The sequence below is a fragment of the Saccharothrix carnea genome (genome assembly GCF_003014735.1).
In the GTDB taxonomy this organism is placed as follows: domain Bacteria; phylum Actinomycetota; class Actinomycetes; order Mycobacteriales; family Pseudonocardiaceae; genus Actinosynnema; species Actinosynnema carneum.
In genome coordinates this window covers 1-115343 of the sequence record NZ_PYAX01000009.1, presented here as the reverse complement: position 1 = coordinate 115343, position 115343 = coordinate 1, and the positions used below count along the sequence as shown (strand labels likewise).

The 115343-nt window shown below is 67.8% G+C and carries 101 protein-coding genes and 2 pseudogenes; 61 read left to right on the top strand and 42 right to left on the bottom strand.

Annotated elements, in window-relative coordinates:
- Window positions 1–60: 60 nt before the first annotated feature.
- From B0I31_RS26085 to B0I31_RS41985, 3 genes are all read left to right on the top strand, one after another.
- Window positions 61–735 carry a TetR/AcrR family transcriptional regulator gene (locus B0I31_RS26085; RefSeq protein WP_181320387.1) on the top strand — a complete coding sequence of 225 codons (675 nt, stop codon included), beginning with the start codon at window positions 61–63 and terminating at the stop codon, window positions 733–735.
- Between the two features lie 116 nt (window positions 736–851).
- Window positions 852–2180: an MFS transporter gene (locus B0I31_RS26080; RefSeq protein ID WP_106618031.1), complete on the top strand. Its 1329-nt coding sequence runs from the start codon at window positions 852–854 to the stop codon at window positions 2178–2180.
- A gap of 146 nt (window positions 2181–2326) precedes the next feature.
- Window positions 2327–2551, top strand: a complete 225-nt coding sequence (locus B0I31_RS41985; protein ID WP_245950417.1) for a hypothetical protein — start codon at window positions 2327–2329, stop codon at window positions 2549–2551.
- A gap of 1516 nt (window positions 2552–4067) precedes the next feature.
- On the opposite strand, the gene B0I31_RS26060 is transcribed toward B0I31_RS41985, so the two are convergent.
- The 3 genes from B0I31_RS26060 to B0I31_RS26050 form a co-directional block, all read right to left on the bottom strand.
- The gene (locus tag B0I31_RS26060; RefSeq protein WP_106618029.1) at window positions 4068–6215 is read right to left on the bottom strand and encodes an ATP-binding protein; all 2148 of its coding nucleotides are present in this window, start codon (window positions 6213–6215) and stop codon (window positions 4068–4070) included.
- Between the two features lie 33 nt (window positions 6216–6248).
- Window positions 6249–6650 (bottom strand): ATP-dependent DNA ligase, encoded by a 402-nt coding sequence (locus B0I31_RS26055; RefSeq protein ID WP_181320385.1) that lies wholly within the window; start codon window positions 6648–6650, stop codon window positions 6249–6251.
- Window positions 6651–7030: 380 nt separating this feature from the next.
- Window positions 7031–10711 (bottom strand): CHAT domain-containing protein, encoded by a 3681-nt coding sequence (locus B0I31_RS26050; RefSeq protein WP_106618027.1) that lies wholly within the window; start codon window positions 10709–10711, stop codon window positions 7031–7033.
- A gap of 64 nt (window positions 10712–10775) precedes the next feature.
- On the opposite strand from B0I31_RS26050, the gene B0I31_RS26045 reads away from it, so the two are divergent.
- From B0I31_RS26045 to B0I31_RS26035, 3 genes are read left to right on the top strand one after another with little or no spacing between them, the layout of a single operon-like run.
- Entirely contained in the window at window positions 10776–11144 is a 369-nt protein-coding gene (locus B0I31_RS26045) for a CATRA system-associated protein (RefSeq protein ID WP_146173946.1), read from the top strand.
- Window positions 11134–12657 carry a CATRA conflict system CASPASE/TPR repeat-associated protein gene (locus tag B0I31_RS26040; RefSeq protein ID WP_146173945.1) on the top strand — a complete coding sequence of 508 codons (1524 nt, stop codon included), beginning with the start codon at window positions 11134–11136 and terminating at the stop codon, window positions 12655–12657. Before B0I31_RS26045 ends, B0I31_RS26040 begins: the two co-directional genes overlap by 11 nt.
- Complete coding sequence (locus tag B0I31_RS26035) at window positions 12639–13190, top strand: transposase (RefSeq protein ID WP_245950415.1); 552 nt, start codon at window positions 12639–12641, stop codon at window positions 13188–13190. Before B0I31_RS26040 ends, B0I31_RS26035 begins: the two co-directional genes overlap by 19 nt.
- Window positions 13191–14053: 863 nt before the next feature.
- Here the strand turns inward: B0I31_RS26035 and B0I31_RS26030 are convergent.
- Complete coding sequence (locus tag B0I31_RS26030; RefSeq protein WP_181320383.1) at window positions 14054–17266, bottom strand: AfsR/SARP family transcriptional regulator; 3213 nt, start codon at window positions 17264–17266, stop codon at window positions 14054–14056.
- Window positions 17267–17591: 325 nt separating this feature from the next.
- Between B0I31_RS26030 and B0I31_RS42675 the strand changes: the two genes are divergently transcribed.
- Window positions 17592–17723 carry a hypothetical protein gene (locus B0I31_RS42675; RefSeq protein WP_281262317.1) on the top strand — a complete coding sequence of 44 codons (132 nt, stop codon included), beginning with the start codon at window positions 17592–17594 and terminating at the stop codon, window positions 17721–17723.
- 74 nt (window positions 17724–17797) lie between these two features.
- Window positions 17798–18904, top strand: coding sequence for a ThiF family adenylyltransferase (locus tag B0I31_RS26025; protein WP_106618022.1), 1107 nt, complete (start codon window positions 17798–17800; stop codon window positions 18902–18904).
- A gap of 21 nt (window positions 18905–18925) precedes the next feature.
- Here the strand turns inward: B0I31_RS26025 and B0I31_RS26020 are convergent, their stop codons facing one another.
- The 3 genes from B0I31_RS26020 to B0I31_RS26010 all read right to left on the bottom strand — a co-directional run bounded on the left by B0I31_RS26020 (window position 18926) and on the right by B0I31_RS26010 (window position 21778).
- On the bottom strand, window positions 18926–21229 hold the full coding sequence (locus B0I31_RS26020; protein WP_146173944.1) for an ATP-binding protein: 2304 nt from the start codon (window positions 21227–21229) through the stop codon (window positions 18926–18928).
- 85 nt (window positions 21230–21314) lie between these two features.
- The gene (locus tag B0I31_RS26015) at window positions 21315–21584 is read right to left on the bottom strand and encodes a tetratricopeptide repeat protein (RefSeq protein ID WP_106618020.1); all 270 of its coding nucleotides are present in this window, start codon (window positions 21582–21584) and stop codon (window positions 21315–21317) included.
- Between the two features lie 14 nt (window positions 21585–21598).
- Complete coding sequence (locus B0I31_RS26010) at window positions 21599–21778, bottom strand: hypothetical protein (protein ID WP_106618019.1); 180 nt, start codon at window positions 21776–21778, stop codon at window positions 21599–21601.
- Between the two features lie 899 nt (window positions 21779–22677).
- Here B0I31_RS26010 and B0I31_RS40105 point away from each other — a divergent pair.
- The 7 genes from B0I31_RS40105 (at window position 22678) to B0I31_RS40100 (ending at window position 30397) form a co-directional block, all read left to right on the top strand.
- A complete protein-coding gene (locus B0I31_RS40105; RefSeq protein ID WP_146173943.1) occupies window positions 22678–23157 on the top strand; it encodes a hypothetical protein in 480 nt (159 codons plus the stop codon).
- A gap of 401 nt (window positions 23158–23558) precedes the next feature.
- Entirely contained in the window at window positions 23559–24749 is a 1191-nt protein-coding gene (locus B0I31_RS26000; RefSeq protein WP_106618018.1) for a GNAT family N-acetyltransferase, read from the top strand.
- Between the two features lie 48 nt (window positions 24750–24797).
- Complete coding sequence (locus B0I31_RS25995; protein WP_106618017.1) at window positions 24798–26375, top strand: PIN domain-containing protein; 1578 nt, start codon at window positions 24798–24800, stop codon at window positions 26373–26375.
- Window positions 26376–26464: 89 nt separating this feature from the next.
- Window positions 26465–26941: an ASCH domain-containing protein gene (locus B0I31_RS25990; RefSeq protein WP_181320382.1), complete on the top strand. Its 477-nt coding sequence runs from the start codon at window positions 26465–26467 to the stop codon at window positions 26939–26941.
- A 99-nt stretch (window positions 26942–27040) separates the two neighbouring features.
- The gene (locus B0I31_RS25985; RefSeq protein WP_106618016.1) at window positions 27041–27457 is read left to right on the top strand and encodes a helix-turn-helix transcriptional regulator; all 417 of its coding nucleotides are present in this window, start codon (window positions 27041–27043) and stop codon (window positions 27455–27457) included.
- Window positions 27458–27820: 363 nt separating this feature from the next.
- Complete coding sequence (locus B0I31_RS25980) at window positions 27821–30028, top strand: tetratricopeptide repeat protein (protein ID WP_245950413.1); 2208 nt, start codon at window positions 27821–27823, stop codon at window positions 30026–30028.
- Window positions 30029–30178: 150 nt separating this feature from the next.
- Window positions 30179–30397: a hypothetical protein gene (locus tag B0I31_RS40100; protein ID WP_146173941.1), complete on the top strand. Its 219-nt coding sequence runs from the start codon at window positions 30179–30181 to the stop codon at window positions 30395–30397.
- A gap of 53 nt (window positions 30398–30450) precedes the next feature.
- Here the strand turns inward: B0I31_RS40100 and B0I31_RS25975 are convergent, their stop codons facing one another.
- Window positions 30451–31608, bottom strand: coding sequence for a hypothetical protein (locus B0I31_RS25975; RefSeq protein ID WP_181320381.1), 1158 nt, complete (start codon window positions 31606–31608; stop codon window positions 30451–30453).
- Entirely contained in the window at window positions 31605–32180 is a 576-nt protein-coding gene (locus tag B0I31_RS25970) for a DUF4365 domain-containing protein (RefSeq protein ID WP_106618015.1), read from the bottom strand. Before B0I31_RS25970 ends, B0I31_RS25975 begins: the two co-directional genes overlap by 4 nt.
- 518 nt (window positions 32181–32698) lie before the next feature.
- Here B0I31_RS25970 and B0I31_RS25965 point away from each other — a divergent pair.
- Both B0I31_RS25965 and B0I31_RS41980 read left to right on the top strand, forming a co-directional pair.
- Window positions 32699–36367 carry a CHAT domain-containing protein gene (locus B0I31_RS25965; RefSeq protein WP_181320380.1) on the top strand — a complete coding sequence of 1223 codons (3669 nt, stop codon included), beginning with the start codon at window positions 32699–32701 and terminating at the stop codon, window positions 36365–36367.
- A gap of 202 nt (window positions 36368–36569) precedes the next feature.
- Entirely contained in the window at window positions 36570–37667 is a 1098-nt protein-coding gene (locus B0I31_RS41980) for an integrase core domain-containing protein (RefSeq protein ID WP_106618013.1), read from the top strand.
- Between the two features lie 122 nt (window positions 37668–37789).
- Here the strand turns inward: B0I31_RS41980 and B0I31_RS25955 are convergent, their stop codons facing one another.
- The 3 genes from B0I31_RS25955 to B0I31_RS25945 form a co-directional block, all read right to left on the bottom strand.
- Entirely contained in the window at window positions 37790–38002 is a 213-nt protein-coding gene (locus tag B0I31_RS25955) for a hypothetical protein (protein ID WP_219910802.1), read from the bottom strand.
- A 667-nt stretch (window positions 38003–38669) separates the two neighbouring features.
- Window positions 38670–38945 (bottom strand): DUF3027 domain-containing protein, encoded by a 276-nt coding sequence (locus B0I31_RS25950; protein WP_219910801.1) that lies wholly within the window; start codon window positions 38943–38945, stop codon window positions 38670–38672.
- Between the two features lie 17 nt (window positions 38946–38962).
- Window positions 38963–39538: a DUF5615 family PIN-like protein gene (locus B0I31_RS25945; RefSeq protein WP_146173940.1), complete on the bottom strand. Its 576-nt coding sequence runs from the start codon at window positions 39536–39538 to the stop codon at window positions 38963–38965.
- A 375-nt stretch (window positions 39539–39913) separates the two neighbouring features.
- On the opposite strand from B0I31_RS25945, the gene B0I31_RS25935 reads away from it, so the two are divergent.
- From B0I31_RS25935 to B0I31_RS25910, 6 genes are all read left to right on the top strand, one after another.
- The gene (locus B0I31_RS25935; protein ID WP_106618009.1) at window positions 39914–40438 is read left to right on the top strand and encodes an AMIN-like domain-containing (lipo)protein; all 525 of its coding nucleotides are present in this window, start codon (window positions 39914–39916) and stop codon (window positions 40436–40438) included.
- 672 nt (window positions 40439–41110) lie between these two features.
- Window positions 41111–42181 (top strand): integrase core domain-containing protein, encoded by a 1071-nt coding sequence (locus tag B0I31_RS41975; protein WP_106618008.1) that lies wholly within the window; start codon window positions 41111–41113, stop codon window positions 42179–42181.
- Between the two features lie 270 nt (window positions 42182–42451).
- Complete coding sequence (locus tag B0I31_RS40095) at window positions 42452–42664, top strand: hypothetical protein (protein WP_146173939.1); 213 nt, start codon at window positions 42452–42454, stop codon at window positions 42662–42664.
- A 69-nt stretch (window positions 42665–42733) separates the two neighbouring features.
- Window positions 42734–43330 carry a restriction endonuclease subunit S gene (locus tag B0I31_RS25920; RefSeq protein WP_181320379.1) on the top strand — a complete coding sequence of 199 codons (597 nt, stop codon included), beginning with the start codon at window positions 42734–42736 and terminating at the stop codon, window positions 43328–43330.
- Window positions 43331–43332: 2 nt separating this feature from the next.
- The gene (locus tag B0I31_RS25915) at window positions 43333–45279 is read left to right on the top strand and encodes a type I restriction-modification system subunit M (RefSeq protein ID WP_106618006.1); all 1947 of its coding nucleotides are present in this window, start codon (window positions 43333–43335) and stop codon (window positions 45277–45279) included.
- Window positions 45280–45658: 379 nt separating this feature from the next.
- Window positions 45659–45892, top strand: a complete 234-nt coding sequence (locus tag B0I31_RS25910) for an integrase core domain-containing protein (RefSeq protein WP_219910817.1) — start codon at window positions 45659–45661, stop codon at window positions 45890–45892.
- Between the two features lie 794 nt (window positions 45893–46686).
- On the opposite strand, the gene B0I31_RS25900 is transcribed toward B0I31_RS25910, so the two are convergent.
- Window positions 46687–47796 carry an integrase core domain-containing protein gene (locus tag B0I31_RS25900; protein ID WP_245950411.1) on the bottom strand — a complete coding sequence of 370 codons (1110 nt, stop codon included), beginning with the start codon at window positions 47794–47796 and terminating at the stop codon, window positions 46687–46689.
- A gap of 18 nt (window positions 47797–47814) precedes the next feature.
- Between B0I31_RS25900 and B0I31_RS25895 the strand changes: the two genes are divergently transcribed.
- Window positions 47815–48618, top strand: coding sequence for a site-specific integrase (locus tag B0I31_RS25895; protein WP_106618004.1), 804 nt, complete (start codon window positions 47815–47817; stop codon window positions 48616–48618).
- A gap of 329 nt (window positions 48619–48947) precedes the next feature.
- Here B0I31_RS25895 and B0I31_RS25890 read toward each other — a convergent pair whose 3' ends face one another.
- Window positions 48948–49223, bottom strand: a complete 276-nt coding sequence (locus B0I31_RS25890) for a hypothetical protein (RefSeq protein ID WP_106618003.1) — start codon at window positions 49221–49223, stop codon at window positions 48948–48950.
- 34 nt (window positions 49224–49257) lie between these two features.
- Window positions 49258–49653 carry a DUF6247 family protein gene (locus B0I31_RS25885; protein ID WP_106618002.1) on the bottom strand — a complete coding sequence of 132 codons (396 nt, stop codon included), beginning with the start codon at window positions 49651–49653 and terminating at the stop codon, window positions 49258–49260.
- A 1790-nt stretch (window positions 49654–51443) separates the two neighbouring features.
- Here B0I31_RS25885 and B0I31_RS41240 point away from each other — a divergent pair.
- The 3 genes from B0I31_RS41240 to B0I31_RS25870 are packed head-to-tail and all read left to right on the top strand — an operon-like array spanning window position 51444 to window position 55996.
- Window positions 51444–51872, top strand: coding sequence for a protein kinase family protein (locus B0I31_RS41240; RefSeq protein ID WP_219910800.1), 429 nt, complete (start codon window positions 51444–51446; stop codon window positions 51870–51872).
- A gap of 9 nt (window positions 51873–51881) precedes the next feature.
- On the top strand, window positions 51882–54794 hold the full coding sequence (locus B0I31_RS25875) for a DEAD/DEAH box helicase (protein ID WP_146173937.1): 2913 nt from the start codon (window positions 51882–51884) through the stop codon (window positions 54792–54794).
- A complete protein-coding gene (locus B0I31_RS25870) occupies window positions 54791–55996 on the top strand; it encodes a hypothetical protein (RefSeq protein ID WP_106617999.1) in 1206 nt (401 codons plus the stop codon). The genes B0I31_RS25875 and B0I31_RS25870 overlap by 4 nt, the downstream gene beginning before the upstream one ends.
- A 167-nt stretch (window positions 55997–56163) precedes the next feature.
- On the opposite strand, the gene B0I31_RS41970 is transcribed toward B0I31_RS25870, so the two are convergent.
- Entirely contained in the window at window positions 56164–56421 is a 258-nt protein-coding gene (locus tag B0I31_RS41970; RefSeq protein ID WP_245950409.1) for an integrase, read from the bottom strand.
- Window positions 56422–56430: 9 nt separating this feature from the next.
- Window positions 56431–56910 (bottom strand): helix-turn-helix domain-containing protein, encoded by a 480-nt coding sequence (locus tag B0I31_RS41965; protein ID WP_245950407.1) that lies wholly within the window; start codon window positions 56908–56910, stop codon window positions 56431–56433.
- Between the two features lie 21 nt (window positions 56911–56931).
- Here B0I31_RS41965 and B0I31_RS40800 point away from each other — a divergent pair, with 21 nt between their 5' ends.
- From B0I31_RS40800 to B0I31_RS25850, 3 genes are all read left to right on the top strand, one after another.
- Window positions 56932–57108, top strand: coding sequence for a hypothetical protein (locus B0I31_RS40800; RefSeq protein ID WP_181320378.1), 177 nt, complete (start codon window positions 56932–56934; stop codon window positions 57106–57108).
- Window positions 57109–57690: 582 nt separating this feature from the next.
- Entirely contained in the window at window positions 57691–58740 is a 1050-nt protein-coding gene (locus B0I31_RS25855; protein ID WP_245950405.1) for an integrase, read from the top strand.
- A 178-nt stretch (window positions 58741–58918) separates the two neighbouring features.
- Window positions 58919–62152 (top strand): NACHT domain-containing protein, encoded by a 3234-nt coding sequence (locus B0I31_RS25850; RefSeq protein ID WP_106617998.1) that lies wholly within the window; start codon window positions 58919–58921, stop codon window positions 62150–62152.
- 48 nt (window positions 62153–62200) lie between these two features.
- On the opposite strand, the gene B0I31_RS25845 is transcribed toward B0I31_RS25850, so the two are convergent.
- On the bottom strand, window positions 62201–62707 hold the full coding sequence (locus tag B0I31_RS25845) for an integrase core domain-containing protein (RefSeq protein WP_245950402.1): 507 nt from the start codon (window positions 62705–62707) through the stop codon (window positions 62201–62203).
- A gap of 130 nt (window positions 62708–62837) precedes the next feature.
- Between B0I31_RS25845 and B0I31_RS43130 the strand changes: the two are divergent.
- The 5 genes and pseudogenes from B0I31_RS43130 to B0I31_RS25810 form a co-directional block, all read left to right on the top strand.
- A pseudogene (locus B0I31_RS43130) lies at window positions 62838–63000 on the top strand (N-acetyltransferase family protein); the annotation flags it as partial.
- Window positions 63001–63120: 120 nt separating this feature from the next.
- Window positions 63121–64476, top strand: a complete 1356-nt coding sequence (locus tag B0I31_RS25835; RefSeq protein WP_146173936.1) for a hypothetical protein — start codon at window positions 63121–63123, stop codon at window positions 64474–64476.
- Between the two features lie 839 nt (window positions 64477–65315).
- Window positions 65316–65573, top strand: coding sequence for a hypothetical protein (locus B0I31_RS41960; protein WP_245950400.1), 258 nt, complete (start codon window positions 65316–65318; stop codon window positions 65571–65573).
- Window positions 65574–66139: 566 nt separating this feature from the next.
- On the top strand, window positions 66140–67573 hold the full coding sequence (gene ltrA / locus B0I31_RS25815) for a group II intron reverse transcriptase/maturase (RefSeq protein ID WP_106617996.1): 1434 nt from the start codon (window positions 66140–66142) through the stop codon (window positions 67571–67573).
- A gap of 60 nt (window positions 67574–67633) precedes the next feature.
- Complete coding sequence (locus B0I31_RS25810; RefSeq protein WP_106617995.1) at window positions 67634–68230, top strand: integrase core domain-containing protein; 597 nt, start codon at window positions 67634–67636, stop codon at window positions 68228–68230.
- Between the two features lie 179 nt (window positions 68231–68409).
- Here the strand turns inward: B0I31_RS25810 and B0I31_RS25805 are convergent, their stop codons facing one another.
- From B0I31_RS25805 to B0I31_RS25795, 3 genes are all read right to left on the bottom strand, one after another.
- The gene (locus B0I31_RS25805; protein WP_106617994.1) at window positions 68410–70569 is read right to left on the bottom strand and encodes an ATP-binding protein; all 2160 of its coding nucleotides are present in this window, start codon (window positions 70567–70569) and stop codon (window positions 68410–68412) included.
- 127 nt (window positions 70570–70696) lie between these two features.
- Entirely contained in the window at window positions 70697–71383 is a 687-nt protein-coding gene (locus B0I31_RS25800) for a hypothetical protein (protein ID WP_146173935.1), read from the bottom strand.
- A 206-nt stretch (window positions 71384–71589) separates the two neighbouring features.
- Window positions 71590–72243 (bottom strand): Crp/Fnr family transcriptional regulator, encoded by a 654-nt coding sequence (locus tag B0I31_RS25795; RefSeq protein WP_245950469.1) that lies wholly within the window; start codon window positions 72241–72243, stop codon window positions 71590–71592.
- A 452-nt stretch (window positions 72244–72695) separates the two neighbouring features.
- Between B0I31_RS25795 and B0I31_RS41955 the strand changes: the two genes are divergently transcribed.
- The 6 genes from B0I31_RS41955 to B0I31_RS25770 all read left to right on the top strand — a co-directional run bounded on the left by B0I31_RS41955 (window position 72696) and on the right by B0I31_RS25770 (window position 75399).
- Window positions 72696–72887, top strand: a complete 192-nt coding sequence (locus B0I31_RS41955) for a hypothetical protein (protein ID WP_245950398.1) — start codon at window positions 72696–72698, stop codon at window positions 72885–72887.
- A 75-nt stretch (window positions 72888–72962) separates the two neighbouring features.
- Window positions 72963–73247, top strand: a complete 285-nt coding sequence (locus B0I31_RS41950; protein ID WP_245950396.1) for an integrase core domain-containing protein — start codon at window positions 72963–72965, stop codon at window positions 73245–73247.
- Window positions 73248–74043: 796 nt separating this feature from the next.
- On the top strand, window positions 74044–74364 hold the full coding sequence (locus B0I31_RS25785) for a DUF6247 family protein (RefSeq protein WP_106617991.1): 321 nt from the start codon (window positions 74044–74046) through the stop codon (window positions 74362–74364).
- Window positions 74365–74628 carry a hypothetical protein gene (locus tag B0I31_RS25780; RefSeq protein ID WP_106617990.1) on the top strand — a complete coding sequence of 88 codons (264 nt, stop codon included), beginning with the start codon at window positions 74365–74367 and terminating at the stop codon, window positions 74626–74628.
- A 211-nt stretch (window positions 74629–74839) separates the two neighbouring features.
- Entirely contained in the window at window positions 74840–75208 is a 369-nt protein-coding gene (locus B0I31_RS25775; protein ID WP_106617989.1) for a hypothetical protein, read from the top strand.
- Between the two features lie 11 nt (window positions 75209–75219).
- A complete protein-coding gene (locus B0I31_RS25770; protein WP_106617988.1) occupies window positions 75220–75399 on the top strand; it encodes a hypothetical protein in 180 nt (59 codons plus the stop codon).
- Between the two features lie 57 nt (window positions 75400–75456).
- Here B0I31_RS25770 and B0I31_RS25765 read toward each other — a convergent pair whose 3' ends face one another.
- On the bottom strand, window positions 75457–76251 hold the full coding sequence (locus B0I31_RS25765; protein ID WP_106617987.1) for a MerR family transcriptional regulator: 795 nt from the start codon (window positions 76249–76251) through the stop codon (window positions 75457–75459).
- 78 nt (window positions 76252–76329) lie between these two features.
- On the opposite strand from B0I31_RS25765, the gene B0I31_RS25760 reads away from it, so the two are divergent.
- Both B0I31_RS25760 and B0I31_RS25755 read left to right on the top strand, forming a co-directional pair.
- Window positions 76330–76692, top strand: coding sequence for a nuclear transport factor 2 family protein (locus B0I31_RS25760; protein ID WP_106617986.1), 363 nt, complete (start codon window positions 76330–76332; stop codon window positions 76690–76692).
- 40 nt (window positions 76693–76732) lie between these two features.
- Entirely contained in the window at window positions 76733–77563 is an 831-nt protein-coding gene (locus B0I31_RS25755; RefSeq protein WP_106617985.1) for an SDR family NAD(P)-dependent oxidoreductase, read from the top strand.
- Here the strand turns inward: B0I31_RS25755 and B0I31_RS25750 are convergent, their stop codons facing one another.
- Together B0I31_RS25750 and B0I31_RS41235 are read right to left on the bottom strand one after the other, a co-directional pair.
- Window positions 77564–77806 (bottom strand): helix-turn-helix domain-containing protein, encoded by a 243-nt coding sequence (locus B0I31_RS25750; RefSeq protein ID WP_106617984.1) that lies wholly within the window; start codon window positions 77804–77806, stop codon window positions 77564–77566. It lies immediately after the preceding gene.
- Between the two features lie 183 nt (window positions 77807–77989).
- Window positions 77990–78130: a hypothetical protein gene (locus tag B0I31_RS41235; protein WP_219910797.1), complete on the bottom strand. Its 141-nt coding sequence runs from the start codon at window positions 78128–78130 to the stop codon at window positions 77990–77992.
- 203 nt (window positions 78131–78333) lie between these two features.
- Here B0I31_RS41235 and B0I31_RS41230 point away from each other — a divergent pair, with 203 nt between their 5' ends.
- Window positions 78334–78987 (top strand): integrase core domain-containing protein, encoded by a 654-nt coding sequence (locus tag B0I31_RS41230; RefSeq protein ID WP_245950394.1) that lies wholly within the window; start codon window positions 78334–78336, stop codon window positions 78985–78987.
- 70 nt (window positions 78988–79057) lie between these two features.
- Window positions 79058–80173, top strand: coding sequence for a tetratricopeptide repeat protein (locus B0I31_RS25740; protein WP_245950392.1), 1116 nt, complete (start codon window positions 79058–79060; stop codon window positions 80171–80173).
- Between the two features lie 202 nt (window positions 80174–80375).
- Here B0I31_RS25740 and B0I31_RS25735 read toward each other — a convergent pair whose 3' ends face one another.
- From B0I31_RS25735 to B0I31_RS25715, 5 genes are all read right to left on the bottom strand, one after another.
- A complete protein-coding gene (locus B0I31_RS25735; RefSeq protein WP_106617983.1) occupies window positions 80376–82514 on the bottom strand; it encodes a hypothetical protein in 2139 nt (712 codons plus the stop codon).
- 76 nt (window positions 82515–82590) lie between these two features.
- Window positions 82591–84315, bottom strand: coding sequence for an HlyD family secretion protein (locus B0I31_RS25730; RefSeq protein ID WP_146173933.1), 1725 nt, complete (start codon window positions 84313–84315; stop codon window positions 82591–82593).
- Window positions 84316–84353: 38 nt separating this feature from the next.
- On the bottom strand, window positions 84354–84689 hold the full coding sequence (locus B0I31_RS25725; protein WP_106617981.1) for a hypothetical protein: 336 nt from the start codon (window positions 84687–84689) through the stop codon (window positions 84354–84356).
- Window positions 84690–84706: 17 nt separating this feature from the next.
- Window positions 84707–85363, bottom strand: coding sequence for a hypothetical protein (locus tag B0I31_RS25720; protein ID WP_106617980.1), 657 nt, complete (start codon window positions 85361–85363; stop codon window positions 84707–84709).
- Between the two features lie 252 nt (window positions 85364–85615).
- Complete coding sequence (locus B0I31_RS25715) at window positions 85616–85777, bottom strand: sigma factor (RefSeq protein ID WP_106617979.1); 162 nt, start codon at window positions 85775–85777, stop codon at window positions 85616–85618.
- Between the two features lie 453 nt (window positions 85778–86230).
- Here B0I31_RS25715 and B0I31_RS25710 point away from each other — a divergent pair, with 453 nt between their 5' ends.
- Window positions 86231–87301, top strand: coding sequence for an integrase core domain-containing protein (locus B0I31_RS25710; protein WP_106617978.1), 1071 nt, complete (start codon window positions 86231–86233; stop codon window positions 87299–87301).
- Between the two features lie 54 nt (window positions 87302–87355).
- On the opposite strand, the gene B0I31_RS25705 is transcribed toward B0I31_RS25710, so the two are convergent.
- Both B0I31_RS25705 and B0I31_RS25700 read right to left on the bottom strand, forming a co-directional pair.
- On the bottom strand, window positions 87356–87610 hold the full coding sequence (locus tag B0I31_RS25705) for a hypothetical protein (RefSeq protein WP_106617977.1): 255 nt from the start codon (window positions 87608–87610) through the stop codon (window positions 87356–87358).
- A 3-nt stretch (window positions 87611–87613) separates the two neighbouring features.
- A complete protein-coding gene (locus B0I31_RS25700) occupies window positions 87614–87958 on the bottom strand; it encodes a DUF6247 family protein (protein WP_106617976.1) in 345 nt (114 codons plus the stop codon).
- A 230-nt stretch (window positions 87959–88188) separates the two neighbouring features.
- Between B0I31_RS25700 and B0I31_RS25695 the strand changes: the two genes are divergently transcribed.
- A complete protein-coding gene (locus tag B0I31_RS25695; protein ID WP_106617975.1) occupies window positions 88189–89145 on the top strand; it encodes a diguanylate cyclase in 957 nt (318 codons plus the stop codon).
- Window positions 89146–89272: 127 nt separating this feature from the next.
- Here the strand turns inward: B0I31_RS25695 and B0I31_RS25690 are convergent, their stop codons facing one another.
- Window positions 89273–89473 carry a DUF397 domain-containing protein gene (locus tag B0I31_RS25690; protein ID WP_106618236.1) on the bottom strand — a complete coding sequence of 67 codons (201 nt, stop codon included), beginning with the start codon at window positions 89471–89473 and terminating at the stop codon, window positions 89273–89275.
- 25 nt (window positions 89474–89498) lie between these two features.
- Entirely contained in the window at window positions 89499–90356 is an 858-nt protein-coding gene (locus B0I31_RS25685) for a helix-turn-helix domain-containing protein (RefSeq protein ID WP_106617974.1), read from the bottom strand.
- A 347-nt stretch (window positions 90357–90703) separates the two neighbouring features.
- Between B0I31_RS25685 and B0I31_RS25680 the strand changes: the two genes are divergently transcribed.
- The 6 genes and pseudogenes from B0I31_RS25680 to B0I31_RS25660 all read left to right on the top strand — a co-directional run bounded on the left by B0I31_RS25680 (window position 90704) and on the right by B0I31_RS25660 (window position 94526).
- Window positions 90704–90991 (top strand): HC3 family zinc finger protein, encoded by a 288-nt coding sequence (locus tag B0I31_RS25680; RefSeq protein WP_106617973.1) that lies wholly within the window; start codon window positions 90704–90706, stop codon window positions 90989–90991.
- Window positions 90988–91389: a hypothetical protein gene (locus B0I31_RS40085; protein ID WP_146173932.1), complete on the top strand. Its 402-nt coding sequence runs from the start codon at window positions 90988–90990 to the stop codon at window positions 91387–91389. Before B0I31_RS25680 ends, B0I31_RS40085 begins: the two co-directional genes overlap by 4 nt.
- Before the next feature lie 257 nt (window positions 91390–91646).
- Entirely contained in the window at window positions 91647–92273 is a 627-nt protein-coding gene (locus B0I31_RS25675; protein ID WP_106617972.1) for a Scr1 family TA system antitoxin-like transcriptional regulator, read from the top strand.
- 74 nt (window positions 92274–92347) lie between these two features.
- Entirely contained in the window at window positions 92348–92602 is a 255-nt protein-coding gene (locus B0I31_RS25670) for a transcriptional regulator (RefSeq protein ID WP_106617971.1), read from the top strand.
- A gap of 126 nt (window positions 92603–92728) precedes the next feature.
- The gene (locus B0I31_RS25665; protein ID WP_106617970.1) at window positions 92729–93538 is read left to right on the top strand and encodes a hypothetical protein; all 810 of its coding nucleotides are present in this window, start codon (window positions 92729–92731) and stop codon (window positions 93536–93538) included.
- Window positions 93539–93714: 176 nt separating this feature from the next.
- Window positions 93715–94526: pseudogene (locus B0I31_RS25660) on the top strand (IS5 family transposase).
- Window positions 94527–94891: 365 nt separating this feature from the next.
- Here B0I31_RS25660 and B0I31_RS25655 read toward each other — a convergent pair.
- Window positions 94892–95455 (bottom strand): helix-turn-helix domain-containing protein, encoded by a 564-nt coding sequence (locus tag B0I31_RS25655; RefSeq protein WP_106617969.1) that lies wholly within the window; start codon window positions 95453–95455, stop codon window positions 94892–94894.
- A gap of 94 nt (window positions 95456–95549) precedes the next feature.
- Between B0I31_RS25655 and B0I31_RS25650 the strand changes: the two genes are divergently transcribed.
- Window positions 95550–96845, top strand: coding sequence for an erythromycin esterase family protein (locus B0I31_RS25650; RefSeq protein ID WP_245950389.1), 1296 nt, complete (start codon window positions 95550–95552; stop codon window positions 96843–96845).
- Window positions 96846–96904: 59 nt separating this feature from the next.
- Window positions 96905–97336 carry an acyl-CoA-like ligand-binding transcription factor gene (locus B0I31_RS25645; RefSeq protein WP_106617967.1) on the top strand — a complete coding sequence of 144 codons (432 nt, stop codon included), beginning with the start codon at window positions 96905–96907 and terminating at the stop codon, window positions 97334–97336.
- A 128-nt stretch (window positions 97337–97464) separates the two neighbouring features.
- Here B0I31_RS25645 and B0I31_RS25640 read toward each other — a convergent pair whose 3' ends face one another.
- Window positions 97465–98319, bottom strand: coding sequence for an SAM-dependent methyltransferase (locus tag B0I31_RS25640; RefSeq protein WP_281262316.1), 855 nt, complete (start codon window positions 98317–98319; stop codon window positions 97465–97467).
- Window positions 98320–98696: 377 nt separating this feature from the next.
- Here B0I31_RS25640 and B0I31_RS25635 point away from each other — a divergent pair, with 377 nt between their 5' ends.
- From B0I31_RS25635 to B0I31_RS25620, 4 genes are all read left to right on the top strand, one after another.
- Window positions 98697–99344, top strand: coding sequence for a potassium channel family protein (locus B0I31_RS25635; RefSeq protein ID WP_106617965.1), 648 nt, complete (start codon window positions 98697–98699; stop codon window positions 99342–99344).
- Between the two features lie 11 nt (window positions 99345–99355).
- Window positions 99356–101368, top strand: coding sequence for an APC family permease (locus tag B0I31_RS25630; protein ID WP_106617964.1), 2013 nt, complete (start codon window positions 99356–99358; stop codon window positions 101366–101368).
- Between the two features lie 361 nt (window positions 101369–101729).
- Window positions 101730–102353 carry a TetR/AcrR family transcriptional regulator gene (locus tag B0I31_RS25625; RefSeq protein WP_106617963.1) on the top strand — a complete coding sequence of 208 codons (624 nt, stop codon included), beginning with the start codon at window positions 101730–101732 and terminating at the stop codon, window positions 102351–102353.
- On the top strand, window positions 102350–103507 hold the full coding sequence (locus B0I31_RS25620; RefSeq protein ID WP_106617962.1) for an FAD-dependent oxidoreductase: 1158 nt from the start codon (window positions 102350–102352) through the stop codon (window positions 103505–103507). Before B0I31_RS25625 ends, B0I31_RS25620 begins: the two co-directional genes overlap by 4 nt.
- Before the next feature lie 165 nt (window positions 103508–103672).
- On the opposite strand, the gene B0I31_RS25615 is transcribed toward B0I31_RS25620, so the two are convergent.
- Window positions 103673–104341, bottom strand: a complete 669-nt coding sequence (locus B0I31_RS25615; RefSeq protein ID WP_181320374.1) for an NAD(P)-binding protein — start codon at window positions 104339–104341, stop codon at window positions 103673–103675.
- A 752-nt stretch (window positions 104342–105093) separates the two neighbouring features.
- On the opposite strand from B0I31_RS25615, the gene B0I31_RS25610 reads away from it, so the two are divergent.
- Entirely contained in the window at window positions 105094–106437 is a 1344-nt protein-coding gene (locus tag B0I31_RS25610; protein ID WP_245950387.1) for a TrkH family potassium uptake protein, read from the top strand.
- A gap of 1 nt (window position 106438) precedes the next feature.
- Entirely contained in the window at window positions 106439–107119 is a 681-nt protein-coding gene (locus B0I31_RS43125; protein WP_425444402.1) for a potassium channel family protein, read from the top strand.
- A gap of 110 nt (window positions 107120–107229) precedes the next feature.
- Here B0I31_RS43125 and B0I31_RS25600 read toward each other — a convergent pair whose 3' ends face one another.
- The 6 genes from B0I31_RS25600 to kdpF are packed head-to-tail and all read right to left on the bottom strand — an operon-like array spanning window position 107230 to window position 114869.
- Entirely contained in the window at window positions 107230–107910 is a 681-nt protein-coding gene (locus B0I31_RS25600; RefSeq protein ID WP_106617960.1) for a response regulator, read from the bottom strand.
- Complete coding sequence (locus B0I31_RS25595) at window positions 107907–110489, bottom strand: sensor histidine kinase (protein WP_106617959.1); 2583 nt, start codon at window positions 110487–110489, stop codon at window positions 107907–107909. The genes B0I31_RS25600 and B0I31_RS25595 overlap by 4 nt, the downstream gene beginning before the upstream one ends.
- 55 nt (window positions 110490–110544) lie before the next feature.
- A complete protein-coding gene (locus B0I31_RS25590; RefSeq protein WP_106617958.1) occupies window positions 110545–111087 on the bottom strand; it encodes a potassium-transporting ATPase subunit C in 543 nt (180 codons plus the stop codon).
- 1 nt (window position 111088) lies between these two features.
- Window positions 111089–113149: a potassium-transporting ATPase subunit KdpB gene (gene kdpB / locus B0I31_RS25585; protein ID WP_106617957.1), complete on the bottom strand. Its 2061-nt coding sequence runs from the start codon at window positions 113147–113149 to the stop codon at window positions 111089–111091.
- Complete coding sequence (gene kdpA / locus B0I31_RS25580) at window positions 113146–114768, bottom strand: potassium-transporting ATPase subunit KdpA (RefSeq protein WP_106617956.1); 1623 nt, start codon at window positions 114766–114768, stop codon at window positions 113146–113148. The genes kdpB and kdpA overlap by 4 nt, the downstream gene beginning before the upstream one ends.
- A complete protein-coding gene (gene kdpF, locus B0I31_RS25575; RefSeq protein ID WP_106617955.1) occupies window positions 114768–114869 on the bottom strand; it encodes a K(+)-transporting ATPase subunit F in 102 nt (33 codons plus the stop codon). Before kdpF ends, kdpA begins: the two co-directional genes overlap by 1 nt.
- Window positions 114870–115343: the final 474 nt, after the last annotated feature.

Genomic DNA, 115343 nt, shown 5'->3' with positions numbered 1-115343 from the left:
CCCGGGACCGCGCACCTCGCTACAGTGGCGACGCAGATCCACGGTCGGAGAGGGAAGTCGTTGGCCGCTCAGGTTCCCGGTGCCATTCCGGCACGACGCCCCGCCGACGGACCGGACCGCAGCCGGGACCCCGACCGGACCCGCGCCGACATCCTCGACGTCGCCACCACCGAGTTCGCAGACAAGGGGTACGCGGGCGCCAGGGTGGACGAGATCGCCGCGAAGACGAGCACCACCAAGCGGATGATCTACTACTACTTCGGCAACAAGGAACAGCTCTACATCGCGGTACTGGAGCGGGCCTACACCGGCATCCGGACCATCGAGCGGGAACTGGACGTCGAGCACCTCGACCCCGTCGACGCCATCCGGCGGCTGGCCGAGCTCACGTTCGACCACCACGAGTCCCACCCGGACTTCGTCCGACTGGTCAGCATCGAGAACATCGACCGCGCCGAGCACATCGCCCGCTCCTCCGTGCTGACCGGCCTGGCCTCCCCCGCGCTCGACGTGCTGGCCAGGATCCTCGACCGGGGCCGGGAATCGGGCGTCTTCCGCGGCGACGTCGACCCGCTCGACGTGCACATGGTGATCAGCGCGTTCTGCGTGTTCCGCACGGCCAATCGGCACACCTTCAACGCGATCTTCAAGCGCGACATGCTCGACCCCGCCCTGCGCGCCCACTACCGCGGGATGCTCTGCGACCTCGTCCTGGCGCACCTGACCGTCCGCTGATCTTCACCCCTTGACAAAGTGACCGCTGCCACATCAGCCTAATTAACTATCTAGTCCGTTCGCTCGACCACCCGGCTGCTGACCTCGCAACGACGCCTGACACCAGGAGCACCCCAGTGACCACGCAACGGGCAGGCAAGCCCCGGCAGGCCGCGGTCGCGGCCTGGATCGGAAGCGCTCTGGAGTACTACGACTTCTTCATCTACGGCACTGCCGCGGCGCTGGTGTTCAACAAGGTGTTCTTCCCGGCGTCCGATCCGGCCACCGGCACCCTGCTGTCCGTGGCGACCTTCGGCGTCGGCTACGTGGCGCGGCCCGTCGGCGCGTTCCTGCTCGGCCACGTCGGCGACCGCCTGGGGCGCAAGAAGGTGCTGGTCTTCACGCTCATGCTGATGGGCGTGGCCACGTTCCTGGTGGGCTGCCTGCCCACGTACGACCAGGCCGGTGTGCTGGCTCCCGTCATGCTCGTGCTGCTGCGGCTGCTCCAAGGCCTGTCGGCCTCGGGCGAGCAGGCGGGCGCGAACTCGATGACGCTCGAACACGCACCGGCGCACCGCCGCGCGTACTACACGAGCTTCACGCTCAGCGGCACCCAGGCCGGTCAGATCCTCGCCACCGCGGTATTCCTGCCCGTGGCCGCGCTCCCCGAGGAGGCGCTGCTGTCCTGGGGTTGGCGGGTGCCGTTCTGGGCCAGCTTCGTCGTCGTCGTGGCCGGCTACGTCATCCGACGCCGCCTGGAGGAGACACCGGTGTTCGAGCGGCAGAAGGCCACCGGCAGCGTGGCCCGCCTGCCGGTCGCCGTGCTGTTCCGCGAGCACTGGCGCGACGTGCTCCGCGTCGTGCAGGCGTCGCTCATCGCCTCCGTGAGCACCATCTTCACCGTCTACGCGCTGAGCTACGCGGTGAACACCGTCGGACTCGACCGGTCGTCCATGCTGTGGGTCGGTGTGCTGGCCAACGTCGTCGCCCTGCTCGCGCTCCCCCTGTGGGCCACGCTCGCCGACCGGGTGGGCCGCAAACCCGTGTTCATCACCGGCTCGGTTGGCTGCGCCGTGCTGGTGTTCGCCTACTTCGCCGCCATCTCAGCGGGCAACTACCCGATGATCTTCCTGGTCGGCATCGTTATGTTCGGCGTCGTCTACAGCGCCGCCAACGGCATCTGGCCCGCGTTCTACGGCGAGATGTTCAAGACCGGGGTCCGGTTGTCCGGCACGGCGATCGGCACCCAGATCGGCTTCGCCATCGCGGGTTTCGCCCCCACCATCGGCGCCGCCATCGCCGGGACCGGCACCACCGGCTGGATCCCGGTCGCGGTGTTCACCGCCGCGCTCTGCGCGGTCAACATCGCCGCCGTCGCGACCGCCCGGGAAACGTTCCGGGTGCCCACCGAGGACCTGGGTGTCCGGCCCACCCGAACCCCTGACACCGACGCCACCGTTACCTGAACCGCGTGCACTCAGGTCGCCGGTGTCAGGGACCGCCGCGGCACCCTCTGTCAGGGCGCGATTCCCGCGCCGTCGATCCGACTCCACACCCGCTCCTGCGCCGCGGTCATGGCCGACCAGGTGCTGCAGGAGCATGATCGTGAGGCGTGGCGCTACGACTGCTGTACCTGATCTTCGCCCAGGTCGTCGGCTGGTTGGTTCTGCTCGGCCGGTCATCGGCAGCGAAGGACGCGGAGTTGCTGGTGCTGCGACATGAGGTCGCCGTGCTGCGCCGGGCCAACCGTCGCCGCGGTGGAACTGGGCCGACCGCGCTGTGCTCGCCGTGTTGGTGCGACGCCTGCCCGCCTGGCTCCGGCAACGCCGGTTGGTGACGCCGGGCACCGTCCTGCGATGGCACCGACGCCTGGTCGCGAGAAAGTGGACCTACCCCCAGCGCACAGGCCGCCCACCGGTCGACGACATCATCGCGTCGTTGATCGAGCGTATGGCCCACGAGAACACCGGTTGGGGCTACCGCCGGATCCAGGGTGAGCTGCTCAAGCTCGGCCACCGGTGCTCACCCTGCCGATTTGCCCGCAGGGGGGATTTCGGTCTCGTCCTTGCAGGACGGGCACCGCCAGAAGTACGGCATACCCCTCTTCTTGTTTGATGAGCGGTGCAACTCGCGTTGCACTCGGCAACGCGGGCAGACCGGCGGGTCGATGAATTCATCGGCCCGCAACTCCGCGAGCAACCGCTTCGCGAACGCCGCCCCGCGCCACCAGATCATGGTCCTGGAACGCCAACTCGGAGACGCCCGCCCACGGTTCTCCCCCGCCGACCGGGCATTCCTCGCGGCACTGCTGCACCGACTCCCGGCGCAAGCGCTTCATCGACTCCGGCTGAGACGATTCTGCGGTGGCACCGGAACCTTCTCGCCCGCCGCCACGCAGCCAGCTCCCGTCCCGAGCGGCCCGGCCGACCACGGACCATCCGCTCGATCCGACTCCTGGAGCGACGATGTCTACGCCCGTCGCGTACAGCGTGTTACTTCCCTCCTGCGCCGATGCCGAGACCTCGGTAAACTAGAGGGATCGAAGATAATCCAGCAAGGCGCACGAGTATGAAAACCATCATCGGCTTGATCGGTCGACGCCGGCCTGCGTCGCCGCGAGAGTCGAACAGGGCGGGGACTTCCCGTCCCGGTCGCGGATCAGGAACCGCACGCGTCGGCCGTCGCCGCAGAGCCGGGGTTACACCTTGATACGCCGCCGACCAATCCTCGGCGGCCTGATCAACGAGTACGAACCCAGATCAGCCTAACCGCAGGTCAGACCATGCGGCCACTTCTGGCACCCCACAGGGCCGACATGACCATCCAGCGCGACTCGTGTCGTTCAAGCGGATAACCCATGCCGCACGAGGACGATTCCGCCAGCGGAGACAACGGATGGAGGGCAGCCTCTTGTTGATCATCGCCTCGGTCGAGCCGGTGCCACCTATCGATGTGGAGCGGGGCACGTGACCATGTCACCCAGAAGTATGGTGCCGCAGCGGGCTTCACCGGCCTCGACTGGGCGGCGCTATCGGTTCTTCTTTCGTCGTCCTGGTAGTCCTCGTGTGCGCCGTCAAGTTCTTCGACCGACCACAGCACCACCCCGCGTTCACCCGGCTCATCTCCGGGATCGCGGTCGTCCTCGCCTCGGCGTCAGTCCTGGGCGTGACCACGCTCGTCGGTTTCACCGAAAGTTCTGCACCGGTTCCCGACTCCATCTCCCTGGTCGCAACCATCCTGGTTGGAAGCTTCGTCGTGTTGGTGGCCTACTCAGCGAGCAGGCTCCGCACCGCTTAGGACAACTCGGGTATACCCGTGCTACCGAACGGCCACGATTGACGCCGCGAATGCCCTCACTGATCCGCAGTGGCTCGGTCGAGCGCCTCGATCTGTCGTCGAACACGTGTCGCGTCGTCGGCGCGGCCTTGGCGGTCGAGGAGGTCGAGTGCCTCGGCCCACGCCGTTCGCGCTTCCGGGTCGCGTCCGAGGGCGATGAGCGGGTGGCCCAGGTGTTCGAGGATGTCGGCCGTTCCGGTGGGGTAGTCGATGGCGCGGCACAGGTCCAAAGCCTGCTGGTAGAGGTCGATGGCGTGATCGTGGCGGTTGGTCCGGTGGGCGATGTAGCCCAGGCTGTCCAGGGTGCCGGCTTCGCCCTCGACGTTGCCGTTGGCGCGGTGCCGGTCGAGGGCTTCGCGGCAGTGGGCGTCGGCGGTGTCATGGTCGCCGAGGCGTGCGGCGAACCAGCCCACGGCGCTGAGCGCGTCCGCCTCCCATACCGGCTGCCCGATCCCGCGGTACAGCTCCAGCGCGAGACGGGCGTGGACGAGTGCCCGGGCCGGGTCGCCCATCCGCTCCCACGCGCCGGAGAGGTCGTAGTGGGTGTGAGCCTGCTGGGTGCGGTCGTCGTGGCGCTCCGCGATGGTGAGCGAGTGGTCCAGGTTGGCGATGGCCTGCTCGTGGCGGCCCAGTGCGGCGAAGGCGCTGCCCAGGTGGCGGTGGACGCGGGTGCGGATGGCCGGGTCGGACAGGTGGTCGGTGATGTCGGCTGCGGCCTGCCACGCGGCAAGGTCGTCGTAGTGGTGCCCCTGCCGGTAGTGGAAGGTGTTCAGCGTCCAAGCCAGGTGCCACACGATGTCGTAGCGGTGGTGGGCGGTGGCGGTGTGCTGGGAGGCTAGGAGGTGGTGACGTTCGGTGTCGAGCCAGGAGAACGCGGCCTCGGCGTCGGTGAGTGGCTGCGGGTGGGTGCCGGGTGCGGGCGGGTCGAGTGCCAGCGGGTCGTCGTGAGGGCTGATGAGCAAGGTGGCCGTGTGTGCGGTGTGCAAGTAGAAGTCCACCACGCGTGTGAGCGCCGCCGCGCGGTCCTGGTCGGGAATGTGCTGTGCGGTGGTGGTGGCGTACTCGCGGACGAGGTCGTGCATCGAGTAGCGGTGGCGGGCGTCGCACGTCAGCAGCGACGCCTCTTCCAATTGCCGCAGTATGGTCGCGGTGTCGTGTGACGATCGGTTCAGCAGGCTCGCCGCCGCGTGCCGGCTGATGTCGGCGCCCGGTGCGATGCCGAGCAGTCCGAAGGCGACGCGCTGGTCGGGTGTCAGTGCCGCGTACGACCACGACAGCACTGCGGGCAGGCTCGTCATCGGGTCGTCGTCGTCCAGTGCGCCAAGGCCCAGCTCTCGTAGTTCTTCGGCGAATTTCGCCAGCGGCGTGGCGGGCCGTGCGGCGGCCCGGCCCGCCACGATACCCAGGGCCAGCGGGAGTCCACCGCACAAACGGACGATGTCGTGGACCGCGACGGCATCGGTCTGCGAGGGGTTGAGCCGCCCGAGCAGCAGCGCGCGTGCTTCCTCGTCACCCAGCACGTCCAGGGGCAGGTGCCGAGCGCCGTGGCGGGTGACGAGCCGGGTCAGCACCTTTCGGCTGGTCACCACCACCGTGCACGCGCGACCACCGGGCAGTAGAGGCTCCACCTGCTCAGCGTCCGCGGCGTTGTCCAACAGCACCAACATCTTCCGGTCGGCGACCAGGCTGCGGTACAGCGCGGCCTGGGAAGCCAGGCCGACCGGGACGTGCTGTGGCTCGACGCCGAGAGCTTCCAGGAAGCCCCGGATCACCGGCTCCGGCGCGACGTGGTCGCCCTCGGGGCTGAAACCGCGCAGGTCGACGAACAACTGGCCGTCGGGAAAGGAATCGGCCCGCCGGTGCGCCCAGTGCAACGCGAGCCAGGTCTTGCCGATCCCACCCGCTCCGCCGATCGCAGAGATGAACACGGCGGCCCCGCCGAGCACCTCGTCCAAGCGTTCCAGCTGTGGGAGGCGGCCGGCGAACTGGGGTGGTGCGGCGGGAAGCTGACGCGGTACCAAGCGCTCGGGCGGCGTCACGGACGTGATGTTGAGGCCGCCGTACACGGTGCCGACCTGGACGATCGTGCCGACCTCCCTCGCGTCCACATCGTTGATCACCGACAGGGGATCTGGTGATCTGGTGTCCGATTCGGATTCCTCCATGACGACACCTCCGGGACCCGAGCGGGTAGACCGTCACAGCCTGCCCCGATCGGGCGGAATACCCGCCGCACGATTGCGGAGTCGTATCCCGTGCGATTGGCCGCCAGCGTCGCAGCGACAGGGCATTCGTCGTGGGCGGGGTGCGACGCGCAACGCCCGGACACCGACGGTGCTGCGTGTGCGTCGCTGCAGCAGCCCGAAGTCGGGGCGCTGGTCGGACCCGAGGGCAACAATCTCGCCGTCGAGCACCACCGTGCGCCCGTGCAGCAGCTCCCGCAGCACCCGCAGCTCCGGGAACCGGTCGATCAGCTCCAGCTGGTTGCGGCTGAGCATCCGCACCCGGTCACCCTGGCAGTACGCCACGCCGCGGTAGCCGTCCCACTTGAACTCCACCGCCCAAACCGCGCCAGACGGCAGCTCCCCCGCGGTGGCCATCATCGGCGGGATGACCGGCAGGTCATCGGCCTCCCCGCTGTATGTCCCACCCTGACCACCCGGACGACAAATATTCATCGTCACCGGGAATCAGGTGAGTCGCGAACTGAGGAAGAGCGCGGCAACGCCTCTCGGAGATCACTTGGCTGGCGGACACGTCCGTCAACGGCCAGCACTACTACCGTGAAAGACCCTTACACCGACGCCGCCAAGTTTCAATCACGGCCGAGCCAGCTGTGGCGGGCAACTGCCATCAGGCCATGTTGAGCAGGCGACCACTGCCGCCGATGAATCGCCGGAAGAGATCCTCGGCGCAGGGAACAAGGTCCTTGCGACCAGCACCGTGATCAGGACTGAACCGATTGGTTCAAGGGCGGAGCCTACCGGCCGAAGTGCGCGTAGGGCGCCCAGTCCAGCGGGCGGTGCGGTTGCGCGGCGCGGAGTTCCCGGACCGCCTGGTGCAGGGCACGCGCGGTGGACCCGCGGGTCGTCCGGACCTCGCCATCGACGACGACACGGTCGTAGAGCCGCTCGGCGAGGTCCGCCGCGAGCCGGTCCCCCACCGGCCAAAGCGTGCCGACGACCTCACGGAAACCGGCCAGTTGCAGGGCACCCGCCAGGTGCGTGAACTCATCGCGGTGCCGGGCGGACGTCTCCGCCGTCGAGCACGAGGAGAGGTAGGCGATCTCCGCCCCGGTCAGGCGCAGGCGGGCGATCGCCTCGACGGTCAGGGGGTGGGTGCGGTGGTCGGCGAGCAGGAGCCTGCTCTCCGCGGGGCGCGCCGCGTCCGCGACACCGTGGCAGGCAAAGTGTGCGAAGCGGTGATGCGGCAACTGTTCGAGCACCTGGTCGCGGGTGGCGTCGGCGTCCAGAACGGTGGCACCCGGCACCTTGGCGGCGATGCGGGCCACCTCTCGCCGCACGGCAGGCAGGGCGGCACCAGTAGCCTCCGGCGCGGCGACGACCAGAAGCGACCCGGCGGGCGCCTCAGGCGTGGTCCGCGACCGCGCCAGCGCCCGGATGGTCGGCGTGTACGAGGTGACCGCGCGGTCGAGCACCGAACGACCGCTTCCCCGGCCGAGGCCGGCGGCGTGCAGGGGCAGCGCCCCGACGACGCCCACCGGGCACCACCACAGCCGGTCGACCTCCCCCAAGCGGTCCAGCACCGGCTCGGCGATGGCAATCCAAGTCCAGGCCAGAACGTACCCGGCCAGCCCTTGTGCCGCGTGCCACCCGTCTCTCGACGGTCCCGCCGCCAGCTCGTCGGCGTGGCGCAGCACCGCCAGTTGGCCGGTGACGGTCCGGAAGTCGGCGGCGGGCAGCTCCACCACGATCGGCTCATCGCGCGTCACGATCAGGGCAAGCCCGCCCCGCTCATCGGCGGCCACGTAGACGATCGGCCCTTCGGTGGCCTCGGCCCGCAGCTCGTCGTATGTGGGCGGCACTAGGAAGCGGTCGAACCCCGGCAGGGCGCGCACTTCGCGGAGTAACCGTCCCCAGTGGACCGTCCACAGCTCCCTGTTCCGCAGGGCCGCCGGCGGCGCTTCGCCGGGGTCGTTCAGCGCCGTGCGCACCAACCGGAGCCGGGTCACCTCGTCGGCCAAGTCGGGCCGGATCGCGCGCAGCTCGTCCACACCGGACCGACTGGTGATCGCGTCGGTCAGGAGGATGCCGCGGGTCTGTTCCAGCAGTTCCGCGGCGCGCTCAGGTCGTCCCGCTCGCGCCAGGACGGCGAGCGCGGTGGCCGGGAAGCCCGCCGTCGAGGTGACCATGTGCAGCCGGTCGGCCTCGGCGAGCGCCTCGGGGGCGATCTCGGGGAGCAGCACGGCGGCCTGCTCGACCTGGCTGACGGCGTGCTCGTCGGCACCAAGGAGGGCCGAGGTGGACGCCGACCGCCACCGCGCGCCGAAGGTGATGACCGGTGGCGCGGTGGCCACCTCCGCGGCAGCGACAAAGTGCCGGCTAGCCTCGGTGAGCGAGGACGGATCGCCGATCAGCCGGTGCTTGGCGAGCAGCACGACGGCGAGGGTGTGCCTGGCCGCCGCCGAGTGGACCTCCGTCGCGGGCAGCAGGTTGACCGCGCGCCGGGCGAACCCCGCCGCCTCGTCGAGCACGAGCGGATCGGTATCGGCCTCGTCGGTGTCCGACAGCATGATGGCAAGCGCATAGAGGAGGGAGGCCCGGCTGATCGGCGGCAAAAGGTCGCCCTTGGCGACGGCCGTGCGCATGACCTCGATGGCCTCCCGCTCGGCACTGCGGTCACCGGTGGCCCTGTGCACCTTCTCGAGTGTCCCTCCCAAGGAGCCCATGTACGCGGCGTGAACCGGCGACTCCTGGGGCACCGCCGCCAGTGCGGACCGATACAGCGCCACCGCCTGATCGAGGAGGGCCACGTCACCGGTCCGGTCGGCCAGGGTGCTCAGCGCGCCTGCCGCCCCCGACAGGAGCACGGGCGAATCCGCGCCGGTGATAGCCAGCGCCTCCGAGTACGCGTCGACCGCTCTCCGCAGAAGGGTCAGGTCTCCGATCCGGCGGTAGCCCGTGTCGAGCACCTGCCCCAAGCCGCTCAGGTACCTCGACCGCGCCGGGCGGTGGTCGGCAACGGCGTCGGCGGCCCGGTGCGCGAGATCGATCGCCTCGATCAGCGCGTCCCGCTCGCCGGTCGTCTTATGCACCAGGTCGAGGGCGTGGGCCAGCGCTTCGAGGTACACGGCGGCCGCAGCGGATCCGGCGGTGACCTGCACCGCCTCGCGGAGCAGCCTTACCGCCTCGTCGAGCACCTCCGGATCCTGGTTGTGCACGTGGACGGACAGCAGGACGTCGGCGAGAGTGCTCAGCAGCACCGCCCGATCGGGTCCGTTGGCGAGGTCCGCACGGGCGGCCTCCGCGGCGACCTCCCTGGCCTGCACCAGCACGTCGATGTGCCCAGTGTGGGTGAACCACGTCCGGAGGCAGTCGGCGAAGTTGGTCAGCCACCCCACCCGGCCTGGGTGATCCGGTCGGCTCGTGGCGCACACCTCTTGGAGCAGCGACCGCGCCTGGCGCAGCGCAGCGTCGTCGCCGACCGACTTGTACCTGGCCAGCAGAGCCGTGCCCAGGGCGGCAGCCGCGTCGTGCCGGTTCGAGTCGCCGGTTGGCAGCAGGGCCAGGGCGGTCCGGCCCACCCGGATCGACTCGGCCAGCAGGTCGGCGGCACCGAAGTGCTCGAACGCGGTTCGGGCGATCGTGCACAGGTTCGTGTGGACCACGCCGGCGGTCGAGGCGTCCGCAGCCGGTTCCGCCGCCGCTTCCCGCGCCGACGCGACGGCCTCTGTCAGCAGGTCCTCACCACCGCCGGCGGCGAACCGCAAGTGGAGCGCGATACCGAGCTGCATCGGCGCCAGGGCCGATTCCGGCTCGTCCTGCGGCCGCCCCGCCACAGCTAGACGCAGCAGGCCGATCGCCTCGTCCAGCAGCGGCACGTCGCCGCGCTCACGGAAGGCCAACGTAAGGGCGTGGCCCAGATTGGCCTGGAGCGCCCACCGGTCCGCGCCACCATCCGCGGCCAGCCCCAGCCGACCGGCTTCGATCGATTCCAGCAGCGCGGGCACGTCCCCGGTGCGCGAGTACCAGTTCAGCAATGCCGTCATCAGCACCGCCAGCAGGTGCGGTCGCTCTTCCTCGTCCACCGGCTCGCGGGTGGCCAGCCGCGCCACCGCCACCGCCTCCCAGTCCCTAGCGGGGTCGGCGAAGCGTTGGGCGGCGGCGGACAGCAGGCCGACCAGCAGGAGCATCCCCGCCCTCTGTTCGGGTGTACCCGGGGGCAGGGCGTCCACCTCCCGCCACTGCGCCTCGACCAGCCGGTCGAAGGTTTCCTCCGGTACGTCCTCCGTCTCCAGGGCGAACAGGACTTCCAGCAGATGCCAGTCGACCTCTTCGCCGTCCGCGACGGGTTCGTCAGCCAACAACGCCGAATTCCTTCCCTGGGAGTTCCGAGCACGTCGATTACGCATCAGGTGATTGCCGATTTTTGCGGTCGGCATGATCGTCCAGCGATGATCTAATAGCACGAACCGGAACATGCGACCGCAATACTGCGGCGCCGGTCCGGTGCTGGCAGAATCAGATGGGTCGACGAGGTGAGTGGTGACGGTGACGGCTTACCCGGAACTAGGCGCGGCAGTGGTGACCGACGCCGTGGCGGTGTTGGCGGACCTGCAGGGGTGGCGGCTCGACGAGGCGCGGTGGACGACCGTCGCCGAAGCGGTGGCCGAGCTGTCTGAGGCCGTGCGCGACCGGGACCCCGACGCGTTCGGCGCGGCGGCAGTGGATTTGGAGCTGGCCGTTCCCCGCAGGATCACACGCATCGGCGACGAACCGGTGGTCCCACCGCCCGCCCGGGTGCTGGAGCTGGCCAACGAGCTGGTACGAACCCTGGTCGGCGACACCGGGGACCGATACCGCGCGCAGGAGCCGGCCGGGGAGGACCAGCCGGGAGACCGGCGTGCTGGCTGACCAGGAATTAGTGGTCCACCTCTACGCGCCGGCGGTCGGGGACGCCGAGGACGGGCTCCGCGCGATCTGGGCGCGTTGCCGTGCGCTGGGCGCGGTGCACCCCGTGCCGAACACCGAACTGCCCTCCGCGTTGCCCGGTTCGCTCCGGTCATCCCGCCCGGACGGCGCGGTGGCGGCCGCACAGGACGACGCGGCGGACACCCAGGCCGTCCTGCGCCGCTCGCACGACGTGCTCAACCTTTCGCTGGCCTTCACCGCGCCCGACAGCCCGCCGGGGTCCGGGTGGATCGCGTTCGACCGGCGCTGCACCGACCTGGTGGGCGACGCGGCGGACCTGCTCGGCACGACCAGGGTGTTCCAGGCCAAACACCCGAGCGGCGTGGACGAGACCGTGACAGCCGCACTGCCCGCCCACCTGCGCGACCGCTTCCGGTGGGCGGCACCGGAGGTCCGGGAAGGCGTCCTCGCGTTGCTGGAGCCGGTCGACAACGTCGGCGCCGACCGCGTCCTGGTGGTCCTGGCACCCGCCGGGCACGACGCGGTGCTCAGCGCATGGACGTGGAGCCGGGGCACCGCCGAGATGCCCCCGCTGGCCCGTTACCTGATGCACGCCACGAGGCTGCGCCACTCGATCGGCGTCCTGCACGCGGACACCCCCGAGCTCGACCGGCTGCGAGCGCGGGTCCACGACGAGGTGCGCCGCGCCGACCCCGGCCAACCGGTAGCCGTCGCGCTCACCGCGGCGACATCGGCGCTACGCCGGCTACGTCGGGCCGCCGAGATCGACCGGACGAACATGACCGCGGTGTTCTCCCGGCCGCTAGCGGCCGACGACGGCTTGGCGGACTGGGTGGACCGGCAACTGGACCACGCTCTCCGACGGCTCGACGAGGGCAGGCGGCTAATGGACGAGGTCCGGGTGCTGCGCCCGCCCGCGCCGATGGCCGAGGCCCCCGGCGGGCGGGCGATCCGAATGGGCTTCATGCTCGACGTGGTCGGCTACGGCGGCCGGGAGTCCGGGCCGCGGGTTGAGGTGCAGAGGCGGCTGGCAGCACTGGTGAACTCGGTGCTCCACGACCTCGGCACCGCGCCGTCGACCGTCGACCGTCAGGACACCGGCGACGGGTTGCTGGCGTTCCTGCCGCCGGGGAGCGACGTCAACCGCGCACTGCCGCTGCTGCTCCGCCGCACCGCCGACCGGCTCGCCCACGGCAACGCCGAAGCGCAGGACCGGCTGCGGTTGCGGATGGCCGTCGTCCTCGGTCCGGTCGGCCGGTCGGAGCTGGGGTTCAGCGGCACCGCCGCCACCGTCGCCGGCCGGCTGCTGGACTGCGCGCCGCTGCGTGAACAGGTGGTCGCCCAGCCGGAGCGCGACCTGGCGGTCGTCCTGTCCGACCACGTGTACGAGTTCGTGGTCGCCGAGGGTGTGCCCGGCCTGCCCCGGGAGCAGTTCAGCCCGGTGAAGGTGCGGGTCAAGGAGCTGGCCACCGAGGCGTGGCTGTGGACGGGGTGACCCCAGGTCAACGAACACCGTGCCGTACTACCTCCACATCGTTCCTTGAACACGGCACCCGACGCCTGCACATCACCGGCGTCACCGCCCACCCCACACAGGCATGGACCATGCAGCAGGCCAGAAACCTCACCGCCGACCTCGGACACCGGACGGAGTCACTCCGATTCCTGCTCCGCGACCGCGACGGCAAGTACGGCCAGGCGTTCGACGCCGTCTTCCAGGCCGACGACCTGCGCATCATCAAGAGCGCGCCACAGGCGCCACGGATGAACGCCCACTGCGAACGGGTCATCGGCACCCTCCGCCGCGAACTCCTCGACCACATCCTGATCACCGGCGAGAGCCACGCACGACAAGTCCTCAAGACCTACGAAGACCACTACAACCGACACCGCCCCCACCAAGCCCGAGACCAGCTACCACCCGAAGCTCAGCAACACCCCGCCGCGGTACACGACCTCGACACCCACAAAGTGCTCCGCACCCGCATCCTCGGCGGCCTCATCAACGAGTACGGACATGCTGTTTGACCAGCAGCGATGACTTTTCGAGTGGCACAAGGTCAGGGCACGTCCAGGACGCTCGACGCAGGGTAAAAGCGGTTCACCCCAACGGGTGGCGTTTGGCGTCGGTTGGCCGGATTCACCCGTTCGGGACGACCCCATTTGGCGTTGGTCAAAGAACTGGAGCCACCCGCTCCTGATTCCGCTCCTAAACAGCGTTCACCAAGATCGTAAAGTTACCGTTCCGTGACCGAGTGAAGATCGACACCAGCACGCGAAAAAGCCCGCTGACCTGGGCAACATCCAGATCGAGCGGGCTTTTCAGACCGTCGGGACGACAGGATTTGAACCTGCGACCCCTTGACCCCCAGACTCGCCCCGATCATGAGCTGACCTGCGGAAACAGCGTCAGCACCCTTTGCGACAGGTCAGTTGAGCACAGCTCGACGCAAGCAGAACCCGTTGCAGCACAACGAATTCTCCTCCACCTGCTCCTCCAGATCCACTCCCTTGACACGAATCAAGTGGTCGACAGTGGGACGCAGCGACGACGCGGTGTGCGTTCGAGTCCCCGGCGAAAGTACCAGAGGATGGGAACGGCGCTGACCAGCGGCTTCACACCGGCAGCCTGGTGGTGGAGTCATCGTTTGAGCTATCCGCACCCGAGTAACAGCAGGGGCGGGCCGCGTCGGCCCGTCCCCACCTCGGGCGTTCCCATCTCGAGCCGAGTGACGGCAATTCGGCGCGAGGCGGGCTCGGCGAGCTGCCGGGTTTGGCACCAGCCCGCGGACTCCCGGTGTCGCCGCACAGGCTCAATTACTCGACACGGACCTCGTCCTCGCCGGTGATCGACCTCGGCAGTGCCGGGTTTGACCAAGTGTCGGCCGCTCTTACAAGTGGCTGGGACGTCGACCATCGGGCAGGTCGTGGAGTGGCGCGGAACCCTCAGGTGGTTCGGGGGTGGTCGGGTGGTCGCGTTGCAGGGTGTCCAGGAGTGCGGCGGTTCGGGTGGCCTCGGGGACGTCGAGTTCCCGGTGAAGGGTGAGGGCTTGGTGGAGCAGGGTGATGGCGCGTGCCGGGTCGGTGTGCTGGAGGCATCGCCCTTGTCCTGCCAGGGCATTGGCTTCGTGGAGTCGGGAGCCGGTGTCGCGGGCGAGGGTGAGGGCGGTGGTGAAATGGGTATGGGGGTCGCCGGCGTCGGGGTGGGCGAGCGCGAGCTCGCCCAGGGCGTTGTGGGTCTCGGCTTCCCCGTCATGGTCGCCGACCTCGCAGAACAGGGCGAGTGCCTTCGTGAGGTTCGTGGTCGCGGGCTCGTGAGCGCCGCGCAGGTGTTGGGTGATTCCGAGATTTAGACGGCCGTTGGCCGGGCCGTGTCGGTCGCCCAGGTCGGTGTACAGGTCCAGGGCACGGGTCAACGTCGCCTCCGCCACCCCGAACTCACCCCGCAGGTACTGCACTCGGCCGAGACTGTCGAGGGCGTCGGCCTGGCCGAGTCGGTTGCCCAGGTCGGTGTACAGATCCAGCGCACGGGTCACCGTCGCCTCCGCTGGCCCGAACTCACCCCGCAGGTACTGCACTCGGCCGAGACTGTCGAGGGCGTCGGCCTGGCCGAGTCGGTTGCCCAGGTCGGTGTACAGATCCAGCGCACGGGTCACCGTCGCCTCCGCTGGCCCGAACTCACCCCGCATGCGCTGCACTCGGCCGAGACTGTCGAGGGCGTCGGCCTGGCCGAGTCGGTTGCCCAGGTCGGTGTACAGATCCAGCGCACGGGTCACCGTCGCCTCCGCTGGCCCGAACTCACCTCGCAGGTACTGCACGCTGCCGAGACTGTCGAGGGCGTTGGCCTGGCCGAGTCGGTTGCCCAGGTCGGTGTACAGATCCAGCGCACGGGTCAACGTCGCCTCCGCTGGCCCGTACTCACCTCGCACGCGCTGTACGCGGCCGAGACTGTCGAGGGCGTTGGCCTGGCCGTGCCGGTCGCCGGTGTGGGTGGCGGCGTGGAGTGCGGTCTGGTGGAGGGTGTGGGCTTGGTCCCAGTGGCCGTGGGTGTAGAGGAAGGCGTCGAGGGTGGTGGCGAGGTTGATGGCGTGGGTGTGGTGGTTGTGGTGTGCGGCGTGGTGGATGGCGGCGGCGAGGGTGGGCAGTTCGGTGGTGAGCCAGGCTCGTGCGTGTTCGGCGTCGGTGATCGGGTGGGGGTGTCGGGGTGTGGTCGGGGTGATCGGGGTGACGTGTCTGCGGAGGGTGGGGAGGTGTTGGGCGGCGGTGTGGGTGGTGTGCAGGTAGTGGTCCAGGACGCGGGTGGTGGCGTCGTGGCGGTGTTGGGGGTCGAGGTCGGCGGCGTGGTTGTGGGCGTAGACGCGGAGCAGGTCGTGGAGTCGGTAGCGGCCGGGGCTGGTTTCCTGGAGCAGGTGCGCGGTGTGCAGGGCTTCCAGGTGGTGGCGGGCCTGGTCGGGTGTGGTGTCGTGCAGTGCGGCGGCGGCGTGGTTGTCGATGTCGGGTCCGTTGTGGACGCCCAGGAGCCGGAACAGTTCCCGTTGGTCGGCGGGCAGGTCGCGGTAGGAGGTGTCGAACGCGGCGCGCACGGAGCGGTCGCCGGCGTGCAGGTCGGTCAACCGGTCGTGGGTGTGGGCGAGCCGGTCTGCGGTGTGGCGTGCGGTGTGGGTGGGGTGGCTGCGTAGCTGTCCCGCGATCAGCGCGATGGCCAGGGGCAGGTGTCCGCACAGCTCGACCAGTCGGTGCAGGTCGTCGGGGTCCTCGTCGCCGGGGTCGCGGCCGGCCAGGGCGAGCAGCATCCGGACGGCGTCGTCGGGGGGCAGGGTGTCCAGGGTGAGTGGCCGGACGCCGTCGAGGGCGGCCAGTCGGGTGCGGCTGGTGATCAGGACCAGGCTGTCCGGTGTGCCGGGCAGCAGGGGGCGGACCTGGTCGTGGGTGGCGGCGTCGTCGAGGATCAGCAGGATCTTCTTGCCCGCGACGCGGGTGCGCCACAGGCTGGCCCGGTCGTCGAGGTCGCGTGGGATGACTTTCGGGTCGATGCCGGTGGCCGTCAGCAACGAGTCGAGCGCGTCGAGCGGGGTGCGGGGTGCGCGGACGGGGTCGTGGCCGTGCAGGTCGAGGAACAGGCGGCCGTCGGGGAAGCGGTGGGCGACCCGGTGGGCGGCGTGGACGCTGAACGCGGTCTTGCCCACGCCGGGCATCCCGTCCACCGCGTGGATCGCGATCGCCCGCGTAGGACCGTCCGCGGCAGCCTCGACCGCGTCGAGCAGGACCCGCAGATCGTCGTCGCGGCCGGTGAAGTCGGGGATGTCCCGGCGCAGGCTGAACATCGCCGACGGCGGCCCAGGCGGGGCCGGGTCCGGCTCGGCGAGCGTCGGGCCGGTCGGGTCGGCGGTCAGGCGGCGCAGTCGGGCCACGGCCCGGTCGGACAGGCCGGTGTCGTGGATCTCGCGCATCCGCCGTTCCATGCCGGTGGCCCACGCGTGGATTTCGGTGTGGCGGCCTGTGCGGGCGTAGGCTTCCGCGCCCAGCATCACCAGTCGCTCGTCCGGTGTCGTCCGCTGGTCCAGCCACGGCAGGATCCGCAGCATCTCGTCGTGGCGCTCTGCCTGCAGGTAGGCGGTGAGCAGGGTTTCCAGGGCGCCGCGGTATTCGATGTCGAGGTGCTGGCGGCGGATGTCGGCCCAGTGACTCTCCAGACCGGACAGTGCCGGTCCGCGCCACAGGTCCAGCGCGCGCCGCAGCCGGTGGGGGTCGGTGTGGTCGCGGGCGGCCCGGGTCTCGGCGGCGAACCGGTGGTAGTCGACCACGTTCGGGTCCACGTTCAGCACGTAGCCGCGGGCGGCGCGGTCCGCAGGCAGGCAGTTCTTCGGCGCGCCCGCCGCGATCAGGGCAGTCCGGACGTGGCTGACGTAGGTGGGAAGCGTGTCCTGCTTGCGGTCGCGTACCTCGTTGTCGTCCCAGATGCGCTCCGCCAGGGTCGTCTTCGTGACCGGTCGGCCCAGGTCGAGCGCGAGGACGGCCAGCAGGCACCGTTCACCGTGCCTAGGCAGGTGGAACACGCGCTCGCGGTTGCCGATCTCGACGTTGCCCAGTAGTCGGATCTCCACCCCTGGCCCCCTGTAGGCGTTGTCGGGACACAGTGTGCCGACATGTCCGTCTTCGTGAGGCCCACAGCGTCCTCGTCCACACGGCCGAACCACCGGTACACCCGACCGGTGATCACCGTGCTGACGGTGGGTGGGTTCGGCGCGGGGGCCGTTGCGCCAGTCGTGTCACGTCCCACCCGATCGGTCAACCGGACAACGGTTTCACCCGATCGGCGGACACGGTGTCGGGCCGTTGTCCCGGTTTGTGTCCCGGTTCCTGTCCGGTGCCACCGGAGATGCTTGCCCCGTCCTCCCGACCGGGGGGACGGAACGGAGGCGAACCGCGATGAGCGCCAACGGCCACCACCCGCCGGACCCGGACGACCCGACCGGGCCGCACTGCCTGGGCCCGGCGACCACGGCCGCCGCCCACGCCGGCGTCGACTCCCCGGCACGGGAAGGGAGGTGGCAGCGGTGATCGAGTTTCTTGAGGTGGATGAGGAGATGACGTTCAGCAACGAAGGCTTTTCTTAGTCGATGGGGAGGGTTGTGATGTTTCGCCCGAGGATCAAGTGGGAGCACCGGCCTGTTCGTCTCGGCGACGGTCGTATCCGGATCGGCGCGGTCCGTGGGATCGAGGCCGCCGTGGTGGACCCGGACGGGTGGGTGTGGGCGTTGCTGGAGACCCTCGACGGGACACGGACGATGGACCAGGTGGTCGCCGACCTGGTCCACGCGTTCCCCGACCGGTCCGAGGTCGAGGTGCGTGCGACGATCAGCGACCTCATCCGCGAGGGTTATCTGGAGGATGCGGCTGAGCCGGTGCTGGAAGGGTTGTCGGCGGCGGAGCGGGAGCGCTACGGGCGCGGGCGTGGCTTGTGGCGGTGGATGGACCGCACCCCGCGCCGGACGAGCTGGGATGTGCAGTTGCTGTTGCGGCAGGCGCGGGTGGTGGTGGTCGGTATCGGTGGCGTGGGCGGTGTCGCCGCGTGGGCGTTGGTGGCCTCCGGGGTCGGGCATGTGCACTGTGTCGAGCCGGACGTGGTGGAGCTGTCGAACCTGAACCGGCAACTGTTGTTCACCGAGGACGACGTGGGCCGGTCCAAGGTCGAGGCGGCGGTGCAGCGGCTGCGTGCCCACAACCAGGATGTGCAGGTCACCGGTGAACAGCTCGTGGTCGACGGCCCGACTGTCCTACGGAGGTTGGCGGCGCGGTTCGATGTGCTGTTGCTGGCGGCGGACAAGCCCGCCGGGCGGATCCGATCGTGGGCCAACCTGGCGTGCCGGGAGACCGGGACGGCGTGGGTGCACGGCGGCTACGACGGACCACAGGTCAGCATCGGCCTGTACCGGCCCGGCGGGGGCGGACCATGTCACGACTGCCTCTACGCCGAGCAGGACGCACGGCAGGCGACGCTGCCGCCGCGGACCGAGTGGTCTCCGGGGACCGGTTCAGGGGCGGCGCCGCAGGCGGTCAACGCGATCACCGCCACGATCGCGGGAAGCAAGGCCGCGCACGCGGTGATGAGCCTGATCACCGGTGTGCCCACGCTACGGACTGACTGCCAGTACGGGTACAACATCGTCACGCTCCAGTCCAGGGTGGTCGGGCTGAGCGAGCCGAGTCCGCTGTGCCCTACCTGCGGTCCGCATCCCTGACAACCCGCGCAAGCAGGTCGGTCAGGGGTGAGGGTCGGCGGGCGGCTGTCCGTCCTGGGACAGCCGGCCGCGCAGTACGTCGGCGTGCGGATCGCCCAGGTCGGTGAGGACCGTGACCGCCTCGATCAGACACCGCACCGCGCCCTCGTGGTCGCCGACCTGCCGCAGCGACGTCGCCAGGGTCTCCAGTGTGGCGGCCACGTACAGGTCGTTACCGGCTTCGGCCAGATAGAGAGCCAGTGCCTGCCGACACAGATCGATCGCGGCCTGATCCTCGCCGAGGCCCTGTCGTGCCCTGGCGACGTTGTGCAGGGCGAAGGCAACACCATCGGGTACACCGGCCGTCCGGCGCAGCGCCAACTCCCGCTCGGCGTGGTCGAGCGCTTCCCGGTGCCGCCCGAGCCGAGTGGTGATCCGGGCCAGGTTGGCGTGCACAATCGCCTCGTAGTAGCCACTGGGCAGACCGCGCACCAACGGCAGTGCCCGCCGGTAGTACGGTTCGGCGTCGGCGAACCGCTGTTGCCGCACCCTGCCGAGTCCCAGGCCCGACAACGCTTTGCCGTACAGAGCATCGTCCCCGAGTTCCCCGGCCAGCGTGAGGGCGGCGTGCAGATCGGTGTCGGAGGCGTCCCACTCGCCCATCTGCTGGAGAGTGTCCCCCCGCCACAACAGCAGCGTCGCCTCGACCTGCCGGTCACCACAGGCCCGCGCCGCGTCGATACCGCGGGACTCCGCCCGCATCCGCGCCGGCCACAGGACGCGGGACCGGAACACCAGAAACCGCATCGCCAGGGCCACCGCCATCACTTCCCGGTACGCACCGTGCGCACCCGCCTGCTGTTGGACGGCGTCCAACGTGGCGTGCTCCACGGTCAGCCAGGCCAAGCCCTGTCCTCGATCGGCCAGCTCCATCGGCGCCGCATCCCCGGTGAGGCCGAGGTCCGGGGACGGATGGGCGGCGAACACCCGACGGTCCGCCTCGACCGCGGTGCGCGCGTACCAGGACACCACCGCGTCCACCGCCGCCCGCCGCTGCTCCGAGGTGTCGTCGAGCCGGGCGCGGTGGGCGGCGTAGGCGTGCAGCAGATCATGCAGCCGGTACCGGCCGTGCGCGACCGGCTCGACCAGGTGCAGGTCGGCCAGGACCTCCAGGTGCCGCGACGCGGTCTTGCGGTCCAGACCGGTGAGCGCGGCGACGGCGTGCATACCGAACTCGGTACCCGGATGCAGGCCGAGGCGACGGAAGGTCCGCGCGTGCTCGGCGGACAGCCGGGTGTAGGACCAGTCGAACACGGTACGCACCGCGCTCCGGTCGTCTCCAGTCGCGCTCAAGGCATCCAACCCGTCATGCTCGTCGACCAGGTCTGCGACGACGTCGGCGACCGCGGTGTGCGGGCGGGCGGCGACCCGGGACGCGGCCACCCGCACCGCCAACGGCAACCGCGCGCACAACCGCACCAACTCCACCACCGCGGCGGGCTCCGCAGCCACACGATCCGGGCCGATGACCCGCGTGGCCAACCCGACCGCCTCCTCGGGCCTGAACAGGTCCAGCGGCAGACGACGCGCGGAGTCGACGACCACCAGCCCGGTCAACACCGCCCGGCTCGTCACTATCACCGCACACCCCGCCGTAGCGGGCAACAGGGGACGCACCTGCTCGGCAGAAGCGGCATTGTCCAGCACGACCAGCACCCGCCGACCAGCCAACAACGACCGGTACAACGCACCCTGTCCGTCGAGGTCGGCCGGCACCCGGTCCTCGGCAACCCCGAGCGCCTGAAGGAACGACGCGAGCACCAGACCCGCCTCGACCGGCGCACTCGGTCCGTACCCACGCAAGTTCACGAACAACGTGCCGTCGGGAAACCGCTGCTCCACACGGCGCGCCCACCACACCACCAACGACGTCTTCCCCACCCCGGCGGTACCGTCCACCGCCACCACCATCGGCTCCACGGTGACACTGTCGGGTGACAGGATCTTGTCCAGGGCGGCAAGCTCGGCGTCACGACCGGCGAAATCCCGCACCACCGCAGGCAGTTGCCGTGGCACCAGTGCCACGTCCGCCTGCGGTTGCTGGTACAGCACCACCTGGTCGATCGTGCCCGCCTGCACCACCGCACCCACCACAGTGCCACCGATCTGGTTACGCACCGCCGCCTCGTCCACGGACCCCAGTCTCACCCGACCCTGTCCCCGAACCACCCGCCAACAGTGCACACCACCCAGTCGGACCACCCCGTACACGACGCTACAACCTTTGGGGTGCCGAAAGTCTGCACCGCGATGCCGAGCTGCGACGATCGGACCCCTTCGACTCAATGCCTGGTTGTGAGGTGGTGTTGCGACTGCTGTACCTGATCTTCATCCGGCTCGGTGGGTGGCGTGTAGCGGCAATCGTCCCCTGTCATCGGAACATCCCGTCTGTGGGAGTGGCCAGGGAGCCGTCGGTGTCGAGGCCGTAGCGGGCGAGCTGTCGGGCCTCCTCGGGGCGGCCCAGCCAGACCAGCAGCTCAGGAAGCCACCGAGCGGCACGGTGGTCGCCTTTCTGCGTCTGCGTGAGCAGGATGCGATGGGCCTCGGCAAGTTCACCCTGCGCGACCAGCAGCCGTACCAGCCGTTCGGGAGCTTGGAAGTCGTCCGGGTGCTCGCGCACTCTGGCGCGAAGCTCGGTCATCGCGCGACGATCCGCTAGGACGTCGGAGAGCCTCGCCTCGGCAGCGGAATCGCCTGCATTGGCACGGCTCGCAACTGGTCGAGGTCACTGCGGTCGACGAGCAGGTCGGCCAGCCGGTAGGCCGCCTGAGTGTTGTGGTTGTCGGCGCGCGCTCGCAACTCGTCGACCTCGTCGCGGTCGACGAGGATGTCCACCAGCTTGTCGGCGGCTATGTAGTAGTTGTGGGTTCGGGCGCGAAGTCGGTCGGAGTAGGAGTCGACTAGCTCCCGCAGCCACGCAGCCGCCCGACCACAGGTCAGACCCTGTGGTCGGCCTTTTGCACCCCACAGGCGGGTGCCACCCGACCTAGTGGCGCGTCTCGGAGGGTTGACCCGGTAATCGGTCCTGTGGACTGATCGGCGAGGCTGGTCCCGCATGTCGAGTGCGGGAGGTGGTTGTGGCTCGTCGTCCGAGTGTGTTCGTGAGGCCCTTGTCGATGGAGGAGGGCCGGAAGCTTCAACGGATCACCAGGACCGCGAAGGATCCGGTACGGCGATCGCCACCCGCCCCGCAAACGACAACCCACCCCACGACCCGGCCAGCTCCGCCATCCCTCCCCTGCGGCGTCGGCCCGCGCCTCACTCACGACACCACGCACTATCGCCGCCGACTCCTTCACCGGCATCAGCGCCACGGCGATCGGAACGGTCTCGTCGGTGACGCGCAACCCGACCAGGCTCGCTCTGCTGGACACCACGACAGCACACGTCGATGCGGCACCCGTTAGAAACGGGCGCACCTGCTCGGCCGACGCCGCGTTTTCCAGCACCACCAGCACCCGCCGATCCGCCAGCAACGACCGTCACAGACGAGCCAGGGCGTCCTCATCGCCTGGAAATCTGCTCCGCGCCCGCATCCAAGGCCTGGAGGAACCCGGTCAGCACCAGACTCGGGAGAAGTGGTGCGTTCGGCTCGTAACCGCCGGTTCCGTCACACTGCCTTCGCGACGGAGTGCAAGAGTTATCGGACCGATCGAGTATGGACCCCGTCATCAGGACTCCAGTAGCGAGTAGGAGGCGCCGTGGAACACGCTGACAGGAGCAGAATCGAGAGCATGCTGCACGAAGCTGTTCGCGCCGCGTACGAGCGCGAACGCCAACTGTTCGAGGAGCGGGCGCACGAGCGATCGATCGTCTTCCATATCGCACGACATCTGGCTGTGCGGGTCGAGGCCGTGTTGCCAGGGTGGTCGGTCGACGTCGACTACGACAGGTGGCACCCAAACGGCATTGAATTACTGAAGAAGCGACTCGCCGGGCTCCGTAGTGACTATACGGAAAATGACGTATACCCAGACATCATCATTCATCGACGGACGGGCTCTTCAAGAAGAGATAACCTGCTTGTAGTCGAAGTCAAGAAAGAGGAAGCATCCCGTTCCGAACAACAGCACGACCAGGTAAAGCTGCAGGCATTCATGAAGGAACCGTTCTACTACCAGAATGCCGCGTTTCTGATACTTCCGAAAAATGGTGACTTCCCTCGCTTGGAGTGGATCAGACCTCCCATGCCACCGAGCAGTTGCCCTCCCTAGGGTGGCGACTGACCGGTGGCCTGCGAGCGCGACAGGGAACGGCGCTAGCCTGCGCCGCCGAAACCGATCCCGCCTGAAGTAGTCGGCGTACCGCGTCTGGGACTCCGCCGCTGGCAGGTCGCCTAACGCGACGTCACGTTGCCCGCCGGTTCCGCCTCGAACCGCTGCGTCCGCGCCATCCGCCGCGCCGGCTCGGGGTCGACCGCCGACGGACAGGGCACACGGCGTTCGTTGAGCGCGCGGGGCGATTCATTGCGACCCCTCCCGGGCACGGTGACACCACTGGGATCCGGTGAAGTCCCCCGGCCCCGACAATTGCGGTCTGCTGGCGCGGCAGCAACGGGCGCCGCAGTATCCGGTAAGTTGACAGTCTGCCGACGGACCGCCCGCTGGGAGCGCCTATGGACACGAGCAGGCGCAACGACATGTCCGGCACGGTCCATGGCACCAGCATCCAAGCGAACACGATCAACGGCGATGTGCATGTGCACTCCGACGTCGGCGAGAAGCGCCTCGTCGGGCTCTTCGAGGAACTGGTCGAGGTCCGCCGTCAGCTGACCGAGAGCATGCGGGCCGAGCGCGGCATCACCCAGGTGGTGTGGGTGCTCCAGGCGGTGTTGATCAACCTTCAGGACGACATCGTCCGCTTGACCCGGGAACGCGACGAGCAACTCGACCAGGCCGAACGCTGGCGACTGGCGCTCGTTGACGCCCGTGCCTCGAAACGGCGGACCGAACGACAACTCTCGCGCGCCGAGTCGGAGCGCAAGAGGGCACTCCGGCTGGTGCAACTGGCACAGTTCAAGATCCGCGTCCTGGAAGCCGGAGCCGATGTGACCGTGCCGTTGTCGGCGCTGCCTCAGACCGGGCCTGAGCGGCTCCGGATCGGCCTGGACCGCGTCGATGCCTACCTCGATGCCCAGAGCGAACACCTTGAGCAGCTGTCCATCGCACTCGATGAGCCACGTGGCAGAATACGCACATCCGTCGACTCGTCGGCGCCTGCCGGGCGTGATGCCCGTTCTTGGTCGACGTCGCAGACCGTGCAGTCCGGAGAGGTCGACGTCAATCCCGTCCGAAGCCGAGTTCTGCCATCCGGGTGGTTGACAGTGACCTCGTCCACCCAGACGAGTGAGGTCGCACATGCTGTGTCCATGAGCGACACCTCGGTGCGGGTCGAACCAGTGTCGGCGGACGACGCCGACCTCCTGCAGTCGGTCGTGGAACTCGGGGACCTGCACCGTGGTCGACTCGGCCTGCTTCCCTACGCGGCGTTCACCGAAGCCGCGGAACAGTCCCGCCTGCTCGTCGCCCTGGCCGGTGAAGACCGATTACCGTTGGGGTACGCGCTGTATCGACTGCCACGCAACGAGGTCGCGCTCACTCATCTCTGCGTCCGCGAGGAGGCACGCAACCGCGGCGTCGCCAAGGCATTGGTGGACACCATCACCGATGTCCATCGGGACCGCTTGGGTGTTCGCGCGAAGTGCCGCGATGACTACGGCCTTGACCTGGCATGGCGCAAGCTCGGGTTCCGGCCGCGGGCGCGGACCGTGGGCCGCGGTACCGACCGCGCGCCGATGACGGTGTAGTGGAAGGATCATGGTCACGCGGATCTGTTCACCGAGTACGAACAGCCCGTGGAGTTGAGGGCCGCCGCCGCTCCGGACGTGCTGCGCGACCTGGCCGACCCCCAGGCACACGGACACAGGTCGGGTCTGCTGGTCGCGGACCACTTGGCCGGGCGCCTACAGCTGGTGGTGACCTCCAGCATGCGGCAGGAGGTCACCCGGCTGACCTCCCAGTCCGAACGCCTTCTAATCGAGGTGATCGACTCCTACCCGGAGGTGCACGCCGATCGCGCCGAGGTCACCTCGACTCGCGATCGCATTCTGAAGGAGGTCCGATCCCAACATCCCGGCTATCCGGATACGCCGCAGGAGCACGACGCCCTCGACCACGTGGCACACGCCGCGGCGGCGGGCCTCAATGTATTCCTCACCTGGGATACGGACCTGATCGCGATGCTCGGTCCGGCGGTCGCGCGCGTCACGGGGATGGTGCTCATGTCTCCCGACCATGCGGTCGTGCACCTCGACGAACTGGCCAACGCCGAGAGCTTCCTCAAGGAGGAAGTCGAAGGCGGCGAGCTTGATCGCGAGCACGCCGACTCGCCTCTCGATGCAGAGCTGGCGGCGTTCGTGGCCAGGCACGCCGGGGAACGCCGTGACGAACTGGAGGAACGCGTCCACCGGCTCCGGAACGCCGGTCATACCGTCGAGTTGCTTCACCTCGACGACGGGACGGCGGTCGCCTTGTACGCCGTCGTGCCGGATGGCGAGGTGTGGAGGGTTCCCCTGTTGCGTTTGGCCGACCACAGACTGGCCGACACGCTCGCCCGTCACCTGCTGTGGTCGCTGCGCCGTCGAGCCAGAGCTGCCGGCGTGGCTCTGCTGGACGTCTCGGAGCCCTACCTGTCCCGCCGTGTCGTGCAAGCGGCCGACTTCGAATCGATGACCCACGCCGACGGGCACTGGTACGCGCCGGTCGTCGACGTCTGCGGCAGCTCTCGTGACGTCGCCGCCGCTGCCGCCAGGTCGCTGAGCCTCGCCGGACTCGGTGCTCCCCCGCTGCTGGCACCCGGTGTGTCGGCACACGCCGCCGCGCGCCTCGAACAGGCATGGTGGCCGGCGAAGATCATCGACAGCGAACTGCCGTGCTTCGTGGTCCCGATCCGGACGGCCTTCGCCTTCGAACTGTTCGGATATCCCGACGGCATGACACAACGCGACACACAACTCTCGCTCGGGCGGGAGCATGTGTACTACCACAGTGCGCGCAATAGCGTCCTGACCGCACCAGCCCGGATCCTGTGGCTGGCAACCGGCAAAGGACACGGCTCCGGCCACTTCTTCGGCACCTCGAAGCTGGACGGCCTGATGGTCGACACTCCACGACGACTGTACGAAGCCCTGTCCTACTACGGCGTGTTCGGGTTGAAGGCCGTGATCGGGGCGGCCAACGGCCAGCCGACCGCGGAGGCACTCCGGCTGTCCAACACGGAGGTCTTCACCCATCCCGTCTCCGTGCGCCGCTACGAGGCGATGCGCTCACGCCTCGCAGACGGACCCAGCACCTTCTTCAGCGCCCGAAGACTGAACCCCCGACTGTTCGCCGAGATCTACGACACGGGCACGCGATCGTCCGCGAACGCGTGACAAGATCCACGAATCGAACTAGCGTTCGACCCATGGGTACACCACCCGACCAGCGGGCCGCTCCGGACGACCGGGTAACGTCGCGCCCCGTGCCAGAATCCGTGCGGCGCCCGCTGCTGATGTCGCTGCGACCGCGTTTCGCGGAGGCGATCCTCCAGGGCAGCAAGACCGTCGAGCTCCGCCGGACCCGGGTGTCGGCCGCAGCGGACACCACCATCATCATCTACGCGAGCACTCCCGTGATGTCGGTGGTGGGCGTCGCCACACTCGCGAAGGTCGACACAGCCGCGCCCGGCACACTGTGGCGCCGCTACCGGCACCGCCTCGGACTCACCCGCTCCGAATTCGACGACTACCTGGCCGGAGTCGACGCAGCGACCTGCTTGAGCATCACGAACCCTCGGACACTCGACGAGCCCTTGAAGCTGGCCGACCTCCGCGCGCAGGCAGACTTCCAGCCACCCCAGAGCTACAGGTACCTCGCACCACACGACCCTGACATGCTGCACTCACTCACCGAGAACGTCCAGGTGGGCCCAACACCGCTCGAAGTCGGCAGGCGCTGAGCAACCCACGGCCAGCGCGGTAACGCGTGATCCTCGGTGCTCGACGGCGGTGTCTGCCGTCCGGTTGGGCCAACACTGGGGCCATCGTTGCCCCTGTCGGTGGCGGGACTGGCGGTGGTTGGTTCGCTGGCGGGGTTCAACCTCCTCATGCATGTGGCGTCCGCCTACCGGGCCAGTACTGGTTATACTGGTTATATGTCGGGGTCGCTTGGCGAGTTGATCCGCAGGAGACGTCTGGAGTTGGAGCTCACGCAGGCCGAGCTTGGGCAGCGCGTGGGTAGATCGCAGGTGGCGGTGTCAGAGTGGGAACGGGACATCGTCATACCGAGCGACCTGGAGACATTGGCCCCGGTACTCGGGCTACCCGTCGAACAGCTCGTGATGGCTACGGCTGCGCAGATGGGGACCGATGACCCTTTCGAGCGGGCGATCTGGCAGGCAGAACGCCTGACGATGAAACAGCGTGAGGCTTTGATCACCATCTACCGAGGGCTCGTCGACGGCAGAAGCAGTTAGCGGCTGTAACCGAAGACGGCGTGGCTCGCAGACCATCTCGGCTTGACCCCTGGCCCACGGCGTTGAGGGACGTGGGCGAGGAACCGGAAGCGACGGTATCCACCACCGCGCTTGGCCAATTCGCCGAGTTGGCGGCTGGCGTCGGCCAGGTTCCTCAAAGGCCCTGCGTGGGGATTGACGCTGTCGACACCCGTGAGTCAGTGGATCAGGGACCAGTAATGCTGTCACCGCACGGAACCGCAGTCGTGCGGCGTGTGGTTGAAACCATCAGGTGAATCGCGGCAATCACGTACCGACGAGACTGGTGCTCCCGGGATTCTGTACGTGTGGAGCGCACCGCGATCGTGATCACGGAGGCCTCGGTTGACGACCTCAAAGGGGCAACAGCCGGGTCGTGAGCGTGAGATCGAGGTCGGGTTCCAGATCCACAACTCGGCATCGGGCACCGACGGCAGTGTGGTCCAGGCCGGTGTGGTGGACGGCGGATTGCACCTTCACCTGCCGTCACCGTCACTCGCGTGGGTGGTGCCACGTCAACTACCGGCAGTACCGTGGACGTTCACCGGGCGTGCGGTGGAGCTGGCCGAGTTGGACCGCGCTCTGGACTACAACCTCGACGATGAGCATGAGGACCTCGATGCACCGACGTTGATGATCTCGGCGATCGGCGGCGCGGGCGGGATCGGCAAGACGTGGTTTGCGGTCCGCTGGGCTACACGCCGCGCGGAGCGGTTCCCGGACGGGCAGCTGTTCGTCGACCTGCACGGATTCAGCCCGACCGAGCAGCCCTTGCAACCGGCGGTCGCGGTGCGTGGATTCCTCGACGCCCTGGGCGTCGACCATAGCCGTATCCCTGCCGATCCAGAGGCACAAGCCGCGCTCTACCGCAGCATCGTCGTGGACCGCCGGATGCTGATACTGCTGGACAACGCCGCATCCGCAGAGCAGGTCGAACCTCTGCTACCAGGCGGTGGCGCATGCACAGTCGTGATCACCAGCCGCCGAACGCTGACGTCACTGCTCGTCCGACACAACGTCCGCCACGTCACGTTGGACGTACTGACCGATGTCGAAGCACACACTCTTCTGCGACGGCGCCTGGGTAAGGCACGCATCGCCGCCGAACCGCACGCGGTGACCAGACTCATCGCCTTCTGCCGAGGATTCCCTCTCGCACTGAGCATCCTCGCCGCTCGCGCACACGCCCGCCCCGACCTGCAGCTGATCGAACTGGCCGCAGAGCTCGGGGAACAGGGCGTGGAGGCCTTGGACGACGAGAGCGATCCGTCGGCCAGCCTGTCCGCCGTGCTGTCCGCCTCCTTCAGTGCGTTGACCGCTGGCCATAAGCAAGCCTTCGGACTGCTGGGCATCGCACCCGGCCCCGACATCGATCTGTACGCCGCAGCCTCCCTCACCGGACTGTCCCAGGAACGCGTCACACAGGTGCTGCGTGCGCTGATCGAGGCGTCGATGCTGCACCGCGACGCCAACGGCCGGTACTCCATGCACGACCTTGTCCGCAGCTTCGCCACGATGTCCGCCCGCCACCACACAAGCTCGGAGTTGCGACACGCGGCACTGCGTCGGGTCGTGGACTTCTACCTCCACACTGCCGCGAGCGCGAATCGACTGACGAGCCCTCACTTCCTCAACGACGTGCAGCTCGACGCGCCCGCCGATGGCTGCCGCCCCCGTCTTCTTCCCGACCTTCCCACCGCGTTGACCTGGCTCGATCGCGAACATCAATGTCTCCGGGCGGCCCGGCACATCGCGTCGGTCAACGGATGGCACCAGGCGGTGTGGCAGTTCGCGGGCTTCCTCGACGACTTCCACTTCCGCCGCGGGCACCGCCAGGACCGGCTCGTCGCCTGGCAGGCAGCCATGACCGCCGCCGAACACCTCGGCGACCCGGCCGTCCAGTCGCTGGTCCACACGCTCCTCGGCGACGCCTGCGCCGCACTGGATCGCCACGATGAGGCGATGGGACACCTCGAGCGTGGCCTCGCCTTGGCCGAACGGCACGGGAACCTGGCCATTCAATCCAGGGCCCACCTGGGGATCTGCTGGGCACTGTCGTATCGGGGAGAACACCGGCAAGCCCTGGTGCACGCCGCTCGGGCAGTGGAACTGGCCCAGGAGGTCGACGACCCGGTGCGGGTGGCCGACGCACAGGGAGAGTTGGGATGGAACGCCGCCCGGCTAGGTGACTTCGAACGAGGACGGGACGCCTGCCAGGCCGCGCTCGTCCTGCACCGCATCCACGACCACCACGACGGCGAAGCCCACGACCTGGACAGCCTCGGCTACATCGACCACCACACCGGACGCCACCACGAGGCCATCAGCCACTACCGACAAGCACTCGACAGGTACGGCGAGTTGGGGCACCACTGGGCAGCATCCACCACGTTGGAGCGGCTCGGCCACCCCCACATCGCTCTCGGCCAACATCACCATGCCCGTGCGGCGTGGCAGAAGGCACTGGACCTGTACCGGGAACAGGGACGTAGCAGCGACGCCGAACGCGTCCAGCGACAACTCGACGAGCTTGATCACGTGCTCTCGGTGTAAGCCTTGGTCGACGATCTCTGTGTCAGGCCGACGATCCGGGCACCTCGATCCTGGCGAGCCGAGGTACTGTCGACACTGGTCCGGTGGTGTTCCTGCCCCTGTGCGAGGGCCGCTGGCCCCTGGAGTCCGCGGTGCACGGACTGGAGGGCTGTGGCTTCCTCTGCAGGTGGCTCCGAGCACCGAGTACGGCTCGTCAGCGGCTACGTGTGGGACTACTCCGTTGACGTCGAGACGCTGCGGGCGACGCTGGAGCAGGTAGCGCCGGAGGCCGGGAAGCGTGCGGCCGTGTCCGGTTCATCCGTCACCGGTGCCGACCAGTCGAAGCTGGGTGAACCAGCAGGGTCGGGCTCCATGGCCTTGGCGGGGTGACTGGGCGACGAAGCCGGTCGGCTCGAACTGGGGTGTTGCGCCGTGGCGTCGGTTCAGGCCTGGTGGTGCTGGAGAAAGCTGGGGTCGACGACGATCTCGCCGGTCAAGCGCCAGGCTCCCCGCTCGAAGATCAGGTCACCGGTGACGGTGAACGGGAGCTTCCGGAAGTGAGCCCGGATGGCCCACTCGTAATCTACTCCGCTCAGCTGCACATGGATGTTCCGTAACCGGCCACGGACATGTGCTGACAGAACGATGTTGGTTGTTTCCTGATCGTCGTCGCCAAGCTCGTCGCGGTTCAGCGTTCGTACTGTTCCGACGACGGTTTCCCGGCGAGGTGGTTGTTCGCGCCGCACGAGCCTCTCACGCACGCGAGGTAAGCCGGCCATCGTGTCACGGTCGACCAGGATGCGTGACACGTCGACCCTGGGGCGTGGTGCCGCCACGGCCCAATCGAAGGACAGGTCGAGCGCCCGCAGCGTATCCGGCTGGGCGAGCTCCAGCAGCGACTCGACGAGGCTGGCGCTCAGCCCCGACTGTCCCGCTCGGTCGACGGCGCCTTCGTTCCAGGTCAGTGCGAGATCACGGGTTGCTTGCAGGCCGCTGGCCAGGGTTTCCATCACCTGTCGCGGGAACCCCGCCTCGGGCTCGCCGTCGGAGTGCGACGTGGCCGGGTCGCCGAGGCGGGTGACGACGGTGAAGACGAAGCTGCCGCGCTTGGTGTGCCCCAGGCGGACGTCGTCATCCAGGAACTCCGTCACGGTGGCCGAGCGCCGGCCGCGGTGGGAGTGGTGCGGGTCGTCCGCGGTGGTGGCCGCGGCCTTCATCATCTTGAACAGGCCTTCGAGGACCTTCTCCGCCTGCTTGAACGGGATGGTGCCATCCGTCGTGACTTGATCAAGGCGGACGAAGAATAAGTCGGCCCGGGTGGCGGCGATGCGTTCGGCGAGCTCGGGCGGATCCCAGCCATAGATCAGACTCAATGCCCGGAGCGAGTCGAGAAACCGGGGCTGGAAGTCGACGTAGTCGGTCGCCAGGGGCAACATGATCCGGCCGCGCGGGCCGCCCTCGTCCGAGAGGCGCCAGACCTCCCGGACGTCGGCCTCCCGCAGCTCGAGCTCCCAGTCATGGGTTGCGAGGTACTGCGACACGGCAGGCGGGCTCAACGCTACGGCGATGTCACGGTAGCTGTCGACCGAGGTTCCGTTCACCACCCACCTCCTTCGCCGATCCTCTGCATGATGCCCCGCAACGCGTCTACGGTGAACAGGTTACTTCGGGGTAGGTGCACTGTCTTGCTCTCGGCATCGTCGCCGATCGAGCCCAGCTTCGCCGCATGCTCCCAGTACATACGACTCGAACTGGTGAAGTTGTCCTCCGTCAGCTCCAACAGCTTGGCGGGATCGTCGGGGATGACCAGGACGCCGAGGAATGCCTCGTTGTAACGCTTCGGGTTGACGAGCTTGAGGAACGGCTTGCGCTCCATCCGCCACGCCAGGTGATCACTGGCGAGCAGGTCCTGACGGGTGGTGCACTTGAGCTGCAACTCGAAGTCGGGGCTGTAGAACCGCTCGTACTCGGCCGATGACGTGATGGTGATGTCAACGCCGTCGTAGTCGGTGGCGTGACTCTTGATCGAACAGCCGGCTGCTGCGGCGACCATCCGGACAAAGCCCAGGCTGAACTGCTCTTGGCGAGCACCGAACGGCAGGCCTCCATCGAGGGTACCGCGGTGCAGGTCCTCGTCAGCGCCAAGGATGTTGCCATCGTTGACGATCGACATGGACCTCCCTTCTGTTGGGTTCGCCCGGCAGTGGCAGCGTAACGATCAGTCGATCAAGGACACCCCGATCGGGTTCGGTTCACTCGATTGGACGATCATCGAATGGCTTCCTCTAACTTGCCGTCGCCGTAGCCGGAAGTACGCCAATAAAGCGAGCGATCATCGCTTTCCATTGCCCCCGGAATCGCCAGGTTCTGCGAACCGGACGATTCCCGGCGAAGTGAGGTTCGTCGCCGTGTGCCGACCACGACCCGGATCGGCGCCGGAGCAGGCGTCTGTCACTCACTCGTGCGCCGAGTGAAACCCGATCCTTGCGGAGTACCGGACTGTCGGTTCGGCGAGGGCAGCCAACCATGTGGGACGGCATACGACGCTGCGACGACGTACACGATCGAGCACGGCCGAGGTGGGCGGGGGCGTGCCGAAGGCGCACAGAGTGTCGGTACGGCCGGGCTCGTCCGAGCCGACCACAGCAGGAAGCTGGCGGGCGTGGTGGCGGTAGTGATCACGCCGCCGTGGTGCGGATTTTGCCGGAGTATCGGACATCGACGACCTGTTTGTGGTCGTCGGAAGTGGTTTCGCCGTGGCAGCGGTCGGTGTGGAAGATCTGGTCTGGCGTCGAGGATGACGTGGGTAACCCGGTGTCGTTGGCGGTGCGCAGGACGTCCCCGGCCAGGATCGCCACCGCCGTCGTTCTCAAGGCGTTCTTACTGTCGATGCGGACCTCGGTGGTGTGGCAACGCTACGGTTGTCCGGTGTCGAGTGAGCGGCGGACCGAGAACGAGGCCACCGACGTGATTGGGTCGGTAGTACAGGCTGGCGATGTTCATGGGGACATCCGGATCACGGTCTCGCAGGCGCCGAAGCCGGCGGTGTCGGTTCCCCGGGAGTTGCCATCCGACGTTGTGGGCTTTTCCGGGCGTGACGCCGAGGTGGCGCAGCTGGATGACCTGCTGGAAAAAGCGCAAGACACCGGTCCCGTGGTGATCTCGGCTGTGTCGGGGATGCCCGGCATCGGGAAGACCGCTCTGGCGGTGCACTGGGCGCACCGCGTGCGCCACCGGTTCCCGGACGGCGACCTCTACCTCGACCTCCAGGGTTATGACCCGGGGCAGCCGATCGCCGCCGAGGACGCGTTGGCCTCGTTGTTGCGGAGCGTGGTGGGCAGTGATGAACCACTTCCACCCGGCCTGTCCGAGCGGGCGGCACGGTTCCGCACGGTGCTGGCAAACCGCCGGATGCTGATGTTGCTCGACAACGCCCGCAGCCCCGAGCAGGTTCGTTTTCTGCTGCCCGGGACCGGTTCGAGCTTCGTGCTGGTGACCAGCCGTGACAGCCTGGCCGGACTGGTCTCCCGCCACGGTGCGCGTCGGGTGGACTTGGACTTGTTGACGGCAGAAGAAGCCGTTGCGTTGTTCGGCGCGCTGGTCGGTGAGCGGGCGGCGGCCGAGCCAGAAGGGGCCAGGATCCTATGTGAGTGGAGCGGACTGCTGCCCCTGGCGGTGCGGGTGACCGCCGAGATGGTCAACAGCTACAAGACCGCGACCTTGGCAGCCCTCGCGGCCGAGTTGTTCGAGGTGCAGCAAGACCGGCTGGAGCGGCTGGACGCCGGCGGGGACGACAGGACCGCGGTGAGCGCCGTCTTCTCCTGGTCGTATCGACAGCTGCCCGAGGACGCGGCACGGGCTTTCCGCTTCATCGGTGCCGCACCGGGGCACGATCTCGACGTCTTCGCCGTGGCCGCGCTGGTCGGGACGGATAAGGCGCGGGCCCGTAGAGCGGTCGGAGTGCTGCTGCAGGCACGTCTCGTCGAACGCATCGACGACTTCCACATCCACATGCACGACCTCCTCCGCTCTTACGCCACCGGCCTGCACAACGCACAGGACACCGAGAGGGAGCGAGGTAAGGCGCTCGGCCGCCTGTTCAAGTACTACGTGGTCGCAGCGTGTCGTGCGGTCGAGGCTGGGGATCCGCGACGCCGCGGCAAGTGGGCGGTCGAGATCACGGATGCGGTGCAGACCCCTTCGTTCACGGACGCCGAGCAGGCCTGGAAGTGGCTGAACGATCAGCACCGCAACCTCGCCGCCGTCCTGGAAGCGGTGGTCGGCAGCGGCCTCGCGCCGGTCAAGGAGGTATCGGCGGCGGAGCAGGTGCTGGGGCTGCTCGCGCATCAGGACAGCGACCTGTCCAGCGCTTTGGCGCGCTTCGACCGCGCGACGGCGACAGCTCTCCACGTCAGGGCGGACCGGCTCGACACCGTGTGGCTCGATCAGGTGGGAACGATGCTCGCGGCCGGCATGGCGGATGCGGCGTTGGACTACCTCGACGAGGTGCGGTTGCAGTTGCGTAAGGCCGGACGACACCCTGACGTGGTGCACGCGATCGCTTCGGTGGAGCACGCACGCGCCAGGTGCCGGCTTCTCCTGGAGGACTACGCACAGGCGAGACAGTTGGCACGGTCGGCCGCTCGACGCTTCTCCGACCTGGGTGATCACCTGTGGTGCGCCGTGGCGAAGCTGACGGCGCTCCGCGCCACCGTGACCACGTCCGGTTCCTCTGGGTCCAGGACCGGGCTGCTCCTGACCGAAGCGTTGTCGCTGTCGCGAGAACTGCGGGACTTCGGACTGCTCGACGAGGCGGAACTGGCGACAGTGCTGGCGGTGCGCCTGGAGTTGCGCCACGGGCGACTCGTGTCCGCAGCCGCCCGGATGTCCCAGTTGCCCCCACCGCGCGTCAACACCCCCGTCGACCATCGCCTGTTGCGCCGGTTGGCCAGGGCGGAAATCGCCATGGCGGAAGGGAATCCAGAGGCCGCCCTGCGCGAGGCCGACATCGGGCTCACCGAACTCGACGAGGCGCGTGACCGGTTCGGCGGGCTCGACCAAGTCCGCAGCGCCGCGGTTCACGCACGGGGCTTGGGAGCGATGGCCGTGCGGATCGCGATCGACCACGGCCACGACGCCGCCGACGTGATGCTGTGGTCCGAGCGCACACGGGCACAGTTGTACCGGCACACCTTCCTTCCCGTCGACCACCCGGAACTCGACCGCGTCATCAACGAATTGCGACACGTCAGCCGGACCTTGTTGCGGGAGCGACTCGATGGCCTGTCGACCCGCTCGACGCAGGCCCGTCAGCGTGCTCTCGAACGCGAGGCGCTGCGCCTGGGGGCGCGCACCCGGTCATTGGGCGCCGCCGCACCGCCAGCGGGTTTCACCGACGTCATCGGGGCGCTCCGCAGCGACCAGGCCCTCATCGACTTCATCGTGATCGCGGACGAGTTGCACGTCGTGGTTGTCACGAGAGGCACGGCTCTGATGCTCATGCTCGGCTCTATGGCAGCGGTCGCCGAGGGAGTGCGACGAGTGCACGCGGACATGAACGCTCTGGCACCCGACCACCTGCCCCCACCCCTCGCGGAGGTGATCTCCGCTTCGGCGAGGCGGGAAGCCGACAAGCTCGACCGGATCCTGATGGAGCCGCTGCTCGACGTCGTTGACGGCGCAAACCTGGTCCTGGTGCCGACGGGCGCGCTGTTCGCCCTGCCGTGGGGCTGCCTCCCGTCGCTGCGAGGGCGGCCGACGACAGTGGCACCCTCGGTCAACGCGTGGCTGGCGGCCACCCGCCGCGCCCGACGACCGTCGAAGGAGAGGGTGGCGCTCGTGAGCGGGCCAGGTCTGCCGTGGGCCGAGTCGGAGAGCAGACGGCTTGCGTCGTTGTACCCAGGCGCCCACGTGCTGAGCGGGCAGGACGCGCGGATCGACGCGGTGCTGCACGCGCTGGAGAATTCCGAGACGGCCCATTTCGCGACCCATGGGGACCACGAGCCCACCAACGCGCTGCTCTCCCGCCTGGAACTGGCCGACGGTCCGCTGTTCGCCCACCACATCACCCGCCTGCAGAACTCGCCCCGCCACGTCGTTCTGGCCGCTGGCGACCTGGCCCTCCATCACGTAGGACCGGGTGATGAGATCCTGGGCTTCGCTGGCGCCCTGCTCACCGCCGGAACGAGCACCGTCACCGCAGCCGTCACTAGGGTGGGTGACGTCGCCGCCCAGAAGACAATGCTGGCCTACCATCAAGCCCTCGCGGCAGGAGCTACCGCCGCGCACGCCCTTGCCATGGCAACCGCACCGGATCCGCTCCGCCGGCCCTTCGTGCAGTTCGGCACTGACTTCTCGTGAGCGCGAGGCGCGTCAGGACCTGTGCCGTTCGAAATGTCATCGTCGCTGGTAGAGCAAGGCGGTAACGGTGTTGGAAACATTGTGCCTGCCGAGACCCTCATCCATGCAGGTAGAGGACGTACGAAGCCCAAGGAGAGGCGAGCGTTCGCGAGTACGGCTGTCATCTGCCGTGACGTCGACCAGCACGGCATCATGACCGGCTGTGCTGCTCCGACCGGCCTACCTGAGCGTGACCAACGCGTTCGCGCTGCCACGGCTGTTACCCATGAGCGATCGGGACAAGGACGTGGAGATCCTGGCGCTACGGCACCAAATCACGATCCTGGAACGCCAACTGGGTAACGCCCGTCTGCGGCTCTCTCCCGGCGACCGGGCGTTCCTCGCGGCACTGCTACACCGACTTCCGGCCGCCACGCTTCGTCGGCTCCGATTGCTGGTGCGTCCCGAGACGGTGCTGCGATGGCACCGCAGCCTCATCGCACGCCGCCACGCAGCCAGCTCCCGTCCCGAGCGGCCCGGCCGACCACGGACCATCCGCTCGATCCGACTCCTGGTGCTGCGCCTGGCACGGGAGAACCCCACCTGGGGTTACCGCCGCATCCACGGAGAACTGCTCGTACTCGGCATCACAGTCGCAGCCTCCACCGTCTGGCAGATCCTCAAGGACGCCGGGATCGACCCGGCACCCGAACGCACCACGACGACCTGGTCGACCTTCCTCCGCTCACAAGCCGACGCACTCCTGGCCTGCGACTTCTTCGAAACCTCCACCTTGAGCGGCGCCCGCCTGTACGTGCTCGCGGTGATCGAGCACGCCAGCCGCCGGATCCGCGTCCTCCGCGCCACCGCGCACCCGACCGCCTCCCGGGTCACCCAAGCCGCCAGGAACCTCGCCATGGACCTCGAAGACGAGGGCCGACGCGCGCGGTTCCTGATCCGCGACCGGGACGGGAAGTTCCCGGCGCTGTTCGACACCGTCCTCGCCGACGCCGGCATCCAAGTCGTTCTCAGCGGCGTCCGGATCCCGCGGATGAACGCGATCATGGAACGCTGGATCCACAGCTGCCGCCGCGAACTCCTCGACCACACCCTCATCTGGAACCGCCAGCACCTACCGCACGCCCTGCGCGAGTACGAGCAGTTCTACAACACCCACCGCCCTCACCAAGGCATCGGCAATGCCCGACCACTGCGCACGCTGCCACCAACCGTCACCGATCAAGCAACGATCACCCAACTCGACATCCACCGACGACAGCAACTGGGCGGCATCCTCAACGAGTACCACCACGCCGCCTGACCTGCACGGACGACATTATCGGCAAGCACAAGGCTGCCGTCGGAAACGCACCGCTTCACCGGGCGAGAGTGACCTGGGCCTCCGGCGGAGCCCGCCAGCGGGTCACTCTGATCGCCTCACGGTCACCCGGCCGCGGTAATCAGTGAGGAATACATGTCGTTGGGCGACAACGATTTCGTCGGCACGGGCGCTGCGCCGTCCACTACGACCCTTATGAAGAGCTTGCGGCCCACTAGGCCCGCCCGCCGCGCCACCTCCAGCACCACCTCGAAGATCCGGTCCGGCCGGTCCGAGCGCGCCAGCCGGGCACGCATGTTCACCAGCACCGTGTGCACGAATCCCGGATAGTCGAAGTCCAGACCGCCCGCCGCGTACTTCCACCGGGCACCTGCTGACCCACAACAACCCCAAATGAGATCCGGTCTTAACCAGGATCGCGCCGACCGTGCCCGCCGACTCCACGCACCGGTCGATCTCCGCGCGCAGCGAGCGCGGCGGCAGATCGCTGCGCGGACCGTCAGGGGTCGACGGCCTGCCGGGCTTGACCGTGACCCGGAACCGGAGCCCGCGAGCGCGTTGCCACCGACCGAGCCGCAATACCTCCGGCGAAGCACCGGTGAGCGCCAGATTGAGGACGCTGCCGAAGCCAGACATGAAGGTGAGGGCGACGACAACGCCCGTGATCACCGTGACAGTGCGGACAACTGTTGCCGGATCGGTCGGATGCTGAGCCACTCCGCCAATGGGCGGGAGCCCAGCCTCGCCTGAACGTGCGGTTTCTGTATGGTGATGATCAGGTCTCTCGACCAGCGGTCCCACGTAGGGAATCTGGTGTTGACGGCCATCCCACTTGTGGAGCTCGCAGTGGAACTTCGCGAACTCTGTGTGGAGATGCTCGACGACGACACCGATCTCAATTCGGAGAGAGAAGGCGGTGCCCGGCACGCGCTGAGGGGCCGTGCCTCACGGCACAGCCCCTCAGCTGACTTCGGTCGAGCCTGTTCAGGCGATGTCTTCGGGAGTCACCCATCGACCCGCATCGACGAACACGTCACAGCCGTCGTGTTCGAACCGCACACGTCCGTCGAACGGCGACCGGGCGTTCGAGCAAGCGCCGTAGTCGTTGCCCACCCGGCCCGCCAGCGGGATCCAGAACCGGCAACCACCGCACTGTTCATCGACCCAGGACTCCTGGTCCTCCTGGTCGTCCCGCCCTCGGTTGCGGTCGCGGATCCACCGGTCGTGGATGGAGTCGAGTTCCGCTTCACTGCGGGTCACGTGATCGAATTCATCCATCACTTGGCCGATGTGATGATGCGCAGGATCTCTTCGGGTGAGCTCACCCGTCGATCGATCTGGATCGCAAGCGTGCCGAAACCACCGTCCATCTGCCTTCCCCTGTCTCGGGTCACCACCTTGGCGCCCAACTGCTCGGCCAACTGCATCAACTTGTCGTCCTTGGTGCCCCTGAGTCCCATTTCGGACACGCTGCGCGCATCATAGCCGTGGTCTCGGAGGAATCCGGCGATTGAGGGGGACATGTTCTCGTCCACAATCAGCCTCTGCCCCTTCCCTGAGAAGCCGGCCTTTTTGGCGATCAGCTGGCGTAGTGCGTCGGCAGCGCCTGCTCGCATGCCCGAGGTGGCCGACGCGGTGGTACCGCCAACCCCCGCGACCCCGCCTACAGCGGCTCGCGCCGCCAGACCGCCGGTGAGCGCACCGAGGACGCTCGCGATCTCCAGGATGCTGTCGAAGCCCTCGCGTGCCTTGTTCAGGTGCTGGTCGAACAGGATGTCGAGTGCCGCGTCCAGGTCCTCGCGCGTGCGGCAGGTGTGCACCTCCTGGCAGGCTTGTGCCACTTGGATCGCCAACGCGTTGGGGTTGACCTGACCGTTGTCGCCGGTCGGGCAGATCGGTGACGTGTGAGGTGTCAAAAGTCGGCCATATGGTCTGAACTGCGGTTAGGCTGCTGTGAGTTCCTACTCGTTGATCAGGCCGCCGAGGTCTGGTTGGCGGCGTGTCGACACGCGGTCCGGCTCTGCGATCGGGTAGTCCGGTCGCGGTGGTGCGACTTGTAGGGCTTGGTGGGGCCGGCGGTGGTTGTAGGGGGTCGCGTAGCGCTGCAGCACTGCCCCCGCAGGTGGATGGGTGGCGGCATCCCGAAAGGGGGCCGTCGAACAACCTCGGAGTCTCCTGCGCGTCTTGTCTTCAGCGGGCGGGGAGGCTCGCGGTGAAGGGGGAGGATCATGCGCAAGATCGCTTTGGTGGTCGCCGTCGTGCTTGCGGCGATGTCGTTGGCGGTGTCGAACGCCGGTGCCGGTACGTGCACGTCGGTCGATTGGGGGTCGGGGCCGAAAACGGTGTTCAACGGTTCCGGTGGTTCCGTGACCGACATCCGGTCCGGGCGGCACGAGTGCTTCGACCGGTTGGTGATCGACACCGACCTTCCCGGTGGCGGCGGGTACTACGTGACCTACACCGATGAGGTCACCTACGTGGGATCGGGCACGCCTGTTCCGCTGCGCGGTGGGGCGAAGCTGTTCGTGATGACCTATACGCCGTCCTACGACGAGAACTTCGAACCGACCTACCAACCGGCCAACCCGCAGGAGGTCGTGGACGTGACCGGGTACCAGACGTTCCGGCAGGTCGCCTGGGCCGGGTCGTGGGAGGGCACCACCGATCTCGGGCTGGGCGTTCGCGCACGGTTGCCGTTCCGGGTGTTCACGCTGTCCAACCACATCGTCGTGGACGTCGCGCACCAGTGGTGAGCCGCGGTGGAGCCGCCCACCTCGACGGGTGGCTCCACCCCACACGCCTCGTATCGTCGCCGGTATATGAGGCGTGTGGGGTTGCGCCTGACGAAAACTCCATCCATGCAGGTTGTAGCCGTGCGTAACATGAGGAGTCGAGGCGCTCCTGGGGGCGGCCGCAGATCTGCAGCGCCCTCGGCTGACGCGGCATGATGACCGACCCTGCTGCTCCGACTGGGCTACCTGGGCGTGACCAACGCCTTCGCGCTACTGCGCCTGCTACCCCCTGTGGGGCGTCAGAACTTTGCACTGGGATGCTGAGCGGCGACGACCACGCACACTGGGCCTTCAGGGCATGATCGTGCGGTGTGGCGTTATGACTGCTGTACCTGATGTCCGTTCGGGTCGGTAACTGGCTGGTCCTGCTCAGCCGGTCGTCCGCGGCCAAGGACGTCGAACTGCTGGTACTGCGGCACGAGGTCGCCGTGCTGCGCCGGACCAACCCCCGCCCGCGGTTGGAGTGGGCCGACCGCGCTGTGCTCGCCGCGCTTGTTCGCCGACTCCCCCATCGGCTGCGCGAACACCGGTTGGTGACACCGGGAACCAGCCTGTGGGGTGTCAGAACTCTGCACTGGCATGGTGAGCTGCGACGATCGCGCACGCTGGACCTCCAGGGCATGATCGTGAGGTGTGGCGTTACGACTGCTGTACCTGATCTTCGTCCGGCTCGGTGGCTGGTTGGTTCTGCTCGGCCGATCCTCCGCGGCCAAGGACGTGGAGTTGTTGGTGCTGCGGCAGGAGGTCGCCGTGTTGCGCCGGAGCAACCCCCGTCCGCGGTTGGAGTGGGCCGATCGTGCTGTGCTCGCCGCGCTGGTTCGCCGACTCCCCCGACGGCTGCGCGAGCACCGGTTGGTGACACCGGGAACCATCCTGCGCTGGCACCGATACCTGGTCGCGAAGAAGTGGACCTACCCCAACCGGACAGGGCGCCCGCCGATCGACGACACCACCGTGGCGTTGATCGAGCGCATGGCGCGGGAGAACACAGGCTGGGGTTACCGCCGGATCCAGGGCGAACTGCTCAAGCTCGGCCACCGGGTGGCCGACTCGACCGTACGGCGCGTGCTCAAGCGCCTGCGGATCCCACCCGCTCCCCGGCGCGACACCGACACCTCCTGGCGGCGGTTCCTCCGCACCCAGGTCACGAGCATGTTGGCCTGCGATTTCTTCCACGTCGCCTGCGCCGTCACCCTCAAACGCGTATACGTCTTCTTCGTGATGGAAGTCGCCACCCGCTACGTCCACATCCTCGGCACCACCACCAACCCAGACGGGGCATGGACGACCCAACAAGCCCGCAACCTGCTGATGGACCTCGGCGACCGGGCAGACGGCTTCCGGTTCCTCGTCCGAGACCGGGCCGGTCAGTTCACCGCCTCGTTCGACGCGCTCTTCTCCGGCACAGGCATCCAGGTCGTGAAGATCCCACCACGGTGTCCGCGAGCCAACGCCCACGCCGAACGGTTCGTCGGCACCGTCCGACGAGAAGCCACCGACCGACTGCTCATCCTCAACGAACGCCACCTGCGGACAGTGCTGCAGCGCTACGCGAACCACTACAACCACCGCAGACCCCACCAAGCCCTGCGACTCGCACCACCACAACCAGACCACCCGATCGCAGAGCCAGGCTTCACCTCGATACGCCGCCGACCAGTCCTCGGCGGCCTGATCAACGAGTACGAACACGCAGCCGCCTAACCACAGGTCAGGCCCTGTGGCCGACTTTTGACACCCCACAAGGTCACAAGCGTGATCAGCGTGGCCCAACGTGAGTTGGAGCCGCTGGCCCGAGTCAGACCGCCGCCGCCACGAACTGTTGCGAAGGCCCCTTCGCAGAAGTTCGTGCTACGGTGTACTCAGCTCGAGAGTCTCGTGAGACACCGCACCGCCCCGTGGAGATTGGCGTCCGCGCGGGGCGATGCGGCCCGACCCGCTTCGCTCAAGGCGAGCAGGAAGAAGGCAGACAACATGAGGATTGCCCGCTTCAACAGCTCATGGTACTGGCCCTGGCGCGGCAGGTGCGCCGTCTGGTGGGGAGTGATCGTCGTCGTGGTCTTCGTACTCGGCTTCGCAGCCGGGTACGGCGAAGCGGTGTTGGGTGCGCTCGCCACGGCGGTGGCGACCGCGGCGGTGACCGAGATCGTCAAGGCCGGCCGTCGGAACGGACCGGGCAACGCGTGATCGATCGGGGGGGCGTGGCGGTGATCGCCACGCCCCCGCGGTGCGGGTCTAGGGAGGCAGGTGGTGGTCGTGACTGAGGGCGAGCGCGTCACGCTCGGAGAACTGGCGGAGATCACGCCCGGGCCATCCGGCTCGCTGCTGGACAAACTCGGCGACGAGCCCGACGGCGTGCCCGTGGTGACCCCCTCTGACATCACCGACCAGCACCACGTGGACACCCGGAAACTCCGCAGATTGCCGTACAACGAAGTGGCGCGGCTGGACCGGTTCACCCTTCGGCAGGGTGACATAGTGCTCGTCCGCCAGGGGTCGCTCGGCAGGTTGGCGCTGATCGAGCCGCAGTTGGAAGGGTGGCTCTACAACTCTTCGTGCGCGCGGGTGCGCAGTCTCGGTCACCTGGTCCTCCCCGAGTATCTGTGCCTGTACCTTTCCTCGTCCGCGGTGCAGGAGGAAATGCTCAGGCGCGCACTCCCGGGCACCGTCCAATCGCTCAACGCAAAGATCTTGGGCAACCTCCCGGTGGTGCTCCCCCCACTGGATCGGCAGCGCGAGCTTGTCGAGATCATCGCTGACATCGACGAACTCGCGCTCGTCCACCGGGAAACCGCAGACCGTCTCGACATCCTCAAGCTCGCACTGCTCGACGACTTCCTGGACGAGGAGTAGGCATGCGCACGGCGGACCTCGCACAGAGGATCTTCAAGGCGGCCGACGTTCTCCGGGGCAAGATGGACATCGCGGAGTACATGCGTGTCATCTCGACCACGCTCGTCCTCAAGTGGGCGTCCGATCATCTCAACGCGTTGACGGTCCCGCACGAAGCGCGCTGGGATCGGTTGATCGCAGCTGCGGACAGCTCACCACGCGACGCCCTGGACAAAGCTGTTACCGCGTTGGCGATCAGCAACCCTGACGTTTTCGACGACTCGTTCCGGCACGTGGTCCGCAATAAGCGGCTGAGCGACGGTGAGGTCCGGCAGTTAATCGCCATCCTCGACGAGATCCCGCCAGGAGGCGAGGATCCCGGGTCTGACGACGTGACGGGCCGACTCTACGAGCAAGTCCTCGCCACGTTCACGGACGAGAGCAGGCGCGGTGAATTCGGCACGCCGCGCTCGGTGAGCCAGCTGCTGGTCCGACTGGCAGATCCGCAGCCCGGCCATTCGGTCTACGACCCGTGTGCCGGGACCGGCGGTCTGCTCACCGCAGCCGATACCTACGTCGCGGAGCGCACTGGCCGACGCGGCGCGCTTCGCCTCTTCGGGCAGGAGGCGAATGAGCAGGCGTGCACAATTGCGCGGCTCAACCTGATGCTGCATGGGATCACCAACGCGTCCGTGCTGCTCGGCGACGCGATCGCCAATCCGCGCCATCTCAGCAATGCTGGGGGCCTGAAGGATTTCGACCGGGTGCTGACCAATCCTCCTTTCGGAATGCGGTACGGGCAGGAGGAACTGAGCTTCCCGCAGCAAACGCGGTACGGCCTGAGTCGGTTGGCGGACCTGATGTTCGTCCAACACGTCCTGGCCTCGCTGACTCCCGACGGCGTGGGGGTCATGGTCGTCCCGAACGGCGTGTTGTTCCGGAGTGGAACCGAGGGACGAATCCGCCGCGGAATGGTCGAGGACGGCAGGATCGCCGCCGCGATCGCGATCGGGCGCAACGTGTTCCACGGGACGTCAGTCCCGGCCAGCGTGCTTGTGCTCCGCAGTGAAGGCGCGGCCCGTGCCAGCGAGCGCGACGTGTTGTTCATCAACGCCGAACACGAGGTCGACGTGACGCGGTCGCGAACCCACCTGGCGCCCCGCCATGTGGAAAGGATCGCGACCGCTTTCCACGAGCGCAGGGAGATCCCCCATTTTTCACGGTTGGTGTCGATCGAGGAGATCACGGCAAAGGAATTCACCCTCAACGTCGGCGATTACATCTATCCGCGACCTCTGGCTCGCGCGAATCTGAGCATCCGCGCCCTGGTCGAGGGCGGGATACCGTTCGACGCAGTCGACGCGCAGGTAGATCAGTTCGCTGCGTTCGGCATCGAATTGGCCGACCTGTTCGTGCCCGGCCGGTCCGGCCACCTCGCGTTCCCCCGGTACGGGTACGAGACCGTCGCCGAGATGATCCCAGGGCTGGCCGCGCCGAGCGTGGCCGCGTTCCTAACAGCCTTGGAGGGCTGGTTCCAGGAATTCCGGCAGCAGCAGGATGTTCTCACCGACCGGCCACCCGCTGCGGCGCGCGAGTACTTCGCCGAGAAGTTCCACCATGCCCTAGAAGCCTCGATGATCCTGAACGATGAACAGGTAACCGGCCTCTTTGTGGACTGGTGGGTGACCAACCAAGACGATCTCAACCAGCTGCGCAGACCCGTCGACAGCCCTAGCGCGCTCACTCCGGGCATGCGCGCGGCCACCATCGACAGGATCGGAGCGGACCTCTCCGCACAGGCCAAAAAGCTGGTGACTCAGCAGCAAAAACAGCTGATCGACGTGTACCGGGCGTGGGGCGACCAGTACAAGACATCGCTAGCAGACCTAGAGCGCCAACGAGAGGACCTGTCCAAGCGCCTGGCCGTGCGACTGGATGAGCTGGGTTACCAGTGGCCACTCGGTGGATGAGCGCTCTCCAGGCCATCCACCCACTGCAGTATTGAACCCAGGGCTGACCCGCACCCTTGGGCAGCAGTGTCCCATCCGGGCGACCAGGGCCCACGACAGGCGTCAGGGTCGGATTCCCAGCTGGCGGCCGCTGGCTTGCACCATCTGCCAGCCACCGGCCAAGCCGGTCTGCGCACACCGGTTCACATCCATCGACACGAACCGGCACCACCAACTACGCGGGGCAGACCCATGATCACGACGCGTTCAGGTTCGAGTCGTGCCCGAGATTCGACTCTGCGCAGCCACTGCCAAGTCTTCCACGTCCACTGAGCCTTTTTCATCCTGCGGCGGTCTCGTAGTTCTGGAGGACGTGGATGGCTTTGGCCAGGCACCCCGGATGAACGCCCACTGCGAACGGGTCATCGGCACCATCCGACGCGAACTCCTCGACCACATCCTCATCACGGGAGAGACCCACGCACGACAGGTCCTCAAGACCTACGAAGACCACTACAACCGACACCGCCCCCACCAAGCCCGCGACCAACTACCGCCCGAGACTCAACAAAACCCTCCCCCGGTACACGACCCAGACACCCTGTGCCGCTCGAAAAGTCATCGTCGCTGGTAGGGCGAGGGCTTCACCGTCTTGAGAGCATGTCCGGGTGATCGTGTCCCTGCTGTACAAGGTCACCCGGAAGCTGCTGTCCGTGCCGTCGATGCTGCTCCGCAGCGAGATGGTGAAGGACTTCCAGTCACCCTGGGTACTCTGCTCGCCTAGCACCGCAAACTCATAGCCCGTAAGTGGGACTACTCCGCCCGTCGACACACCGGACACCCACCAACCCGAGCGGCGGTCAGGGCGCGGCGAGGCTCCCGGTCGCCCGGCACGCGCCCCCGGCCCGATGAGGCCTGGGTGCCGCCGGACCGGGGTGCGGAGGTGCCCGGATCTCAGGTCAGTCAGGCGCGCCCCGGATCGCCGATGTCGCTTCACCGCTGACCTGGCGGTTCCGCAGGTGAAGTGGCGGTGCACGTGGCGGGTGCTCAGCGAAGGTGGCAGAGCAGGATCACACAAGATGGTGCCGCGGTGTTCGCCGCCGAGGACGGCCTGGGAGCGCGGTCACGGCGGACAGGGGCAAGGAGTGAGTGGAACGACGAGGGTGCGTGTCTCCGTCCGGATTCGCCGGTGACCTAGCGGGACTGGTTGCGCCCACGGGAGGCGCGGGCGTCCCCGACGGGGATCGACGGCCGGGAGCCGGCATCATGAGTTCGTGATCAGCTACCGAAAGGCCAATGCCGCGTAAGCGGCCAGGCGCGTTGCGCGCCGGACGATCCCTGCCCGAGGTTTCCCTCACGCGAGAGGCCGGACCACGGGAGCACCTGCCGGGGCTCTCCCTGTGCCGCTCGAAAAGTCATCGCTGCTGGTCAGGCGGCGTGTCTGTACTCGTTGACGAGTCCGCCGAGGATGCGGGTGCGGAGCGGTCTGTGGGTGTTGAGGTCGTGTACTGCGGCAGGGTGCTGCCGGGCTTCGGGTGGTAGTTGGTCGCGGGCTTGGTGGGGTCGGTGTCGGTTGTAGTGGTCTTCGTAGGTTTTGAGGACTTGTCGTGCGTGGGCTTCGCCCATGATCAGGATGTGGTCGAGGAGTTCGCGTCGGATGGTGCCGATGACCCGTTCGCAGTGGGCGTTCATCCGGGGCGCCTGCGGCGCGCTCTTGATCACGTGCAGGTCGTCGGCCTGGAAGACGGTGTCGAACGTCTGGCTGTACTTGCCGTCGCGGTCGCGGAGCAGGAAGCGTAGGGACTCCGTCCGGTGTCCGAGGTCGGCGGCGAGGTTCCTGGCCTGCTGGGTGGTCCATGCCTGTGTCGGGTGGCCGGTGACCCCGGTGATGTGCAGGCGTCGGGTGCCGTGTTCGAGGAACGCCAGTGCGTACAGGCGCCTGCCGAGCACGGTGTCGAGGTGGAGGAAGTCCGCCGCGATGACGCCTTGGGCCTGGGCGGTGAGGAACTGCCGCCAGGTGGGGCCGCAACGGCGGGGTGCCGGGTCGATGCCCGCGTCGCGCAGGATCCGCCAGACCGTCGAGTGGGCAATGCGATGGCCGAGCCGGGCCAGTTCGCCCTGTATCCGACGGTGCCCCCATCGCGGGTTCTCCCTGGCGAGCCGCAGCACGAGAGTCTTGACCGTCGCTCGGGTCGGTGGGCGCCCGGTACGTCGCCACGCGCTGTAGTCCCACTTGCGGGCTATGAGTTTGCGGTGCCAGGCGAGCAGTGTTCCCGGCGTGACCGGAAAAACCTCCCGCCAACGGCAGCGATTTACCAGTCCGGACAGGGTGGCGAACCAGAACCAATCCGCAGGTTCGTAGCGGACCGGACCCGTCAGTTGCCGGCGCAGGACCGCGTTCTCGTGTCGCAGGACGAGCAGCTCGGCGTCCTTCGCCGCCCCGCCGCGCAGCAGCACCGACGGGACAGATAACAATCTCCGGGTCACCTTGTACAGCAGAGACACGATCACCCAGACATGGTCCCAACGCAGTGACACACCTATCTACCAGCGGCGATGACTTTTCGAGCGGCACAGGTCAAGATCTGGGCCAAGCAACTACGGCGGTCGTTGGGCGAGCGCAGCGTCACCGACGTGGTCAACCTGCTGTCACGGATCCTCGGCGAAGCGGTCGACGAAGGCCTGATCGGCGCCAACCCCTGCCGCAAACTCCGCCTCGCCACCGGCGACCAACCCGAACGGCCCCACGCCACCGCCGCCCAGATCGCCGGCCTGGCAGCCCGCGTGTCCCCCGACAACGCCGCCCTGATCGTCACCGCCGCCTACACCGGCCTGCGCTGGGGTGAACTCACCGGGCTGCAATGGGCACGGGTCGACACGGCCAACCGGGAGATCCGCGTCGACGGCAAAGACGGCGCCCTGCACGAGGTCGGCGGCAAACTCACCCTTGGACCGCCCAAGACCCCCGCCAGCGTCCGCACCGTGCACCTACCCGAGTTCCTGGCCGACCTGCTCGACGAGCACCACGACCGCCACCCCCACGCCCGGTTCGTGTTCACCGGAACCGACGGCGGCTTCCACCGACGCTCCAACTTCCGCCGCCGCGTCTGGCTACCCGACCTGCGTGGCGACACCGGCCGACCGCGGATCAACACCGAGATGCACTTCCACGACCTGCGCCACACCCACAAGACCTGGCTCATCGAGGACGGCGTCCCCGAAGTCCTCCAGCACAAGCGCATCGGCCACAAGTTCCACGGCGTCATGGGCGTCTACTCCCACGTCACCCAGCCGATGATCGACACGATGCTCGCCGGGTTGCAGCGCCGCTGGGAGCAAACGGGGAGCAAGAACCCATGACCACCTTCGAAAATACGGTTGTGGTCAAGATCGTTTGCTCCCCAACTGCTCCCCGAAACGATCAATGACCCGCAGACAGTGATCGTCTGCAGGCCATTGACCAGGTAAAACACACTGTGGGCGATACTGGGATCGAACCAGTGACCTCTTCGGTGTGAATGAAGCCAGAACAACGTCTCCACCAGTGGAAATAGAATTACCGCAGGAAGAATGTTGCTATTGGGTGCCGTTGAATGCGGTTCGACGCTGTTGAGCGCGTCCGACGGCTCCCATTTTGCTCCCACTGCCTGCTCCTACATGCTGCTCAAGACCCCGAACCGCCAATCGGATTAGGAGCCGTGGTCGCTGTCGAACGACACCCACGTCACCAGCAGCACGTCCACCCGATCTTGGGAAGTCAAGAGCATATAGGTGATCAATCCGTGCCCCTGGCCGAACGTGAGGTGGAACAGTCCGCCATCAGGATTGTCCGGATTCAGCGGACTGCCCCGCTCGGGCACCAGGGTCAAGACTTCGAACGCCTCACCCAGCGCGACAAGCGCCTCGGGCGGAAGCGCGCGGATCTGCTCCTGCGCGTCAGGATCGATGTCGAGGGTGTACGCCATGATCGTCGTCGACCGCCGCCCGAACCATCGGCGACTACAGACCCAACTCCGCCCGCAACACGTCCCACGACACACTGTCCGGCCGGGAGGCACCCGCACGACGGACCTCGACCGTGGTATCCACCAACCGACGAGCCGCATCCGGATCATCGCGGGTCAACAGCGCGACCCGCCGCCACACCTGCAACGTCGACCGCAACTGGTCCAGACGCAGAGTCCGCCGGGCCGCGCTCAACGCGGCATCGAAAGCCGCATCGAACTCGCCGGCATGCTCCGGCAGCAACCCGGCACGGATCAACTCCGGCGAACCGAACAACTCAGCCGCCCTGCCATCGCCCACCCACTCGGGTGCCGACTCCAGACCATCCGCGTCCGCCGCCCGACCAACAGGCCGGTCAGGCTCGGACGAACGGGCAGCCGGAGAGCTCACACACCGGATAGTAGCCCCAACCGCCGTCACCGGACGTCGGGACACCACCGCAACCCAAGTTCTGTACACCGAAGGTCCTCGCGGGCGAACACGCCAACCGCGGTGCCGGTGCGCCGGACCGCGTCACAGCAAGTCGTCCTCCAGGCCGCACACTCGACTGAGGCGCGACGGCGATCCCCATCAGGCGCGACTGCGGGATGCCGACTGCACACCGAGAGGCCGAACTGCATGACAAGCATCTGACCCGCATGGATGGCATTTCGGCAAGCGCAGCGCCATCCGCCTCTTCGACAAGTACCACGTACGCGTCGATCCGGGCGGTGGACAAGTCGTTCGGGTTCCTCCGCAGACCGCCACGGCCGCCGTGCACACGTTCGAGCGCGAGTTCCGGAACGCCGAGCGCGGCGGCCGTGGCGGCCATGTCGGTGGGTCTGACCGTGGCCGTTCCGCTCCCCGCGTCGGGTGCCACGGCAGACGATATCCGGCAATTGGACCCCGGCCTTGTGCCGCTCGAAAGTCACCGTCGCCGATGGACGGTTGTCGGCGCGTCGGGAGCATGTCCGGGTGATCGTGTCCCACGTCAACCTACAAGCAACCAATCACTTTTGATTCAATAACAGCGGAACTCCTGATGGAACCGGACATGGACACCGTCCGATCTACCAGGAGTTCCCCTGTCTGCGCACCAAAGACCCTCTGCCTGACCAAGCACGTAAACGGACGCCGAGGAGTGCGGAACCAGGTAGACATTCGATGGCCGACGCCCTGCCCTACGCAGCTAGAGGAGGCGTCGCATGGTCCAGAAGATCCAGTTGCCTTGAGCCACGCAAGTAGCTATATCCCAACCATTGGCGCCCATCGTAGTCAAGACGTTCGCCACCTCGGGAAAACTGCCTGTAACAAAATCTTCTCGGCCTCCAGGTTGAGTGATGCGAATAGAGTGATTGGTCCACATCCATTCGATGGTGCAGAACTCGAACGTCAACATCGGTCGCCCACTTCGTGCGTCATCTTTTGGCATTTGATCAAGGCATCGGAACCGGAGGTATGGTACATGGTTCGTTTCACACCCTCGGCGCAAAAAAAGCGAGAGGTATTCACTAGTCGCCGGTCTGTTTGTGACGGGCCTGACAGTGGCTTGGGCCGCAAATTTGCGGATTACGTCCAGCTGGTTGCAGCTACTCTGTCGTTCTCGATCGACAGTCCGAACGGCCGTGAGCGGTGGAGTGGAAGAACAGATGCCAACCCCTTCGGGGATGAGCGGCACTCACAACGCGGTGCACGGTCCCGTCAGCGGTTCCTTGGTCCAGGCCGGAAACATCTACGGTGGTGTGCATTACCACCAAGTTGTCTCGTCGCCCGATTTCCTGACACCGGACCGGACCGGCCACCAGCAGTCCGGGTTGGGACCCGAAGTCGAGGTCGGCGACGTCACCTACCTCGTGCACGAGCAACCAGCAAGTGCTCGGTCGACAGGTGACGGTGGCGCGGTCGTCCGGCAAGCGCGGTGCTTGCGACTGGTGCCCCGAAACGGGTTCGGCTGGTTGCGCCGGATCGATGTGCGAGTTGCCACACCGCTCACCCGGCAGGTACGGCAGGCATTAGCTGCGGAACACGACCTCCTACGCCGACTGTCGGGTGGGGTTCCTGGACTGCCTACGGTGCTCCAATTTGTCGAGGGCCCGGGCGGTACGACCACTCTCGTGACCGGGTGGCCGGAAACCCGGTCTCACCGGCCCTGTGACCCGCTGGACGTCTTGCTGCCCGGCGGAGCGCTGCGGGACCCGGGTGTGCTGGCGAGAGCGCGCCGAGCGCTAGCAGGACTGTGCACGACGCTCGCCGCGCTGCACGCCCACCGCGTCGTGCACGGTGGGCTTACCCCGGCCGGGCTGCTGATGCTCGACGACGGCACGCTGCAGCTGAGGGACCTCGCCCGAATCGATCCAGCAGCGCCCGAGTACCCGGCGCCTGAACAACTCGCGCGCGCTGCGGCGGGACCTTGGACGGACGTGTACCAGGTCGGAGCTATCGCGCACCACCTGCTCACCGGTCGGCACCCGAGCCCTCATGCCCCGTTGCCTATCCGGCGCTGGGAGTCCGACATTCCCACCGATCTCGCCGAGGCCATCGACGCGGCCCTGGTCGCGGATCCCTCGAAGCGTCCGAACGCCGCAGTGCTCGGGGCGCGGTTGCGCGGCCCCGCACACCCCATCCGCTGAAGGAGCACGGTGCATTCCGTCCAGTTGCCCCTCAACGGGGTGATCCACCTCGTCGCGTCCGCCGAGGACGACCACCGGCTGCGGGAGAAGACGCGCAACCACCCCCGGCTGCCGCAGAGCGTCGCACAGGTGGCGGCCGAACTGTCGGCCTCCCGCGGCGGCGTGCCCGCGACGGTGGACGAGCCCAACCGGTCCAACGGCAGACGCACGCTGCTGGTCTACGGCACGGCCTGGTCGGTCCGGCTGGAACCAACCCACTCCGGACGCGGGTACAAGGTCAAGTGGGTCGACCCGCTCCGGATCAGGGACCACCACCGGATCGCCCGGCACTTCCTGTCATTGCGCACGATCGGGTGGCGGCACGTGGACAGCCTGCGCGAACTGGGCGAGGGCACGCACTCGTTCTGGCCGCAGATCGAGCAGCAGTGGGAATGGCTCGTGCGGTCGCAGGCCGACGCGTCGCCCGCACCCGCCCTTCCGTCCCATCACACCGCGTTCCTCGACACCGTCGAACAGGTCGTTGACGCGGGCGAGCGGGTCGCCGTGGCGGCCTCGAACGGCGAGCGGCCCTATCCCTACCGCGACGTCGCACCGGTCGGTGAACGGCGGCAGGGCACGCACGCCGTGTACGGCTTCACGATCGGCGAGACCGCCGTGCCGGAGGAGGGCGCGTTCGTCCAGGTGAAGGGCTACGACGAGCACCGCGGTCAAGTGGTGCGGCTGGACGGCTGGGTGGCGACCGTCCGGTTCGACGAGGCCGTGGACTGGGAGTTGCTGCCGAAGACCGGCGAGTTGGAGACCACCACGAGCACGGTGGTGTTCAAGAAGCAGCGGGAGGCGATCACTGCCCTGCGCGACCGGCGGACGCGCAACCCACACTTGCTGACCGCCTTGGTCGACGCGCGCACCCGGCCGCTCGGCGAGGCGCCGGACACCCCGACCGAAGACCTCGACCCGGACCAGCTCCGAGCGTTCCGCCGGGCCTTGGCCGTCGAGGACCTGATGCTGGTGCTCGGTCCGCCGGGCACCGGCAAGACGCGGGTGATCAGCCAGGTCGCACATGCGGCGGGACGTGGGGACGGGTGGACGCGGCCGCCGCAGCGGGTGCTGGTCACCTCGCACTCCAACCGGGCCGTGGACAACATCCTGCCCAGGCTGTCACCGGACCTCGTGGTGGTGCGGGTCGGCAACGCCGGCACAGTCACCGAGGAAGGCCGGCCCTACCTGCTGGACGAGCAGTCCCGGCAGTTGCGTGGTCAGGTGCTCGCGGGCGTCGACCGCGGGCTGCGCGAGTTCGCCGACCTGGAGATCGCACAGAAGTGGAGCGACGAGCTGGCCGACCGGGTGGATGCTCTGCTGGCCTTGTACGCCGACGTGGACGAGGCGCACGCCGGTGTCGCGGCGGCCCGGCGCGCCGCCGGAGGTCCCGCCCAGGCCCGGGTGGACGGGGTGGAGGCGGTGCTGGCCGATCTCGACCTGCGGTCGGCACGCGTGCACCGCGCGGGCGAACGCACCACGCGACTCAGCCGGATCCCGCTGCTCGGCTGGTGGGCCCGGTGGCGGGGTGCCGCGCTCTGGTCGCAGGCCCAACAACTCGACGCGGCCCGGCATAGCCATGCCGAGGAACTGCGGCACGCCCGGCAGCACTTGAAGGCTGTCACCGAGCACGCGCCCGCAGTGCGCCACGCAGTCTCGGTGCTGGCGCAGCGGTGGGAACAGGCGGAGAAGGCGCGGGAGTCCGCGTTCCTTGCCGCTCACGCGTCGCGTGCGGCAGTCAGCGGCTCCGAACCACCGCCCGTGGTTCGCGACACCCCGGACCCGGTGGCGGTCCGGTATGACCTGACGGCCCTCGTGTCGTGGCTGCGAGCGCGGCTGCCGCTGCTCCACGCTCGTGCGCGCCTGCTCGAGGATTGGCACCGGGAGGTCTCCGGAGCCACGACACAACTGCACCCCGAGCTGATCCGCTACGCCCACGTCGTGGCGGCCACCACGATCGGCACGGCGTCCCGCCCGGAGCTGTCGGACGTGGACTTCGACCTGGTGATCGTCGACGAGGCCGGGCAGATCGGCACCGCCGACCTGCTGGTGCCTCTGGTGCGGGCACGGCGGGCGGTGCTGGTCGGGGACCAGCAGCAGCTGCCGCCGTTCCTCGACTCCGAGGTCGACGCCTGGGGCCGGGACGTGGGCGACCCGCGCATCAGGACCCTGCTCGCGCAGAGCGCGCTGGAACACCTGGTGGACCGCCTGCCACAGGCGAACGTCGTGCCACTGACGTGGCAGCGGCGGATGCCCGCGGTCATCGCCGAGTTCAGCTCGCAGGTCTTCTACGGCGGCAGGTTGCGCACCGCCGGCACGCGCGTGCACGACGACCCCCTGTTCGGCAGCCCGCTGGTGTTCGTCGATACCGCGCGGCTGTCCGCGCAGCAGCGGCGTGAACGACCGGCCCGTCAGCGGGAGCACCGGCAGAACGGCTATCACAACCCGGCCGAGACGCTGCTGCTGTCGCGGTTGGCGGCGCACTACGACGCGACGGGCCGCGAGTGGGCGGTGATCGTGCCCTACAGCGCGCAGGTCAAGGCAGTCACCGCCGCGATTGTGGAGCTGATCGGCAAGGAGGCCCAGGTGCGGCTGAACGTAGGTTCGGTCGACTCGTTCCAGGGCGGCGAGCGTCAAGTGATCCTCTACGGCTTCACCCGCAGCAACCCGGACGGCAACGTGGGTTTCCTGCGTGAACTGCGGCGCGCCAACGTCGCGTTCACCCGGGCCAAGGAGCAGCTCGTACTGGTCGGAGACCTGGACACGCTGACGATGGCGAGGGACACCGGATTCCGTGACTTGGCCCGGGCACTGCGCGACCACGTGGCGACGGCAGGCGAGATCAGACAGTACGCGGAAGTCCTCGACCGGATCGGTGGGCGATGAGCAGCAGGGCGAAGTTGTTCCCCTACCCCGAACTGCGGGCGTTGGAGGACGCCGCGTTCGAGCACGAGGTCGTCCCGACGCGCCTCCACTCGCTGCTCCTGCCGGTGTGGAAGGTGACCGTGCAGGCGACGGTGATCGTCGCCGAGGACTACGACCTCATCGACCGCCACCTGTCGCGCGGCATCGCCGAGGCGGGACTGACCACCACGGCCGAACTGGCGGCGTTCTTCTCCCTTGACCCGGTGCTGGTGGATCGGGCGTTGCGGGCGCTGGAGGCGATCGGCCACTTAGGGACGGCCAACGGCCGCTGGTGGCTGACGGAGGTGGGCCTGAGATCCGTGCGGGACGGGAGGCGGTACGAGGTCGCCAACGAGGACCGTCGCGTACTGTACTTCGACGGCTTCGCGAGCCGTCCCCTGACGAAGGTCTGCTACGACCCCCGCAAGGTCACCCTGCTGTCACCGGACGAGCTGCCGACCGGGAAACGTTTCCAGCGCCTGTTCACGCGGTGGAGCTTCGACCTGGCGGCGCTGCCGGCCCTGTCGGGCAACCCGGAGCGGGCCAGGTTCAACTTGCCCGAGCGGATCGACAACCCACGTCCACTTGGCCCGCCGGAACTGGCGTACCTGCCGCTGATCGTCGTGCGTGGGCTGTCACGGACCGGCCGAGCGCGCTACTTGGCCTACACCCAGGCTGCCGGTGAGGCCGACTCTGATTTGGGCGCGCTCATCGAGGCGACTCCCGACATCACCGACATCTTGGAGCACGAGCAGCGCGCTGCAGACCCGGAGCACGAGGAGAAGTGGGCGCGGAAGTGGGTCGACCAGTACGAACTCACCGGACACCACCTGGTCCGACTGCCCAACGGCTTGCTGCGCGTCGTGCTGCCCGGCCGCAGCTTCGGCGCGGACGGCGGGCTGCCGCTGTACCAGCTCGGGTCGTTTGTGGTGCGCGGCGACAGCTTCTTCCAGCCGTGGTGCGACGACGTGAGGTTGCGGCAAAAAGCTATGCTCAGCCGAGCGCGTTCACTACTCGGCGCTCGCTCGCGGCTCGAAACTGGGCGGGCTTGGCCCCGGATCGAGCAGATCGCCCGCCAGCTCGACTTGGGCGAGGTCGATGTGGGCACGCTGCGCGCGCTCGCCATTCAGTCAGGTGAAACGGTGCTCGTGACGCAGCTGGACGAGCTGGCGCACGCCTCTTGAGACTCACGCCTTGACTGATGGATGCGGTCCGACGAACTCGTTACTGAACCGCCCCGGCTTTGATGGGGACTCCATTGATTGTGGAGGATGGAGTCATGGCAGGAACGTCACGGCACTCGGCCGAGGTGCGTCAGCGGTGTGCCTGCCGAAAATCCCGTCCGTGCTGGTCAGGCGGCGTGGTGGTACTCGTTGAGGATGCCGCCCAGTCGTTGCCGTTGGCGGATGTCGAGGTGGGTGAGGGCTGCTTGGTCGGTGGTGGGTGGTGGTAGGGCGCGTAGTGGTCGGGTGTTGTCGATGCCTTGGCGGGGTCGGTGGGTGTTGTAGAAGTGCTCGTACTCGCGTAGTGCGTGGAGTAGGTGCTGTTGGTTCCAGATGAGGGTGCGGTCGAGGAGTTCGCGTCGGCAGCTGCGGATCCAGCGTTCCATGATCGCCGTTCATGCGCGGTATCCGGACGCCGCTGAGAACGACCTCGATGCCTGAATCGCGAGGACGGCGTCGAACAGGGCGGGGAACTTCCCGTCACGGTCTCGGATCAGGAATCGTGCGGTGCTGCCTGTGTCTTCGAGGTCCATGACGAGGTTCCTGGCGGCTTGGGTGACCCAGGATGCGGTGGGGTGCGTGGTGGCGCCGAGGACTCTGATTCGGCGGCTGGTGTGCTCGATGACCGCGAGCACGTACTGGCGGGTGCCGCTCAACGTGGAGGTCTCGAAGAAGTCGCAGGCCAGTAGCGCCTCGGCCTGCGAGCGCAGGAAGGCCGACCAGGTCGTCGTGGTGCGTTCGGGTGCAGGGTCTATTCCGGCGTCTTTGAGGATCTGCCAGACGGTGGAGGCGGCGATCTTGATGCCGAGTACGAGGAGTTCGCCGTGGATGCGGCAGTAGTCCCAGGTGGGATTCTCTCGTGCCAGGCGCAGCACCAGGAGTCTGTCGCCGGGCTGATGCCGAAGACCGTCCTCGACGCCGTACTGAGGTACTACGGCGCTGAAGCGTCGAACGATCCGGAGCGGGGTGCGGTCGCGAAAAAGCGTCGGCGGCCACCGCAGCGGATCCCGTTCAAGCCGCGGAACCTGCCGCCGCTCAACGACACGATGCCGCTGGACGAGGACCGGCCGTGACTACCCCGAGCCCTGCCCTTGACGCGTTCGAGAAGGGCGGGGAGCGCATTCGTGAAGCGGCCAAGTGGTTGATTGCGAGCGCTGCCGCGGTCGCGGCCGCGCTTCTGGCCGTGTGCCGCTCGAAAAGTCATCGCGGCTGGTAGAGCGGGGTGTAGCCGCGTTGGGACCATGTCCGGGTGATCGTGTCCCTGCTGTATAAGGTGACCCGGAAGTTGCTGTCCGTCCCGTCGGTGCTCCTTCGGAGTGGGGCGGCGAAGGACGCCGAGCTGCTCGTGCTGCGGCACGAGAACGCGGTCCTGCGCCGGCAGGTGACGGGTCCTGTCCGCTATGAGCCCGCGGACCGGTTCTGGTTCGCCGCCCTGTCCGGACTGGTGGATCGTCAGCGGTGGCAGAAGGTATTCCTCGTGACACCGGGCACCCTGCTCGCCTGGCACCGCAGACTCATGGCCCGCAAGTGGGACCTGCCGTGCACGACAACCCCATCCATGCAGGTAGAAGATGCGCGAAGCTCAAGACCACGAAGTGCTCGCGGCACGGTTGCCGTCCGCCGTGACATCGTCCAGCACGGCATGATGAGCGGCTGTGCTGCTCCGACTGGCCTACCTCGGTGTGACCAACGCCTTCGCGCTGCTGCGCCTGCTGCCCATGAGCGACCGGGACAAGGACACGGAGATCCTGGCACTACGCCATCAGATCACCGTCCTGGAACGCCAACTCGGTGACGCCCGTCCACGGTTCTCCCCCGACGACCGGGCGTTTCTCGCGGCACTGCTGCACCGACTTCCGGTCGATACGCTTCGTCGGCTCCGACTGCTGGTGCGTCCGGAGACAGTGCTTCGGTGGCACCAGGACTTCATGAAACGCCGCCACGCGATCAGATCCCGTCCCGAGCGGCCCGGTCGTCCACGGACCGTCCGCTCGATCCGGCTCCTGGTACTGCGCCTGGCACGGGAGAACCCAACATGGGGCTACCGCCGCATCCACGGCGAACTCCTCGTACTCGGCATCAAGGTCGCAGCCTCCACCGTCTGGCAGATCCTCAAGGACACCGGGATCGACCCGGCGCCCCAGCGCACCACGACGACCTGGTCGACCTTCCTCCGCTCACAGGCCGACGCGCTACTGGCATGCGACTTCTTCGAGACCCATACGTTGACCGGCACCCGCCTGTACATACTCGCGGTCATCGAGCACACCAGCCGCCGAATCAGAGTCCTGGGCGCCACCGCACACCCGACCACGTCCTGGGTCACTCAAACCGCCAGGAACCTCGTCATGGACATCGAAGACACAGGCAGCACCGCACGATTCCTGATCCGAGACCGTGACGGGAAGTTCCCCGCCCTGTTCGACGCCGTCCTCGCCGATTCAGGCATCGAGGTCGTTCTCAGCGGCGTCCGGATACCGCGCATGAACGGCGATCATGGAACGCTGGATCCGCAGCTGCCGACGCGAACTGCTCGACCGCACCCTCATTTGGAACCGACCGCAACTACTCCGCGCCCTGCGCGAGTACGAGAAGTACTACAACACCCACCGGCCCATCAAGGCATCGCCAACGCCCGCCCACTGCGCACGCTGCCACCAGCCGTCACCGCCCAAGCGGCCCTCACCCGACTCGACATCCGCTAACGGCAACGACTGGGCGGCATCCTCAACGAGTACCACCATGCGCCTGACCAGCACGGACGACACTTTCGGCAAGCACAACCTCAGTACTACCCGTCCGAACGACGGCTGACTGACAGCTCTGGCGTGTTAGTGTCGCGCCCCCTCTTGGGAGGGGACGTGACAACCGCAGGGGGCACGAATGGACGCCAGAGACCTCTTACGACCTGCCGCACCCGTCATTGGTCAGTTGATCAAGGCGGTTCAGCGGCTCAAGGGCGCCGAAATGGTATCCGAACCGGTCCGTCTGGACCCACCGCTGCGTCTCCCAGGAGTGCCAACCCTGACACGGCTCGAACACGAGCGTATTGAGGAGTTCACTTCCAAAGTGGTCGATCAGCTCGCTGAGTTCCGGCGCACGGAACTCAGCAGCGTGTCGCCTGCCGACTGGAACGCCGCAGTGGGTGCCGCCCAGGAGACCCTCGCGCACAGCGCCCCACTGGATCTGGACTTCGTTCTGGCAGCGAACCTCGAACCGGAGCAACTGGTGGAGCGGCTCGTCGCGAGGGACCCCGACCGGGTGCGGGCCACGGAGCTTGTCGGCGACGCAATCGTCGCGTACGTGTCGGTCCTGCTTGCCTGCTCCGCCCAGCTCATCGAATTCTTCACGTCGCGTCCTAACTTCTCAGCCCGGGTCGACGTCGAGCTCGTCCGGCGCACCGGTGCGCTTCTGGAAAACAGGCTGGTGATGGCTCCCGAGCAGCGGTACCTCGAATTCGAGCGGCAGTACCGCGCCGCAGTAGAGGGCAAGCTGCGCAGTCTCCGCCTGTTCGGAGTTCGCCTCGGCCGCATCTCGAATTCATACCCACTGACCACGGCGTACATCAGCCTTAGCGGTGCGGCGGAGAACAGCAAACCAGTCGACCTCGGTAGTGAACTTGGAACGTCGCGCACCGGCAAGGCGCGGCTGCCCCAGATCCTTGGCACTAATCGGCGCCTGCTGATCCGCGGTGAGGCGGGCTCGGGCAAGACCACACTGCTCCAATGGGTCGCCACTGTCACTGCCAGCGGTTCGGTCCAGGTGCCCGAACTGGCCGGAAAAGTCCCGTTCTTTGTCCGCCTGCGGAACTTCGCCGGCAAACCGCTGCCCCACACCTCAGCGTTCGCCGCGCAGATCTCTGAGGAATTAGATGTTCCGGAGGGATGGGTGCGATCGGTGCTGCTGGAGAGGCGTGGACTCGTGCTGGTCGACGGTGTCGATGAACTGCCTGAGGGCCAGCGCGAAGCTGCCCGCGAGTGGCTGGATGGCATGACCTCCCAGTTCGAAGGCAATCACTTTGTGGTCACGTCCCGACCCCCCGCAGCGGCGGCTGGCTGGCTCAGCGAAGCGGGATTCAAGAGCTTCCGTATCCTGCCGATGGACATGGCCGACATCCGCGACTTCATCCGCCACTGGCACAACACGATGCGAGTGCTTTCCGGATCGGAGCAGGACGCGACTGAAATCGTGCGCCTCCAGACCGATCTGGAGAAGACCTTCGGCAGACGACGTGACTTGCGCAAACTCGCCACCAACCCGCTGCTATGCGCACTGATCTGCGCCCTGCACGTCGATCGGCTCCGCGAACTGCCCCGCGACCGCGTGGAGTTGTACCGCGCGGCGCTCGAAATGTTACTGTCCGAACGCGACCGCCAACGCCAGGTGCCGACCTACATCGACGACATCTCGCGACGTGATCAGGAGGCACTACTCGCGCACCTGGCTTACTGGATGATCCGCAACGACCGTCTCGACGTGACGCAGGCTGAGGTAGCAAGCCGGATCAATCACGAGCGTCGCGGCATGCCGCATTTGACGGCGTCGTCGGCGGACTTGGCGAAGTACCTGGTCCTCCGGTCGGGAGTACTCCAGACTGTGACGGCCGAGCGGTCGGACTTCCTGCACCGCACGTTCCAGGAGTACCTAGCCGCCCAAGCCGTGCTGGACTACGGCGATCTCGACTTTCTGGTGCAGAACGCCGAGCGCGACCAGTGGCGCGAAGTGGTTCCCCTCGTCGTGGCCCACGCCAACCGGCGCGAGTGCGAGCAGGTGGTGACCGGGCTGATCGAGCGCGGTGACCGCGACACGAGGCTGCGCTACAAGCTGCATCTGCTGGCCGCCGCCTGTCTCAACACTGCGTCCTACCTTTCTCCGGAGACTATCTCACTGGTCACCGAGAAGACCATCCGCATGATCCCACCAGTCAACGACGATCAAACCCAGGAATTAATCCGCGTCGGCAGCCTGGTGCTCGACCTCATACCGGACCTCGAAGCGGCAGCGCCGAATGCTGTACATCAATTGCTCAATGTCGTGCAGGGTATCGGCGGGCCGGAAGCACTCCCTATCCTGTCCCGGTTCGCGGCCCTACCCTCTCGCGACATCCGGATGCGACTCGCCGAAAATTGGCCGGATTGCGATCCCGTCGACTACGTGCGGACCGTTTTGGACTCCATGATCTTGACCGACGTCACTGTCGCAGTCAACTCGGACAAGCAACTCGAAGCACTGGAACATACGAAGCACCTGCAACACCTCGAAGTCTCGACCGATATTGCCGAAACACCAAAAGTCACAAATTCACTCGGTCGACACTCGAACCTCCAATCCCTCACTCTGGTCAATGTCGAGATTGACGGGCCCGACACCTTCGCCCACTTGCACAAATTGCGCAATCTCCAGATGTACGGTGTTTCCTTCAGGCAGAGTCTGCAAGTCATCGAAGGCCTGCCCGTACACCAACTGCTCCTCAACGGAATCACGTTAAACCCGCCCGACGTACTAAGCTCGCTCCCCGACCTCGAAGAATTGACGCTCGGAACAACGACCGTCGCAGCCGGGTCCACGATTGCCCTTCCCGATTCGCTGCATCACCTCAAGCTGGGTGATTCCCCACATCTTTTCGGCATCTACGAGTCGGCACCGGAGAAACTCCTAGTCGCCTACTACTCGGCCAACTCCTGGCATCGCACACGGCTGTCGACGTTCAACGCTTGGACCGGGATGACCGAACTCCATATGGTCGGCTGGCCGACTGCGGAGGAAGTGGAAATCATCCAGAGCATGCCAAGCTTGCGCAGGCTCCGCATACTAGTACCGGACGACCCGCTTCGGGAAGACATACGCGAAGGCGGGACTACGAAGTATCCATACCCTCCACTGCTCACCGGCTTGGCCGAAACAACTCGAAGACTACCTGCCCATGTGGAACTTCAGCTGGGAATCTTCCAACGCTACGGAAACGAGGACATTGATGAGTACGAGGACGAGCACGGAGGGCAATGCGTAATCTTGTGGCGGAATAAGCCGCTCGTCGAGCCCCTCACCCCCGCGCTGCGGAACCGCCGCACCGTGGGGCGCATGGTGGTAAATGGCATCGAGATCGCTCTGGCGTGACGGACCCGGCATCCCACGCTGTGCCTGCCGAAATGTCATCCGTGCTGGTCAGGCGGCGTGGTAGTACTCGTTGAGGATGCCGCCCAGCCGTTGCCGTCTGCGGATGTCGAGGTGGGTGATGACTGTTTGGTCGGTGGCTGGTGGTGGCAGTGGGTGTAGTGGTCGGGCGTTGACGATGCCTTGGTGAGGTCGGTGGTTGTTGTAGAACTGCTCGTACTCGCGTAGTGCGTGGAGTAGGTGCTGTTGGTTCCAGATGAGGGTGCGGTCGAGGAGTTCGTGGCGGCAGCTGTGGATCCAGCGTTCCATGATCGCGTTCATGCGCGGTATCCGGACACCAGTGAGGAGGACCTGGACACCGGCGTCGGCGAGGACGGCGTCGAACAGGGTGGGGAACTTTCCATCCCGGTCGCGGATCAGGAATCGCGCGGAATTACTCGCCTCCTCAAGATCCATGACGAGGTTCTTGGCGGCTTGGGTGACCCAGGAGGCGGTCGGGTGTGCGGTGGCGCCGAGGACCCGGATCTGGCGGCTGGCGTGCTCGATCACCGCGAGCACGTACAGGCGGGTGCCGCTCAGGGTGGTGGTCTCGAAGAAGTCGCAGGCCAGGAGCGCCTCGGCCTACGAGCGGAGGAAGGTCGACCAGGTCGTCGAGGTGCGCTTGGGGGCCGGGTCGATCTCGGCGTCCTTCCCGGAGAACCGCGCCGGCATTGGCCTGCACCACTCCGCTGGCTTTCCGCACCGTCGGCGTCCGCGAGCGCATCGCCCACCACCACGGCGTCTGGCTCGACACCGTACTGCTCGAACGCCGTGCGCAGTCCATGTCGGCTGCCGACGGCTGCGCTTGTTGAGCCGCTTGTCACCGCGTACAGCGGAATCGTCGATCCGGTGCTCCGGCACGCTGGGCCGAGTTGTCGGTGTCGGAGGGTAGATTCGGGTGTTTCTCCGCACTGTGTTCGGGATGGATGGTCATGGACTTCTCGGTGCTGCCGCGCGGGCAGATGGAGTGGACGTCGCTGATCGACGATCTGAGCAGGACCGACGACCGGGTCGAGCGGCACTTCCTGGAGCTAAAGTCCGATGTCGACCTCACCGGGTCGGCGGGTCGGGCGAAGGTGGTCAAGTTCATCCTCGGTGCGGCCAACCGGGACCCGGACACTGCGGCCCGCTACTTTCAGGGGCACGCCCTGATGGTCCTCGGGGTCGCACCCGGGGCGGTCACCGGCATCGCGCCGTTCGAGGCCATGGATCTGGCCCGGTTCGTCGCTCGTTACACCGGCACGCCCGGCCCCCGGTGGGACTTCCAGCGCGTTCCCGCTGGCGAGGGCAGGGACGTCATCGTCATCGTGGTTGACCCGCCCACGGGCAGCGTCTGGACCTGCCTGAGCGACGGGCCCGAGAAGCTGACCGACGGCGCCATCTTCGTCCGCGCCGACGGCGAGACCCGGTTGGCCAAGGGCGCGGAGATCCGGGCGATGGTTGACCGGAGCCGCGCGCACACCGTCACCGCCGAGTTGGACGTCGCCGTTGTCGGCCGCGCGGTACGCCATCCGCACGGGTACGAGCAGGTGCTGGAGGACTACATCGAGGCGCACCGCGAGAGGCTCGGCGAGGCCTCGGCCCGTGTCAGATCCCGTCCCGGTACCCGGTTGGCCGGTTTCGACACCCTGGGTGCCCAGTTCTCGATCGGCGACCGCCGCAAGCCGGAGGAGTTCCTGGCCGAGGTGGAGTCCTGGCAGGAAGGGGTGCGACGAGCCTGGCCGGAGGTCCTGGACCACCTGGCGGGCTACGCCGGACGTGGCGTTCACCTGCGCATTCGCAACAGCAGCGACGCGTTCCTGGAGAACGTGGAGGTGCAGGTCCACATCGAGGGGGAGGTCAGGGCCGTCGACCCGGTCGAGGACGACGGGCTCGATCTTTCGTCCCGGCTGCCTGCCCTACCCCTCCGGTGGGGTGCTATCACGCTGTTGTCCTCCGCGTTCGCGCTCAACAACTACCCGGTGCCTGATGTGCTCCGGCCGGCGGCCATGGGGATGGGGGTCCTGTACCACAACGGCGGATCGACGACGCTGACCGTGACGCTGGACGCGCTGCGCCCCCGGAGCGTGCACGACACCGATCCTGGTGACTTCGCCCTGGTCGTCGACGGGCCCGACATCGCCGAGCTGCGCGGCACCTGGCGGATCACCGCGCGAGGGCACCACCGCGTTTACGAAGGTGAGCTCGCCGTCCCGGTCAAGCAATTGGGCGACGTCGATGAGCCGATCCGCTCCGCGCTCATGCCCGACGACGCCGATGAGGCGGACACCGCGGAGGACGAGGATTGATCCGGTACGTCCGCAGTGCGCTGCCAGCATGAACGGGGTGTGGGGTTCCAGAACTCTGCGCTGAGGCGCTGAGCTGCGGTGATCGCGCATTATGAACCGTGGGAGCATGATCGTCCGGTTCGTCGGCTGGTCCGTCCTACTCAGCCGGTCATCGGCGGCCAAGGACGCCGAACTGCTGTTGCTGCAGCATGAAGTCGCCGTGCCACGCCGCACCAAACCGCGCCCGCGGCTGGAGCGGGCCGACCGCGCGCGGTGCCCGCCACACTGGTTCCCCGACTCCCTCCGCTGTTGCGCGAGCACCGATTGCTGACTCCAGCCACCGTCCTGCGATGGCACCGGCGCCTGGTCACGAAGAAGTGGACCTACCCGACGGATCGGGCGCCCACCGACCGACGACACCATCGAGCCATTTTCATCGTGACGTCGCAGGTCACGGCAGAGACTGAGCGGTGGGAGCGTGGTGAGCGAGACTCCCGGTGAGACAGCAGTCGACCTGTGGGGTGTCAGAACTCTGCACTGGCATGCTGAGCTGCGACGATCGCACACGCTGGACCTCCAGGGCATGATCGTGGGGTGTGGCGTTACGACTGCTGTACCTGATCTTTGTCCGGCTCGGTGACTGCTGGTACTGCGGCACGAGGTCTCCGTGCTGCGACGAACCAACCCCGGTCCGCGGCTGGAGTGGGCCGATCGCGCGGTGCTCGCCGCGCTGGTGCGCCGACTCCCCCGACTGCTGCGCGAGCACCGGTTGGTGGCACCGGGGACCCTCCTGCGATGGCATCGACGCCTGGTCGCGCGGAAGTGGACCTACCCGAACCGCACCGGCCGACGACACCCTCATGACGTTGATCGAACGCACGGCGCGGGAGAACACCGGCTGGGGCTACCGCCGGATCCAGGGCGAGCTGCTCGAGCTCGGCCACCGGGTAGCCGCGTCAACGGTTCGCCGCGTGCTCAAGCGCCTGCGCATACCGCCCGCGCCCCGGCGCGACACCGACACCTCCTGGCGACAGTTCCTCCGAGCGCAGGCCGCGAGCCTGGTGGCCTGCGACTTCTTCCAGTGCGCCACGAGGCGCTACGTGATCGAGTGGAGGTGAGAGGACTCCGCCGCCGACCAGTCGCAGCTGGCCGGTGAAGCTGAGGGCAGTCGATGCGCGGGAACGCGCGTAGCGATGGGAGCAGCCCTGACAACGCCGGGACGGGTCGGCATCATCAGACGGTCCGGGTCCGGCAAGCAGCGCGGGGAAGGTGTACGCGAGAAACCACCGTCTGACGCCTCGTAAAGTCGCACCCGGCTCAAACCTGATGAATACGGGCCGGGATGCAGCGCGTGGCCACCATTGTGGGTGGCCGACTCCGAAACCGGTTTGGAAGTCCGGCGAGGAGGCCATGGTGAAGGTCTGCGGCGTAGTCATGGCGATGCTGCCGGGGTAGAGGTGGGCACCTCCCTCCGTGATCGATCGTGTGGTGAACGTGGGAACCACTCGCAGCCGCCCTACCCGCCGGACAGCCGGTCCGGCGACGGGCAGGTCCGTTGCCGACCAGGGGTTGCCGGGTGGGGCGGAGGCCTCGTAGTAGTCCGAGCGCGCGAAAGGCGCGTACATGGCGAAGGGGGCCAGCAAGTCGGCAGTCGAAGAACTGGAATGCCAGGAGGGTGTCACCGGTGAATACCGATGATCTGGAGTCCGCCACCTTGCGGGCGGAGCGACGGGTACTGGGGATCCAGACCAAACTGCACCGTTGGGCAGGCGACGATCCCCATCGCAGGTTCGATGATCTGTACAACCTCGTCGCCGATCCCGCGTTCCTGTTGGTCGCGTGGGACCGGGTGCGGGGCAACAAAGGTGCCCGAACCTCCGGGGTGGACGGCCGCACGGCGATGTCCATCTCGACGTCGGCGGATGTCGAGGAGTTCCTCGACGGACTGCGGACTTCACTCAAGGACCGCAGTTTCACGCCGATGCCGGTACGGGAACGGATGATCCCCAAGTCGGGCGGGAAACTGCGCCGCCTGGGGATCGCCACGATCACCGACCGGGTGGTCCAGGCATCGTTGAAACTTGTGCTGGAGCCGATCTTCGAGGCGGATTTCCTCCCGTGCTCCTACGGGTTCCGCCCGCTGCGCCAGGCCCACGACGCGGTGGCCGAGGTGCGTTTCCACGCGATGCATTCCTACGAGTGGATCGTGGAGGGCGACATCAAAGCCTGCTTCGACGAGATCGCGCACCCCGCCCTTCTGGACCGGGTACACGAACGTGTCGGAGACAAACGCGTCGTGGCTCTGCTGAAGGCGTTCCTGAAGTCCGGGATCCTCGGCGAGGATCGCCGGTTACGGGAGAACGACACCGGCACCCCGCAGGGTTCGATCCTCTCACCGCTGCTGTCCAATGTGGCCTTGTCAGTGCTGGACGAGCACATCGCCCACGCCCCCGGCGGGGCCACGACCGGCACAGCGGACAGGGCCAAGCGTCGCCGTCACGGTCTGCCGAACTCCAAGCTGGTCCGGTTCGCCGACGACTGGTGCCTGATGGTGTCGGGCTCCAGGGCCGACGCGCAGGCTCTGCGCGAGGAGATCGCCGAGGTCCTGACCACGATGGGCTTGCGCCTGTCACGGGAGAAGACCCTGATCACCCATATCGACGAAGGTCTGGACTTCCTCGGGTGGCGCATCCAGCGTCACCGCAAGCGGGGAAGCGACCGGCGGTATGTCTACACCTATCCCGCACGCAAGGCCGTCAAGGCCGTGACGGGCAAGGTCAAAACCATCTGCCGGACGACGGACACGAACCTGCCGCTCGACGCCCTGCTGAGCCGGCTCAACCCGGCGCTGCGGGGCTGGTGCGTCTACTTCCGCCCCGGGGTGTCCACCGACGCCTTCAGCCACCTGAGCTACTGCGCGTGGCAACAGGTCGGCCGATGGCTTCGACGCAAACACCACCGATCGGCGTGGAAGGACCTGCGCCGCCGCTACTACAAGGGCGACGCATGGTGGCCGACCTCGGAGAAAGGGCCGCTGTTCAATCCGGCAACGGTGGGCACGACCCGCTACCGCTACCGGGGAACCGCAATCCCGACTCCCTGGCCGATCACGAGCTGAGGAAATCAGCCACCCTACGGGACTTGTGGAGCGCCCGGTGCCTGGAGACAGGCACGCCGGGTGCGGGAAGCGGCTCGGGGAAACGGACCGGTCGACAAGACCGCAACCGCGCCCCGAGCCGACTTCACCGTCGACTGTGCGGCCACCCTCAAGCGGGTCTACGTGTTCTTCGTGATGGAGGTCGCCACCCGCTACGTCCACGTCCTCGGCGCCACCACCAACCCAGACGGAGCACGGACCACCCAACAAGCCCGCAACCTGCTCATGGACCTCGGCGACCGGGCAGACGACCTCCGGTTCCTCATCCGCGACCGGGCCGGCCAGTTCACCGCCTCGTTCGACGCGGTCCTCTCCGACGCTGGCATCAAGGTCGTGAAAATTCCACCACGCTGCCCGAGAGCCAACACCCACGCCGAACGGTTCGTCGGCACCATCCGACGAGAAGTCACCGACCGCCTGCTCATCATCAACGAACACCACCTACGGACCGTGCTGAACCGCTACCCGGCCCACTACAACCACCGCCGACCACACCAAGCACTGCAACTCGCACCACCACGATCGGACCGGCCGATCGCAGAGCAGGGCTACACCTCGATACGCCGCCGACCAGTCCTCGGCGGCCTCATCGACGACTACGAACCCACCGCAGCCTAACCGCAGGTCAGACCATGCGGCCGACTTCTGGCACCCCACAGGGTGGCGGAGCTGGCCCGGTTGGACCGCGCCCTGACCACCGCCCTGCCCTCCCCCGTACCGGTCGTACCGGAGCCAATCTCGGCTGATTCGCTTCTTGTGGTCGCGTCTGCCATCGGCGGTGCCGAAGGAATTGGCAATTAGGAGGTTCGACTGAGATGCAGTGTACCGCAACTCAGGCATTCGATACCCGGATTGAGCTGAAGCGGGGTTCTTTCGAATTCGATGGCGGACCCGTCGGCAGACAGCGTGATGCTGTACCTAACCTTCCCGACGGGCGAACTGCAATCGGACGGGTCGTAGAGTGTCTCGGTTCCCGATGCCTGCGAGTCGTTGCCGGTCAGCCGGATCTCGATACATTGATTGCGTATTGCATACGAGCCTGATCCGGCCTTCCGGACTGTCACAGAAACGCCTTGGCCTTTCCAGGTGCCAGCGATGCCACTCGGGCTGTCATCCTGCTGTTTCACCACCGTGGTGACGATAACGGCGATCACGATGAGTAACAGGAGTGGTAGTAGGCCGGTTCCGGTGGCGGCCGCTGCTGCGGTCGCGGCGCTGGCCATTCCGGCCGTCTGCCCGGCGGCGGCGGTCGGGGCTGCGGCGGGTGCGTATGACGCGGCGGAGGTTGTGTCTGGCGGGCTCGTGCTGGTGTCGGTCGCACCGTCGTCCCCGTAGCGGGTGTCCTGGGCGGGGTCCTGGCTGGCTGGGTCGGGGTCGAAGTGGAGTTCCGGGTGGGGAAGGTCCGGGTAGTCGTGGGTGACGGGATCGGAGATGTCGTGGTCGAGTCCGGTCATGTGATCGGTGACCTGGGCGGAATCTTCGGATAGCTCCGACGCGGTGCCGGGTCCCGGGGGTGTCTCGGACAGGTCCGGCCGCACGGCTGCGTCGCCTGGGTCGGCTGCGGGGTTCATGAGCATGACGGCATGAGCCGCGAGGGCGGCGGCGATGACCCGTCGTCCGGTCACCCGGGACCGGAAGGATTCCTCGCGGAGGAAGTAGGCCTCGGCTTGCCGGTCGCCCTGGTGTCGCGCGGCCGTCCAGCCGTGGCCGAGGATTCGGCCCCATGTGTCGAACCGCAGTGAGCGTGCGAGGGCGGGGGAGGCGGCCCTGCCCAGGGCGACCGCGAGGTCCGGTCGGCCTGTCTCGCTTGCCAGGCTTGCCAACCGTTCGAAGACCCGGCTGTGGCGGGCGACGCGGGCGGGGTCGGTGGCGGGGTCCGATGCCCAGGAGGTGAAGTACTGGCACAGCCACTCGAGTGGGAACCCGGAGGCGTCGCGGTTCCGCAGCGCTGTGACGACGCCGGGGGCGCAGTGGTAGCCGTCCTCGCCGCGCACCGCCAGCCCCAGGTCTGTCAGCCGCGCGCAGATCCCGTCCGAGTCGGGTTCCCCGGTTAGGTCGCGGACGTGGGAGGGGGCCAGTTCGGCGTCACGCAATGTCGAGAGAAGGGACAGCACGGTCATGGTAGGGCTGTCGAGTTGGGCGAGCAGGGACGGGAGCAGGTGGGGCATGTCGCCGGGTGGCGGGATCTCTGCCCCGTTGGGGCCCGGGCGGACGGAACGGGCCAGTCCGGCGGCTCTCACGAGCAGTAGCGGGTTTCCTCTCGACACCTGCCACAGTGCGGTCATGGCGGCTTGGTCGGTGTCTCGCAGGGGACGGCCGAGCGCCTCGGACATCAGCAGGGCTGCCGAGTCCTGGTCGAGGCCGCGGAGGTCGTGTACGACTCCGTCGCCGAGCAGTGACGCCTCGCGGCCGGCCAGGACGAAGGTCGCGTCCGGGATCAGATCGGCGAGCTGGCGGAGTTGGTCGGCCGCCAGGTCGGCGTCGTCGACGTACACCGTGACCCGTATGCCGGTCATGAACCCGCGCAGGTCCGCAGCCGACGGTGCGTACCCCCACGTCTCGTAGCAGGCTTCGAAGATCTCCTGGGCGAGGTCGCCTGCCTGGTGGTGCGCGCGGCTGACGAACACTGTCCCGTCAGGTCCGCCCTGGAGGGTGCGGGCGAGGTGGCGCAGCAGGGTGCTCTTGCCGATACCGCCTGGCCCGCATAACTGGATCAGCCCTCCCGCGGCGATGTCGGCGGCCAATGCCGCAGCCTCGGTGTCCCTGCCGACCGGCGCCCGAGACGGCCTGGGCAGGACGGATATGAGCGCCCTGCGTACCGGCTGGGGCCGTTCCTTCTCGAATTCCACGTTCACCGCCCCGTAGCGGGCGTCAATGACGAGATTGTGGTGCCCGGCGACAACGCTGGAATAGGCGTTCCCGTGGACATGGGCACCGAAGTTTCCGGTCTCGTTCACGTTTCCCTCGATTTCTTCTGGAACCGAAAGCGCACGGTTGCCTTCCTCGTGGCAACGAACCCGTCGGTCAGCGGTTCGAGGTGCCGGCAAGCCAGCACTTTCGCCGCAATAAGACGCAGACATGGAGCTAGAGCAGACGCAGCCACCCGCGACCCGAGGTCTCTTTTACGCTCAAGGGGATCTGTCGGTAGGCGCTCGGTCCGACGCGGCTGTAGCCCTGGTCGACCACCTGCATCGCGACCTCGGAGAGAACCAACGCGACGCAGGACTCCGCCGCGGTGGCGAGAGCACGTTTGGCGTCTGCTGCGTCGACCAGTCGAGCCGCGTGCACCAACGGCGCACCCGACCACTGCGCGCCCACCCGGTCGACGAAACCCGCGTGCACCGCGATCCGCATGTCGACCCGGTAGTCCGCGCTGGCTGCCCTGTTGTGCTCACGCACAGCGCGCGCAGCCGCCTCGACGAAGGTGTCCAGGGTATCCACCACGGTGACCGTCTCGGGCAGCACGACGAGCATGCCGTCGCCCCGGTCGGCCATATCGGCCTGCGGGCCGAGTTCCGCGGCCCCCGCGGCGAGGGACTCCGCCAACACCCGCCGCAGGTGACGCTGCCCCGCGTTGTCGTGGCGGCCGGACCCCTGGATGTCGGTGTTCACCACGACCCGGTGCACAGCCGACAGGTCGCCGACCGGCGACTCCTGGCGGGGATCGACCTCGCCATTGGATGTGATGGTGATGTCGCGGCCCGCAGCCACCGGTCCGTGCGCATTGCCGCCGATGGACACCGACGCGGTGTACCTCGATGGATTCTCCATGCTCACTCCTCTTCTCGTCGTGGTCGCGACGTGGCCATGGCTTCCGAACCGGACAGCGCCCACTTGGCGCCGTGGCGGTTGTCCGTTCGGTCCGCGGAGTAGGGACTGCTTTCCACGACGCACCCGCACGTCACGGACTCCGCCTCCGGTTCCGGACATGGTCAGGGCATGGGCGGCGGCGTTCTACGACATAGGGCGTAGAACGGCTAGATCGAGGGCGCTCCGCCCGCCAAGGCAGTAAGAAGACCGGGTTCGGCAACTGTCAGGCGTCTGCGGGCGGTGACCACCGCGCCTCGTTCACGCAGGACCGCCAGTGATCGGGACACCTGTCGCAGCGAGGCTCCCAGATGGTTGGCCACGTCCTGCTGGGTCAACGGAAGATCGACACCCAGTCCGTCCGCCGACCGGACCCCGTACACCCGCAGGAGACGCAACAGATAACCGGCGACCCTCCGGGTGACGTCCAGTGTCGCCATGTCCACCCGCACCGCGTCCGCCTCACGCAACCGCACCGCCATCCCCCGCGCCAACGCCAATCCGACCCCCGGCCTCGTCGCCGCCAGGTCGAGAAACACCGCCCCCGGCACCTGAACGACCACCACCCGACCAACGGCCCGCACGTTCGCCCCCCGCGCCTTGCCCAACAACACCGCCGACTCCCCGACCACATCCCCCGGCCCACGCAACGCGAACAGCACCTCGTCCCCATCAGTGCCCAACGTCGACACCCGGACCCATCCCGTGATCACGACGTGCACGAAGTCCGGCGGATCCCCCTCCCGCACCAACACATCGTCGACCCCGAACTGCCGCCGCACACCGCCAGCCAGCACCAGTGCCGCCTCGGCCGCCGACAGCATCGCCAGCAACGAACCCGGAACCGGACCGTCCATTGCCCTCCGCTCCGCCGTGACGAACGCCCAGCGTAGCGACAACAGCACTATGGGTGACAGCATGAGATTTGCCCGGTTCCGGCTCCGACCGTGTGGGGTGTCAGAACTCTGCACTGGGATGCTGAGCTACGGCACCGTCCTGCGGTGGCACCGGCGACTGGTCGCGAAGAAATGGACTCACCCGAACCGGATCGGGCGACCACCGTTCGACGATGCCGTGGTGGCGTTGATCGAGCGGATGGCCCGGGAGAACACCGGCTGGGGCCACCGCAGGATCCAGGGCAAACTGCTCAAACTCGGCCACCGGGTCGCCGCCTCGACCGTGCGCCGCGTGCTCAAGCGCCTACGCATACCGCCCGCACCCCAGCGCGACAGCGACACCTCCTGGCGGCGGTTCCTGCGCGCGCAGACAGGCCAGCATGCCGGCCTGCGACTTCTTCCAAGTCGACTGCGCCCTGACGCTCAAGCGGGTCTACGTGTTCTTCGTCATCGAGGTAGCCACCCGCTACGTCCACATCCTCGGTGCCACCACCAACCCCGACGGAGCATGGACCACCCAACACGCCCGCAACCTGCTCATGGACCTCGGCGACCGGGCCGACGACTTCTGATTCCTCATCCGAGACCGGGCCGGCCAGTTCACCACCTCGTTCGACACAGTCCTCGCCGACGCCGGCATCCACGTCGTGAAGACCCCACCATGGTGTCCACGAGCCAACGCACACGCCGAACGCTTCGTCGGAACCGTCAGACGCGAAGCCACCGACCGCCTGCTCATCCTCAACGAACACCACCTGCGCACGGTGCTGGACCACTACGCGACCCACTACAACCACCGCAGACCACACCAAGCCCTACAACTCGCACCACCACAACCAGACCAGCCGATCGCAGAGCCAGGCTGCACGTCGACACGTCGACGACCAATCCTCGGCGGCCTAATCAACGAGTACGAACCCATCGCTGCGTAAGCGCAGGTCAGGCCACGTGGCCGACTATTGGCACCCCACACGCCCGAGCACCGACCGGTGACACCGGACACCATCCCGCGACAGCACCGGCGCCCGGCCGGAAGGAGCGGACCGGCACGCGGCGAACACCCGGCCCGCCCCGGCGAGACGTCGCACCGGCCCTCAACCGACCCGAACGGCAATCAACCGCACCCGCGACCTCTTCGGTGCGGTACGAAGTGGTCACCACGACACTCGGGATGTCGATCAAGGCCATAGATGCGCGACCAGCAGTTTTATCACCAGAGACAGACGAATCCGACCACAAATGCGGCGGCACCGAAAGGAGGTCTGCTCCCAAACTGCTCCCCAGAACGATCAACGGCCCGCAGACGGTGATCCGTCTGCGGGCCGCTGACCTGCAAAAACACACTGTGGGCGATACTGGGATCGAACCAGTGACCTCTTCGGTGTGAATGAAGCCGGAATAATGCCTCTACCAGCGCGGATGTAATTACCGCAGGAAAAATGCCGCTATTGGGCGCCGTTGAATGCGGTTCAATACTGTTGAACGCGTCCGACGGCTCCCATTCTGCTCCCCGCATCCGCTCCCACGCACTCCCCCGCTCCTTGGCGATCTGCGGACCGCCGACCGCGACCGGTCGCGCACCCGACCCACATTCCGACCCGGACAGCGGATGTATCCGTTGCCGGGGGAGGAGGAGAGTCATGCCCGCCAACCGACTGGCATGACGACACGCACCATCATGTCGTTGTCGTCGGGCCACCGTCGACGCCGACCCGCTATCGTGTCGGTGTGACCGCAGCAGCCGCGCACCAGCCATCGTCGGAGGTCGAGAAGACCCCCGAGGCGATCCGCGCCGCACTGCTGCCCGAGGAACGCGACGCCTTCGACGCCGACTGCCGCCACGCCCTGGGCCAGGCCGCGGCCGAGTCCAGCCTCGAACCGGTCCGTAGCGTGATCGAGCAGTGGTGGCGCATCGCCACCGTCACCCGGCACGACCCCGCCGCCCACCAGCGGATGCTCAGGCGCATCGACCAGACCCAGAGCACCAGCCAGCCACCAGGGCGGCTGCGCACCTGGGACGAACTGCAGACGGAGCGCGGCGGCCGATAGGTGACCTACCAGATCCAACTCCCCGACGAAGTCTGGGACCAGATCCACGCACTGCCTGCGGAAGCCGACGGACCGCTGTCCGAGGCCATGACCCTGCTGGCCCACGAACCCTGGTACGGCGAGCCCTACCACCGCGCCAACCCCGACGGCGCCCTGCGCCAGCTCGTCTACGGGTACGGCAACGGCCTCGTGGTCTACCTCATCCTCGAACAACAGAAACGCATCGTCGTCGAACGCGTCCTCTGGCTCGAAGACCTCGGCTGACCGCGCACAACAAGAAGATTCACGGGCGCGGTCCCAGCATCTGGTAACAACAGCGCGTTTCAGTCAATACCGAAACTATAGAGTCGACTCACGCCGAGTCGTGCTGCACCGCTCGACAAGTCATCGGGCTGCCGTCGACACGCCGCCGACCAGCCCTTGACGGCCTGATCGACGAGTACAAACGCGCAGCCGCGTAACCGCGGGTAAAGTCATGTGGCCGACTTCTGGCACCCCACAGGCTTACCTGGTCGAACACCGCGACCTCGCGCTCAACCTGGTGCTGCGGACGTCGGGCGCGGAAACCGAGCCGTACGACGACATCCGCGACTGCAGGCACCGCGCGTTCGCCGCGAACCTGGGGCTGGACTTCGACTCACCCGCGGTGCGGCTGGCAGTGCGGCTCTACGCGACGGCGGCAGACCAACTCGCCAGGGACTATCTGACCGAGGAACACGCGCTCGACCCGGAAATGATCGTCGAGATGCTGATGGCTGTGCTGGCCGGTGCGCTGCGCGCCGCGCAGCTCGCCGATCCCGAGTTGCGCGTCGAGTCGGTGTTGGAGGAGTTAAAGTCGCGCTAAAAACGCCGATCGTGCTGAGCGCCAACGACTCCTTCCCACACCGGCCGACCGCGGAGGGTCATGCCGAGGTCGCGTTCGAGCCGGCCGAGGTCGCGCACGAGCCTCTTGCGGTGACGCCGCGGCTGGCGACCCTGTCCAGTGACCCGTGGCCGCGCAGGTCGGCGAAGCAGGCCATGCTCATCTCGCGGTGAGCCCGCGATCAAGGCGTACCCCTCGTTGTTCCAAGACTCCGCATCGCGCGGACTGCTTCAGGTGACGCGAAAGACCGGCCAGCCGATCTCGGTGCGCCACGCGGCGGGATCGCTTGCGTCACGAGGGCCTACCACGTAGACCTCTCGCACCGGCCCGGCCACCGACATCGCGTTCTCCACCACCCAGGTCCCGAGTTCGCCGTAGGTGACCCCGACGCCGTCGTGCTCGCCGACGTGGGTGGTGACGGCCAGTTCCGCAGCCGGAAGAACTACGGGATGCACGCGTCCGGTGCGAGGCGGCGCAGCGGTCGGCAGGTAGACGAGCGCGTGACCGCGCTCCTGCTCGAACAGGGCGTTGTCGTAGCAGCCGCCCAGAGGTCCGGACGCGGCGGCGCCGACAGCCGACGTCAACTCGGCCATCGCGCCAGCGAACCACGCCTCGACGTCGCCGTGCTCGACCACGGCCTCCACCGCCGCCACTGTGCGGGCAGGCTCCGCACGCAGCTCGACCTCGATCGGCGCCGGGTCGGGCCGGAGCAGGCGCCGCAGCGACACGACCGCGGCCCGGGTGCGGTCGAGCACGTCCTCGAGGCGTTGCAGGTGGTCTGCGACCAGGGCCGCCCGGACGTCGGGGTCGGGGGTCCGCAGGATTCGCTGCACATCGCTGAGGGGGACGTCGAGTTCACGGAGGCGGTGAATGACCTGCGCGGTCGGGATCTGGTCGAGGCTGTAGTGGCGGTACCCGGTGGCCTCGTCGACCATGGCGGGTTCCAGCAGGGCGGCCTCGTGGTACCGGCGCAGGGTCCGCACGCTCAGATGGGTCAGGCGGGAGAACTCCCCGATGGTCAGCACGTGTTCAGTGTGGACTCTCTCCCTGGGGGAGAGTCCACGGCTTGACCCTCCCGCGCCGCGAGGCTGCACGGTGGGCTCATGACACAGCACACCGATTCCCAGTCCGATCTGCTCCCGACCACCGTGCGCGAGTTCTTCGCCGCCCACGTCGTCCACGACGCCGACACCGCCTCGTCGTTCCTCACCGAGGACGCGGTGATCGTCGACCAGGACGAGACCTTCCACGGGCGAGAGGAGACCTACGCGTTCCTGCGGGACGCCGGGGCTGAGTTCGAGTACACGACCGAGCAGATCGGCGCCCACCGCGCCGACGACACCCACTGGGTGGTGACCGTGCGGCTCGAAGGCACCTTTCCAGGTGGTGTCGCCGAGCTCGACTACAGGTTCACGCTCCGGGACGACCGCATCGCCGAACTCGTCATCGCCAACCACCCTGCCTGACCGAACCCACGTCATCTCAATTTTCGACGGAGAAAAAAACATGAAGACTTGGTTCATCACTGGTGGGACGCCCGGAGGGTTCGGTCCGCTCTACGCCGAGGCCGCACTGGACCAGGGCGATCAAGTCGCGGTGACCGCGCGTCGGCCTGCTGAGCTGCGGGAATGGGCTGAGGCTTACGGCGACCGCGTGCTGGTTCTTGAGCTCGACGTCACCGATGCCCAGCAGGTGCGCGCGGCGGTCAAGTCGGCGGAGGAGCGTTTCGGCGGAATCGACGTGCTCGTCAACAACGCAGGCCGCGGCTGGTTCGGCTCGATCGAAGGGGCCCCTGACGAGACGATCCGCCGCACGTTCGACCTCAACCTGTTCGCCGTGGTCGACGTGGTGCGTGCGGTCCTGCCGGGTATGCGGGCACGCGGCGGCGGCTGGATCGTGAACATGTCGTCGGTGGCGGGCCTCGTCAGCGCGCAGGGGTTCGGCTACTACTCGGCGGCGAAGTTCGCGGTCGAAGGACTGTCGGAGACGCTGCGGCTCGAGGTCGAGCCGTTCGGTGTGCGGGTGCTCGTCGTAGAGCCGGGAGCAACCCGCACCAAGGCCTTCGCCGGCTTCCAGGACCAGCCCGTCAACGAGGTCGTCGACGCTTACGTGCCGATGGTCGAGAGCGTCAAGGCGGCGTTCGTGGACCACAACGGTAAGCAAGAGGGCGATCCCGTGCGGGGAGTGCGGGCCGTGATCAGCGCGATGAACGCACCCGTTCCGCCGCGCCGGATCGTGCTCGGCAACTCCGGCTACGACGTTGTCACCGCGATGCATGAGAACGCCCTCGTGGAGCTACGCGCCAACGAGAAGCTCTCACGCAGCACGGACTTCTAGCTAGCGGCTGCGGGAATCGCAGCTCCAGCGGACTTCAGCGATGGTGGCGGCGATCATGTCGCCGTCGACGGTGTAGCCGGTGATCGCGTGTGGCGCCATGGGCGAGCGATGCACGATCTGGAGGCCGAGTTCGCGTTCGAGCCGGCCGACGTGACGCACGAGCGTCTTGCGGGTGATCCCGTAGCTGGCGGCCGCCGCGCCAAGCGGGTCCGCGACCTTGTGCCTGCCGATAATCCCATCCATGCAGGTGAGAGCACGGTCGGGACAAGGTCTCGGGATGGCCGATGAGGGTGCTCGTGTTCCACGGGCGCGGCATGATGACCGGCTGTGCTGCTTCGACTGGCCTACCTGGGCATGACCAACACGTTCGCGCTGTTGCGCCTGCTGCCCATGAGCGACCGGGACAAGGACACGGAGATCCTGGCGCTACGCCACCAGATCATGGTCCTGCAACGCCAACTCGGAGACGCCCGCCCACGGTTCTCCCCCGCCGACCGGGCCTTCCTCGCCGCCCTGCTGCACCGACTCCCGACCACCACGCTTCACCGGCTCCGACTGCTGGTCCATCCGGAGACGGTGCTGCGATGGCACCGGGACCTCCTCGCCCACCGCCACGCAGCCAGATCCCGCCCCCAGCGGCCCGGCCGACCACGGACCATCCGCTCGATCCGACTCCTGGTGCTGCGCCTGGCACGAGAGAATCCCACCTGGGGCTACCGACGCATCCACGGAGAACTCCTCGTCCTCAGCATCAAGATCGCCGCGTCCACGTGTGGCAGATCCTCAAAGACGCCGGGATCGACCCGGCACCAGAACGCACCTCGACGACCTGGTCGGCCTTCCTCCGCTCCCAAGCCGACGCGATCCTGGCCTGCGACTTCTTCGAGACCACCACCCTGAACGACACCCACCTCCACGTACTCGCGGTCATCGAGCACGCCAGCCGCCGAATCCGAGTCCTCGGCACCACAGCGCACCCGACCGCGGCCTGGGTCACCCAAGCCGCCAGAAACCTCGCCATGGACCTCGACGACGAAGGCCGACACGCGCGATTCCTGATCCGCGACCGCGACGGGAAGTACCCGGCACTGTTCAACGCCGTCCTCACCGACGCCGGCATCCAGGTCGTCCTCAGCGGAGTCCGCATCCCGCACATGAACGCGATCATGGAACGCTGGATCCACAGCTGCCGACGCGAACTCCTCAACCGCACCCTCATCCGGAACCAACAGCACCTGCCCCACGCGCTGCACGACTACGAGCGGTTCTACAACACCCACCGGCCCCACCAAGGCATCGCCAACGCCCGACCACTACAACCACTGCCACAACCAGCCCCCGATCAGGCGACCCTCCCCCGCCTCGACATCCGCCGACGGCAACGACTGGGCGGAATCCTCAACGAGTACCACCACGCAGCCTGAGCTGCATGGATGCCATTTTCGGCATGCACACGGTCTGCCCGAGGAGCAGGCGCGCAAGGTCCTGCGCGCGTTGGAGGACGGTTCCCTGCTCGACCGGCGACCGCACGGCCGCTACTGGATGCACGACCTGGTCCGCGCCTACTCCGCCGCCACCGCGCTGCCCGAACCGGTGCGGCGGGCGGCGCTGGACCGGGTGGTGGACTTCTACCGGCACACCGCCCACGCCGCCGACCACCTGCTGTACCCGCACCGCCCGCTTCTGCCGCTCGACCCGCCCGTTCCCGGCTCTCGTCCCCAACCACTGCCCGACCACGCGACCGCGCTGGCGTGGATGGACACCCACCACCCACACCTCCTGGCCGCCCAGCACATCGCCGTCCGCGACCACCGCCACCAGGCCGTGTCGCACCTGGCCTGGATCCTGGCCACCTTCCACCAGCGGCGAGGCCACCGCCACGACGACCTGGCCGTGTGGCGGGCCGCCACCGACGCCGCCGCCCACCTGCCCGACCCCACCACCCGCGCACTCGCCCACCGGCGGCTCGGCCGTGCCCACGCCGCGCTGGGACAACACGAGCAGGCCATCGGGCACCTGCGCCGAGCCCTCGCCCTAGCGGAGCACCACCAGGACGCCACCCAACAGGCCCACACCCACCTCATCCTCACATTGGCGTGGGAGCAGCGGGGAAACGACTGTCGGGCGCTGGGCCACGCCCACTGCGCCCTGGATCTCTTCCGCTCCCTCGACCAGCCGGTGTGGGAAGCCCGCGCGCTCAACGCGGTGGGCTGGTACACCGCCCGGCTGGGCTACCACCACACCGCCCGCGAGCACTGCCGCGCCGCCCTCGCCTTGCACCACCGCCACCACGACCCCGGCGGCGAAGCGAACACGGTAGACAGCCTGGGCTACATCGACCACCACACGGGCCGGCACCACCAAGCCGTCCGCCACTACCAGCAGGCCCTCGCCTCGCGCCGCGCCCTCGGCGACACCACCCAGGTCCCCGACACCCTCGACCGCCTCGGACACCCTTACACCGCCCTCGGACACCACGAGCCGGCCCGCGCGGCGTGGCAGGAAGCGCTGGAGCTGTACCGGCAACAGGGCCGCGATACCGACGCCGAACGTGTCCAACGGCAACTCAACCACCTCGACAACACCACAACCACGAGCGGATCGACCTGACCGGGACACCCAGAACACCCGTCTGTGCACGTCCGACGCGGTCACCGCCGACACCGGGCGAGACCTCCCGGGCATGATCGTGAGGTGTGGCGATACGACTGCCGTACCTGATCTTCGTCCGGCTCGGTGACTGGTTATCGGCATCGCATCGGGAGCCGGCATGACCGCGTACGCACCTGGGTGCGAGCGAGTACGAGCGTCGTCAGCGGACTCTTGACGGCTTTGTCTGCCTTCCCGGGATCTCCAGCATGATCACGTGGCGTTCGCCTTCGCTGTACGGCACGCCGATCGTGGTGTGGGAAATGTAGTCACGTAGGTGCGGTGCGGGACCCTTGTCGCGCGGGGGTGCGAGGCGAAGCACCACCAGGAAGCCGATGCGGACGTCCGTGGCCTGGTAGGTGATGGTCTGCTTGATGTACGCGCTCTTGTTCTCGACGGGCACCATCGTGTCGTCGGCTTTGAGTTCCAGGTACAGATGGAAGCCAGGAAAAGTGATCTGAATGTCGGTCCGGCCGGCACCGACCTCTTGGACCTCGACGTTGGTGATGCCGCTGAGTGGGCCTTGGCACAACCAGTCGTACAGATCCTTATGCAGGTCGTGTTCGTCGGCATCCACTTTGAACAGGTAGTCCTTTGTGGACTCCTGGGTGTTCATGCGGCGGGAGACGAAGCGGATGAGCTGGTCGAGGACCGTTTGAACCGCAGGCACGACGTCCCCTCGGAAGTCGGCGGAGGGGGCGAGTGCGTCGAGTATCTTCCTGCGGACGTCCGTGATCACGAGGTCGTGGTCGAGAGCGTTGGAGTCTCGAATGTCGGCGAGGCTGGTGTTCAGGTCGCGCAGTACGGCGGGGTCGACTCCGGCCAGTGCCTCGGTGACGCCGTCGTGTCGGCCGAGCAGCTCAGCGAGCAGGGGCGGCAAAGCGGGCGCCACCTGCTCCGTGTCTTTTCCCGGCGGCTCCGCGGACTGGAGGCTGGCTCGGGCCGCATCCCGCAGGGCCAGGGCGGCGGCGAGCTGTTCCTCGTACCGGGGGGCGTCGCCGTCGCCAATGCGTTCACCTAGGGCTTCGATGTGGTCGTGAAGATTGCGCATGAGTCCGGCGCGCGCCGCGAACCCGCCCGCGATGGCCGGTCGCACGACGCTTCGGACGACGTCGATGCCGTCGACGTTGTCGGTCAGCTCGTACGTGTGCGAGGCGGAGTAGAGCTGGAGCAGGTCGTCGAGGACGACCGCAGCGTCGTACAGGCTGTCACGGTCGAGTTTGTCCCGCAGCCAGGCGATGTCGTGTGCGAGTCGGGCCCACCCGGTCAGGACGAGCTGCTTCCGGTTTCCACTCCAGTGGTTCAGCCCGTAGCCGGTGACGGTGAACTGCCGCACGCGTCGGGCAAGGGTCTCGACTTCGCCGAGATTCAGGTCCCACGTTCCGGCGGATCGGGCCACGCCGTCGTGCCGGATCTGGTCGCCTATGAAGGCCTGTAGGAGGCGTAGGGCGCCGTCGAGGGCTTCGACGTCTTCTCGTTCGTCCTCCGCCCTGGCGAAGCGCAGCGCCTCCACAGCCGATCCTATGCGCGCGTTCGCCTCTACTGCGGTGGACGAGCGGAACGCCCGGACCATCTCGATGTTCGCCTTGGTCCACGAAGCGTCGGAAGCGATGTCCTGGCCGTACTCCCGGTTGCGAGCCGCGACTTCCTCGGTTGGCGCAGCGGTGTACCGAGGCGGCTTCACACCGGTGAGGATGTCGATGACATCGACTACACGGTCGTCGACCTGCCAGAGGTCGAATGCCGCACCGATGGACCGGACGATCGCCTGTGCGTACCGGCGGGGCTGCGGCTCCGCGATGTCCTCGAGGAGGCTGAACAGTTTGTACTCCGATGCATACCCGGCGATCGCCAGGCGTGCGTAGGCCTCTAGCGCATCCGCGTGACGCGACACTGCGGCGGGTGACGGGACGAGGTGATCCTCCTCCGGCTGTGGGGGTTGCGCGAGTGCCAGACAGCGGGATGCCAGCTGGGTTCCGCCGATCGAGAGCAAGTTTCGGTTCCGGCAGAGCTCGTCGATGCCCTGAGCGAACTGCATGGGGTCGGTGCTTGCCGTCACGGCTTCGACGAGCATGAACACGGCGGCTCGGACGAGGTCGGAATCCGGGCCGCGGATGCCGATTTCCCTGCTCACGAGAGCGAGGACCGGCGTCAGCAGCGGGCTGTCGGTCAGGTGCGGGGCGAGCGCCTCTATGGCCGGCCAGCCTCCGAGGCGGTCGAGGAGATCTGTCGGTGGCTGCCCGCCGGTCAAGTGATCGAGCACTTGCTGCCTGATCGCGTCGAGATCGGGACCGGTCGCCACGTGTCCTCCTTTCCGCCGCGCTGATCGTGCCAGCCGTCGAAGGATTTCCCAAGGCGGCGCGTCCTCGCGTTGAGGGCTACCAGACGAAGTCGTCGCCGGTCGCGACCAAGACGTTGTCGTCCGGTAGCAACGACGCGAGCAGCCCGCTGTGTCGCGTCGCGACGACGATCTGCATGCTCGTCTCCTCGGCAACCTCCTTCATAGCGTTGATCATGGTTTCTAGGTCGTCGGCCGGAATCTCCTCGGCGGCTGGGGAGTCGACGAACAGCAGCCCAGGGTGTCGGCCGACTCCGGCCTTGTGGCCCTGGGTGATCAGGGCGACCGCGGTCGCCAGCTTGAGACGGAGTTTCTCGCCGTTGGTCAGTGAGCCGTACCCGCTCTTCGTGCCGCCTTTGTGGACATCCATGTTCGCGTTTCCCTTTAGGGACACGGCGGTGATGTTGTCCGCGCCAAAACGGCGAGCGAGTCCGGCGATCTCCTTGGACACCTCCGCCAACAGCGGGTCCTGATCGCTCTTCAGCCAGGCCGCTGTGACACGGTCCGCCGCTTCCAAGACCTCGATCCGCGTGTCGTCCACCGGTTGCGGCTCGACCGGCGCGACCGCCTGTCGGAGGCTTTCGAGCGCGCCCTCCGCGCGGGCGAGTGCGAGTTCGGCCTTGCGCTGCTCATGCGCCCGCTCGATCTGCGCTCGTCCAACCTGTGCGGCGGCGACAGCACCGAGGCGGTTGCGCTCCGCAGCGGCGAACTCGGCCTCAAGTCCCAGGACCACGGCATCCGCGTCATCGGCGGCCTGTTGCAAAGCAACGAGGGCATCGACCACGTCGCCGTCGTACTCCTCGACGTCCTGGCCGGAGACATCGGCAGTGATCCCGGTGCGTTCGGCTTCGGCATCGGCGGTTGCCGCGACCAACTCTCCGCGAGCGCCCACAGGGATGTCGGAGGCGACCAGGACGCTGACCGCGAACGCGTCCAGGTCCAGAGGTGACGAGCACAATGAGCACTCGTGGTGGTGGCCTTCGGCATCGCGACGGTCTTGAGTCACCGCCGCCGAGCAGCGCGGACACACCGTGGGCGTCATCGCGTTGAAGAAGCGGCGGGCAAGCGCGTCCTCGATAGCGCCGTTACGGCGCCGTTGCTCGGCTCGCAGTTGGTCATGCACCTGCGCGGCCGAAGTGCGCGCCGTGAACAGCCGTAGCGAGAGTTCCTGCGCCTCGGTCGCTCGGTCCGTCGCGGCAGCCGCCAACGACAGCATCGCATCGACGTCCGGCTTGGCCCCGTCAAAGGAGGCGACAACCTCCTGGGCGGCAGCCACCCGTGCCTCGGCCGCCCCGATCAACGCCTCGGCTGCCTGGGCGGCGGCCCGTGCCTTGGCACGGGAGCGTTCCCGCGCGAACTTCACGGCGCTCAGCGCAGTGGCGGCCTGGGCGCGGGCGGGTGCCCACGAGGTTCCGACGAACATCTGCAACATGCGCGTCCCAAGAACACCCTCGTTTCCGACGACGGGGTCGAGGCGGTCAGCGTGCACGGCAAGCGCCGACGCGTAAGCAGGCCAGGCGTGCGAGGTCTCCTGATTGTTCGACCACATCGCGATGGGCTCAAGCCGCAGGCGTTCGAGCATCAACGCTCCCATGAGCGACTCGAACCCGGCGTCGCTGCCGAAGGTACCCAGGCTGACTTGCCGACCTGTTCCGCCGGCACTCGCCTTCTGGGTCACGGAGCCGCCCGGGACGCCGGAGTCGACGTCGAAGGCCACGTGAACAGTAACTTCGTCGACGCTGAACTCGACCTCGACATGCTCCACCCAGGTGAGGACATCCGCCTGCAACGGGCAACGCCCTGTCAACGCCCAGCCATGAAGTGGAGGACCGAGGATTTGCCTCTCAGGTTGCGCTCGCTTCCGACGCCGTTGACGCCGTCCGCCGGTGACCAGTCCAGAGCGAACGGCACCAGAGTGTCTTGATCGCCGGCAGCGTCCTCGGACGCGTCCTCGCCGTCGGCTTCGAGGAGTTTGGTGCCCGTGACGTGGACGCGGCGCACACGAAGTCGGACTGGAACGCCCGTGGTCGCGCTGGTCGCGACACCTGCGTCGGTCAGGATCCGTTCGACCTGCTCCGCATCGACATCGAGCCCTTTTCGGATCAACTCGGCGTGAACGGCATCCCCGAGCGTGCTCACGACCCACCCCCGTAGGTTTAGATGGCTGCCTCAACCGCGCCCAGGTCTTCGGCTGGCTGATCGAGCGTGCCGCGCAGACCTTCCAGCCGCACCCGGACGCTGCCCGCGATAGGAGCGATAGCGACGCCCAGTTCGGTCTTGGCGTACTCGGCCTGCCTGTACTGCCGCTTCTTCAGTTCGCTGCCCAGGTCGTCGCCGGAGACGAGCGCGACCAGACCCACCTGGCGCGTATACCAGGACAGGCGTGGCTCAGCGGTCAGGTCGGCGACCGCAGCCTGACCCTTGCCGGTGAGGAAGAACTCGCTTCGGGCCGCCTTCACCACCCCGCCCTTGCGGCGAACAAGCGCCAGTCCATAGGCGTCCAGAATGGCGAACGCATCATCGATGGCCTCGTACGCGCCGTAGTGCCACCGCGGCATCGGGTACCACCGCAGATCCGGTTCTGGGTCGTCGAGCAGGTAGCGCGCAGTGTCCAGGCAACTGTCGGGCAGCTCACCGGACTCCACCTTGGTGACGAGTTCATCGGCGAGGTAGTCGGGGTTGCGCAGCCAGAAGTCCAGCGCTTGAAGGCGCAGTTCGCTCCGAATCACCTTGACCGCACCGACCGGGTCGCCAGCCTTCACCAGCTCACCACACGCCTCCAGGATGACCAGCAGTCGGATCGCGTGCTGCATCCGAGTCGCCTGAGGACGGGTTCCATCGAGTGGCGCCGCGCTGTGTGCCATCACGCCACCCTCCCCCACCTCGTCAGTCCGGGCAGGCCGGCTCGTGTGCGGTGAATCGCACACGACAAGACTGGCGTTACGGTCGGAGAGGCCCGGCGCCGTTGGTCAGACTCCGAGCCAGGGGCGGTCTCAGCCAACCGCGATCAATGGGGCGGTCTCAGCCAACCGCGATCAATGGGGCGCTCTCGTCGCGCTGCTCAACTACATCGCCCAGGCCAGGACGCTGCCACGCGAGGGGTCGAAGCGGCCGGCCGTGCGCCACAGCTCCACGAACACCTCGAGCATCACCTCCTCCGACTGCACCGGGTCCTGCACGGTGTCAGTGGCCAGCAGGGATGGCCAGCACCACCCGGTTTCATGCATGAACCCATTGCCGCTCCGCGCATTCGCCGCGCGAGCGCTTCATCAAGCGTGATCCCATAACATGGCGATCAGACCAGGTGGGCGTACCGTGTTCGTACCGTTCCTGCGCATGGCGGCGCCACATCTCCGAGTCGGAGGATGGGTGGCGCGGCCTTCCGGCACCTGTCCGCGCTGGAGAAACCGAGCCGCGTCCGGGGTGTATCACCCGCCTCACTCACGGCGCTCCAAGGAGTCGGGTGTGATCTCCGACGTGTCCGCCCGTCGCGCTTCCTACCGTGTGCAACAACTCCGTTCAGCCTTGCAGCGGTTGTTATTTTCCAACAAAGCCGCCAGAACGGCGACCTGCCTGTAACTCGGACGACACGTCACCCGTGTGGGGTGCCAGAACTCCGCACTGAGGCGCTGAGCTGCGGCGATCTCGCACCACGTGCTGCAGGAGCATCATCGTGAAGCGTGGCGCTACGACTGCTCTACCTGATCTTCGTCCGGGTCGTCGGCTGGTTGGTTCTACTCTGTCGGTCATCGGCGGCCAAAGACGTGGAGTTGCTGGTACTGCGGCACGAGATCGCCGTGCTGCGCCGGGCCAACCCTCGCTCGCGACTGGATTGGGCCGATCGTGCGGTGCTCGCCGCGTTGGTGCGACGCCTACCCGACTGGCTACGACACCACCGGCTGGTGACGCCGGGCACCGTCCTACGATGGCACCGGCGACTGGTCGCGAAGAAGTGGACCTACCCAAACCGCACCGGCCGACCACCGATCGACGATGCCGTAGTGGCGTTGATCGAGCGGATGGCCCGAGAGAACGCCGGATGGGGCTACCGCCGAATCCAAGGCGAGCTGCACAAGCTTGGCCATCGGGTAGCCGCCTCAACCGTGCGCCGCGTGCTCAAGCACCTACGGATACCGCCAGCGCCCCAACGCGACAGCGACACCTCCTGGCGACGATTCCTGCATGCCCAGGCCGCGAGCATGCTGGCCTGCGACTTCTTCCACATCGACTGCGCCATCACCCTCAAGCGCGTCTACGTCTTCTTCGTGATGGAGCTCGCCACCCGCTACGTCCACATCCTCGGCACCACCACGAATCCAGACGGCCTCTGGACCACCCAACAAGCCCGCAACCTACTCATGGACCTCGGCGACCGGGCCGACGACTTCCGGTTCCTCATCCGCGACCGGGCCAGCCAATTCACCGCCTCGTTCGACGCGGTCCTCTCCGGCGAAGGCATCCAGGTCCTGAAGAGCCCACCACGGTGTCCACGAGCCAACTGCTACGCCGAACGGTTCGTCGGCACCGTCCGACGCGAAGTCACCGACCGACTGCTCATCATCAACGAACACCACCTCCGGACCGTGCTCGACCGTTACGCAACCCACTACAACCACCGACGACCCCACAGAGCACAGCAACTCGCGCCACCACGACCAGACCGGCCGACCGCAGAGCCGGGCTACACCTCGATACGCCGCCGGCCAGTCCTCGGCGGCCTGATCAACGAGTACGAACCCATAGCAGCCTAACCGCAGGTCAGACCCCGTGGCCGACTTTTGACACCCCACACGTAGCCGACAAGATCAGCCCAGCGACTGCACCAGCAACAGGTGCACCTCGCGCTGCTCCTCCAGGATCAAGTACACCACCTGACCCGCCCCATCCGGTCCGAAGCTCCAGTACCGCACCGCCGCGCCGGGGTTGTCCTCATGCTGCGGACGGCCGTTCCACGGCTGCAACTCCAACACCGCCAACACCTCGGCATACGCCGACAGCGCCTCCACGGGCAGCGCGGCGACCTGCTCCAGGCTCGCCGCGTCGGGCACGACGCGATACACCGGCTACTCGGCCCGCCCCTGACGCCGGCGCAACAGCGCCTTCATCTCCTCCAACGACACCTCATCCGGATTGGCGCCCAGACGCTGGACCTGCTCGGCCTTGGCCAACAACCGGTAGTACGAACCCGGGTCGCGCAACTCGCCGTAGGCGATGTGCCGCCACTTGCCCAACAGATCCCGTATCCCGGCCAAGTCCTTCGACACCTTGGCCCGCTCCAACACCAACTCCCACTCACGATCGAACTCCGCCACCAGCATCGGCGTCAACGCAGCCCGGATCGCCACCGGATCAGCCGCAGGCACCACCGGACCGCCACCGGAGGGCACCGACGCAGCAGGAGAGGCCATGCCCCACCCTAACGCCGAACCACCACGAGCGTTCCCCCGCCGTCGATCACCGGCCCGGAAGCCACCACAGTGAAGGTGCCTGAAAGACACTCATGACCGACAGGCCGAGCACGAGCCTTCGCAGACCGCCGGTCCACACGTCGACACGCCACCGAACCATCCTCGGCGACCTGATCAACGAGTACGAACGCGCAGCCACGTAAGCGCAGGTCAGGCCGTGTGGCCGACTATTGACACCCCACAGGGCTAAGGACCGGCTGACCGGCCTCCTGGACCGTTGGGGCTGGGACGTCCACGCGCCACACGTCCTGGAGCACGCCCAGCGACAACACCAGCCGGTCGCACTGCTGATCGTCGACCTCGACCACTTCAAACGCATCAACGACGAGTTCGGCCACCCGGCCGGTGACGCCGCCCTTCGCGCGACCGCAAAGGTGCTGCGAACCGCAGTCAGGAAGGCCGACCTGGTCGGACGCTTCGGCGGCGACGAGTTCCTCATCCTACTGCCCGGCGCTGACGCCGATCAAGCTCTCACCGTCGCACAACGGATCAGCACCGGCATCGCGGCTATCCGCCTCGATGCGAGCACGCCCGGCGTGATCACGACCATCCGTGGCCTGACCGCGTCGATCGGCATCACGACCACCAGCCGACCGGGCAACGACACACCGGAGTCCCTGCTGTTCGACGCCGACATCGCCCTGCGGAACGCCAAGGGTGCCGGACGCGACAGCATTCAAGCCTCTTGGCTGCCAGTCGTCCCGAGCGAAGAGGAAGCCGCTGCGGCGGTGGCGCAGCAGGCGTCCTACTGGCAGGGCTTGTACGAAGTGGTCCACCTGCTCAAAGGCGAATGGGTACCGGCGATCCTCGCCGCGCTGGCCGATGGTCCCCGGCACTTCACCGAGATCCTGTCCACCATCCACGCCACCACCGTCGGGCAACCCGACTCGGACCGTTGGCTGCACGACAGCATCCTGGGCAGGACCCTCCGTCGCATGGAGGACAAGCAGCTCGTCACCCGCCACGAAGAACCCGCCCGGTTCCCCAAGTCCACCGTCTACGAGCTGACATCCCAGGCTGCGGCGCTGCTGTCCGCACTCACGCCCGCCGTCAACTTGCTCTCGACCGAACCGGGCCCGCCGCCCACAGCGACACAGACCCACCGGCCCCTACAAGCCGTGGGGTGACCAGAGAGACTGCGTCACAACTCCGAGCCGTCGGTACCGTGCCCGGTTGATCAAGGCCGTCGGACAGGCGATCGGCATGATCGCCTGTCCGCTGTCGGTGCGACCGCCAGACGCAAACCGGCCGCAGTTACACGTCGTAACGTCCCGCCTTGATCTGGCTGATGAACGACGCGGCGCTGCCGGCGCCGAAGGCCAACCGGGCACCCGCCGGGTTCTTCGAGTCGCGAATGAGGGTCTGCTCGGCGGTGAGTGCCACCTCTACGCAGGCCCCGTTCTGCCCGTTCGACCGACTGCTCTTTCTCCAAGCTCCTTGGCGCAGGTCAGGCATCATCCCGCACCCCTTCCGCTCGCCTTCACAGGTTCGACCTCAGCCTATCCATGAGGTCGATCGACTTCGCCCGGCTGAGTGCGGACTTCTGGGCCTGGTCGAACATCTCCCGGTAGCGAGCGATCTCCAGCGGATGGTCGAGGTACTCGGCGACGAGGTCGCTCTCGATGAACACCACGTCCTTGTGCGGCTCGGGCGGCAGGCGAAGTACCACGAAACCGGCGCCCTGAGCCGCGTAGGCACCGACGTCGAACGGGATGATCCGGAGATCGACGTTCGCCAACCTGCCCACCTCCATCAGCAAGCCGAGCTGGGCACGCATCACCGCTCGGCCTCCGACCTCGCGGCAGAGCACCGCTTGATCGAGCACGACGTTCACCTCGGGTGCACGCTCGCCCGTGAGGTCGTTGAAGCGGAGCTGGCGGAGTTCGACGGAACCGGCAAGATCGTCCTCACCGCTGTCCGGCTTGGCAGCGCGACGGATCGCACGCACGTACTCCGGCACCTGGAACGGACCGAAGACCAGGCTGGGCTCGTGGACCCAGAGGGCCTCGGCCTGGCCCTCCATCTCGTGGTAGTCCTCGAAGTCACCACGCAGGATCGTGCTGTAGCGGCTGAACCGTCCGGGCTTGCTCGACTCCTCCGCCATGCGCAGCAGGCTCGCCCTCTCGTCGGGTCCGACGTCGTACAGCGGGCACATGAGCTTCACGTATGCGGGCTTGACCGCCTGCTTGCCGTTCTCGATCTTGCTGAGCGTCGCGGTCGAGATGCCGACTTCCTCGGCGACCTCCTTGGGCGACAGGTCCGCGGCCTTGCGCAGCTCGCGCAAGCGGCTGCCGAGCCGCTTCCGCAGGAACGGCGCTCGCTGCTCGACCTCGCTCATCCGGCCTCCATGCGTCGGTGGTGTGGGCCAAGTGTGGTGGACGGCTCCTGATCTTCGGTAGCAGGATCACCCCAACGAACGATTTCGCCGCGAAATTTCGTCGCGTACATTTTCGTCTGCCGGACCGTTGGTGGACCGGCGGCTCGCCACACGTCTTCACAGGTTCAACAGGTGGCGAGCCGGGCGGTCCGGGCCGGACGCGCGTCGTCTCCCGGACCGCCCCCCACTGCCATCCAGCACTGGAGGTGTGCCGTGTCGACGGTGGACCGCTTGCTCTCGATCGATCTCCCTGGAGTGGTGGGTCCGCGGTCGCGGACCTGCGGCCGCATCAGCCTGCGGGCGTCGTGATGGGCACCCGTGCGTTCCGGTGGCTCCCGTACCACGGACAGCGCCATGCGATTCCCGATGCGCTGGCCGCCAACGACGAAGGCGAGACGTTGTGCGGTGTCAGCGTGACGGTGCCGCACGACCCACCACCGAGGTGTCCCGACGGCTGCTGGCCGACGTGCCGTGCCTGCGATGCGGCCTGGCGAGAGCACGAAGGGATCCCGCTGTTCCCGTGGCCACGCCACGCCGATGACCACCAACCGGTCGGCACCAAGGTGCCGCGTGGGGTGGCAGGGAGGCAGTCATGAGGGTCGCGGGGAACAACAACGTCGTGTTCGCCGCCCTGCGTGATCGGCTTTGGTCGGATCTCGACGCGGTGGTCGACGTCGTCCTGGACGGCGACGACCGCACGGTCGCGGCGGTGGCGCGCGGCGAACTGCCCAGTCTGGTCGCCGGACTGCAGGCCCTGCTCGCGCAGCACGTTCCCGACGCCAACGGCCATTGCCGCCAGTGCCGGGCCGGACGCTGGTGGCGCCGGACACCCGTGCCCTGCCGGGCATTGCTGGAGTTCCAACTCGCCCGTGACAACGCCCTCACCCACCGACCGCGACACCGACTCACCAGAGACCGCACTGGCACGGCGACCCGATTCTTGAGATGCCGCACTCCTCGCGGCGGACCACCCGACACCGCATCCGCCACCTGATCCAGCTGGCTCTGGTTCGCCAGTCGCTCGCCGCGCCCGATCACGCCGCCCCCACGTGACCCGTCGTGCGCAGAGCGCCGAACCGAAGCCGGCCGCCGGGGCGGCAGGTTCCGCACCCCTGCCGCCCCACCCCACCTGATCCACGCCGTCCGCACCTGCGGGCCGAAGCACCTCAACGCGAACAACCGAAAGAGCAGCATGATCATTTACAGCGATCAACCACCAACCACGCGTGTTCACAGCGAGGTGATGGGTCGATGAAAGGCACGCCCACGCTGCGTGGCCGCCTGCTCGGCCTCGAGCTACGTCAAGCCCGTGAGGCGGCCGGTGTGACCGTCGCCGACTTCGCTGCCCGCCTCCACTGGCCACTGGAGAGGGTCGAACAGCTGGAGCAGGGCGTCAGCGACTCGTGGCCCGCGGACCTGGCCAAGTACAGGCCCCTCTGCGAGACACGATGGGCCCGGCTCACTGACGCGGCCCAACAGGCCGACCAACCCGAGATGTGGTGCCAGTGGGGTGACACCACCAGGACCGCACTCGACGTGCTCGGCCGTACTGCGGAGCGGATCGATCTATTCGCGCCACTGGGGATCCACCCGGCGATCGAACACCTCGACCCCGAACGCTGCACCGCCTACGTGCTGGAAAGCGCCGTCCTCGACCGAACCAAGGTGAAGGTCCGCGTCATCCCTCACAGCGCAGGTGCGTACCCCGGCATCGAGCACCACCCGATGACCTACTTCCGCATGCCGGACGGCCCCGCAGTCGTCCTCTACGCGTACCTGCATGCAGCACACTTCACCCAGGAGACGCCGCACCTGATGTTCGCGTACAAGCTCTTCGATCAACTTGACGAGTTCGTCGTTGCCGTCGGTGAACCATGACGGTCTTGGACCATCCACCGAGGACTCCTACGCGCATGCCGCCGCAGTCAGAACCACAGCCATTGACGTCGCCCATGCCGAACACAGTCATGCTCCGCACCGAAATCTTCACCAAGGCGATGGTGCTCGCAGGCTTCAGGTCCGACTACGGGCTGGCGAAGGCCATGGGGATCAACAGATCCACAGTAGCCCGGGTCGTGAACGGCGAACTACGACCCGGTGCCGTGTTCATCGCGAGTGCGCTCACGGTGTTGGCCCCGATGGAGTTCAAGGACCTGTTCGACATCGTTCCGCTCGCTGAGGCGACGCTGACCCGCGGCAATGATTGAGGTCGCGGTGTCTGGTGGTTCGGGCGTCGACCACCGTCGATGCTCGGACCACCCTCACCGCATGGCCTTGTGGACAGGTCCGACAGCGTTGCCAAGCACTCGCAATCCGCCGAGAAGGAGAAGTAGGTGACCAGTACACGGCATCTCGTCTCGACGTTGCGCGGCGAGATAGCGAAGGCCCGACAGAAGCGTGACACCGACACCTGGTTCACCGAGCAGCGTGGCCGCGTCCTGGCGACTCTGCGCAACGCGATGAACGTGCCGGAGACCGCGGTGGGGCTGCTGGTTCAGGTCTGGCCAGTGGTTCCGGCCCACGTGGACGAGGACGCGGTGCACTGGCTGAGCGACATCGGGAGCGAGCTGGCAACGGTGCTGCCGACATCACTGCGGCTCGCGGTGGCGTTCCGCCGTGCCGCGCAATCGCTAAGGGTCCACGGGCGACTTCGACTTGCGGCGGTCCACGGCATACGGGAACTCGCGATCCACCGGCATCGCGACGATGACCCTGATGCCACTGCTGCTGCGCTCCACGACCTAGCTGCGACCTACAGCGCCCAGGAACGCTGGCACAAGGTCGTCGGGTGCGCCGACGAAATCCTGGAGACCTACCTGCTGCACGACGACCAAGTCGGCATCATCTATGCACTGGACCACCTCGGCTCCCTGATGATCCAGATCGGCCGACATCGTGCAGCGGCGCGATACCTGGCTCGCGCCGACAAGGCATTCGAGCGCACACCCGACTGTGCCGGACACGCCGAGTGCCTGGCCAGGCTCGGCCTGGCACTGAGCGTTTTGGACGACGGTGCCGGTGCACGCCTCGCGATCAACCGCGCCTTGGCACTGGTCGCCGACTCCAACGACAGCACGGCACACACCGTGCGGGAGATCGTCGGTCGGGCAGACTCGGCCGAGTTCCGGTTGGAGGGCGACTGACCGATTGTCTCCCTCCGCGCCCAGGAGTTCCGAGCAGTCCATGCAAACGGGTCAGGGACCGTGCGGCGGGCTTCCTCCGGGTTGCGGTCGCCACGAAGTCCGGGCCACGAGGAATGTCGGAGACGTCAGTCGGAGGTCCATTCCCGACGCGGTGGGAGCAGATGGCTGGCTGCAAGATGTTTCAAGATCACCTTGTACGTAAGGAGGCCCTGACAAGCGAACTGTGGGCTCGACTGGAACCGTTGATCCCGGTGCATCCGAGGCGTTTCCGTCATCCCGGGTCGCAGACGCGCCGACGACCGGGCGGCGCTGGAGGGATCTTGTACGTGGTGCGCACCAAGATCGGGTGGAACCGGCTGCCCACCGCCCTGTTCAGCGCGTCGGGCCCGACGTGTTGGCGTCGGTGACCGAGTGGCACGAGGCCGGCGTCTGGCAGCAGTCGCACGAGCGACTCCTCGCCGAGTTGCGAGCGGCAGGGCTGTTGGACCTGTCTGCGACACTGGTCGACTCCACCCACCTGCGCGCCCTCAAAGGGGGACCACACCGGGCCGAACCCGGTCGACCGACGCAAGCCCGGCTCCAATCACCATCCGATTACCGACGCCACCGGCATCCCGCTCGCCGTCCCCATGACCGGTGGACACCGCAACGACGTCACCCCACTGATCTCGCTGATCGACGCCGTCCCGCCGATTCAGGGCGTGGTCGGCAAGCCGCGTCGTCGACTTGGCTGGCTCTACGCCGATCGAGGCTACGACCACGACAAGTACCGTCGCCTGGTCCGCGCTCACGGCATCATCCCGGTCATCGCCCGACGCGGCGTCGAGCACGGGTCCGGCCTGGCAAGGTCCGCTGGCCGACCGAACGCACCTTCGCCTGGATCAAGGGCTTCCGACGACTCCGGGTCTGTACCGAACGACGGGCCGACGTCCATCAAGCGATGCTCAGCCTGGCCTGCTCGATCATCTGCCTGCGAAACTCATTCTGAACTGATCACTTAGTGAGGACGGCAGGGTGACGTTGTCACTTCTGTCGTGCTACGCCGATCGATCAGTCCGTTTCAGGACGAGGCGGACATCCTCCTCGCCCCCCGGCGGTCTGAAAGCCAGTAGTTCAGCGTGGCCGACTCATGCCTACTTGATCGTGGCGCGCTCCTTCTTGACCAAGCCGCGTTCCTGTTCATCCGCTGACGTCTCGCGCGCGCCTGCGCGCGTGCCTCTCGTTGGTCACTCGCCTTCGCTGCCCCGCAGTAAGCGGGGCCCAAGCGTTCTTGCGCTACTTGGTCATCCCCTATCGAACTGGTGCATCATCGCGATGACAGCACACACAGCCGCTGCGGAATGCCCTTGCCGGTCACGCTTGGTCGGTGACACGACTCGGTTCCTGCGCAGGGTGTTCGGTCGGGAAGAAGATCGCGCTCATCAGGTGGGGTCGGCGGTCCGAGGTGGGTTCGTTGCCCGCGCGTTTGAGGAAGACCTGGCGGAGTTCGCCGATCATCTCGGCGAGTTCGTCCGGGTCGAGCCAGAGGGTGCCCTGGCGGTAGCTGATCGAGTCGGCGTACGGGTCGGCACCGGGGCGGTCGAGGTAGGCGTTGAACTCGGCGAGCAGGGCGACCATGGCGGCGGCGAAGCCGTGGCGGTGATCGTCCAGGGACATGGCCGCGCCCGCCTCCGGCTCGATCACCGCCCGTTCACGGCGCAGTCGGTAATGGCGCTCGACCACGCCGCGCACCCGCTGCTCGTCGGCGACCTCCAGCAGGCCGCCCTCGGCCAGCAGAGCGACGTGCCGGTAGACGGTGGTCTTCGGGACGTCGGACAGGGTGGCGCACAGGTCGGTGGTGGTGCGCACGCGGTCGCCGGACAGCGCCCAGACGATGCGCAGCCGGACCGGGTGCAGGAGCAGTTCGAGCGTGTCCACCAGACAATGTTCCCACGACTGCTACTGTTCCCAAAGTTGGAAACAGTACGAGAGGGCTGGGGACATGGTCACGAACACGAGGACGCCGATTCGGTTGAGCGACGCGGCAGTGATCCCGCTGCGCACGCTGGACCCCGCCGAGCCGCTGGACGACCTGGAGTGGTTGGACGAGGTGGTTGGCGAGGCGCGCGTGGTGGCGATCGGTGAAAGCGCGCACTACAACGCCGAGACCTACCTGCTGCGACACCGCCTGCTGCGGTACCTGGTCGAGCGGCACGGGTTCGACGCCTACGCGATGGAGACCGGGTTCACAGAGGGCGGACTGACCGACAGCCGGGTGCGCGGCGGCGACGAAAGGCCCGGTCACGTCCTGGCCGAGGGCATCACCTCCCTGATGGGGTTGTGGACGCAGATGCGCGCCCAGGTGCAGTGGATACGGGATCACAACCGCGTCGCCGCACGGCCGGTCGGCTTCCACGGCGTCGACCTGGGCGGTGGGAACGTGTCGCTGCTACCCGGCCTGGACGCCGTAACCGCCTACCTCGCGCAGGCCGACCCGGAGTTCACGATCGACCCGGGTGTCCGGGAAGCGGCCGTTGCTTTCGCGGCTCCGTCGGCGTTCTCCGCCCCTGCGGCCTTCGCCGCCTACGCGGGGCTGGCGCCGTCGGCGCGTGACGCCCTGACCGCGGGCTTGGCCGAACTCGCCGCGCGCATGGCCGGGCGGCGTTTGGACTACGTCGCGCGTACGTCGGTCGAGGCGTATGAACGCGCCCTGCGTTCGCTGCACCTCGTCACCGTCCTGGACACGGTGGTGCGGGCGATTGCCCGCGGTGACCAGCAGACCGCGATGTCCAACCGCGACGCCGGGATCGCCGACACCGTCGAGTGGGTCCTGGGCCGTCACGACCGGATCGTGCTGGCCGCCCACAACGGACATATTCAGCGGTGGCCCGGCACCCTGCCCGGCATGCCGCCCATGACCCCGGCCGGTCTGCACCTGGCCGACCGACTCGGCGAGGACTACGTCGTCATCGGCACGACCACCGGAACCGGACGGACCCTCAACGACAACCCCGAGCAGTTCTATGCCGGCACGTTGTTCACCGACCTGGGTGCGCCCCGCCCCGGCAGCCTCGACGCGCTCATGGCCGACGCGCACGACGGCCCTTTCGCCGCCGACCTTCGGCGGTTGTCACCGGCCGACACCGCCGCGTTCCAGGCCGTCGCGGAACAGCGCATGGGCACCTTCTACTGCGACATCAACCCTTTGGACGCCTACGACGCGATCGTCCACCTCCCGCGCGTCACCGCGGCCGAGCCCGACGACGACGCCCTCGCAGCGTCCCCCCGCGAAGTGCAGGAACCGTTCGCCCGGTGGGAGCGGAGGTAGCGTCCGCCCGACCCATACCACCACGGCAACTCTGCCCCGGCACCGCAGGCGTGTCGCACATGACGTTCTTCCGCTACTTCCCCACCAAGGAAGCCGTGGTCGAGCACGACGACTACGACCCGCTCATGGCCGATCTGGTGCGGGCGCGACCGCCCGACGAAGCCCCGTTCACCGCTCTGCGCGCCGCGCTGCGCACCGGCCTGGACACCGTGCTCGCCACCGACCGTGACGCGGTGTTCGCCCGCGCCCGCCTGGTGATCACCCATCCGACCCTGCGCGCCCGGCAGTGGCGCAACACCACCGACACCGGTTCCCTGCTCGCCCGAGCCCTGGCCGACCGCGAGGGGCGACCGGTGGACCTGCGGCTGCGGGTCGTCGCCGCGGCGGCAACCGCGGCCCTGGTCACCGCGCTGACCGCCTGGGTCGAGGAAGACGGCGTCCGCGACCTGCGCGACCTGGTCGACGAGGCGTTCCCCGCACTGGGCACGTGACCCGCCACGAGGTGCCGGCAAGCCGCCGGCTACGACCGGTCCTCACGCGGCAGACCGGTCGTAGCCAGGCACCGAGGGCGGATGGCATGAAGGCCGAGTCCGCGTGACGGTCCGGCGGGACACGGCCGTCAACGCTTGCAGGCGACCACGGTCCTCTCCAACGGCGTGACCGAGACGGTCCGGCCGGTCGGGCGGACGTAGCGCGCGGCCAGTTCCTCGTGGCCGGCCTGTTCCACCTCGTGCCAGCCGTACCGGGCGAGGAAGCCGGCCACCTCCGACGGGTGCAGGCCGAACCGCCACAAGGGAGTCCCGGCGACGAACCGCCGGTGCAACGCCTCGGCTCCGCACAGGTCGACACCGTCCAGGAAATCGCGCAGAACATAGGTGAAGACCAGCCGACTGCCCGGCGTGACGCCCGCGAGGACGTCGAAGGTGCGGCGGACCGCGGCCTCGGACAGGTACTGGGTGACGCCCTCCCACACGACCAGGCACCGCTCGTCGGGCCGGTACCCGTGGTCGAGCAGGGCTTCACCCCAGTCGTGGGACTCGAAGTCGACCGGTACCGGGGTGATGCCATCCGGCACACCGACGCGGCGGCGCTTGGCCTCGACGTTCACCGGCAGGTCGACCTCGAACACGCGCGCCCCGGCAGGAACGGCGAGTCGGTGGCCGCGGGTGTCCAAACCCGAACCGAGGACCACGACGGTCCTGATGCCGTCGGCCGCCGCCTCGACCAGCTGCTCGTCGATGTAGCGCTTGCGGCAGGCGATCGAACCCCACACGCCCGGTGCGGCCTTGTCGGACAACCTGATCAGCAGGTCCCGCACGCGGGGCCGGGCGGCTGCCCGCGCCACCCAGCGGGACGTCGCCGGCAGCACCGACGCGGCAGCCGCGTCGTCGACCAGCCGCTGCCCCGCCGGGTAGTGGTGTTCCACCGCGGCGATGACCATGGGCCCTACCGCCGTCCCTGCCGCTCTGTTCACCACGACGACCGCTCCTCACGCCGACGGTGTTGAGGACACACAGGTGACACGCGTGGCGAGCGGCAGAGGGCGGTGTGCCCGACCACGGTCATTCCCTTCGCCCGGACGACAGCGGATCACCCGCCGACCAGGCTTCCCGGCACACCACGACCCAGCCTACCGGCACAGCGCCAGACAACCGCGTCGGTTCCGGACACGCCGAAGTCCTGCCGACCTCATCGCGGTCACCGTCCTGGTGGACGGTGAATCCATTCCTGGACGGCCTTGCGGGCCGGTCGTTGGCGGGCCACCGTGCCGTCAAGATCGCGTAAGGATCCGAAGCTCGGGGTCGGCTGGGTACGCCGTACCTCGTTACGGTCGCCGCGGAGGTCGGGAGGATGTGTGCACGGACGCTGGTGATCGGGTTCGGCGTCACGGGCGCCGGTGCTGCGCGGCACCTGCTGGACAACGGTGCCGATCCGACCGGGCTCGTCGTCGTCGACAGCAACGCGGGCGCGGCCGGACGGGCCGCTGAGCTGGGGTTACGTACGATTGTCGGCGATGGTACCGACCGTCACGTGCTGGCTCGGGCGACCTCGGGGTCGGCGACGAGGCACGTGGTGGTCGCTGTGGTGCCGGACGAGGCAGCGGTGTTCGCCACGATGTTGGCTCGTGACCTGTGCCCGACCGCGGTGATCGTGGCCGCCGTGCGGGACGACGCGCACATCGCCGTCGTGTGCCGCCACGGTGCCGATTACGCGGTCAGCACCTCCGAAGCGACGGGGACGGCTCTGGTCCGGGCGTTGTCCGGGCAGGAGCAGGAGAGGACAGCAGAGGGCACGGCGGTGTACTGGACGATCGACGAACGCCCGGCCGAGCCGTCGGAGGTGGGACGCCCGCCGTACGACTGCGCACCGAACGCAGTCGGCGTGATCCGGGATTCACAGCGCTTCTGGGGTCCGGACGCGGCCCACCTGCGACTGGCCGCGGACGACCACCTCCTCTTCCTGCAAGTCCGGACCGCACCAGGCCGGACAGAGACCTAGGCTGCGCCCTCATGCCCAAGCTCGCGACCGTCGCCAAGCGGCTCCTGGTCGGGCGGCCCTTCCGCAGCGACCGCCTGTCCCACACCCTGCTGCCCAAGCGCATCGCGCTGCCGGTGTTCGCCTCCGACCCCATGTCGAGCGTGGCGTACGCGCCGGAGGAGATCCTGCTGGTGCTCTCGGTCGCGGGGGCGTCGGCGTACGTGTTCAGCCCGTGGATCGCGCTGCTGGTCGCGGTGGTGATGGCCGCCGTGGTGGCCTCCTACCGGCAGAACGTGCGCACCTACACCTCCGGCGGCGGCGATTACGAGGTCGCCACGGTCAATCACGGCCCGCGGTGGGGTCTGGTGGTCGGCAGTGCCCTGCTGGTGGACTACGTGCTGACGGTGGCGGTGTCGATCGCCTCCGCCGCGGCCAACATCGGCTCGGCCGTGCCGTTCGTCGCCACCCACAAGGTGGAGTTCGCGGTCGGCGCGATCGTGCTGCTGACCGCGATGAACCTGCGGGGTGTGCGCGAGTCCGGCACCGCGTTCGCCATCCCCACCTACGCCTTCGTCGTCGGCATCCTCGCCATGATCGTCTGGTCCCTGGTGCGGGTGTACCTGCTTGGCGAGGAAGTACGGGCGGAGAGCGCCGACTTCGACTTGGTCGAGGAGCACGGCAGCCTGGCCGGGCTCGGGTTCGCCTTCCTGATCCTGCGCGCCTTCTCCTCCGGCAGCGCCGCGCTGACCGGCGTCGAGGCGATCAGCAACGGCGTGCCCGCGTTCCGCAAGCCCAAGGGCCGCAACGCCGCCACCACCCTGCTGATGATGGGCGTGCTGGCCGTCACCATGTTCCTCGGCCTGATCATGCTGGCCCGGCTCACCGGCGCCCAGGTCGCCGAGGACCCCGCGCACCAACTGATCGGCGCGCCCGCGGGCTACGAGCAGAAGACCCTGGTCGCCCAGCTCGCCAACGCCGTGTTCGCCGGATTCCCACCCGCGACCTGGTACGTCATCTTCTTCACCGGCCTGATCCTGGTCCTGGCCGCGAACACCGCGTTCAACGGGTTCCCCGTGCTCGGCTCGATCCTGGCCCAGGACCGCTACCTGCCGCGCCAGCTGCACACCCGCGGCGACCGGCTGGTGTTCTCCAACGGCATCGTCTTCCTCGCCGCGTTCGCCATTGTGCTGGTCGTGGCGTTCGACGCCGAGGTCACGCGGCTGATCCAGCTCTACATCGTCGGCGTGTTCATGTCGTTCGTGATCAGCCAGAGCGGCATGATCCGCCACTGGACCCGGCTGCTGCGCACCGAGACCGACCCCGCGGCACGGCGCCGCATGCGCCGCTCCCAGGCGGTCAACGCCTTCGGCTTCGCGATGACCGCACTGGTGCTGGTCGTCATCCTGATCACCAAGTTCACCCAGGGCGCCTGGATCTCACTGGCCGCCATGGCCGCCATCTACGTCGTGATGAGCGCGATCCGCCGCCACTACCAACGGGTCAGCGACGAACTCCAGGAGGACGACGACCCGCCGATCAGGATGCCATCCCGCAACCACGCCATCGTGCTGGTGTCCAAGCTGCACCGGCCGACCAAGCGGGCGCTGGCCTACGCCAAGGCACTGCGGCCGGACCGGCTGGAGGCCATCACGGTCAACGTTGACGACCAGGAGACCCGGGAACTGCTCGACCGCTGGAACAAGCAGGACGTGCCGGTACCGCTCAAGGTCATCGAGTCGCCCTACCGGGAGATCACCAAGCCGATCCTCGACTACGTCAAACGGATCCGCACGGACAATCCGCGCGATGTCGTCACGGTGTTCATCCCCGAGTACGTCGTCGGCCGATGGTGGGAACAACTGCTGCACAACCAAAGCGCACTCCGGCTGAAGGGCAGGCTCCTGTTCCAGCCCGGGGTCATGGTCACGAGCGTGCCCTGGCAACTCGCCTCCTCGGCGAAGGTCAGCGACCGGGCGGAATTGGCACCCGGGGCGATCCGTCGTGGCCTGCGCGCCGAGGATGACGGTGCGCGCCAGGAACGATGAGCGTGGTGCCGATCAACCGGCTTGACCCTGTGCCGTTCCGTGGGCGCGACCTCCGGGTGCGGGCGGCGGCTGGCTGAACCGTCCGTCAGGTCATGGTGGGTGGCACTGCGGCGTAATCGCCCTGCGCGCTACGTCGGGTCCGCTACGGCCACAGCAGGGACCGCTTCAGCCTGTCGAGGGGTGCCGACCGGCGTCCGGGCTCCCACCTTCGCCGGCCCGACCGAAGGCCCGGTGGGCATCTGCGCACAGCCGATGGGAGCCACTGCACCAACCCAGTTGAAAACAAATCGCCAATCTGTTTTTATGGTCGCAGCGGTCGGCGGAACACGAGCCGGCCGCCACGGTAGAAGGAAGGGATGCGATGCCGCCCGCGTTCTCGGCCGAGGAGAAGGCACGGATCACCGCGCTGTTGCTGGACACCGGCGACCGGCTGTTCACGACGGTCGGCCTGCGCAAGACGACCTTGGACGAGCTGATGGCGCCCACCGGGGTGGCGAAGAGCAGCTTCTACGTGTTCTTCGACTCCAAGGAGGCCCTGTACCTGGAGCTGATGCTCCGGCAGGCGGCCGAGGTCAAGCGGCGGGTGGTGGACGAGGCGTTGCTGGCGGGCTCCGACACGCGCGACAGCCTGCGCCGGTTCCTGCACGCCACCCTGCACGAGCTGACCGTCAACCCGCTGTGGAGCAGGTTGATGAGCCACCCCGAGGAGATGCGCGCGGTCGCCGGGAAGCTCGACCCCGCTCGGGTCACCGCGCTGGCGGACAACCCGGTGACCGCGGTGTCGGACTTCGTCGCCGACCGCCGCCGCACCGGCGAGCTGGTGGACGTCGACCCGGCCGTGATCATCGGTGTGCTGCAGACCGTCCTGCTGGTGCCGATGTTCGCCGACCGGCTCGGCGACCCGACCCTCCACCCCAAGATCATCGACCTGCTGGTCGACATCGTCGCCACGGGTCTCACCACACAGGGGGAATCGACGACATGACGAAGCGAGCTGTGATCGTGGGCGCCGGCATCGCGGGCTTGAGCACGGCGTTGCGACTGCGCCAAGCGGGCTGGGAGCCGGTGGTGGTCGAGCGGACGCCGGGCCGCCGCTCCGGCGGTTACGCGGTCACGTTCGGCGGACTGGGCTACGACGCCGCCGAACGCATGGGCATCCTACCCGAACTCGCCAAACACCACATCACCCACGACGACATGCACTACGTGCGGCCGGACGGCACGACCAGGTTCACCGTGCCCGGTGAGACCGTGCGGGCATTGCTCAGCCGGCGGGCGTTCAACATCCTGCGCGGCGACATCGAGGACGTGCTCTACCGCGCGGTGCGCGACGACGCGGACATCCGTTTCGCCACCACCGTCACCGCGATCGAGCAGAACCCGAACGGTGTCGAGGTGGCGCTCAGCGACGGGTCCGGCGAGACCGCCGACCTGCTCGTCGGCGCCGACGGCCTGCACTCCCACACCCGGTCGCTGGTGTTCGGCCCGGAACGCGACCACCTGCTCGACCTGCACCACGTGGTCGGCGTGTTCGTGATGGACCGCCGACCCGACTTCCTCACCGAAGGCGCCACCGCCAGCCTCACCTCGCGCGGCCGCACCGTCGCCGTCATCAGCCTCGGCGACGACCGGGCCGCCGCTTTCTTCGGATTCCGCACCGGCGACGTCGCCCGCGACCTCGCCGCCGGACCGCAGGCAACCCTGCCGGAAGTCTTCGGCGACCTCGGCTGGCTCGTCCCCGACCTGCTCGCCCGCCTGCGCACCGCCGAGTCGGTCTACTACGACACGCTCAGCCAGGTCGTGCTCGACCGGTGGAGCGACGGACGCGTCGTGCTGGTCGGCGACGCCGCCTGGTGCGTCACCCTCTTCGCCGGCTACGGCTCCTCGCTGGCAGTCGGCGGCGCCGACCTTCTCGGCACCGCACTGCAACAACACTCGGACATCACCACCGCCCTGGCGCGGTGGGAGGCCGAACTGCGCCCGGAGGTGCGGCGCAAGCAGAAACTCGGCCGCCGCGTCAAAGGTCTCTACGCACCCGCCGACCCGTTCCGGCTCTGGCTGCGTGACCTACCGCTGCGCACCGCCGCCCTCCCGCCGGTCAGCTACCTGCTCAAGCGCCGCCTGCAACTGGCCGGCTGACCACCGAGCCACGGAAGGCGGTTCACCCGAGACCGCCACTACAGGACCGGGGATGGCCCCTCGGCTTCGCGCGATGGCGCGCGCCTGCAGCTCGGACAGGGCTCAGGAGTCGGCGAACATGCCTACCGCCGAGCAGTTCGCCACCGCAGTGATCACTGTCTGTGGTTATTCCGCCCAGCCGATCAGCACGTCGTCCGCACGGATGACGCCGAGTACCGGGTCGTTGCTCCAGTGCCGGATTCCGTCACGCACCACCGCGAGCACCATCGGACGACACCGCCGCACCGGCACACCGACCTCGCCCGGACGTGGCACCCTCTGGTGCACTCCCTCGGCCAACAGCACCCGCGCCGCGTGTGCTGCGTCCACCCCTGTCACGCTCAACGCCAGCAGCCCGCCGGTAACCCGCGAGACAGCCACCACGAGGTCCGCACCAGCGTGGCGCAATGCCGCAACGTGCTCGGGGTCGCGCACCGCCACCACAACCCTCACCGCATCGCTCAACCGGCGTATGCGCGCCGTCACGAGCACGGTCGTCGCGTCCTCCATGCAGGTGACAATCAGACACTCGGCAAGCGGCACACCTGCCTGGCGCAACACGCCGACATCGGTGGCGTCGCCCACCACCACCGTCATCCCCGCCGCCGAGGCCGCTGCTGCCCGCTCGGGGCGGCGCTCCAGCACCACCAGTCGGCCGGGGAAACCCGTCCCGTCCGCTGCCAGTGCCGCGACCGCCGACGCACCGGTGCGGCCGTAGCCGACCACTATCGTCATCGCCTTGTGCACACCGCTCTGCGCCGGTTCTCTCAACCGCGACGTCCCGGGCAACTCCACCCGACCACGGTCACACATCGTCACCAGGAGGGATGGGCGGGCCGCGCGCGTATTGACGCGTTCTTGACGCCACGGACGCCCGGCCGCCGTGCGCGGCACACGCACGGCGAGGGCCACATCGGCATCGCGAGGCCTTCGACGCCGGTGTCTCCCGGCGCGTTGAACGGCACCTCGGCGGTTATCGTCTCGGGAAATCCGCATCTCACAGCGCCGCTCGGCAGCCCTAGAGCAATGTCAGCACGCCCCGAGACGACGTCACAGCGTCTCTTCGGCGTTCCCTTGACCGGTGGTCGCCGCCTGGCATTGCCCGGTCGAGCGAGTGAAGACGCACCGCTTCCGGTGGCTCTCTGTGGCTCCGAGCGGGCGGTCTATCGTGTGCCGGTGACCGGGCGGTCGGGGGACGGAGATGGTCGGTGCTGATGTGCTCCGTCGCTGGGCGGGTGTCGGGGTCGATAGGCGCGTACGCCGGTTCGGACACGGTGTCGCGAAAGGTGTGCCGGTGCGGCGGTTCGTTGATCAGGGTCTGGGAGTGTGGTGGCCGTCCTGGTCTGTCGATCCGTTCCGCGAGAGGTCCGGTCGGTGAAACTTCCAACGGGTTGCGCACGGTCACGGCGTTGGCGTCGACCGTCTTCGCCGAACTCGCCGCGGCCAGACCTCGCGGGGTCGACGTCGCGGAACCGCGAAAAGCGGGCGTGACGGAGTGAACACGAGTCCACCGCGCCTCGCAGCCGCAGCCACCGAAGCGACGGCGTGTGCGGTACGCGGCCTCGGAGCGGTTGCGGCACCCGGCCCGGGTGGTGGCCTTCGGGTTCGCCACGGCGATCGCGATCGGCACCGCCCTGCTGTCACTGCCATTGGCCACCGAGACCGGGCACCGCACCGGACTGGTGGACGCGCTGTTCACCGCGACCTCGGCGGTGTGCGTGACCGGATTGGTCACAGTAGACACCGGCGGACACTGGTCGACCTTCGGCGAAGTGGTGATCCTCGCCCTGATCCAGGCCGGCGGGTTGGGCATCATGACCCTGGCCACGCTGATCACCGTCCTGGTGGCCGGTCGGCTGGGACTGCGCAGTCGGCTGCTGGCCCAGGCCGAGACCAAGCTGCTGGGGCTGAGCGGCATCCGTCGCGTGGTGCGCAACATCGTGCTGTTCAGCCTGCTCAGCGAGGCCGTGGTGGCGGCGGTGCTGACCGTCCGGTTCGCCGTCGGCTACGACCAGTCCTGGGGTCGGGCGGCCTACCAGGGTGTGTTCCACGCGATCTCGGCGTTCAACAACGCCGGGTTCTCGCTGCACAGCGACAACCTGATGCGCTACGTCGGCGACCCGTGGGTCTGCCTCACCGTGGCCGCTGCGGTGATCGTCGGTGGCCTGGGGTTCCCGGTGGTGTTCGAACTGGCACGCTCTTGGCGCCGCCCCGCGATGTGGTCGGTGGTGACCCGCATCACCTTGGGCCTCACCATCGCGCTGCTGGTCCTGGGCACCGTGGTGTTCACGGCCGTGGAATTCGCCAACCCGAGAACCCTCGGCGCGCTGGAGGTCTCGGACCGGGTGCTGGCCGGGTTCTTCCACTCCGTGATGACCCGCACCGCCGGGTTCAACAGCATCGACATCGCCGCACTGCACCCCGAGAGCCTGTTCGCCACCGACCTGCTGATGTTCATCGGCGGCGGCAGCGCGGGCACCGCGGGCGGGATCAAGGTCACCACGTTCGGGCTGCTGGCCTTCGTCCTGTGGTCGGAGGTACGCGGTGAACCCGCCGTCAACGTCGGCCGCCGCCGGGTGCCCGAAACCAACCACCGCCAGGCCCTCGCCATCGTCCTGCTGGGCATCGGCGCCGTCGCGGCGTCGACCTTCCTGCTGCTGGCCCTGACCCGGCACAGCCTGGACAGCGTGCTGTTCGAGGCGATCTCCGCCTTCGCCACCGTCGGTCTGTCCACCGGCATCACCTTCGATCTGCCACCGGCGGCCGAGCTGCTGCTGGTCGGCCTGATGTTCCTGGGCCGCATCGGACCCCTGACCGTGGCCTCCGCGCTCGCGCTGCGCCGGCGGACCCGCCGTTTCGAATTGCCCGAGGAAAGGACCATCGTTGGCTGACGTGGACAACGAGACTGTGGCCGTGATCGGCCTGGGCCGTTTCGGCAGCGCACTGGCGCTGGAGCTGACCAGCCTGGGCGCCGAAGTGCTGGCCATCGACAACCGCCCCAAGATCGTGCAGAGCTACGCGAGCCGACTGCCCCACGTGGTCACCGCCGACAGCACGGACGCGGAGGCCCTGCGGCAACTCGGCGTGCCGGAGTTCCAACGCGTCGTGGTCGCCATCGGCAGCGACCTCGAAGCCAGCATCATGACCACCTCCTTGCTGGTCGAGATGGACACCACGGACATCTGGGCCAAAGCGGTCAGCCGCCAGCACGGGCGCATCCTCGAACGCGTCGGCGCCCACCACGTCGTGCTGCCCGAACACGACTCCGGCGAACGCGTCGCCCACCTGCTCACCGGCCGCATCCTCGACTACATCGAAGTCGACGAGGACTACGCCATGGCCAAGACCAAACCCCCCGCGAGACGTCGTGGGCATGCCGCTGCGCGAGTCGAACCTGCGCGGCAAGTACGACGTCACCATCGTCTCGGTCAAACGCGAGACCGACGGCCCGCAGGCCACCTTCAGCTACGCCACACCCGACACCGTGCTCATGTACGGCGACATCGTCCTCGTCGTCGGCACCATCGGCGACGTCGAACGCTTCGCCAACGCCCAATGATCCCGGCGGGCTGATGGCCGTTGCGGTGGCCGGGATGGGACACCACCGATGCGGTCCGGGTGCTGCCGACGGACAAGGTGTTGCAAACGGCACCACGGCCTCACGAGGTCGGTATGCCGGGACCTCAGGGTGCGAAGCGGTAGCCCATGCCGGGTTCGGTCAGCAGATGGCGAGGCTGGGAGGGGACGGGTTCGAGCTTGCGTCGCAACTGGGCCATGTAGACACGCAGGTAGTGCGTCTCGGTGGTGTAGTGCTCTCCCCAGACCTGTTGCAGCAACTGCTTCTGGGGAACGAGCTTGCCGTCGCTGCGGGCGAGGATCTCCAGCACACCCCACTCGGTGGGGGTCAGGTGCACTTCGACGTCGTCGCGGTACACCTTCTTCACGGCCAGGTCGACGGTGAACGACGCGGTCCGCACGACCGGTTCGCGCGTGTCCTGCACCGTCGCGCGACGCAGCGCGGCGCGTAGGCGCGCGAGCAGTTCCTCCATGCCGAATGGCTTGGTCATGTAGTCGTCGGCGCCGGCGTCCAGGACTCGGACCTTGCCAGCGGAGTCCGGGCGGGCGGAGAGCACGACGATCGGCACGGTGCTCCACCCGCGTAGACCGATGATGACCTCGGCGCCGTCCATGTCCGGCAAGCCCAGATCCAGTACTACCAGGTCCGGGTGTCCCTCGGCGGCCTGTTTCAACGCCGTGGCCCCGTTGTGCGCGGTGAGGACCCGGTAGCCGCGGGCGGACAGGTTGATACGCAGCGCGCGGACGAGCTGCGGCTCGTCGTCCACGATGAGAATGGTGGTGGTCATGCCGGTACCGCCTCAGCCACGGGGAAGGACAGGACGATGGTCAGGCCGCCGCCGGGGGTGTCCTCGGCGGTGATGGTGCCGCCCATGGCGTCGGTGAACCCCTTGGCCACGCTCAAGCCCAGCCCGACGCCGGGGATGTTGTCCCGGTCGCCCAGGCGTTGGAAAGGGGCGAAGACAGTGTCCGCGGTGTTCTTCGGCAGGCCTGGACCGTGATCGACCACGCGCAGCTCGACCTCGTCGCCGTGGGCGCTGGCGCGCAGTGCGATCTCCGGTTCGTCGGTGGTGATGCGGCCGTCGCCGTCGACGTCGACCGGGCGGCGCGGGGTAAGCCGGCCGTGGCGCAGTGCGTTGTCCACGACGTTGGCCACGACGCGTTCGAGCAAGCCCACGTCGGCCGCGATCGGTGGCAGGTCTTCGGGCACGTCCACGGCCACGGCCGCGCGTTCGTCGATGCCGGCCAGCGCGCGGCCGACGGCTTCGTCGTAGGTGATCGGGCGTAGCCGCGGCGCGACCGCGCCGGTGGCCAGGCGCGAGGAGTCCAGCAGGTTGTCGATCAACCCGGTCAGGCGGTCGGCGGAGGTCTCGACGGTCTCCAGCAACTCGGCGGTGTCCTCGGGCGTCAGGCGCAGTTGCGGGTCGCGCAGGCTGCCGATGGCGGCTTTGATCGAGGTGAGCGGGGTGCGCAGGTCGTGGCCGACTGCGGAGAGGATCGCGGTGCGCAGTTCGGTGGTCTCGGCACGCCGCTGGGCGTCGGCGGTCTCGGCGGCCATGCGCTGCTGCCGCAGTGCCAGCAGGGCCTGTCCGGCGGCGGCTTCCAGCGCCCGCTGGTCACCGGCCGGCAGCGTGCGTCCGCGCAGCGCGAGGTGGACGTCGGCGGTCACCGGCACGTCGACGTCGGCCTCGTCGGGCTCGTCGCACGGTTGCGGGCCGACGCAGGCCACCCGTTCCCACTCGCCGGCGTGGCGTTCCAGCAGTGCCACCGACTCCAGGTTGAAGTTCTCCCGCACCTTCTCCAGCAACCGCGCCAGCGGGTAGGGGCTGGTCAGGACCGTTCGGGCGTAGGAGGCGAGCAGGGCTGCCTCGGTGCGGGCCCGCGCGCCCTGCTCCGCCAGCCTGGCGGCCCGGTCCACCACCAGGGCCACCAACACCGCCACGACCAGCATCGCGACCAGCGTGACCAGGTTCTCCGGGGTCGCCACGGCCAGGCTGTGATAGGGCTCGGTGAAGAAGAAGTTCAGCAGGCCCGCGCCCAGCAGGGCGGCAGCGATGGCGGGCCACAGCCCGCCGACCAGCGCTACCACGACGGTGGCCAGGAAGAACCCGATGAGGTCGGTGGAGAACGACACCTCGTGCCTGGTCAGCACGCCCAGAGCCGCGACCGCGGCGGGTAGCAGCGGTGCCAGTGCCCATCCGAGCAGGCGGCGCGACCGGGTCAGCGCGCTGCGGTCCAGGCGCCAGCTCAGTCCCCGGCGGGCTTGGGCGTGGGTGACCATGTGCACGTCGATCGGACCGGACGCCTGCACCACCGTGGCTCCGATGCCCTCGTCGAACACCCGTGCCAGGCGCGAGCGGCGCGAGGTGCCCAGCACGAGTTGGGTGGCGTTGACACCGCGGGCGAACTCCAGCAACGCGGTCGGCACGTCGTCGCCGACCACGGTGTGGAAGGTCGCGCCGACGTTCTCGGTAACCTTGCGCAACGCCGCGACGGAGTCCGGCGGCGGCCCGGTCAGCCCGTCACCCCGCAGGACGTGCACGACCAGCAGTTCGGCTCCGGCCCGCACGGCGATGCGGCGGGCGCGGCGGATCAGCGTCTCGCTCTCCGGGCCGCCGGTGACGGCCACCACGATCCGTTCGCGGGCCTCCCAGGTGTCGGTGATGCGCTGCTCGGTGCGGTAGCGCTGCAACGCCACGTCGACCTGGTCGGCCAGCCACAGCAGGGCCAGCTCGCGCAGCGCGGTGAGGTTGCCGACCCGGAAGTAGTTGCCCAGCGCCGCGTCGATCTTGTGCGCGGCGTAGACGTTGCCGTGCGCCAGCCGGCGGCGCAGCGCCTCCGGGGTCAGGTCGACCAGCTCGACCTGCTCGGCGCGGCGCACGACCTCGTCGGGCACGGTCTCGTGCTGCTCGACGCCGGTGATGCGTCGGACCACGTCGTTGAGCGACTCCAGGTGCTGCACGTTGACCGTGGACAGCACGTCGATGCCCGCGGCCAGCAGCTCCTCCACGTCCTGCCAGCGCTTGGTGTTGCGGGAGCCAGGCACGTTGGTGTGCGCCAACTCGTCCACGACCGCCACCTCGGGCGCGCGGGCCAGGAGCGCGTCGATGTCCATCTCGGTGACGCTCGCGCCCCGGTAGTGCACCTCGCGACGCGGGACGACCTCCAGTCCGTCCACCAGGGCGGCGGTCTTGTCCCGGCCGTGGGTCTCGACCAGCCCGATCACGACGTCGGTGCCGCGTTCGCGACGCCGGTGAGCCTCGCCGAGCATGGCGTAGGTCTTGCCCACGCCGGGCGCGGCGCCCAGGTAGATCCGCAGTTCACCGCGCTTGCGCTTACCGTCCACGGCTCCAGTGTGCTCTTTCATCCCCATCGGTTCCGGTAGGTGAAGGGGACTGCGGAACAGCGGCCCCCTTCCAGCCTCATGTCGCTGAGTCAAGTGCCCGGTTGAGGGCGGTGACGTTGACCCCCGGTTCGCCGAGGAAGCCCAACGCGCGGCCGTCGGTGTGCTCGGCGACCAACTCCCGTACCCGGTCCTCGGGCAGGCCGTTCTCCCGCGCCACGCGCGGCACCTGGAGCAGGGCGTAGGCGGTGCTGATGTGCGGGTCCAGGCCGGACGCCGAGGCGGTGACCGCGTCCGGGGGCACGCGGTCCTGACCTACGCTCTCGCGCTGGGCGATCTCGGTGCGGCGTTCGGCGATGACGGCGTCGTAGTCGGTGTTGCGCTCGCCCTTGTTGGAGCCGCCGGACGCGGGCAGCGTGGCGGCCGAGGGTCGGGCCACGAACCACTGCTCCCCCTCGCGTGGCACGGCGACCGAGGTGGTGTCCGCGGCTTCGGCGTTGGCGTGCAGGCCGGGCAGGCGGGACACCGCCCACACCGCGGCGGGGTAGAGCACGCCGGTGATGACGGTGAGCACGAGCAGGACGCGCAGTCCGGCCAGTGCCTGTTTGGCGAAGGAGGTCATGTCAGGCGATCCCGGGGATGAGTCGGACGAGGAGGTCGATCAGCCAGATCCCGGCGAACGGCGTGACCACGCCGCCCAGGCCGTAGACCAGCAGGTTGCGCCGGAGCAACGCCGAGGCGCTGGACGGCTTGTACCGCACGCCGCGCAATGCGAGCGGGATCAGCACGACGATGATCAGCGCGTTGAAGATCAGCGCGGAGAGGATCGCCGATTGCGGCGAGCCCAGGTGCATGATGTTCAGCTTGTCCAGCTGCGGGTAGATCGCCGCGAACATGGCGGGGAGGATCGCGAAGTACTTCGCCAGGTCGTTGGCCACGCTGAACGTGGTCAGCGCGCCACGGGTGATCAGCAACTGCTTGCCGATCTCCACGATCTCGATCAGCTTCGTCGGGTCGGAGTCCAGGTCCACCATGTTCCCGGCCTCCTTGGCGGCCGAGGTGCCGGTGTTCATCGCCACGCCCACGTCGGACTGCGCCAGCGCGGGTGCGTCGTTGGTGCCGTCACCGGTCATCGCGACGAGCTTGCCGCCCTCCTGCTCGCGGCGGATCAGCGCCATCTTGTCCTCGGGCTTGGCCTCGGCGAGGAAGTCGTCCACCCCGGCCTCGGCCGCGATCGCCTTGGCGGTGAGCGGGTTGTCGCCGGTCACCATCACCGTGCGGATCCCCATCGCGCGCAGCTCGGCGAACCGCTCCCGCATCCCCGGCTTGACCACATCGGACAGCCGGATGACGCCGAGGACACGATCGTCCTCGGCCACTACCAGCGGCGTGCCGCCCTGCGCGCTGATCTCGTCCACCACGGCCTTCGTGGACTCGCCGAGGGTGAACGCGCTCGCCGCACCCTTGCGGATGCGCCGGCCGTCGAGGTCGATGCCGCTCATGCGGGTCTGGGCGGTGAAGGGGACGAACTCGCCGGTCTTCTCGTGCTCGTCCGCTTCCGCCGGACGGCTGTGCTCGACTGCGCACAGCTCGACCACGCTGCGGCCTTCGGGGGTGCCGTCGGCCAGGGACGACAGGCGGGAGGCGTCCACCAGGGCGTCGAGGGTCGTGCCGGGTGTGGGGATCAGCTCGGTGGCACGTCGATTGCCCCACGTGATAGTGCCGGTCTTGTCCAGCAGCAGCGTGTCCACGTCGCCTGCGGCTTCCACGGCCTTGCCGGAGGTGGCCAGGACGTTGCGCTGCACGAGCCGGTCCATGCCGGCGATGCCGATCGCGGAGAGCAGCGCCCCGATGGTGGTCGGGATGAGGCACACCAGCAGGGCGGTCAGCACGATCACCGACTGCTCGCCGCCGGAGTACACGGCGAACGGCTGGAGGGCCACGACCGCGAGCAGGAAGATGATCGTCAGTGTGGACAGCAGGATGGTCAGGGCGATCTCGTTGGGCGTCTTCTGCCGCTGGGCGCCCTCCACGAGTGCGATCATCCGGTCGACGAACGTCTCGCCCGGCTTGGCCGTGATGCGCACGACGATCCGGTCCGACAGCACGGTCGTGCCGCCCGTGACAGCCGACCGGTCACCTCCCGACTCGCGGATGACAGGCGCGGACTCGCCGGTGATGGCGGACTCGTCGACGGTGGCGATGCCTTCGACCACGTCGCCGTCACCGGGGATGACCTGGCCGGCCTCGACCACGACCAGGTCGCCGACCTTCAGCTCGGTGCCCGCGACGGTACGGCCGTCGGTCAGGTGCGCGACGGCGTCGGTCTTGGCCTTGCGCAGCGACTCGGCCTGGGCCTTGCCCCGCCCCTCGGCCACCGCCTCGGCGAGGTTGGCGAACAGCACGGTCAACCACAGCCACACCGCCACCGCGACGGTGAACACACTCGGGTCACCGACGGCGAACACCGTGACCAGCAGTGAGCCGACCCAGACGACGAACATGACGGGGTTGCGCGCCTGGTGGCGCGGATCGAGCTTGCGCAGCGCCTCCGGGAACGATGTAAGTAGCTGTCGGGGGTTGAAGACACCCCCCGCGACCTGGTGGCCCAGGTTCTGCGCATGGCGTTCGCGGACTTCCTCCGGCGTCCGCTGCGGGTGTTCGGTGGTGGTGGTGGTGGTCACAGCAGGGCCTCCGCGATAGGGCCGAGGGCGAGAGCGGGAACGAAGGTCAGCGCGGCGACCAGCACGATCGCCCCGGCCAGCAACGTGGCGAACAGCGGGCCGGTGGTCGGCAGGGTGCCCGCGGTCACCGGGACTTTCCGCTGCGCTGCCAGGGAACCGGCCAAGGCGAGCACGGCGATGATCGGCACGAACCGGCCCAGCGCCATGCACACGCCCAGCGACGCCTGGAACCAGTCGGAGGTGACGGTGATGCCGGCGAAGGCACTGCCGTTGTTGTTCGACGCCGACGCGTAGGCGTAGAGGATCTCCGACAGGCCGTGCTCGCCGGGGTTGTTCAAGGCGTCGGCTGTCGACGGCAGGAGCGCGGCGACGCCCGCGCCGATCAGCAGCACGGTCGGCATGGCCAGGATCGACACCGCGGCGGCGGTCACCTCACGGCGGCCGAGCTTCTTGCCCAGGTACTCCGGGGTCCGGCCGACCATCAGCCCGGCCAGGAACATCGCGATCACCGCCATGACCAGGATGCTGTAGAGGCCGGTGCCGACGCCGCCCGGTGTCATCTCGCCGAACAGCATGTTCAGCAGCGCGCCCCCACCGCCCAGGCCGGTGAAGCTGTCGTGCATCGAGTTCACCGCGCCGGTCGACGTCCCGGTGGTCGAGTTGGCGAACAGCGCGCTGCCGGGGACGCCGAACCGCAGTTCCTTGCCCTCCAGGGCACGCAGGCCGTGCGCTTCGGCGGCCCAGATGACGGCGAGCATCGCGCTCCACAACGCGCCCATCACGCCCAACAGCACGTAACCCTGCTTGCGCTCGCCGACCATCGTGCCGAAGGTGCGGGTCAACGACACCGGGATGACCAGGATCAGGAAGATCTCGATCAGGTTGGACCAGGCGTTGGGGTTCTCGAACGGGTGGGCGGAGTTGGCGTTGAGCACCCCGCCGCCGTTGGTGCCCAGCTCCTTGATCGCCTCCTGGCTCGCCACCGGCGCGGTCGCCACGGTCTGCCCGTCGACGTCCACACCGGACTTCAGGCTCATCACCACACCCGTGGCGACCAGCAGGATGGCGAACGCGAACGCCACCGGCAGCAGGATGCGCACGACACCGCGGGTAAGGTCGACCCAGAAGTTGCCCAACCGATCGGTCCGGTGCCGCAGGAATCCGCGCACCAGGGCGACGGCGACGGCCATGCCGACCGCGGCGGACACGAAGTTCTGCACCGTCAGGCCCACCATCTGCACGGTGTGGCCCATGACGGTCTCGGGCACGTAGGACTGCCAGTTCGTGTTGGTCACGAAGCTGACCGCCGTGTTGAACGCCATCCCCGGCGGCACGTTCCCGCGGCCGAAGTCCCATGGCAGCACCGACTGCACGCGTTGCAGCACGTAGAGCAGGGCCACGCCGACGAAGGAAAACCCGAGGACGCCCAGCGCGTAGGTGCCCCATCGTTGCTCGGAGCCAGGGTCGACACGCGCGACCTTGTAGACCGCGCGTTCGACACCGAGGTGCTTAGTACTGGTGTAGACGCGGGCCATGTAGTCACCGAAAGGCCGGTACACCACGGCCAGGGCGGCGATCAGCAGGCCGACCTGGAGCAGGCCGGCCACGGTCGAGGACATCAGAACTTCTCCGGACGGATCAGCGCGACGAACAGGTACCCGATCAACAGCAGGGCCAGCACGCCTCCGACGACGTTGGCCACCACCCCGATGCCGTTCACAACCGCTCCAGTCCGCGCACGCAGAGCGCCAATAGAGCGAACACACCGATCAGCAGCAACGCGTAGGCCAGATCGGCCATGAGCGTGCTCCCTTCCCGACTCCGAGCAGCCCTCGTTCGTGGGACCGCGACACCGAGAAGGGTGTATCAACGCGAGGCGTGTTCCGGACGGACTGACGAGTTCTTGACGCCCTCGATCGGGTCCTTTGCGGGTTGTTGACGACGGGCACGTCGAGGGAAGGCCGCAGGTCACGATCGGGTTAACCGTTCGAGCATGCAGATGTCACCGGCAGTAACGGCCGTGACATGTTGGAATCAGGTCAGGACGGTTCGCTCGGTTTCCGGCACGGTCCAGCCCCGGTGGACGTGGCCTTGTCTCCCCTAAGGGTTGTCACGTAACTGATCTTGCGGTTGGCGGCTCGGGGCTTCTTGGTCAGCCGGTGAGAGCGAGGTTGTGGAGGCGGGCGATGCCGGA

Bases quoted from the DNA above. Each gene is read 5' to 3' on its own strand.
- B0I31_RS26060 (WP_106618029.1), bottom strand. From the start codon at position 6,215: ATGGAGGAATCCGAATCGGACACCAGATCACCAGATCCCCTGTCGGTG.
- B0I31_RS26055 (WP_181320385.1), bottom strand. From the start codon at position 6,650: ATGGCCACCGCGGGGGAGCTGCCGTCTGGCGCGGTTTGGGCGGTGGAG.
- B0I31_RS26050 (WP_106618027.1), bottom strand. From the start codon at position 10,711: ATGTTCCGGTTCGTGCTATTAGATCATCGCTGGACGATCATGCCGACC.
- B0I31_RS42675 (WP_281262317.1), top strand. From the start codon at position 17,592: ATGAGCGCCAACGGCCACCACCCGCCGGACCCGGACGACCCGACCGGG.
- B0I31_RS26025 (WP_106618022.1), top strand. From the start codon at position 17,798: ATGTTTCGCCCGAGGATCAAGTGGGAGCACCGGCCTGTTCGTCTCGGC.
- B0I31_RS26015 (WP_106618020.1), bottom strand. From the start codon at position 21,584: ATGACCGAGCTTCGCGCCAGAGTGCGCGAGCACCCGGACGACTTCCAA.
- B0I31_RS40105 (WP_146173943.1), top strand. From the start codon at position 22,678: ATGCTGCACGAAGCTGTTCGCGCCGCGTACGAGCGCGAACGCCAACTG.
- B0I31_RS26000 (WP_106618018.1), top strand. From the start codon at position 23,559: ATGGACACGAGCAGGCGCAACGACATGTCCGGCACGGTCCATGGCACC.
- B0I31_RS25970 (WP_106618015.1), bottom strand. From the start codon at position 32,180: ATGTCGATCGTCAACGATGGCAACATCCTTGGCGCTGACGAGGACCTG.
- B0I31_RS25935 (WP_106618009.1), top strand. From the start codon at position 39,914: ATGCGCAAGATCGCTTTGGTGGTCGCCGTCGTGCTTGCGGCGATGTCG.
- B0I31_RS40095 (WP_146173939.1), top strand. From the start codon at position 42,452: ATGAGGATTGCCCGCTTCAACAGCTCATGGTACTGGCCCTGGCGCGGC.
- B0I31_RS25915 (WP_106618006.1), top strand. From the start codon at position 43,333: ATGCGCACGGCGGACCTCGCACAGAGGATCTTCAAGGCGGCCGACGTT.
- B0I31_RS25910 (WP_219910817.1), top strand. From the start codon at position 45,659: ATGAACGCCCACTGCGAACGGGTCATCGGCACCATCCGACGCGAACTC.
- B0I31_RS25895 (WP_106618004.1), top strand. From the start codon at position 47,815: ATGACTTTTCGAGCGGCACAGGTCAAGATCTGGGCCAAGCAACTACGG.
- B0I31_RS25890 (WP_106618003.1), bottom strand. From the start codon at position 49,223: ATGGCGTACACCCTCGACATCGATCCTGACGCGCAGGAGCAGATCCGC.
- B0I31_RS25870 (WP_106617999.1), top strand. From the start codon at position 54,791: ATGAGCAGCAGGGCGAAGTTGTTCCCCTACCCCGAACTGCGGGCGTTG.
- B0I31_RS41970 (WP_245950409.1), bottom strand. From the start codon at position 56,421: ATGGAACGCTGGATCCGCAGCTGCCGACGCGAACTCCTCGACCGCACC.
- B0I31_RS40800 (WP_181320378.1), top strand. From the start codon at position 56,932: ATGCCGAAGACCGTCCTCGACGCCGTACTGAGGTACTACGGCGCTGAA.
- B0I31_RS25850 (WP_106617998.1), top strand. From the start codon at position 58,919: ATGGACGCCAGAGACCTCTTACGACCTGCCGCACCCGTCATTGGTCAG.
- B0I31_RS25835 (WP_146173936.1), top strand. From the start codon at position 63,121: ATGGACTTCTCGGTGCTGCCGCGCGGGCAGATGGAGTGGACGTCGCTG.
- B0I31_RS41960 (WP_245950400.1), top strand. From the start codon at position 65,316: ATGACGTTGATCGAACGCACGGCGCGGGAGAACACCGGCTGGGGCTAC.
- B0I31_RS25800 (WP_146173935.1), bottom strand. From the start codon at position 71,383: ATGGAGAATCCATCGAGGTACACCGCGTCGGTGTCCATCGGCGGCAAT.
- B0I31_RS25795 (WP_245950469.1), bottom strand. From the start codon at position 72,243: ATGCTGTCGGCGGCCGAGGCGGCACTGGTGCTGGCTGGCGGTGTGCGG.
- B0I31_RS41955 (WP_245950398.1), top strand. From the start codon at position 72,696: ATGCCGGCCTGCGACTTCTTCCAAGTCGACTGCGCCCTGACGCTCAAG.
- B0I31_RS25775 (WP_106617989.1), top strand. From the start codon at position 74,840: ATGTGGCCGACTTCTGGCACCCCACAGGCTTACCTGGTCGAACACCGC.
- B0I31_RS25760 (WP_106617986.1), top strand. From the start codon at position 76,330: ATGACACAGCACACCGATTCCCAGTCCGATCTGCTCCCGACCACCGTG.
- B0I31_RS25755 (WP_106617985.1), top strand. From the start codon at position 76,733: ATGAAGACTTGGTTCATCACTGGTGGGACGCCCGGAGGGTTCGGTCCG.
- B0I31_RS25750 (WP_106617984.1), bottom strand. From the start codon at position 77,806: ATGGATGGGATTATCGGCAGGCACAAGGTCGCGGACCCGCTTGGCGCG.
- B0I31_RS41235 (WP_219910797.1), bottom strand. From the start codon at position 78,130: ATGGACCAGCAGTCGGAGCCGGTGAAGCGTGGTGGTCGGGAGTCGGTG.
- B0I31_RS25720 (WP_106617980.1), bottom strand. From the start codon at position 85,363: ATGCAGCACGCGATCCGACTGCTGGTCATCCTGGAGGCGTGTGGTGAG.
- B0I31_RS25715 (WP_106617979.1), bottom strand. From the start codon at position 85,777: ATGCATGAAACCGGGTGGTGCTGGCCATCCCTGCTGGCCACTGACACC.
- B0I31_RS25700 (WP_106617976.1), bottom strand. From the start codon at position 87,958: ATGGCCTCTCCTGCTGCGTCGGTGCCCTCCGGTGGCGGTCCGGTGGTG.
- B0I31_RS25690 (WP_106618236.1), bottom strand. From the start codon at position 89,473: ATGCCTGACCTGCGCCAAGGAGCTTGGAGAAAGAGCAGTCGGTCGAAC.
- B0I31_RS25685 (WP_106617974.1), bottom strand. From the start codon at position 90,356: ATGAGCGAGGTCGAGCAGCGAGCGCCGTTCCTGCGGAAGCGGCTCGGC.
- B0I31_RS25680 (WP_106617973.1), top strand. From the start codon at position 90,704: ATGGGCACCCGTGCGTTCCGGTGGCTCCCGTACCACGGACAGCGCCAT.
- B0I31_RS40085 (WP_146173932.1), top strand. From the start codon at position 90,988: ATGAGGGTCGCGGGGAACAACAACGTCGTGTTCGCCGCCCTGCGTGAT.
- B0I31_RS25675 (WP_106617972.1), top strand. From the start codon at position 91,647: ATGAAAGGCACGCCCACGCTGCGTGGCCGCCTGCTCGGCCTCGAGCTA.
- B0I31_RS25670 (WP_106617971.1), top strand. From the start codon at position 92,348: ATGCCGAACACAGTCATGCTCCGCACCGAAATCTTCACCAAGGCGATG.
- B0I31_RS25645 (WP_106617967.1), top strand. From the start codon at position 96,905: ATGACGTTCTTCCGCTACTTCCCCACCAAGGAAGCCGTGGTCGAGCAC.
- B0I31_RS25635 (WP_106617965.1), top strand. From the start codon at position 98,697: ATGTGTGCACGGACGCTGGTGATCGGGTTCGGCGTCACGGGCGCCGGT.
- B0I31_RS25630 (WP_106617964.1), top strand. From the start codon at position 99,356: ATGCCCAAGCTCGCGACCGTCGCCAAGCGGCTCCTGGTCGGGCGGCCC.
- B0I31_RS25625 (WP_106617963.1), top strand. From the start codon at position 101,730: ATGCCGCCCGCGTTCTCGGCCGAGGAGAAGGCACGGATCACCGCGCTG.
- B0I31_RS25620 (WP_106617962.1), top strand. From the start codon at position 102,350: ATGACGAAGCGAGCTGTGATCGTGGGCGCCGGCATCGCGGGCTTGAGC.
- B0I31_RS25600 (WP_106617960.1), bottom strand. From the start codon at position 107,910: ATGACCACCACCATTCTCATCGTGGACGACGAGCCGCAGCTCGTCCGC.
- B0I31_RS25595 (WP_106617959.1), bottom strand. From the start codon at position 110,489: ATGAAAGAGCACACTGGAGCCGTGGACGGTAAGCGCAAGCGCGGTGAA.
- B0I31_RS25590 (WP_106617958.1), bottom strand. From the start codon at position 111,087: ATGACCTCCTTCGCCAAACAGGCACTGGCCGGACTGCGCGTCCTGCTC.
- kdpA (WP_106617956.1), bottom strand. From the start codon at position 114,768: ATGTCCTCGACCGTGGCCGGCCTGCTCCAGGTCGGCCTGCTGATCGCC.